107 protein-coding genes, 4 tRNA genes and 1 pseudogene (2 of these 112 running past the window's edge) are annotated in these 115,343 nt (G+C 54.3%); 52 read left to right on the top strand and 60 right to left on the bottom strand.

Annotated elements, in window-relative coordinates; all coding sequences use genetic code 11:
* From lpxK to ACN0V1_RS06825, 5 genes are all read right to left on the bottom strand, one after another.
* Window positions 1-251: the start of a tetraacyldisaccharide 4'-kinase gene (gene lpxK / locus ACN0V1_RS06805; RefSeq protein WP_417544276.1), read on the bottom strand. It extends 787 nt beyond the left edge of the window; only the first 251 of its 1,038 coding nucleotides appear in the window; its start codon is at window positions 249-251; its stop codon lies beyond the left edge, outside the window.
* Complete coding sequence (gene msbA, locus ACN0V1_RS06810) at window positions 248-2,026, bottom strand: lipid A export permease/ATP-binding protein MsbA (protein ID WP_417544277.1); 1,779 nt, start codon at window positions 2,024-2,026, stop codon at window positions 248-250. The genes lpxK and msbA overlap by 4 nt, the downstream gene beginning before the upstream one ends.
* Window positions 2,023-2,448 (bottom strand): ExbD/TolR family protein, encoded by a 426-nt coding sequence (locus ACN0V1_RS06815; RefSeq protein ID WP_417544278.1) that lies wholly within the window; start codon window positions 2,446-2,448, stop codon window positions 2,023-2,025. Before ACN0V1_RS06815 ends, msbA begins: the two co-directional genes overlap by 4 nt.
* Before the next feature lie 5 nt (window positions 2,449-2,453).
* Complete coding sequence (locus ACN0V1_RS06820; RefSeq protein WP_417544279.1) at window positions 2,454-3,080, bottom strand: MotA/TolQ/ExbB proton channel family protein; 627 nt, start codon at window positions 3,078-3,080, stop codon at window positions 2,454-2,456.
* 72 nt (window positions 3,081-3,152) lie between these two features.
* Window positions 3,153-5,588, bottom strand: coding sequence for a DNA internalization-related competence protein ComEC/Rec2 (locus ACN0V1_RS06825; protein ID WP_417544280.1), 2,436 nt, complete (start codon window positions 5,586-5,588; stop codon window positions 3,153-3,155).
* Window positions 5,589-5,668: 80 nt separating this feature from the next.
* On the opposite strand from ACN0V1_RS06825, the gene ACN0V1_RS06830 reads away from it, so the two are divergent.
* Entirely contained in the window at window positions 5,669-6,217 is a 549-nt protein-coding gene (locus ACN0V1_RS06830; protein ID WP_417544281.1) for a DUF2062 domain-containing protein, read from the top strand.
* Here ACN0V1_RS06830 and ACN0V1_RS06835 read toward each other — a convergent pair.
* Together ACN0V1_RS06835 and ACN0V1_RS06840 are read right to left on the bottom strand one after the other, a co-directional pair.
* The gene (locus tag ACN0V1_RS06835; protein WP_417544282.1) at window positions 6,205-6,915 is read right to left on the bottom strand and encodes an ABC transporter ATP-binding protein; all 711 of its coding nucleotides are present in this window, start codon (window positions 6,913-6,915) and stop codon (window positions 6,205-6,207) included. The genes ACN0V1_RS06830 and ACN0V1_RS06835 overlap by 13 nt on opposite strands.
* Window positions 6,908-8,149, bottom strand: a complete 1,242-nt coding sequence (locus ACN0V1_RS06840) for a lipoprotein-releasing ABC transporter permease subunit (RefSeq protein WP_417544283.1) — start codon at window positions 8,147-8,149, stop codon at window positions 6,908-6,910. Before ACN0V1_RS06840 ends, ACN0V1_RS06835 begins: the two co-directional genes overlap by 8 nt.
* Before the next feature lie 121 nt (window positions 8,150-8,270).
* On the opposite strand from ACN0V1_RS06840, the gene ACN0V1_RS06845 reads away from it, so the two are divergent.
* The 9 genes from ACN0V1_RS06845 (at window position 8,271) to infA (ending at window position 15,348) form a co-directional block, all read left to right on the top strand.
* Window positions 8,271-8,858, top strand: coding sequence for a PilZ domain-containing protein (locus ACN0V1_RS06845; RefSeq protein ID WP_417544284.1), 588 nt, complete (start codon window positions 8,271-8,273; stop codon window positions 8,856-8,858).
* A gap of 104 nt (window positions 8,859-8,962) precedes the next feature.
* Window positions 8,963-9,265: a hypothetical protein gene (locus ACN0V1_RS06850; RefSeq protein WP_417544285.1), complete on the top strand. Its 303-nt coding sequence runs from the start codon at window positions 8,963-8,965 to the stop codon at window positions 9,263-9,265.
* Between the two features lie 110 nt (window positions 9,266-9,375).
* Complete coding sequence (locus ACN0V1_RS06855) at window positions 9,376-10,428, top strand: agmatine deiminase family protein (protein WP_417544286.1); 1,053 nt, start codon at window positions 9,376-9,378, stop codon at window positions 10,426-10,428.
* Window positions 10,425-11,360, top strand: coding sequence for a carbon-nitrogen hydrolase (locus tag ACN0V1_RS06860; RefSeq protein ID WP_417544287.1), 936 nt, complete (start codon window positions 10,425-10,427; stop codon window positions 11,358-11,360). The genes ACN0V1_RS06855 and ACN0V1_RS06860 overlap by 4 nt, the downstream gene beginning before the upstream one ends.
* Before the next feature lie 7 nt (window positions 11,361-11,367).
* Window positions 11,368-12,279 carry an AAA family ATPase gene (locus ACN0V1_RS06865; protein WP_417544288.1) on the top strand — a complete coding sequence of 304 codons (912 nt, stop codon included), beginning with the start codon at window positions 11,368-11,370 and terminating at the stop codon, window positions 12,277-12,279.
* Window positions 12,280-12,411: 132 nt separating this feature from the next.
* On the top strand, window positions 12,412-13,365 hold the full coding sequence (gene trxB / locus ACN0V1_RS06870; RefSeq protein WP_417544289.1) for a thioredoxin-disulfide reductase: 954 nt from the start codon (window positions 12,412-12,414) through the stop codon (window positions 13,363-13,365).
* Between the two features lie 184 nt (window positions 13,366-13,549).
* Window positions 13,550-14,263 (top strand): leucyl/phenylalanyl-tRNA--protein transferase, encoded by a 714-nt coding sequence (aat, locus tag ACN0V1_RS06875; RefSeq protein ID WP_417544290.1) that lies wholly within the window; start codon window positions 13,550-13,552, stop codon window positions 14,261-14,263.
* A complete protein-coding gene (locus tag ACN0V1_RS06880) occupies window positions 14,264-14,977 on the top strand; it encodes an arginyltransferase (RefSeq protein WP_417544291.1) in 714 nt (237 codons plus the stop codon).
* A gap of 152 nt (window positions 14,978-15,129) precedes the next feature.
* Window positions 15,130-15,348, top strand: a complete 219-nt coding sequence (infA, locus tag ACN0V1_RS06885; RefSeq protein ID WP_071263575.1) for a translation initiation factor IF-1 — start codon at window positions 15,130-15,132, stop codon at window positions 15,346-15,348.
* Window positions 15,349-15,437: 89 nt separating this feature from the next.
* Here infA and clpA read toward each other — a convergent pair whose 3' ends face one another.
* A complete protein-coding gene (gene clpA, locus ACN0V1_RS06890; RefSeq protein ID WP_417544292.1) occupies window positions 15,438-17,708 on the bottom strand; it encodes an ATP-dependent Clp protease ATP-binding subunit ClpA in 2,271 nt (756 codons plus the stop codon).
* A gap of 18 nt (window positions 17,709-17,726) precedes the next feature.
* A complete protein-coding gene (gene clpS, locus ACN0V1_RS06895; protein ID WP_144777205.1) occupies window positions 17,727-18,086 on the bottom strand; it encodes an ATP-dependent Clp protease adapter ClpS in 360 nt (119 codons plus the stop codon).
* Between the two features lie 336 nt (window positions 18,087-18,422).
* Here clpS and ACN0V1_RS06900 point away from each other — a divergent pair, with 336 nt between their 5' ends.
* The 8 genes from ACN0V1_RS06900 to ACN0V1_RS06935 all read left to right on the top strand — a co-directional run bounded on the left by ACN0V1_RS06900 (window position 18,423) and on the right by ACN0V1_RS06935 (window position 25,470).
* Window positions 18,423-18,737, top strand: a complete 315-nt coding sequence (locus ACN0V1_RS06900) for a cold shock domain-containing protein (protein WP_417544293.1) — start codon at window positions 18,423-18,425, stop codon at window positions 18,735-18,737.
* Between the two features lie 175 nt (window positions 18,738-18,912).
* On the top strand, window positions 18,913-19,551 hold the full coding sequence (locus ACN0V1_RS06905; protein WP_417544294.1) for a pseudouridine synthase: 639 nt from the start codon (window positions 18,913-18,915) through the stop codon (window positions 19,549-19,551).
* Window positions 19,548-19,997, top strand: coding sequence for an NUDIX hydrolase (locus ACN0V1_RS06910; protein ID WP_417544295.1), 450 nt, complete (start codon window positions 19,548-19,550; stop codon window positions 19,995-19,997). The genes ACN0V1_RS06905 and ACN0V1_RS06910 overlap by 4 nt, the downstream gene beginning before the upstream one ends.
* 51 nt (window positions 19,998-20,048) lie before the next feature.
* The gene (gene mnmA, locus ACN0V1_RS06915; protein WP_417544296.1) at window positions 20,049-21,230 is read left to right on the top strand and encodes a tRNA 2-thiouridine(34) synthase MnmA; all 1,182 of its coding nucleotides are present in this window, start codon (window positions 20,049-20,051) and stop codon (window positions 21,228-21,230) included.
* Window positions 21,227-21,871 carry a high frequency lysogenization protein HflD gene (gene hflD / locus ACN0V1_RS06920; RefSeq protein ID WP_417544297.1) on the top strand — a complete coding sequence of 215 codons (645 nt, stop codon included), beginning with the start codon at window positions 21,227-21,229 and terminating at the stop codon, window positions 21,869-21,871. The genes mnmA and hflD overlap by 4 nt, the downstream gene beginning before the upstream one ends.
* A 90-nt stretch (window positions 21,872-21,961) precedes the next feature.
* On the top strand, window positions 21,962-23,329 hold the full coding sequence (purB, locus tag ACN0V1_RS06925; protein WP_417544298.1) for an adenylosuccinate lyase: 1,368 nt from the start codon (window positions 21,962-21,964) through the stop codon (window positions 23,327-23,329).
* 16 nt (window positions 23,330-23,345) lie between these two features.
* A complete protein-coding gene (locus ACN0V1_RS06930; RefSeq protein WP_417544299.1) occupies window positions 23,346-24,497 on the top strand; it encodes a JmjC domain-containing protein in 1,152 nt (383 codons plus the stop codon).
* Between the two features lie 4 nt (window positions 24,498-24,501).
* Entirely contained in the window at window positions 24,502-25,470 is a 969-nt protein-coding gene (locus ACN0V1_RS06935; protein WP_417544300.1) for a GNAT family N-acetyltransferase, read from the top strand.
* Here the strand turns inward: ACN0V1_RS06935 and ACN0V1_RS06940 are convergent.
* Window positions 25,459-26,469, bottom strand: coding sequence for a LysR family transcriptional regulator (locus ACN0V1_RS06940; RefSeq protein ID WP_417544301.1), 1,011 nt, complete (start codon window positions 26,467-26,469; stop codon window positions 25,459-25,461). The two genes, ACN0V1_RS06935 and ACN0V1_RS06940, sit on opposite strands and share 12 nt — an antisense overlap.
* A 246-nt stretch (window positions 26,470-26,715) precedes the next feature.
* On the opposite strand from ACN0V1_RS06940, the gene ACN0V1_RS06945 reads away from it, so the two are divergent.
* Both ACN0V1_RS06945 and ACN0V1_RS06950 read left to right on the top strand, forming a co-directional pair.
* Window positions 26,716-27,489 carry a hypothetical protein gene (locus ACN0V1_RS06945; RefSeq protein ID WP_417544302.1) on the top strand — a complete coding sequence of 258 codons (774 nt, stop codon included), beginning with the start codon at window positions 26,716-26,718 and terminating at the stop codon, window positions 27,487-27,489.
* 113 nt (window positions 27,490-27,602) lie between these two features.
* Window positions 27,603-29,615 (top strand): ATP-binding protein, encoded by a 2,013-nt coding sequence (locus ACN0V1_RS06950; RefSeq protein ID WP_417544391.1) that lies wholly within the window; start codon window positions 27,603-27,605, stop codon window positions 29,613-29,615.
* Here ACN0V1_RS06950 and ACN0V1_RS06955 read toward each other — a convergent pair.
* Together ACN0V1_RS06955 and ACN0V1_RS06960 are read right to left on the bottom strand one after the other, a co-directional pair.
* A complete protein-coding gene (locus ACN0V1_RS06955; RefSeq protein ID WP_417544303.1) occupies window positions 29,578-30,042 on the bottom strand; it encodes a MarR family winged helix-turn-helix transcriptional regulator in 465 nt (154 codons plus the stop codon). The genes ACN0V1_RS06950 and ACN0V1_RS06955 overlap by 38 nt on opposite strands.
* 3 nt (window positions 30,043-30,045) lie before the next feature.
* A complete protein-coding gene (locus tag ACN0V1_RS06960; RefSeq protein WP_417544304.1) occupies window positions 30,046-30,537 on the bottom strand; it encodes a glutathione peroxidase in 492 nt (163 codons plus the stop codon).
* Between the two features lie 275 nt (window positions 30,538-30,812).
* On the opposite strand from ACN0V1_RS06960, the gene ACN0V1_RS06965 reads away from it, so the two are divergent.
* Together ACN0V1_RS06965 and ACN0V1_RS06970 are read left to right on the top strand one after the other, a co-directional pair.
* Window positions 30,813-32,027: a pyridoxal phosphate-dependent aminotransferase gene (locus tag ACN0V1_RS06965; RefSeq protein ID WP_417544305.1), complete on the top strand. Its 1,215-nt coding sequence runs from the start codon at window positions 30,813-30,815 to the stop codon at window positions 32,025-32,027.
* A 26-nt stretch (window positions 32,028-32,053) separates the two neighbouring features.
* Window positions 32,054-32,524, top strand: a complete 471-nt coding sequence (locus ACN0V1_RS06970; RefSeq protein WP_417544306.1) for a hypothetical protein — start codon at window positions 32,054-32,056, stop codon at window positions 32,522-32,524.
* Window positions 32,525-32,543: 19 nt separating this feature from the next.
* Here ACN0V1_RS06970 and pdxB read toward each other — a convergent pair whose 3' ends face one another.
* Genes pdxB through ACN0V1_RS06985 form a run of 3 tightly spaced genes read right to left on the bottom strand, consistent with a single transcriptional unit; the run spans window position 32,544 to window position 35,563 of the window.
* The gene (pdxB, locus tag ACN0V1_RS06975) at window positions 32,544-33,698 is read right to left on the bottom strand and encodes a 4-phosphoerythronate dehydrogenase PdxB (RefSeq protein WP_417544307.1); all 1,155 of its coding nucleotides are present in this window, start codon (window positions 33,696-33,698) and stop codon (window positions 32,544-32,546) included.
* Between the two features lie 17 nt (window positions 33,699-33,715).
* Window positions 33,716-35,002, bottom strand: a complete 1,287-nt coding sequence (locus ACN0V1_RS06980) for a DEAD/DEAH box helicase (protein WP_417544308.1) — start codon at window positions 35,000-35,002, stop codon at window positions 33,716-33,718.
* Between the two features lie 6 nt (window positions 35,003-35,008).
* Window positions 35,009-35,563, bottom strand: coding sequence for an elongation factor P hydroxylase (locus ACN0V1_RS06985; protein WP_417544309.1), 555 nt, complete (start codon window positions 35,561-35,563; stop codon window positions 35,009-35,011).
* A gap of 186 nt (window positions 35,564-35,749) precedes the next feature.
* Between ACN0V1_RS06985 and dsbD the strand changes: the two genes are divergently transcribed.
* Entirely contained in the window at window positions 35,750-37,651 is a 1,902-nt protein-coding gene (dsbD, locus tag ACN0V1_RS06990) for a protein-disulfide reductase DsbD (RefSeq protein ID WP_417544310.1), read from the top strand.
* A gap of 36 nt (window positions 37,652-37,687) precedes the next feature.
* Here the strand turns inward: dsbD and tusA are convergent, their stop codons facing one another.
* Window positions 37,688-37,927 (bottom strand): sulfurtransferase TusA, encoded by a 240-nt coding sequence (gene tusA / locus ACN0V1_RS06995; RefSeq protein WP_291952121.1) that lies wholly within the window; start codon window positions 37,925-37,927, stop codon window positions 37,688-37,690.
* Window positions 37,928-38,011: 84 nt separating this feature from the next.
* Here tusA and ACN0V1_RS07000 point away from each other — a divergent pair, with 84 nt between their 5' ends.
* From ACN0V1_RS07000 to ACN0V1_RS07050, 11 genes are all read left to right on the top strand, one after another.
* Window positions 38,012-38,302, top strand: coding sequence for an antibiotic biosynthesis monooxygenase family protein (locus ACN0V1_RS07000; protein WP_417544311.1), 291 nt, complete (start codon window positions 38,012-38,014; stop codon window positions 38,300-38,302).
* 180 nt (window positions 38,303-38,482) lie between these two features.
* A complete protein-coding gene (locus ACN0V1_RS07005) occupies window positions 38,483-39,037 on the top strand; it encodes a 7TM diverse intracellular signaling domain-containing protein (protein WP_417544312.1) in 555 nt (184 codons plus the stop codon).
* 505 nt (window positions 39,038-39,542) lie between these two features.
* Entirely contained in the window at window positions 39,543-40,973 is a 1,431-nt protein-coding gene (gene ccoN, locus ACN0V1_RS07010; RefSeq protein ID WP_417544313.1) for a cytochrome-c oxidase, cbb3-type subunit I, read from the top strand.
* Window positions 40,974-40,987: 14 nt separating this feature from the next.
* Window positions 40,988-41,596, top strand: a complete 609-nt coding sequence (gene ccoO, locus ACN0V1_RS07015) for a cytochrome-c oxidase, cbb3-type subunit II (protein ID WP_144776501.1) — start codon at window positions 40,988-40,990, stop codon at window positions 41,594-41,596.
* A gap of 4 nt (window positions 41,597-41,600) precedes the next feature.
* Window positions 41,601-41,786, top strand: coding sequence for a cbb3-type cytochrome oxidase subunit 3 (locus ACN0V1_RS07020; RefSeq protein ID WP_417544314.1), 186 nt, complete (start codon window positions 41,601-41,603; stop codon window positions 41,784-41,786).
* Entirely contained in the window at window positions 41,783-42,673 is an 891-nt protein-coding gene (ccoP, locus tag ACN0V1_RS07025; protein WP_417544315.1) for a cytochrome-c oxidase, cbb3-type subunit III, read from the top strand. Before ACN0V1_RS07020 ends, ccoP begins: the two co-directional genes overlap by 4 nt.
* Window positions 42,674-42,801: 128 nt before the next feature.
* Window positions 42,802-44,232, top strand: a complete 1,431-nt coding sequence (gene ccoG, locus ACN0V1_RS07030) for a cytochrome c oxidase accessory protein CcoG (protein ID WP_417544316.1) — start codon at window positions 42,802-42,804, stop codon at window positions 44,230-44,232.
* A gap of 48 nt (window positions 44,233-44,280) precedes the next feature.
* Complete coding sequence (locus ACN0V1_RS07035; protein WP_417544317.1) at window positions 44,281-44,796, top strand: FixH family protein; 516 nt, start codon at window positions 44,281-44,283, stop codon at window positions 44,794-44,796.
* Window positions 44,793-47,243 carry a heavy metal translocating P-type ATPase gene (locus ACN0V1_RS07040; RefSeq protein ID WP_417544318.1) on the top strand — a complete coding sequence of 817 codons (2,451 nt, stop codon included), beginning with the start codon at window positions 44,793-44,795 and terminating at the stop codon, window positions 47,241-47,243. Before ACN0V1_RS07035 ends, ACN0V1_RS07040 begins: the two co-directional genes overlap by 4 nt.
* Window positions 47,244-47,293: 50 nt before the next feature.
* The gene (ccoS, locus tag ACN0V1_RS07045; protein WP_417544392.1) at window positions 47,294-47,524 is read left to right on the top strand and encodes a cbb3-type cytochrome oxidase assembly protein CcoS; all 231 of its coding nucleotides are present in this window, start codon (window positions 47,294-47,296) and stop codon (window positions 47,522-47,524) included.
* The gene (locus ACN0V1_RS07050) at window positions 47,521-48,210 is read left to right on the top strand and encodes a sulfite exporter TauE/SafE family protein (protein WP_417544319.1); all 690 of its coding nucleotides are present in this window, start codon (window positions 47,521-47,523) and stop codon (window positions 48,208-48,210) included. The genes ccoS and ACN0V1_RS07050 overlap by 4 nt, the downstream gene beginning before the upstream one ends.
* Before the next feature lie 20 nt (window positions 48,211-48,230).
* Here the strand turns inward: ACN0V1_RS07050 and ttcA are convergent, their stop codons facing one another.
* Window positions 48,231-49,151: a tRNA 2-thiocytidine(32) synthetase TtcA gene (ttcA, locus tag ACN0V1_RS07055; RefSeq protein ID WP_417544393.1), complete on the bottom strand. Its 921-nt coding sequence runs from the start codon at window positions 49,149-49,151 to the stop codon at window positions 48,231-48,233.
* A gap of 72 nt (window positions 49,152-49,223) precedes the next feature.
* Here ttcA and ACN0V1_RS07060 point away from each other — a divergent pair, with 72 nt between their 5' ends.
* The 3 genes from ACN0V1_RS07060 (at window position 49,224) to ACN0V1_RS07070 (ending at window position 51,605) form a co-directional block, all read left to right on the top strand.
* Entirely contained in the window at window positions 49,224-49,886 is a 663-nt protein-coding gene (locus ACN0V1_RS07060; protein ID WP_417544320.1) for a TetR/AcrR family transcriptional regulator, read from the top strand.
* 145 nt (window positions 49,887-50,031) lie between these two features.
* The gene (locus ACN0V1_RS07065) at window positions 50,032-50,577 is read left to right on the top strand and encodes a DNA-J related domain-containing protein (protein WP_417544394.1); all 546 of its coding nucleotides are present in this window, start codon (window positions 50,032-50,034) and stop codon (window positions 50,575-50,577) included.
* Window positions 50,574-51,605 (top strand): polysaccharide deacetylase family protein, encoded by a 1,032-nt coding sequence (locus tag ACN0V1_RS07070; RefSeq protein ID WP_417544321.1) that lies wholly within the window; start codon window positions 50,574-50,576, stop codon window positions 51,603-51,605. Before ACN0V1_RS07065 ends, ACN0V1_RS07070 begins: the two co-directional genes overlap by 4 nt.
* 102 nt (window positions 51,606-51,707) lie before the next feature.
* On the opposite strand, the pseudogene ACN0V1_RS07075 reads toward ACN0V1_RS07070, so the two are convergent.
* The 5 genes and pseudogenes from ACN0V1_RS07075 to ACN0V1_RS07095 form a co-directional block, all read right to left on the bottom strand.
* Window positions 51,708-51,940, bottom strand: a pseudogene (locus ACN0V1_RS07075) (SLC13 family permease); the annotation flags it as partial.
* A gap of 81 nt (window positions 51,941-52,021) precedes the next feature.
* Window positions 52,022-52,342 carry a TraR/DksA family transcriptional regulator gene (locus tag ACN0V1_RS07080; RefSeq protein WP_417544322.1) on the bottom strand — a complete coding sequence of 107 codons (321 nt, stop codon included), beginning with the start codon at window positions 52,340-52,342 and terminating at the stop codon, window positions 52,022-52,024.
* Between the two features lie 117 nt (window positions 52,343-52,459).
* Window positions 52,460-52,798, bottom strand: a complete 339-nt coding sequence (locus ACN0V1_RS07085) for a phasin family protein (RefSeq protein ID WP_417544323.1) — start codon at window positions 52,796-52,798, stop codon at window positions 52,460-52,462.
* Window positions 52,799-53,163: 365 nt separating this feature from the next.
* A complete protein-coding gene (locus ACN0V1_RS07090; RefSeq protein ID WP_417544324.1) occupies window positions 53,164-54,924 on the bottom strand; it encodes a PHA/PHB synthase family protein in 1,761 nt (586 codons plus the stop codon).
* Between the two features lie 247 nt (window positions 54,925-55,171).
* A complete protein-coding gene (locus tag ACN0V1_RS07095; RefSeq protein ID WP_417544325.1) occupies window positions 55,172-55,702 on the bottom strand; it encodes a methylated-DNA--[protein]-cysteine S-methyltransferase in 531 nt (176 codons plus the stop codon).
* Window positions 55,703-55,947: 245 nt separating this feature from the next.
* Here ACN0V1_RS07095 and ACN0V1_RS07100 point away from each other — a divergent pair, with 245 nt between their 5' ends.
* A complete protein-coding gene (locus tag ACN0V1_RS07100; protein ID WP_417544326.1) occupies window positions 55,948-57,198 on the top strand; it encodes an ABC transporter substrate-binding protein in 1,251 nt (416 codons plus the stop codon).
* A 35-nt stretch (window positions 57,199-57,233) separates the two neighbouring features.
* On the opposite strand, the gene ACN0V1_RS07105 is transcribed toward ACN0V1_RS07100, so the two are convergent.
* The 6 genes from ACN0V1_RS07105 to ACN0V1_RS07130 all read right to left on the bottom strand — a co-directional run bounded on the left by ACN0V1_RS07105 (window position 57,234) and on the right by ACN0V1_RS07130 (window position 63,361).
* Entirely contained in the window at window positions 57,234-58,982 is a 1,749-nt protein-coding gene (locus ACN0V1_RS07105) for an ABC transporter substrate-binding protein (protein WP_417544327.1), read from the bottom strand.
* A gap of 214 nt (window positions 58,983-59,196) precedes the next feature.
* Complete coding sequence (locus ACN0V1_RS07110; RefSeq protein WP_417544328.1) at window positions 59,197-59,472, bottom strand: DUF2160 domain-containing protein; 276 nt, start codon at window positions 59,470-59,472, stop codon at window positions 59,197-59,199.
* A gap of 11 nt (window positions 59,473-59,483) precedes the next feature.
* Window positions 59,484-60,290, bottom strand: a complete 807-nt coding sequence (locus ACN0V1_RS07115; RefSeq protein WP_339779708.1) for a carbohydrate ABC transporter permease — start codon at window positions 60,288-60,290, stop codon at window positions 59,484-59,486.
* Window positions 60,291-60,300: 10 nt separating this feature from the next.
* The gene (locus ACN0V1_RS07120; protein ID WP_417544329.1) at window positions 60,301-61,167 is read right to left on the bottom strand and encodes a carbohydrate ABC transporter permease; all 867 of its coding nucleotides are present in this window, start codon (window positions 61,165-61,167) and stop codon (window positions 60,301-60,303) included.
* A complete protein-coding gene (locus tag ACN0V1_RS07125) occupies window positions 61,167-62,267 on the bottom strand; it encodes an ABC transporter ATP-binding protein (RefSeq protein ID WP_417544330.1) in 1,101 nt (366 codons plus the stop codon). Before ACN0V1_RS07125 ends, ACN0V1_RS07120 begins: the two co-directional genes overlap by 1 nt.
* Window positions 62,267-63,361 (bottom strand): ABC transporter ATP-binding protein, encoded by a 1,095-nt coding sequence (locus tag ACN0V1_RS07130; RefSeq protein ID WP_417544331.1) that lies wholly within the window; start codon window positions 63,359-63,361, stop codon window positions 62,267-62,269. The genes ACN0V1_RS07125 and ACN0V1_RS07130 overlap by 1 nt, the downstream gene beginning before the upstream one ends.
* A gap of 331 nt (window positions 63,362-63,692) precedes the next feature.
* Here ACN0V1_RS07130 and ACN0V1_RS07135 point away from each other — a divergent pair, with 331 nt between their 5' ends.
* Window positions 63,693-65,600: a sigma-54-dependent Fis family transcriptional regulator gene (locus tag ACN0V1_RS07135; protein WP_417544332.1), complete on the top strand. Its 1,908-nt coding sequence runs from the start codon at window positions 63,693-63,695 to the stop codon at window positions 65,598-65,600.
* A gap of 38 nt (window positions 65,601-65,638) precedes the next feature.
* Here ACN0V1_RS07135 and glpK read toward each other — a convergent pair whose 3' ends face one another.
* Window positions 65,639-67,111 (bottom strand): glycerol kinase GlpK, encoded by a 1,473-nt coding sequence (gene glpK / locus ACN0V1_RS07140; RefSeq protein WP_417544333.1) that lies wholly within the window; start codon window positions 67,109-67,111, stop codon window positions 65,639-65,641.
* Between the two features lie 209 nt (window positions 67,112-67,320).
* Between glpK and ACN0V1_RS07145 the strand changes: the two genes are divergently transcribed.
* Both ACN0V1_RS07145 and glpD read left to right on the top strand, forming a co-directional pair.
* Window positions 67,321-68,079, top strand: coding sequence for a DeoR/GlpR family transcriptional regulator (locus tag ACN0V1_RS07145; protein ID WP_417544334.1), 759 nt, complete (start codon window positions 67,321-67,323; stop codon window positions 68,077-68,079).
* 185 nt (window positions 68,080-68,264) lie between these two features.
* Window positions 68,265-69,794, top strand: a complete 1,530-nt coding sequence (gene glpD / locus ACN0V1_RS07150; RefSeq protein WP_417544335.1) for a glycerol-3-phosphate dehydrogenase — start codon at window positions 68,265-68,267, stop codon at window positions 69,792-69,794.
* On the opposite strand, the gene ACN0V1_RS07155 is transcribed toward glpD, so the two are convergent.
* Window positions 69,774-70,388, bottom strand: coding sequence for a uracil-DNA glycosylase family protein (locus ACN0V1_RS07155; RefSeq protein WP_417544336.1), 615 nt, complete (start codon window positions 70,386-70,388; stop codon window positions 69,774-69,776). The two genes, glpD and ACN0V1_RS07155, sit on opposite strands and share 21 nt — an antisense overlap.
* Window positions 70,389-70,684: 296 nt before the next feature.
* On the bottom strand, window positions 70,685-72,508 hold the full coding sequence (gene edd / locus ACN0V1_RS07160; protein WP_417544337.1) for a phosphogluconate dehydratase: 1,824 nt from the start codon (window positions 72,506-72,508) through the stop codon (window positions 70,685-70,687).
* A 174-nt stretch (window positions 72,509-72,682) separates the two neighbouring features.
* Here edd and gap point away from each other — a divergent pair, with 174 nt between their 5' ends.
* Both gap and pyk read left to right on the top strand, forming a co-directional pair.
* Window positions 72,683-73,687: a type I glyceraldehyde-3-phosphate dehydrogenase gene (gap, locus tag ACN0V1_RS07165; protein ID WP_417544338.1), complete on the top strand. Its 1,005-nt coding sequence runs from the start codon at window positions 72,683-72,685 to the stop codon at window positions 73,685-73,687.
* Window positions 73,688-73,755: 68 nt separating this feature from the next.
* Window positions 73,756-75,204, top strand: coding sequence for a pyruvate kinase (pyk, locus tag ACN0V1_RS07170; protein WP_417544339.1), 1,449 nt, complete (start codon window positions 73,756-73,758; stop codon window positions 75,202-75,204).
* On the opposite strand, the gene ACN0V1_RS07175 is transcribed toward pyk, so the two are convergent.
* The 3 genes from ACN0V1_RS07175 to zwf are packed head-to-tail and all read right to left on the bottom strand — an operon-like array spanning window position 75,197 to window position 78,058.
* Window positions 75,197-75,847, bottom strand: a complete 651-nt coding sequence (locus ACN0V1_RS07175) for a bifunctional 4-hydroxy-2-oxoglutarate aldolase/2-dehydro-3-deoxy-phosphogluconate aldolase (RefSeq protein WP_417544340.1) — start codon at window positions 75,845-75,847, stop codon at window positions 75,197-75,199. The two genes, pyk and ACN0V1_RS07175, sit on opposite strands and share 8 nt — an antisense overlap.
* A 29-nt stretch (window positions 75,848-75,876) precedes the next feature.
* Entirely contained in the window at window positions 75,877-76,596 is a 720-nt protein-coding gene (gene pgl, locus ACN0V1_RS07180; RefSeq protein WP_417544341.1) for a 6-phosphogluconolactonase, read from the bottom strand.
* On the bottom strand, window positions 76,583-78,058 hold the full coding sequence (zwf, locus tag ACN0V1_RS07185; protein WP_417544342.1) for a glucose-6-phosphate dehydrogenase: 1,476 nt from the start codon (window positions 78,056-78,058) through the stop codon (window positions 76,583-76,585). The genes pgl and zwf overlap by 14 nt, the downstream gene beginning before the upstream one ends.
* Before the next feature lie 215 nt (window positions 78,059-78,273).
* On the opposite strand from zwf, the gene hexR reads away from it, so the two are divergent.
* Window positions 78,274-79,152, top strand: coding sequence for a transcriptional regulator HexR (hexR, locus tag ACN0V1_RS07190; RefSeq protein WP_417544343.1), 879 nt, complete (start codon window positions 78,274-78,276; stop codon window positions 79,150-79,152).
* Window positions 79,153-79,223: 71 nt separating this feature from the next.
* On the opposite strand, the gene ACN0V1_RS07195 is transcribed toward hexR, so the two are convergent.
* From ACN0V1_RS07195 to tig, 6 genes are all read right to left on the bottom strand, one after another.
* Window positions 79,224-81,080 carry a SurA N-terminal domain-containing protein gene (locus ACN0V1_RS07195; RefSeq protein WP_417544344.1) on the bottom strand — a complete coding sequence of 619 codons (1,857 nt, stop codon included), beginning with the start codon at window positions 81,078-81,080 and terminating at the stop codon, window positions 79,224-79,226.
* Window positions 81,081-81,244: 164 nt separating this feature from the next.
* The gene (locus tag ACN0V1_RS07200) at window positions 81,245-81,517 is read right to left on the bottom strand and encodes an HU family DNA-binding protein (protein ID WP_044386154.1); all 273 of its coding nucleotides are present in this window, start codon (window positions 81,515-81,517) and stop codon (window positions 81,245-81,247) included.
* A gap of 238 nt (window positions 81,518-81,755) precedes the next feature.
* Window positions 81,756-84,173, bottom strand: coding sequence for an endopeptidase La (gene lon / locus ACN0V1_RS07205; protein ID WP_417544345.1), 2,418 nt, complete (start codon window positions 84,171-84,173; stop codon window positions 81,756-81,758).
* Window positions 84,174-84,342: 169 nt separating this feature from the next.
* Complete coding sequence (gene clpX / locus ACN0V1_RS07210; protein ID WP_144776399.1) at window positions 84,343-85,626, bottom strand: ATP-dependent Clp protease ATP-binding subunit ClpX; 1,284 nt, start codon at window positions 85,624-85,626, stop codon at window positions 84,343-84,345.
* A 78-nt stretch (window positions 85,627-85,704) separates the two neighbouring features.
* A complete protein-coding gene (clpP, locus tag ACN0V1_RS07215; protein ID WP_291945516.1) occupies window positions 85,705-86,340 on the bottom strand; it encodes an ATP-dependent Clp endopeptidase proteolytic subunit ClpP in 636 nt (211 codons plus the stop codon).
* Between the two features lie 187 nt (window positions 86,341-86,527).
* Window positions 86,528-87,832, bottom strand: coding sequence for a trigger factor (gene tig / locus ACN0V1_RS07220; protein ID WP_417544346.1), 1,305 nt, complete (start codon window positions 87,830-87,832; stop codon window positions 86,528-86,530).
* 29 nt (window positions 87,833-87,861) lie between these two features.
* Between tig and ACN0V1_RS07225 the strand changes: the two genes are divergently transcribed.
* Entirely contained in the window at window positions 87,862-88,071 is a 210-nt protein-coding gene (locus tag ACN0V1_RS07225; protein WP_417544347.1) for a hypothetical protein, read from the top strand.
* A 38-nt stretch (window positions 88,072-88,109) separates the two neighbouring features.
* On the opposite strand, the gene ACN0V1_RS07230 is transcribed toward ACN0V1_RS07225, so the two are convergent.
* From ACN0V1_RS07230 to ACN0V1_RS07245, 4 genes are all read right to left on the bottom strand, one after another.
* A tRNA-Leu gene (locus ACN0V1_RS07230) sits at window positions 88,110-88,194 on the bottom strand.
* 102 nt (window positions 88,195-88,296) lie between these two features.
* A tRNA-His gene (locus ACN0V1_RS07235) sits at window positions 88,297-88,372 on the bottom strand.
* A gap of 79 nt (window positions 88,373-88,451) precedes the next feature.
* A tRNA-Arg gene (locus tag ACN0V1_RS07240) sits at window positions 88,452-88,528 on the bottom strand.
* A gap of 32 nt (window positions 88,529-88,560) precedes the next feature.
* Window positions 88,561-88,637, bottom strand: a tRNA-Pro gene (locus ACN0V1_RS07245).
* 227 nt (window positions 88,638-88,864) lie between these two features.
* On the opposite strand from ACN0V1_RS07245, the gene folD reads away from it, so the two are divergent.
* Window positions 88,865-89,722 carry a bifunctional methylenetetrahydrofolate dehydrogenase/methenyltetrahydrofolate cyclohydrolase FolD gene (gene folD, locus ACN0V1_RS07250; protein WP_417544348.1) on the top strand — a complete coding sequence of 286 codons (858 nt, stop codon included), beginning with the start codon at window positions 88,865-88,867 and terminating at the stop codon, window positions 89,720-89,722.
* 73 nt (window positions 89,723-89,795) lie between these two features.
* Here the strand turns inward: folD and ACN0V1_RS07255 are convergent, their stop codons facing one another.
* The 3 genes from ACN0V1_RS07255 to ACN0V1_RS07265 form a co-directional block, all read right to left on the bottom strand.
* Window positions 89,796-91,976 (bottom strand): malate synthase G, encoded by a 2,181-nt coding sequence (locus tag ACN0V1_RS07255; protein WP_417544349.1) that lies wholly within the window; start codon window positions 91,974-91,976, stop codon window positions 89,796-89,798.
* A gap of 135 nt (window positions 91,977-92,111) precedes the next feature.
* On the bottom strand, window positions 92,112-93,500 hold the full coding sequence (gene cysS, locus ACN0V1_RS07260) for a cysteine--tRNA ligase (RefSeq protein WP_417544350.1): 1,389 nt from the start codon (window positions 93,498-93,500) through the stop codon (window positions 92,112-92,114).
* A 24-nt stretch (window positions 93,501-93,524) separates the two neighbouring features.
* Entirely contained in the window at window positions 93,525-95,195 is a 1,671-nt protein-coding gene (locus ACN0V1_RS07265) for a glutamine--tRNA ligase/YqeY domain fusion protein (RefSeq protein ID WP_417544351.1), read from the bottom strand.
* 126 nt (window positions 95,196-95,321) lie between these two features.
* On the opposite strand from ACN0V1_RS07265, the gene ACN0V1_RS07270 reads away from it, so the two are divergent.
* The 5 genes from ACN0V1_RS07270 (at window position 95,322) to ACN0V1_RS07290 (ending at window position 103,133) form a co-directional block, all read left to right on the top strand.
* Window positions 95,322-95,831, top strand: coding sequence for a peptidylprolyl isomerase (locus ACN0V1_RS07270; protein ID WP_417544352.1), 510 nt, complete (start codon window positions 95,322-95,324; stop codon window positions 95,829-95,831).
* Window positions 95,828-96,553 carry a UDP-2,3-diacylglucosamine diphosphatase gene (locus tag ACN0V1_RS07275; protein WP_417544353.1) on the top strand — a complete coding sequence of 242 codons (726 nt, stop codon included), beginning with the start codon at window positions 95,828-95,830 and terminating at the stop codon, window positions 96,551-96,553. The genes ACN0V1_RS07270 and ACN0V1_RS07275 overlap by 4 nt, the downstream gene beginning before the upstream one ends.
* A 131-nt stretch (window positions 96,554-96,684) precedes the next feature.
* Window positions 96,685-98,553 (top strand): LTA synthase family protein, encoded by a 1,869-nt coding sequence (locus tag ACN0V1_RS07280; protein WP_417544354.1) that lies wholly within the window; start codon window positions 96,685-96,687, stop codon window positions 98,551-98,553.
* 48 nt (window positions 98,554-98,601) lie between these two features.
* Window positions 98,602-100,395: a glycerophosphodiester phosphodiesterase family protein gene (locus ACN0V1_RS07285; protein ID WP_417544355.1), complete on the top strand. Its 1,794-nt coding sequence runs from the start codon at window positions 98,602-98,604 to the stop codon at window positions 100,393-100,395.
* A 71-nt stretch (window positions 100,396-100,466) separates the two neighbouring features.
* Entirely contained in the window at window positions 100,467-103,133 is a 2,667-nt protein-coding gene (locus tag ACN0V1_RS07290) for a mechanosensitive ion channel domain-containing protein (RefSeq protein ID WP_417544356.1), read from the top strand.
* Window positions 103,134-103,173: 40 nt separating this feature from the next.
* Here ACN0V1_RS07290 and ACN0V1_RS07295 read toward each other — a convergent pair whose 3' ends face one another.
* The 13 genes from ACN0V1_RS07295 to ACN0V1_RS07355 form a co-directional block, all read right to left on the bottom strand.
* A complete protein-coding gene (locus tag ACN0V1_RS07295) occupies window positions 103,174-103,953 on the bottom strand; it encodes an amino acid ABC transporter ATP-binding protein (RefSeq protein ID WP_417544357.1) in 780 nt (259 codons plus the stop codon).
* 10 nt (window positions 103,954-103,963) lie between these two features.
* The gene (locus ACN0V1_RS07300; protein ID WP_417544358.1) at window positions 103,964-105,049 is read right to left on the bottom strand and encodes an amino acid ABC transporter permease; all 1,086 of its coding nucleotides are present in this window, start codon (window positions 105,047-105,049) and stop codon (window positions 103,964-103,966) included.
* Window positions 105,049-106,236, bottom strand: coding sequence for an amino acid ABC transporter permease (locus ACN0V1_RS07305; RefSeq protein ID WP_417544359.1), 1,188 nt, complete (start codon window positions 106,234-106,236; stop codon window positions 105,049-105,051). Before ACN0V1_RS07305 ends, ACN0V1_RS07300 begins: the two co-directional genes overlap by 1 nt.
* Window positions 106,237-106,327: 91 nt before the next feature.
* Window positions 106,328-107,353, bottom strand: a complete 1,026-nt coding sequence (locus ACN0V1_RS07310) for an amino acid ABC transporter substrate-binding protein (protein WP_417544360.1) — start codon at window positions 107,351-107,353, stop codon at window positions 106,328-106,330.
* Window positions 107,354-107,538: 185 nt separating this feature from the next.
* On the bottom strand, window positions 107,539-108,438 hold the full coding sequence (locus ACN0V1_RS07315) for a hypothetical protein (protein ID WP_417544361.1): 900 nt from the start codon (window positions 108,436-108,438) through the stop codon (window positions 107,539-107,541).
* Between the two features lie 49 nt (window positions 108,439-108,487).
* Window positions 108,488-108,880, bottom strand: coding sequence for an acyl-CoA thioesterase (locus ACN0V1_RS07320; protein ID WP_417544362.1), 393 nt, complete (start codon window positions 108,878-108,880; stop codon window positions 108,488-108,490).
* Between the two features lie 336 nt (window positions 108,881-109,216).
* Window positions 109,217-110,017 carry a thiazole synthase gene (locus ACN0V1_RS07325; protein ID WP_417544363.1) on the bottom strand — a complete coding sequence of 267 codons (801 nt, stop codon included), beginning with the start codon at window positions 110,015-110,017 and terminating at the stop codon, window positions 109,217-109,219.
* Window positions 110,018-110,092: 75 nt separating this feature from the next.
* Window positions 110,093-110,293, bottom strand: coding sequence for a sulfur carrier protein ThiS (gene thiS, locus ACN0V1_RS07330; protein WP_417544364.1), 201 nt, complete (start codon window positions 110,291-110,293; stop codon window positions 110,093-110,095).
* Window positions 110,293-111,312, bottom strand: coding sequence for a YeiH family protein (locus ACN0V1_RS07335; RefSeq protein WP_417544395.1), 1,020 nt, complete (start codon window positions 111,310-111,312; stop codon window positions 110,293-110,295). The genes thiS and ACN0V1_RS07335 overlap by 1 nt, the downstream gene beginning before the upstream one ends.
* Window positions 111,313-111,347: 35 nt before the next feature.
* Window positions 111,348-111,836: a universal stress protein gene (locus tag ACN0V1_RS07340; protein WP_417544365.1), complete on the bottom strand. Its 489-nt coding sequence runs from the start codon at window positions 111,834-111,836 to the stop codon at window positions 111,348-111,350.
* A 64-nt stretch (window positions 111,837-111,900) separates the two neighbouring features.
* On the bottom strand, window positions 111,901-113,241 hold the full coding sequence (locus tag ACN0V1_RS07345; RefSeq protein WP_417544366.1) for a TRAP transporter large permease: 1,341 nt from the start codon (window positions 113,239-113,241) through the stop codon (window positions 111,901-111,903).
* 2 nt (window positions 113,242-113,243) lie between these two features.
* Window positions 113,244-113,807 carry a TRAP transporter small permease gene (locus ACN0V1_RS07350; RefSeq protein WP_417544367.1) on the bottom strand — a complete coding sequence of 188 codons (564 nt, stop codon included), beginning with the start codon at window positions 113,805-113,807 and terminating at the stop codon, window positions 113,244-113,246.
* A 95-nt stretch (window positions 113,808-113,902) separates the two neighbouring features.
* Window positions 113,903-114,916, bottom strand: a complete 1,014-nt coding sequence (locus tag ACN0V1_RS07355; protein ID WP_417544368.1) for a TRAP transporter substrate-binding protein — start codon at window positions 114,914-114,916, stop codon at window positions 113,903-113,905.
* Between the two features lie 304 nt (window positions 114,917-115,220).
* On the opposite strand from ACN0V1_RS07355, the gene ACN0V1_RS07360 reads away from it, so the two are divergent.
* Window positions 115,221-115,343 carry the start of a PLP-dependent aminotransferase family protein gene (locus ACN0V1_RS07360; RefSeq protein WP_417544369.1) on the top strand. It continues 1,344 nt past the right edge of the window, so only the first 123 of its 1,467 coding nucleotides appear in the window; the start codon lies at window positions 115,221-115,223; its stop codon lies beyond the right edge, outside the window.

Here is a 115,343-nt window from a genome sequence, read left to right on the forward strand (position 1 = left end):
CTAAGAATAACCGGCCGCCAGCCGGCCGCCCGTATTTCGTCAACAAGCCATGCCGTCAGCGGGGATTTCCCGGTGCCGCCGGCTGTGATATTACCCACGACGACAACCGGCACAGGTAGCTTTCCGGCATTGATATTGTTGGCTTTGCGCCGTCGCGATTCGGCAACGGCCCTGTACAGCCAGGAAAACGGTGTTAGAACAAAAAGTGGGCGGCCTTTAGCGTACCAAAGACGCTCTATGAGGGAGGTCATGAGTGCTCACTGAACTGCATCTGATGTAGCTGGGCATAGGCACCATTGCTGGCAAGAAGCTCCTCGTGGGGCCCCGATTCAATAATGCGCCCGTTTTCCATAACCAGAATCCGGTCCGCTTTTTCTATGGTCGACAGCCTGTGAGCAATCACCAGCGTTGTCCGGCCCTGAATAACGGTTTCAAGTGCTTCCTGAATGTAACGTTCTGATTCGGTATCCAGTGCCGAGGTTGCCTCATCCAGAATCAGAATAGGCGCGTCCTTGAGCAATGCGCGAGCAATGGCCAAGCGTTGCCTCTGCCCACCCGAGAGCATCACACCGTTGTCTCCGATCATGGTATCCAGACCTTCCGGCATTCGATCGATAAACTCCAGAGCATGAGCTTTTGCAGCAGCCTCACGGATTTCCTCCCGGCTGCAATCCCGGAGCGAACCGTAGGCGATATTGGCCGCTATCGAATCGTTGAATAGCACAACGTTCTGAGTAACCAGTGCAATCTGGGATCGCAGGGCTTTCAGCGAAAAATCCTTCAGTGAATGGCCATCAATGCGGATATCACCACCGGTATATTCATAAAATCTTGGAAGCAGATTCACCATCGTTGATTTGCCGCTGCCGGAGCGTCCCACCAGCGCCACGCTCTGCCCGGCCGGTATTTTAATGGAAATACCTTTCAGCACGTCATCAAGCTGATCACGGTAACGGAAGGACACATCGTCAAACTCAACGGTCCCTTCAACACGCTCCGGCGTAAAGGAGCCGGGATCCTGTTCCGGGACCTCATCAATGGTTTCGAACACATCGTAAGCGGCCGCTACGCCTTTCTGGATCTTTGCATGAACGGACGTCACCTGGCGGATAGGCTTGGCCATGGTCGTGGCAGCCGTAATAAAGGCCACCAACTGGCCTGTTGTCAGGCCGCCTCGTATCTCTGGCGAAAGCATGGTCCAAACCAGCGCGGCTATGGCAATTGCCACGAGGGTCTGAATAACCGGAACGCTGATCGCCTGGGTGGAAGCCATCTTGAGACTTTGCTTCAGGTTTGCATTGTTAACCTTCTGAAAGCGCTGCTTTTCGTACTCAACGCCACCGAAAGTACGCACAACCCGATATCCGGTAATAGACTCCGAAGCCACATGGGTGATATCGCCCATGGAGCCTTGAATACGCTGACTAATCTTGCGAAAGCGTTTGCTCGCATAGCTGACAACGGCCGCAATCAAGGGCCCGACCGCGAGAAAAATCAGCGTCAGCTTCCAGTTGGTATAAAGCATGAACCCAAGCAGGCCGACAATGGTCAGGCCTTCCCGCAGTGTTATGGTTATAGCACTGGTCGCAGCTTCCGCCACTTGCTCAACGTTGAAGGTTAGCTTGGACACCAGTCTTCCAGCCGCGTTTTCATCAAAATAGCGGGATGGGAGTGTCATCAGGCGGTTGAACACATCGTTACGGAGCGCGTTGATAACCTGCCGCCCGACGTAACTGATGAAGTACTGGCTCAGGAATGTGCCAACGCCGCGAAACGTAAACACGCCAACGATCAGGAACGTCAATAGGAACCGATTCTGCTCGGTGGGGTTTTCGATGGCGGCGATTACATATTCCATAGCCGCTGCCATGCCGGTGGAAGCCGCCGCATAGATAACGTTTCCAACCACAGCCAGTGAAAATGCCAGCCAGAACGGTTTCACATATGTCAGCAGGCGCTTGTATGTCGGCCAACTCTCACCGGGCTTGACCTGTTTAGGATCAGGTAGAGGTGCGGCAGGGTTCACTGGCTACCTGCCTCACGCTCAGTGGTAATACTCAGTCGTGAGAAACCCAGACGACCGGCCACGTCCATGGCTCTGACCACATACTCGTGGGGGGTACGTGCATCTGCAGTGATGATAAACGGCAGAGTGGTGTTGCCCTCGGACAGCTCATTTACGCCACGCTCAAGCGTCTCACGACGATTGTTAACCAGAGCCTTGTCATTAAGGACATACTGGCCTTCAGCGTTGATCACAACGTCGATTTGTTTTACTTCCGCCGTCGAAGCAGGCTCGCCACTGGCTTCGGGTAGTTCCACCTGCAAATGACTCTCCCGAGTAAACGTCGTGGAGACCATAAAGAAAATCAGTAACAGGAAAACCACGTCGATCAACGGTGTCAGATCCACCCCGACTTCCTGACTTCTCTGGCGTGAGAACTTCACAGCGTTCAGGCTCCTTCCACGTAGATTTCGCGATCACCGTGCACAACTTCAACCAACTTGATAGCTTCCTGCTCCATGCCAACCACAAGCTCGTCTACCCGACGGATAAAATAACGGTGACAGATCAATGCCGGAATCGCGACACTCAAGCCGGCGGCTGTGGTTATCAAGGCCTCGGAGATGCCTCCGGCGAGATTCCCGGCGTTACCCACACCCGCGAGCTGAATCTCTGCAAACACTTTGATCATGCCGATCACAGTGCCCAGAAGGCCAAGCAACGGCGTGATTGTGGCAACGGTGCCCAACGGATTCAGGAAACGCTCCAGTTCGTGAATGACCTGGCTCGCTTCGTGTTCAATACTCTCCTTCATAATCTCACGGCCATGCTTGGCATTCATGAGACCGCCTGCAAGAACACGGCCCAACGGCGAGGAGCCTTGCAACGCCTTCAGTTTGCGACCGTTAAGCTCTTTTTTCTTGATCCAGCGCCAAAGCTCATTAATCGTCTGACGCGGTGCAACCCGAGAGGCTCTCAGGGTCCAGAAACGCTCCAGAATGATCGCAAGCGCCAGAATGGAACAGGCAACAATTGGCACCATCAGAATGCCACCGGCTTTCAACAGCTCGAACACGCTTGATCTCCCTGATTGTTTACAAGCCGCGCTACTTTAGCATAGCTGTCGGCCGAGGCCACACCCGGAATATCACGGTATTTTACACTGATCTCTGGCCAGGCCCGGACCGCGGATCCAGAAGGGGCTTTCATGCCGGGCTTCCCGGGTTTTGATGGCACCACCAGCCACCGTCATGATAAGAGCACCGGAACAGGCAGTGTTGAGTGCCTCAGCGCCAGCCCCACGATACCGCGCCGTTATATCCCGGTGCGGGTGGCCATATCGATGGCGGTATCCGGCGGTATAGATCACCCGATTCGGGCGGAGTGTGCTGACCCATGCATCGGAAGATGAGGTTTTGCTGCCGTGGTGAGGTGCGATCACCACAAGCTTACGGGGCGTCTCCACCGGTAATTTTTCCGCCCTCCCTTTCAGGTAACGCGACTCAATGGAAGCGCTTATATCGCCCGGAAAAATCCACTCGATGCCCGCTGCATTATGCCTGACCGCAAGAACGCAGGAGGCGTCATTGCCTGCAAACTCACCGCTCGCCTGCCAGAAAGAAAGTGTCAGCGCATTTGTCAGTTTGTCCTCCCCGGAACAACCCTGAATTATGACCTCACCGTACTCTCTGTCGACACCGATCGCCCGGACCTCGTCCAGTTTTTCACGAATCGCTTCAGGCTCACCGGTCAGGATTCTGTTTATTTCAAACTCACCCACTAACAGAGCAAGACCGCCGGAGTGATCGCTGTCGGCGTGACTTACGACCAGCGTATCAATTCGCCTGATACCCAGCGCTTTGAGATTGGGAACAAGTACTGATTCGGCAGCCGAAAAGACACCCTTCACCTCGGGCCCAGTGTCGTAAAGCAATACCTTATCGCCTGATCGTACCATTGCCGAAAGGCCCTGCCCCACATCCCAGATCCACACTTCAGGCTCTGCAACCCGGGGGTTATCAGACCCAAGTGGCAAACTCGCCATAACAACCCAGAACAGCACGAGAACGGCCCCTGCAACACGAAAAGCCCTGACCGGAACCGTGAGAATCAACAGTACCAACACCCCGAAGCCGGCAATTTCCGGGACGGTTCCTTCAAGAGCAGGCCAACCGATGCCGGCAACCCACTCGAGAAAGCCCCACATCACGCCAAGCACAGCATCAATAATTTGGACAATCGGGCTTGATGAATCAGGAAAAACGGCAATCGTAAGCCCACCAATAATGATCGCTGGCATCACCACCAGCGATACCCAGGGAATAGCGAGGATATTGGCAAGCAACCCCCCAACCGGCTGCCCCTGCCCCGTTAACTCAAGAAGCGGCCAAAGTCCCGCAAACACTGCGCCTTGCGCGAGAACAAGGCCTGCCAGCCAGCCGGTGCTACCCAAACGGCCGGCAAAAACACAAATGAGAAGAGAAACAGCACCAAACGACAGCCAGAAGCCCTGGTCCAACGGCGCAAAGGGGTCAAATAGAAGTACCAGTCCAAGAGCCATAATGATCGAATGCCATACTGGCACCTGTCTTGCCCTCAACAGAAGCCAGCCACCAACTGCGACCATTACAAGCGCTCTTCTCGTCGGCACTGTAAAACCGGCCGCCAGTGCATAGAGCAGACAACAAAACACAACTGCAAAAAATACCGCCAGACGGACGGTTTGCTCACTCATGCGGTAAGCGGAGATGGCCAACAAAAGCCGGCGGGCCACAAAACCCGCACCCAACGCGACCAGCCCGAGGTGAAGGCCCGAGATAGCCACCAGATGAATCGTCCCGGTTGCCTTGAAAACCTCCCAGTGATCGGAGGAAAGGTGTCCCCGATTACCAATCAACAACGAGGCAATCAGAGGATGGTACCTGGCGTCAGCGAACTGCTCGTCGACCCAGTGCGCCAGGTTAATCTGAAAGCGATGGTACTGGCATTGCAGTGAACAGAATACGGCAGGGTCCGGAACAGCGCTGCGCACGCTGCCTGTTGCCTGATAGCCTTTGCGGAACAGCCAGTCCTCGTAACGAAAACCTGCAGGGTTAAGCGTCCCATGAGGCCTCTTAAGAACTACCTCCAGACGCAACCGGTGATCGGGAAGCGCACCAGCGGTCTGGCCATACCAAGCCAGACGCAGCATTTTCGGCAGAGAAACGTCAGGCTCAGGTGTCAGTGAAATCCCATACCACTGGGTTACACAGAAGCTGAAACGAATGCTTTTGAAGCTGCCCGCTTCCGGAAGGTCACAAACATAACCTGAAACACTTGCCTTTACCCCCTCAAGACCCGGGGGAAGCTGCCGCTCAAGGCGTTCATGAGCCCACATTCCTGCCCAGGCAACACCCAAAGCAAGACCCAACAAAAATAAACCGAAGAGCCGGGGCATTCGCTGGCGTATCGGCAATAACCACAATAAAGTTAGTAATGCGAACCCAAGCAACCACACTGGAGGTGGCAACACCGCCAACCTATAAAGTAAGATGACGCCGCAGGAAAAAGCGAAGGCGCCCAGTACTGTAGAGCTTCTGGACAATCCTTGTCCTCCCGGTGATTTTATCCATCGGCGACATCCTTGCCGCCGGAGTTACATTCTACTTGAGGGTAGAGCGTCCAATGCCAAAGAAGTTCATCAAGCGATATCTGCCATCTCCAGAGAAGGTACAAGCGATGCAATCGCTTGGCTTTCTTGGCGATATCCTGCATGAACCCAACCTCTGGCATATCAACCGTCACAGTGTCGCCCGAGCGTTTCTGATTGGTGTATTTTTCTGCCTTATACCCATGCCGTTCCAGATGCTGGCCTCAGCATTCTTCGCTATCTGGTTCAATGCCAACCTGCCGTTATCGGTGGTACTGGTGTGGATCAGTAACCCGATTACCATGCCTCCCATGTTCTATTTCAATTACAAGGTAGGCGCCTGGATACTCAATCGGCCGGTTTTGAGCTTCCACCCCCAGCTCTCATGGTCCTGGATCAGTGAGCGCTTGCTGGACATCGGCATTCCGCTATATCTCGGCTCCCTCATCGTCGCCACCATTTCGGCGTGCCTGGCTTATCTGGTCATACAGTTTATCTGGCGCCGGAAAATTCGCACGGACTGGCAACTGCGCCGCCGCACCCGAAAAGAGCTCCGGCGCGCATCCCGCGATCAGGCCTCCTGAACCAACCTGCCCTGCTCCAGCCTCAGCACTCGCCCGAGACTCCTGGCCATCTTCATATCGTGGGTGACCATAACAAACGCAATCCCGAATTGATCCCGCAGAGACTCAATGAGATTGCGCACGCCTTCGCCCGTGTGCTCATCAAGGTTGCCCGTGGGCTCATCCATCAACACGCAGTCAGGCTCATTTACCAACGCGCGGGCAATCGCAACACGCTGGCGCTCGCCGCCGGAAAGCTCTCCAGGTTTGTGCCCCAGACGTTCAGCGAGGCCTACCCTTTGCAAAATGGATTGCGCCCGCGAGCGCGCTTCGCTTATGCCCACCCCACCAAGAGCACAGGGCATCATGACATTCTCAAGCGCGGTGAATTCCGGCAACAGGTGATGAAACTGGTAAACAAAACCCAGGTGACGATTGCGAAAGCGCGCCCGCCCGGCCTCGGATAAACGATGAATGTGCTTGCCACATATCGAGATCTCCCCGGACGACGGCTTATCCAGCCCGCCAAGGAGATTCAGCAGGGTGGTTTTACCCGCACCACTACTTCCCACAATTGCCACAGTTTCACCTGCCGTGACCTCCAGCGAGATATCAGAAAAGATGGTCAGCTTTTCCGGACCCTGAGTGTAGGTCCGAGTTACCTGACGGCAGTCGATTACCAGGGAGACATCCTTCATGGCACCACTTTCCTCATTCATAACGCAGAGCCTCCGCAGGATCCACCCGCGACGCTCTCCACGCCGGGTATATGGTTGCCAACAGGCTCATGGCAAGGCCCGCGCCGCTGATCACCGCCACATCCTGCCATTGCAGCTGGGAGGGCAGATAGCTGATAAAGTACACGTCGGCACTCAGGAACTGATGCCCGAGCGCACCTTCCAGCCACGAAATAAATGCACTGATATTGAGAGCCCCAAGAACACCGAGCGTTGTACCAATAAGTGTGCCGAACACACCGATAACCGCACCCTGAACAACGAATATCCTCATAATGCGCCCCGGCGTTGCCCCCATGGTGCGCAGGATTGCGATGTCTCCTGTCTTGTCCGTCACCACCATGACCAGCGTGGACACAATATTGAACGCCGCGACCGCCACAATGAACATCAGCAGCAGGCCAATCATGGTCTTCTCCATGCGGATGGCCTGGAACAGGTTGCCGTGGGTTCGGGTCCAGTCCGAAATATAATAACGACCAGTAAGCCCTTTGGCCGCCTCTTCAGCCACCTTGGGCGCAGCAAACAGGTCATCAACCAGCAGTCGCACTCCTTGAGCCTTACCGCCGGTTCGCATCAGCTTGGCGGCATCATCCATGTGAATGAGGGTGTAATTGCCGTCCAGTTCGGCGCCAACACTGAAAATACCCTTCACCGTAAAGCGTTTGAGCCGTGGCAAAACCCCGGCGGGCGTTACGGTGGCTTCCGGCAGCACCACGGTCACCTTGTCGCCCAACTGTAAACGCAGGCTGGCAGCCATAGTGCGACCTACGATGATCCCGAACTCACCCGACACCAGGTCGTCCAGTTTGCCTTCGATCATGTGGTTTTCAATGATTGAAACCGTACGCTCCTCCTCCGGCAAAACACCATTGAGCATCACTCCGCGCACCTCACCACCTCCGGTGACCATGCCCTGGCCCTGAATAAAAGGTGCTGCGGCAAGCACCCTTGGGTGCTGCTGCACCTGGGCATCTATCGACTCCCAGTCATCCAAAGGCCCGCTGCCTTGAATGATGGCGTGGGGAACCATGCCGAGAATTCGCTGCTTGAGTTCGCGATCGAACCCATTCATCACGGACAGCACGATGATCAGCACGGCAACACCGAGCATCAACCCGATCATGGATGTGAGCGAGATGAATGAGATAAAGTGGTTACGCCGTTTGGCTGCGGTGTAGCGCAAGCCGATATAAAACGATAAGGGTTTGAACATGAAGAGGTGCCTGTCGCTACCTTCGGGTCGGTCGTGGTCTGGAATTCCCAACGGCCTTTCAGCACGGCGGGAAACTGCTAAACTTTTGATACTGGCTAAATTCTGATTTCCGGAGCCCTGAATGCAAACCCGAGACACGCTGCCCGATTCGACAGATTATACGCTTGAGCGTCGGGAATTTTTCCGCATTGAGGACCGGGTTGGCCTGGAAGTCCATAAACTGACCCCTTCAGCCGGGTTCGACGAGAACCCCTTTGGTGACGACCATCTCGAAAACCTGGAGGCCGAGTTCAGACGCCTTGATCAGGACATCAAATCCCAGCTTGCCAGCCTTGCGGATCAGGATCGCCTGCTAACAGGGCTGGTAAAGTCCCTCAATGGCAAGCTGGATACGCTTGCGCGCATTATGGCCTTTCAGCAAAATCCCTTGCAACCTGAGGACTGGCAGGACGTAACCCTGAGCGAGGGGGGGCTGGCGTTTTGCGCGAGCCCACAAGCGTGGCAGACTGGTGACAGGCTTGCCGTTCGCATGACGCTGCCACCCGAACTTTCCCGGCCTCGCGCCGTTGCAGAGGTACTGGACATTCAAGCTGATGAAACAGGCAGGGCAAGGGTTCATACCGGTTTTATACGGATTCATGATAGCGACCGCCAGCAAATAGCCAGACATGTGATGCGATGGCAGATTCGCCAGCGGCAAAAAGAGTAGACTGGCGAAAACATGTGACTTTTGCCTGTAATTCTCGGATATTACGTTTTATCCATGTCCCCGGAGCGCTTGCCGGAGACCCCAGTATTAGTGGAGAACCATCGATGACAATAAAGCGAGCCCTGACCGGCACCTTGGTAACGGCAATGTTTCTGACTCTGGCCCCGGTTTCCGGCGCGTTTGCCGAAGAACTCCGTGTACCCGTGGGTAGCCAGGCTGACAGAGGCCAGCAAAACGTTCCCCGGACCGGAACAACACAGGCTTCGGTGCGGGCCTCATGGGGCCAGCCAGCTTCCGTTGAAGGCCCTGTTGGACAACCCCCAATCAGCCAGTGGAACTACGGCAACTTTGTGGTCTATTTCGAAAACGACCGTGTCATACACTCAGTGTTGACACCTCAACGCTGAGATTTTCAGGCACAGTGTTCTTCCCGCCCGCCAGTTCCGGGCCCACATCCTGATGACATGCCGCCTTTTGTTTGGAATGGCGGCTTTTGCAATTTCAAGGTGGCTGTAAAGTGACATCCCTACGCGTGTTGCCCGCTGAGTGGGCACCCCAAAGCGCCGTTGTGCTTACCTGGCCCCACCCGGGTACCGACTGGGCAGGGGTTCTTGATGAGGTAGAACCGGTATTCCTTGAAATTGCCCGTTCAGTTCTCCGCTTTGAACATCTGGTTATCAGCTGCGAGCACGCCGTTCGGCTGCAGGATCTGGAACGCGAGCTCAACACCTGGGCCGACCAGCAACGCCTGCCGGGACGCGTGCGTGCCGTGCCGGCGCCTTCAAACGATACTTGGGCTCGTGATCACGGCCCGATAACCGTGATTACGAATGATGGCCCCACCCTGCTTGATTTTCGCTTCAACGCCTGGGGCGGTAAGTTCCCCTGCGAAAAAGACGATGCGCTAAACCGCCATCTCGCCAATTCCGGGGTATTCGACGCCACACCAATGCGGGCTGTGGACTTTGTTCTGGAAGGCGGCTCCATTGAATCAGACGGCGAAGGTACCCTGCTGGCCACCAGCGAATGTCTTCTGACACCTTCACGCAATGCCTCTATGGATCGCGGTACCATTGAACAGTTGCTGTCTGAAATGCTGGGGGCAGACCGGATTCTCTGGCTCAATCACGGTTATCTGGCGGGGGACGACACCGACAGTCACATAGATACGCTGGCCCGCTTCTGCGCCCCAGACCACATCTGCTATGTGGTCTGCCCCGATGTGGCTGATGAGCACTACAGTGCACTGGCCGCCATGGAAGAAGACCTTCAGGAATTCCGCCAGCGCGACGGCACGCCATACAAGCTGACCGCCCTGCCGTGGCCCGACCCTGTATTCGGCGATGAAGGCGAGCGCCTCCCTGCGACCTATGCCAATTTTCTGATCATCAATGGCGCTGTTCTGTTGCCGGTTTATGGTGTGCGTCAGGATGAAGAAGCTATCAATATAATCAGCCAGATTTTCTCCGACCGGGAGATCATTCCCATCAATTGCCGGGCGCTGGTGAAGCAGCATGGCAGCTTGCACTGTGTCACCATGCAGATTCCGGAGGGAGTAGTCACTTTATGAGCCAGAATCCAGGCAAACATCCGCTTTCCGCCCAGCTTTCAGTCGCTGCCATTCAGCAAGCTTGTAGTGAGGACAAGGCCGCCAGCCTGGCCACCACCGAAATGCTGGTTCGCGAAGCGGCCGCAGGCGGAGCTCAACTGATCATTTTGCAGGAGCTTCACGCGACCCAGTATTTTTGCCAGACCGAAGACACCCGCATATTCGACCTGGCTGAGCCAATCCCCGGCCCAACCAGCGAGAGGCTCTCTGACCTCGCCCGGGAGCTCGAAGTCGTTATAGTTGGCTCCATTTTCGAGCGTCGCATGAACGGGGTTTATCACAACACCGCCGTGGTTATCGAAAACGACGGCTCCATTGCTGGTCTATATCGGAAAATGCACATTCCGGACGACCCGGGATTCTATGAGAAGTTCTATTTCACACCCGGTGATGCTCAGTTCAACGATGGCCGCAACGGGTTCTCACCCATAGAAACCTCAGTAGGTAAACTCGGCGTACTCGTATGCTGGGATCAATGGTACCCGGAAGCGGCACGTCTGATGGCGCTGGCCGGCGCCGAGATACTGATCTATCCCACCGCCATCGGCTGGGACATTACCGATGATCCTGAAGAACAGGCGCGACAGCTCGAAGCCTGGGTCACCGTTCAGCGCGGTCACGCAGTCGCCAACAACCTCCCGGTGGTTGCGCCTAACCGGGTAGGCACGGAACCGGACCCTTCCGGAAACTCCGATGGCATCCGCTTCTGGGGTAACAGCTTTATCTGCGGCCCTCAGGGTGAATTTCTCGCCCGGGCTGACGACAGCACCGAATGCATCCTGAGTGTTACCCTCGATCGCCATCGCAGTGAATCGATTCGCCGCATCTGGCCGTATTTCAGAGACCGACGCATCGACGCCTATGGCGATATTCTCAAACGAGTGAGGGACTGAATCCCGCATGAAAAACCTGGTGGACACCGTTGTTACCGAACTGAATCAGATTCTGCTTGGCAAAGAACGCCAGGTTCGCTTGGCCCTGTGCGGCCTGCTAGCCAGTGGCCACCTGCTGATTGAAGACATCCCCGGCATGGGCAAAACTACTCTGTCTCATGCACTGGCCAAAATCATGGGCCTCAGTTACCAACGTATCCAGTTCACCAATGACCTGCTGCCTGCCGATGTACTGGGCTACTCCATGTATGACAAGCAGGCCGGAAGCCTGGTATTCCACCAAGGCCCTATTTTTGCCCAGGTTGTATTGGCGGATGAAATAAACCGCGCCTCCCCGCGAACACAAAGTGCGCTGCTTGAAGCCATGGAAGAGCGCCAGGTATCCATTGAAGGCGAAACCCGCCCGCTGCCAAACCCGTTCTTTGTAATCGCAACGCAGAATCCAACTGAACAAGGCGGCACCTATCCCTTGCCGGAATCCCAGCTCGACCGTTTCCTGATGCGCATACGGCTCGGCTATCCCGATTCCAGAGCCGAGCGTGAACTGCTGGAAGGCGAAGACCGCCGGGTAATGACGGAACGACTCGGCACTCTGCTCTCAGAAGCAGATCTGAAAAAACTCCAGGATGAAGTAACCCGCGTGGCTGCAAGCCCGGCACTTCTCGATTATATCCAGCGCCTGCTGGAACAGAGTCGCCGCATGCCGGGATTGCTCTACGGTTTGTCACCGAGAGCCGGGCTCGGATTACTCAGGGCTTCAAAAGCCTGGGCCCTGATGGAAGGTCGCCACCACGTGCTGCCCGATGATATCCAGGCCGTCTTCCCGTCCGTAGCCGAACACCGCCTTGAACAAGGCGAATCCGGAAAAAGCACCGAGCGCGTGCGGCAACTGCTGACCACCGTTTCCGTGCTGCAATGAATAGCCAAGCTTTATCAACGGAATTGGCCAAAACAAATGGCAGCCTGCTGCTTTCGTGATAGCCTTTTCATCTTCCTCGTTACACCTGCTCTGAAAGAGCCTGACACGTTCCAAATTTAGTGAGAGATATCCATGAGCGAAACCAAACATTCCCGGCTGATCATCCTCGGCTCCGGCCCCGCCGGATACACCGCCGCTGTCTACGCAGCCCGGGCCAACCTCAACCCGACCCTGATCACCGGCATTGAAGTCGGCGGCCAGCTCACTACCACCACCGACGTAGACAACTGGCCCGGAGACAACGACGGTGTTCAGGGCCCCGAGCTCATGCAGCGCATGCTCAAACACGCCGAGCGTTTCGAGACCAGCATCGTTTACGACACCATTAACGAAGCCGACCTGCAAAGCCGCCCTTTCCGCCTAAAAGGCGACAGCGGCGAATACACCTGCGACGCCCTCATCATCGCCACCGGTGCCTCCGCCATGTACCTTGGCCTGGAGTCCGAAGAACGCTTCAAAGGCCAGGGTGTATCCGCCTGCGCCACTTGCGACGGCTTCTTCTACAAAAAACAGAAAGTCGCCGTCATCGGTGGCGGCAACACCGCTGTCGAAGAAGCCCTGTACCTCTCCAACATCGCTGCAGAAGTCACTCTGGTTCACCGTCGTGACAGCCTGCGCGCAGAGAAAATCCTGCAGGACAAACTCTTCGAAAAAGCCGAAAACGGCAACATCAATATCGTTTGGGATCACACCCTCGACGAAGTCCTGGGCGACGGCACCGGCGTAACCGGCATGCGCATAAGAAGCATGAAAAACGACTCCAAACAGGATCTCGACCTGGCCGGCGTCTTCATCGCCATCGGGCACAAGCCCAACACCGGCTTGTTCGAAAATCAATTAGACATGGAAAGCGGCTACATCAAAATCCGCTCTGGCCTGGAAGGCATGGCCACCCAGAGCAGCATACCGGGCGTATTCGCCGCCGGCGACGTAGCCGACCACGTTTACCGCCAAGCCGTGACCTCCGCAGGCTTCGGTTGCATGGCTGCACTGGATGCTGAAAAGTTTCTGGATCAACAGAATTAAGGCTGACTGAAAGCAGGCAACACAAGAGCCTGACGAAGCCGGAGGGCGGGTCGTTCTGAAACTGTGCGAAGCCATGGATGGCGTAGCCAAGCGTACAAGGACGTATCCGCAGCGTGTTTCAGAACGGCCCGCCCTCCGGCTGACACTCTCAAGCACGCGAACTGAGTGATAGACGAAGAACAGGATGACCTCACTACCCTGGCTAGACCCTGACCAACTGTGGTTCCCCCCAGCCGAAGAAGCCCTCGACGACCCCGATGGCCTACTCGCACTGGGCGGAGACCTCTCCACAGAGCGCCTCATCCTCGCCTACCGCAGCGGCATATTTCCCTGGTACAGCGACGACCAGCCCATACTCTGGTGGTCTCCAGACCCTCGCTGTGTGCTCTTCCCCGAAGACATCCACATATCCCGCAGTCTGCGCCGAACGCTGAACCAACGCCGCTTCCATGTCACCGCTGATCAAGCCTTCGGCCGCATCATCCGCCTGTGCGCCTCCACCCGTAGCGAAGGCACCTGGATAACCGACGACATGATCGCCAGTTACTCGGAACTGCACCGCCGGGGCGTAGCTCACTCCATCGAAGTGTGGAACAGGAACGGCGAACTGGCCGGCGGCATGTATGGGGTTGCCATAGGGCAGTGCTTCTTCGGCGAATCCATGTTTTCCCTTGAAACCAACGCGTCGAAAGTACTCATGGTTCATCTTGCCCACCAGCTTCAACACTGGGGCTACCGCATAATGGACTGCCAGGTAGAAAGCGACCACCTTCTCACCATGGGCGCGCGCGCCCTACCCAGAAGTGAGTTTTTATCTATAATCGGTACATACGCAGACCAAAAACCGGATCAGCCCGACTGGACATTCCATTGGCAATGGCGCGGGCCGGAGGCATGAATGAGTAGTCTGAGAACCCTGGTGTTCTTTGCAACGCCTGCCCATGACTGCAGTTACCTGGACGATCGTGAAGCAACAACCATGTTTGTCGACCCTCGTGCCCATATCGACAAAAAGCTCTACAGCCAACTGACCTCGCTGGGTTTCCGGCGTAGCGGATCCCATTATTACCGGCCCCATTGTGAAGCATGCAACGCTTGCATCCCGGTACGGCTGAACGTAAACGACTTCCGCCCGGACCGCAGCCAGCGCCGGATCTTGAAAAAGAACTGCGATCTGGAGTGTACGCTGGTGCCTGCAGCGTTCAGCGAAAGCTATTACCGGCTTTACGCCAACTATGTAGAGCTGAGACATAAGGACGGTGACATGTACCCACCCTCGCGGGAACAGTTCACCTCATTTCTTGTGGAAGGCGCTACGGACGCCTGGTTTCTGGAGATGCGCATCAACGGGGAACTGGTGGCGCTGGCCGCTGTGGATGTTCTGGATGAAGGGCTTTCAGCCATATACACCGTGTTCGATCCAGCGTTTGAACACCGTAGCCTGGGCACCTTCGCCGTTCTCTGGCAAATAGAGGAGGTCCGCCGGCGCAGCCTGCCCCACCTGTATCTGGGCTATTGGATAAAACAGTGCCGCAAAATGAACTATAAAACCCGCTTCAAGCCTATCGAGGCTCTGCAGGCTGGGCAATGGCGGGTGATAGATGCCGTATAACGCCAGCTTTCGGTTAAAAAGGCCTGACAGGAAGAGGTTCAGCGCCTTTTTCACGGGCAACTGACGAACTCACTTTGCCAAACGCTTACAAATCAGGCAGAATTGCGCAATTTAAAATTACGGAAAGTATTCCCAACAGAGGTTTTTACTGAATGGCGAAGACAGATGCTATTGAAATGGAAGGCGTTATTCTTGATACTCTTCCAAACACCATGTTCCGGGTTGAGCTGAGCAACGGGCACGTTGTTACTGCTCACATCTCTGGCAAGATGCGTAAAAACTATATCCGCATCCTGACCGGCGACAAGGTCAAGGTTGAGTTGACGCCTTACGATCTGAGCAAAGGCCGGATTGTGTACCGCGCCCGCTGAGACAACAGCGACTTCCAGAAAGTAAAAAACCGCTGCATCCATGCAGCGGTTTTTTTGTGGGCGGTTTTTACGACGGCCGGGCAGCCGACCTAGACGGCTTCCGCAGGCTCATCCTCATACTCGAATACAAGCTCGTCATCCTTGAGATGGATGAACACATCCCCACCCTTCTCTGCTAACCGGCCAAACAGAATCTGCTCAGCAAGCGGGCGCTTGATCGTGTCCTGAATCAGGCGCGACATCGGGCGGGCGCCCATCGTCACATCATAGCCCTTGTCCGCCAGCCACAGCTTCGCGGCATCATCCACATGCAACACCACATGCTTTTCATCCAGCTGTGCCTGCAACTCAGTCAGGAACTTGTCCACCACATGGGTGATGGTCTCCTTCTTCAAGTCACCAAACTGGATAATGCTATCCAGGCGGTTGCGGAACTCCGGTGTGAAGGTCTTACTGATAATCTCCATGCCATCACTGCTGTGATCCTGCTCACTGAAGCCCATCGAGCGACGAGCCATACTTTCGGCTCCGGCGTTGGTCGTCATCACAAGAATAACGTGGCGGAAGTCAGCCTTGCGCCCGTTGTTATCAGTCAGGGTACCGTGATCCATCACCTGCAGAAGCAGGTTGAAGACTTCCGGGTGCGCCTTCTCGATTTCATCCAGCAACAGAACACAGTGCGGATGTTTGTTAACGGATTCTGTTAACAAGCCGCCCTGGTCATAACCAACATACCCCGGAGGGGCACCAATCAACCGGGAAACCGTGTGACGCTCCATGTACTCAGACATATCGAACCGGACCAATTCCACACCGAGCGCCTTCGCCAACTGCTTGGTCACCTCTGTTTTACCTACGCCCGTGGGCCCGGCAAACAGGAAAGAACCTTCCGGCTTCTCCGGCGCTTTCAAACCGGCACGGGCCAGTTTGATTGCCATTGCCAGGGATTCAATCGCCGGGTCCTGTCCGAATACCACCATCTTGAGATCCCGCTCCAGATTGCGCAGCAGATCCTTGTCGCTGGTGGACACGTTCTTCGGCGGAATACGGGCAATCTTGGCAACCACTTCTTCGATCTCGGGAACATCCACTGTTTTCAGGCGTTTGTCCTCAGGCATCAGGCGCTGCCTTGCGCCTGCTTCATCGATCACGTCAATGGCCTTGTCCGGCAGATGGCGGTCCGTGATGTAACGATCTGCCAGCTCGGCAGCTACTCGTAACGCCCTGTCTGTGTATTTCAGATCGTGGTGCTTTTCAAAGTTCGGCTTCAGTCCTTTGAGTATCTGGTACGTATCCTCAACACTGGGCTCGTTCACATCAATCTTCTGGAAACGACGGGCCAGCGCGCTATCTTTCTCGAAGATACCCCGGAATTCCTGATAGGTAGTGGAACCAATGCAACGGATCTCGCCTGAACTGAGCATAGGCTTGAGGAGGTTCGAGGCATCCATCACCCCACCAGACGCAGATCCTGCACCGATAATGGTATGGATCTCGTCAATGAACAGAATCGCGTGCTTTTCTTTTTTCAGCTCAGCAAGCAACCCCTTGAGGCGTTTCTCGAAGTCACCGCGGTATTTGGTTCCGGCAAGCAAAGCGCCAAGATCAAGCGAGTAAACCACGCCATCGGATATGATATCAGGCACCTGACCATCAACAATGCGCTTGGCCAGCCCTTCTGCAATAGCTGTTTTACCCACACCGGCTTCACCGACCAGCAGGGGGTTATTCTTGCGACGGCGCACGAGAATCTGCACCACTCGTTCAACCTCGTGCTCACGGCCGATCAAAGGGTCGATGCGACCCTGACGAGCCTGTTCATTCAGGTTGGTTGCGTATGTCTCCAGAGGCTTGGACTGACCGCCCTCTTCCCCTGATTCATCGTGTGAAATCTGCTCGTGGCCGTCCTGGTCTTCCGTTCCCGGAACCCGGGAGATTCCATGGGATACGAAGTTGACGACATCAATCCGTGCAACACTCTGTTTCTTGAGCACGTAAACAGCCTGGCTTTCCTGCTCGCTGAAAATGGCAACCAGCACATTAGCGCCAGTAACCTCTTTCTTCCCGGAGGATTGCACGTGAAAGACGGCGCGCTGCAGCACTCTCTGAAAACCGAGCGTTGGCTGGGTCTCGCGCTCATCGTCGCTACTTGGAATCAATGGCGTGGTAGAGTCCACAAACTCCATCAACTCGTCATGAAGTTGCTTGAGGTCTGCACCACAGGCTTTGAGAACACCCACCGCCGACTCATTATCCAACAGGGCCAGCAACAAATGCTCAACCGTCATGAACTCATGACGCTTGTCGCGAGCACTTTTGAAAGCCGTATTCAGCGTAATTTCAAGATCTTTGCTCAGCATGGGCCACCCCAACATCTATCAGTCTGCACATTCAATCTCGCAAAGGAGCGGGTGTTCGCATTCAGAGGAATACTGATTCACCTGTGCCGCCTTTGTTTCCGCGATGTCCCGGGTATAAACCCCGCATACAGCCTTTCCTTGCGTATGGACGAGCAGCATCACCTGTGTCGCCTTTTCTTCATTCATTCCGAAGAATGTCATCAGCACATCCACAACAAAGTCCATGGGCGTGTAATCGTCGTTCAGAAGCATCACCTTATATTGAGCTGGACGCTTCAGTGCAGGCTTTTCGGGAGCAACGCTGAGGTCGTCGTGACGCCCCGGCTGTTCATCCTCCCCCTGGTTTAATACTAGTAGAGAATTTTCGATAGTCCGCATCATTCTTTACCGGTTATCGGTGCCTTTCATCAATGTGGTTGTCTGGACCCGGGTTTTCAAGTCAGACGCAGGCCCGGGCGTGAGTTATTTATCAGTACGAACATGATACCGCTTCCGGACTGCGTTCAACCACACATTACCGCAATAGAAGCTATTGACTCGACCCCGGGTTTCGCCGACAGTTAAGCTACACTGTAAAATAATGTAAACACATGAGTGTTTCATGTAACAGGAACCGACAGATACGCGCCGTCTAAAACGGTCAGCGCGTTGAACAAAAATAAAACGATCAACTGAACTACAACAAGTGACAGCAAAAGAACAAGGGAGTTCATCATGCCAAGAGGCAAAGTAAAGTGGTTCAACAATGCCAAAGGGTACGGTTTCATCATAGAAGATGGCTGCAGTGACGACCTGTTTGCCCACTTTTCATCTGTCCAGATGGACGGCTACAAAACACTGAAAGCAGGTCAGGCGGTCAATTTCGACAAGAAGCCCAGCGACAAGGGTGTGCATGCCGTAAACATCATACCTGATGAGCACTCGGGCAAGCAGGCTCAAACCGAGGCGGACACGCCAGAATCTCCGGAACAGACTGACGGAACCACTGAGGCAGACGGCGGCTCCTCTCCTCACGCGGCGAACGGCTAAGGCGCACCTGCCAGGCAGGCTGCCCCATTTTCTGAACGCTCCTGCCGGATAAAACCGGTGGGGTCTGTCCGCTGACCCTGTGCGCGAGGCATACACCCTGCCTTACGCTTTCAAACGCCGCTTTTTATAAGTACCCTTCCGTCTGGTTTCAATTCCCCCCCCGGGAGCAGACTCTATGGCTGAACTCATCCTTTTTAACAAACCCTTTCAGGTACTCAGCCAGTTTACCGATGAGCGCACAGCCGCAGGGCAAAAACCGCGCGCCACGCTGGCTGACTGGATCCGCGTTCGTGACGTCTACCCGGCCGGGAGGCTGGACTACGACTCCGAAGGCCTGCTTCTTCTGACCAGTGACGGCGCATTGCAGCACCGTATAGCGTCACCTGCTTTGAAAATGCCAAAAACCTACTGGGTTCAAGTTGAAGGCACGATTACCCCAAACGCTATTGCCCAGCTTTGTGCCGGCGTAGTACTTAAAGATGGCCGCACACGACCGGCGAAAGCCCGCAGGATGGAAGAACCGGAACTCTGGCCCAGGACCCCGCCGGTACGCCACCGAGAGACGGTATCCACCAGTTGGCTGGAGCTCATCATAACCGAAGGCCGTAACAGGCAGGTGCGGCGGATGACGGCGGCCGCTGGCTTTCCAACACTGCGATTGATCCGCTATCGTATCGGTGACTGGTCGCTGGATGGGCTTGAACCAGGGAGCTGCCGGAAAATCTTCGTCAATTTGCCTGCAGCCGTGCAACCCGGAAAACGCCCGGCCAGAGCCCGACCCGCCACAACGCCACGGAGGCACCCAAAATCATGACCTGGACACCCCATGCCACAGTAGCCGTGGTTGTTGAAGATGCACAAGGCCGATTCCTGATGGTTGAAGAACACAGCAGCGGCCGTGTTGTGTTCAACCAGCCCGCAGGACACGTAGAGGAGGACGAGGCAATTCTCGACGCGGTCCGACGAGAGGCACTTGAGGAAACCGGCTGGGAAATCGAACCAGAGCATTTTCTCGGGCTTTATACCTACAAAGCACCGGCAAACGGCGTCACTTATTATCGTTTCTGCTTTATAGGAAAAGCGCGTCAGCAGGTAACCGATGAACTCGACGGGGGCATCATCGCTGCGCATTGGTTATCACTTGAAGACATCCGACAGTTGGGCGACAAACTCCGTAGCCCGCTGGTTATAAAAAGCATAGAAGATTACCGAAACGGTCGATGTTATCCGCTGGATGTGATCTCAGGTTCGCAGACGTAACCGGCACAAAATGGTAAACTCCCGCGTTTTAAACCGGTGCCCAGAATTGTCATGACGAATCCATCATCCGAAGCCCACTCCCCGGAGAACACTCACGTAATCGTTGGCATGTCCGGCGGTGTCGATTCCTCGGTCGCGGCCTGGTTGCTGAAAGATCAGGGATATCAGGTCGAAGGCCTGTTCATGAAGAACTGGGATGAAGACGACGGTACCGAATATTGTACCGCCATGACCGACCTGGCAGACGCTCAGGCAGTTGCGGACACCATCGGTATCAAGCTCCATACTGCGAGTTTCGCTGCCGAATACTGGGATCGCGTATTCGAGCATTTCCTTTCCGAGTACCAGGCGGGGCGCACCCCGAATCCCGACATTCTCTGCAATAAAGAGGTCAAGTTCCGGGCTTTTCTCGACTATGCCACCACCCTGGGTGCTGATTATATTGCCACTGGCCACTATACCCGCCAGCGCCCGCTTGCGGATGGGTCAGGCAAAGCACTTTTGTTGAAAGGCCTGGACGGCAACAAGGATCAAAGCTACTTCCTGCATGCGGTTTCCGGTGATCGCATAGCCCGCACGCTATTCCCGGTCGGCGAGCTGGAAAAACCCGAAGTTCGCCGGATTGCCGAGCAGCAGAGGTTCATCACCCACGACAAGAAAGACTCCACCGGTATCTGTTTTATCGGTGAGCGCAAATTCAGCGATTTCCTGAAGCAATACCTGCCTGCACAGCCCGGCGACATTGAAACACCGGAAGGCCAAAAGATCGGCCGACACCAGGGGCTTATGTATCACACCATAGGCCAGCGCCAAGGCCTTGGAATAGGCGGGCTCAGCGACTTTGGAGACGACCCCTGGTACGTCGCGGGCAAAGACCTTGAGCGCAACGTGCTAACGGCCGTTCAGGGGAAGCACCACGCATTATTGTTCTCCCGCGGCTTGCTGTCCGATCCGATCGACTGGGTTGCGGGAGAGCCACCGGCACAATTGTTCCGTTGCAAGGCGAAAACCCGCTACCGCCAGCCTGACCAGGATTGCGAAGTCACAGTTATTGAGGGTGGTGTGAAAGTCGTTTTTGATGAAGCCCAGCGTGCCGTCACGCCCGGGCAATCGGTGGTTTTTTATGACGGAGAGAATTGTCTCGGAGGCGGTGTGATCACAGAGACCTGGCGTGACGACGAAGCCCTCCCAGAGCGCCTCTCGCTCGCCGTTGTTCAGGAAGCACACCCATGAGCCGATCGATTCACGATCAAACACTCGCTCTGGCGGGGATATTCCAGGCCGCCAATCTGGTTCAGCAAATCGCTAACAACGGCAGTTGCAATCAGACCAGCCTGGAAACCTGCCTGCGCTCGCTGTTTGCCACCGATCCTGCCAATACCCTCGATGTTTATGGTGGTGAACTTGCAGATGTTCGTGAAGGGCTGGTTACGCTTTCTACTGTCATGAGTGATCAAAAGAAACAGCAGGACATCGAGGTACTGCGTTACGTGTTGAACCTCATTCACCTGGAATCCAGGCTCAACCGGCACAACGACATGCTGGAAGTGATTGGCAGCCGTATCGAACAGGCCCGGCACACCGCCAGCCACTTTGGCTATGTGCATTCGAATCTGATCAGCAACCTGGCTTCTATTTATACAGATACCATAAGCACCTTCAGCCTGCGCATTCAGGTGAGCGGCAACCCCTCACTGCTGCAACGGGACGAGAATGCCGCCAAAGTCCGGGCGCTTCTGCTCGCAGGCATTCGCTCAGCGGTGCTCTGGAGGCAATCCGGCGGGCGTCGCTGGCAACTGGTTTTGTCGCGGCGCAAGGTGATCCAGCAGGCCCGGGAACTTGCGGAGCAGGCAAACCGATCGCTTGATAACTGATCTGTTACCACTGATTCACTGGCGGCGCTGGTGTATTATGGTACATCCCCTTTTTCTGAACCGAGTCTTTGATCATTTGAGAGGTTTTCGATGGAACTTAACGCCCTGACCGCCATTTCTCCGGTCGATGGTCGCTATGGCAGTAAAGTCAGCGTTTTCCGTGACATTTTCAGTGAGTACGGCCTGATCAGGAACCGTGTAACGGTCGAGATACGGTGGCTTCAGCAGCTGGCCGCACACCCGGGAATCATCGAAGTTCCGGCATTTACCTCGAAGGCGAATGCTTTTCTGGATCAGATGGTCAGTGGGTTCGGCCTGCAAGATGCTGAGCGCATCAAGGAAATCGAGCGCACCACAAACCACGACGTAAAAGCCGTTGAGTACTTCATCAAGGAAAAAATTGCCGGGGTTCCCGAGCTTCACGCGGTAACCGAATTTGTTCACTTTGCCTGCACCTCCGAGGACATCAACAACCTCTCCCACGCACTGATGCTGCGCGAAGGCCTGGATAATGGCCTGCTACCAGCCATGAGCCAGATTGCTGACAAGCTGGGCAAACTTGCTCAGGAACATGCTGAACAGCCAATGTTGTCCCGCACCCACGGTCAGACGGCCTCTCCAACCACCGTTGGCAAGGAGTTCGCCAACGTGGTGTACCGCCTTCACCGGCAGATCAAGCAAGTCCGTGGCATTGAGATTCTTGGCAAGATCAACGGTGCCGTTGGTAACTACAACGCCCACATTTCCGCCTATCCGGATGTCGACTGGGCCGCCAACGCCAAAGCCTTTATTGAACGCCTCGGCCTCAATTTCAATCCATACACTACCCAGATTGAACCCCACGACTACATCGCTGAACTCTACGATGCCGTCGCCCGCTTCAACACCATCGTGATCGATCTTGACCGGGATATCTGGGGTTATATTTCACTGGGTTACTTCAAACAGAAGACCATTGAAGGCGAAGTGGGTTCCTCCACCATGCCGCACAAGGTCAACCCGATCGATTTTGAAAACTCCGAAGGCAACCTCGGCATTGCCAACGCACTGCTTGGTCACCTTTCAGCCAAACTGCCAATTTCGCGTTGGCAGCGCGATCTGACCGACTCCACCGTGCTGCGCAACCTGGGCGTCGGTTTTGCCCACAGCCTGATCGCCTATGAGGCCACTCTCAAGGGTCTGGGCAAGCTGGAGATAAACCCGGCACGCCTTGATGAGGATCTCGACAAAGCCTGGGAAGTGCTTGCGGAGCCTATCCAGACCGTGATGCGCAGGTACAACATTGAAAAGCCCTATGAAAAACTCAAGGCTCTCACACGCGGCAAGACCATGACGCCAGAGGTTATCAGAAACTTTGTACAAAGCCTTGAGATGCCCGATAGCGCAAAGGCTGAGCTGATGGCTCTGACACCGGGTAACTACATCGGCAACGCCGTTGATCAGGCTCGCAACATCTGAATTGAGGAAGCACACTATGGATATGCTCGGCGGAATTTCCCCTTCTGAGTTTCTGAGGGACTACTGGCAAAAAAAGCCACTGGTCATCCGCCAGGCATTTCCCGGCTTCCAGTGTCCTGTAGATGCCGACGAGCTGGCGGGCCTCGCCTGTGAAGAGGGTGTGGAATCACGCATCATTATCGAAAACGATGACGGCAAACCCTGGCAACTGCACAACGGCCCCTTCTCGGAGGACCGCTTCAGCCAGCTCCCTGAGCAGGACTGGACCTTGCTCGTGCAGGGTCTGGACCACTGGGTTCCGGAAGTTGCAGATCTGCTGGAGCATTTCCGTTTCGTGCCCAACTGGCGCTTGGACGACATCATGGCGAGCTATGCGCCCAAAGGCGGCAGCGTAGGGCCTCACTATGACCAATACGATGTGTTTCTGCTGCAGGCGCAGGGACACAGACGCTGGACATTCGGCGGTCGTTGCGATCCCACCTCGCCCCGGGTAGAGGGTACACCCCTGCGCATACTCAGCGGCTGGGAAGGTGAAGAAACCGTGACCCTTGAGCCCGGCGACATGCTGTATCTGCCCCCGGGCATTGGCCATCACGGTGTCGCCGAAGACGATTGTATTACCCTCTCGGTGGGCTTCCGCGCACCGACCGTCGACGATCTGCTTACCGGATTTACCGACTTTCTGTGTAACCAGGCGGGGGCCGACGAACACATGAACGATCCGGACCTGCAGGTTCAGGATAATCCGGGCACCATAGCACCGGGCGTTATTGACCGACTGCAAGCGATTCTGACGGAAAAACTCGACGACAAGCGGCAACTGGCTCTGTGGTTTGGCCAGTACGCTACCGCACCGAAAAACACGGATGTGGTAGTGCCTGCGGATGAACCCGCCTCAGATGAAGACATCGCCGAAGCCATCCGGGCTGGTGAGCAGCTACGCTGGAATGAAGGTTCGCGCTTTGCGTACCATGAAGAACGCGACGAAACCGCCCTGTTTGCAGACGGCGAGCAGTTTCTGCTTAAAGGCGATGCGCGCCCGCTGGCCCCCTTGCTCTGCGCAGGTGCCCGCATTGACATGAACGCCTTGGCTCAGTTTGCCGGAGACCCTGCCCTGCTCGGCCTGATGACCACTCTGTACAATCAGGGCTCAGTGTATTTCGAGTAATGCCATGACCGTCCGGATTCGAAAATACAGCTGGCAGCTTGCCCCCGGGGCTATCCGGGACATCCGTCAGAGGGTGTTCGTTGAAGAGCAGAAGGTGCCACCTGAACTGGAGTGGGACGCCACCGACGAGATTGCTGATCATTTTCTCGCGGTTCTGCCCGATAACACGCCGGCGGGAGTGGCCCGCCTGTTCTCCACCTTGGGCGAAACCGCCCACATCGGACGCATGGCCATACTGCCGGAATTCCGGGGCCGGGGTATCGGTGAGGCCCTGCTCCGGCATTTGATCACAGAATCGTCCGGCCAGTATCCGGAACTGAAACTCTCTGCCCAACAACACGCCATTGCCTTCTATCAGCGTGCGGGGTTTCACGTTTGTTCCGAGCCCTACGACGATGCGGGCATACCACATGTGGATATGCGCTGCCTTGCCCCTGCGCTGCTTGAAAATCAGACCGAATCCGGAAGGACTCACCCCATGTTGTTGGGCGCGGATACGCAATCCTGGCTCTTCGATAACGAAAGCAACATGCTCGACCTGATGGACACCATGGTTGGCCAGACAGGCCAGCGGTTATGGTTGTATGACCGGGTGCTGGATCACGAGCGTTATAACCGCCACAGGTTCAAGGAACTGGTATCAAGCCTTGCACGCCGCCACAGGCTCAGCGAGGTCCGCCTGCTTATCCATGATGATCAGCCTCTGGTGAAGCGCCGCCATCAACTGGTCGAACTGATGCGCAGAATTCCCAGCCGTATTGAACTGAGACTGGTCAACAGCGACTACCCGTATGAGGATCAGCCTTTTATCCTCGCAGACAGGGAAGGCGTGGTCTACAGACATGACTTTACCCGACCCTCAGGGTTTGCCAGGTTCTCCGACAGCGGCCGTGTAAGGCTGCTGTCGGAGAACTTTCAACGCATGTGGGATGCCGGGCGCAGCTCGCTTGAACTTCGCGAGTTACCGCTCTGATTGATGCGCCAACGGCACATCCGCAGATTCGAAGCGCGCGCCAAAGGGCGCGAACTCCTCATCAACTTCTTGCGCGACTTCTGAAATCAGCCTGCGAAGCCATTGGTGATCAGAGTTGTGTTGCAACAGCGGACTCCAAGCCATTTTAAGCTCGAAAGGCGGTATCTCGAAGGGTGGGATTTTCACGACCAGGTTGGCATTGTCTTTTTGCAGCCAGGCCGCCCGGGACGGAAGCGTGGCAATAAGGTCGTGCTGCTCCGCCAAAAGCATCGCCGACTGATAGTGCCGCGTAAAGACCGAGATCTGCCGCTTGCTCCCCATTCTCGATAAGGCCTCATCAACCCAGCCAAGGCGCTGAACGTCTTTCGGGTTTACCCCTACACCCACGCCAAATCCGGTTTTACTGACCCATATATGGCTGGCGCCCAGGTACGTATCCAATGTGAATGGCTCTTTCAATATCGGGTTACGGGCATTCATCAGGCAGGCAAAGTATTCAATCCACAGGGTTTTCTGATGAAAAGACTGGGGGATCTTGTCGAACCGGTTGATCGCCATATCAAGACGACCCTGCTCCACGTCCAGAAAGCTCACATCGCTTGGGGTCAGAACGTCAAGCGTAACGTGTGGCGCCTCTTGGCGAATCCGCCGCAGAACCCGGGGCATAAGACAGGATTCAGCATAATCGCTGGCCATAATGCGGAATACCCGCTGGCTTTCCAGAGCCGCAAACGGCGTCTTTTCCTGCACTGCCTGCTCAATATCTGAAAGTATGCTTCGGACCAACGGCTGCAGCTCCCGCGCACGCTCTGTTGCGGTCATGCCCTCGCTGGTCCGCACCAGCAACGGGTCAGCAAACAGATCGCGTAAGCGGCGCAAGCTGTTACTCATGGCCGGCTGCGTAATACCAAGATGGTTAGCCGCCTTGGTGACATTGCGCTCCCTGAGCAATACATCCAGATAAACAAGAAGATTAAGATCAATGCGGGAAATATCCATGCACAGCTCCGAGGAAAAACAACCGACTACCGATCAGGCGCCAAGCAAACACCCATTCACAAAGGCAATATACCGAAAACAATTGATTCATGAAATAAATACAAAAGATGAACTTTCACATTTGATTCCAGATTCAATGTCGTATTTCTGCTAATCTTTCTGATAGTTGCCGGAGGTGGTCGACATTTCAGGTCAGAATTCTGTACCAGGCATGACTTGCCTAAAAGCCGGAGTCATTACGCAAATATGAATACCATTACTATTGTCCTTGCCTTGGCAGCCATCGTTGTGATTTCGATCGTTGTTATCGTCATCAGCCAAATGCGCGAGAAGGCCAAGATTGAACGTGTTCGCAAAATTACCGCGCTGGAGGACAGTTACAAACGATGTAATCGCCTGCTCTCCGAGCTGCCCGGACAATATCTGACACCGGATCTGAAGTTGCTGCTACTCAGGCGGATGGAAGATGTGTGCAATGACCTTGCAGGGCTTAAATCCGGACTACCGGTTGAGCAGTGGCGCGAAAGCCTGCTTAAGAGAAAAAACCTGGTTCGGGAAAACAGGGATGACGTAAAACCTGTAAAAATCGATTCAGCCGAAAAATCTTCCTACGTTAAGGAGCTTCTGCAAAACCTGTTCAAGATGATCGAAGCCATGCACAAAAGTGGCCGCATAGATGGCACAACTGCGAAGAAGAACCTGAAATATGTTTTGTTTCTGGTTCACAAAACCCACGCAGATCTTCACGTTTTCCAGGCCCGTGACCATATACGCCAGAACCAGATACGAAAAGCAATTCACTCCTACCACCTGGCGAGCACGGAGATGGGCAAATCCCGGGACAACCCGCTTGCCATGAAAGCCGTCAAAAGTTTCCGCACCCGGATCAAGGAGCTTGAGGCTATGAACATGGGTGGCGACGGCAGCACCTTTGCGGAATCTCAATCCAACATGGATAAGCAGTGGGACACTTTTCTCCACGATGAAGAGTGGAAGAAGAAAGCCGACTATGATGACTGAATGCGTGATCCGGGCAGTATAACTGCCCGCAAACAGGGACAGTGACATCCGTGACCAGAGGCTTTAAACACCGGCTTTCCTTCCGGCTCACCCGCGACACAGTGTTAATCGCGATGGTGCTGGGCCTTATTCTCAACGCTGTACAAATCACCCTGGACTATTTCGGCGCCCGCAATGCCATGGAAGCGGACATTCAGGCATTAATCGAAATAAGCCACAGCCCAGCCTCACAGATCGCCTACAACATAAATATTCGCTTGGCGGAAGAGCTGCTCGACGGCCTTCTGAAGCACCCCGCTACCATTGACGCCCGGATAGTCGATAACGATTACAGCACCATGGCTGCAGCCAGCAAGAGAAGCCCCGACTCGCCCTGCCGCTGGATCAGTGACAAACTGTTTGGCCAGAGCCGGGTATTCAGCAAGGAGCTGCAGGTTCCACAGCTCGACAACCTTCCCCTTGGCCAGCTTGTTGTCACAATTGACACCTACCATTACGGCTTGCAGTTTCTCGAGCGGGCAAGCTATACGCTGGTCAGCGGGCTACTGAAAAGTCTGATACTTTCGGCTTCGTTACTTGCCATTTTCTATCTGCTCCTCACAAGGCCGATGCTCAGCGTGATAAGCGCGCTGAGCCAGGTTAAAGCCAGCTCACCTGAAAAAGTCCGGTTGCCGGTGCCTCCAGGGCACCAGCAGGATGAAATAGGCACCATGGTGGGGATTATCAATCAACACCTGGAAACCACCGACTCCAGCCTGGCCCAACTCCGCAAAGCGGAAAGCGCAATGAAAAACTATTCCAGCGAGCTGGAGCAAGAGGTCGAAGGCCGGACCCGGGAAATATCAGACAAAAACCAGGCGCTGCAAAGGGGGAACCGGGCACTGGTTAAAGCCAAGGAAGACGCCATGCGCAGAGCCAGGGCGAGAGCGAATTTTCTGGCCAGCATGAGCCACGAAATACGTACGCCGCTGAACGGTGTGCTTGGCATGATTGGGCTGGTGCTGGAGGGTGAACAGGATTCCGCGAAGCGCCATCGTCTTCAAATCGCGTTGTCGGCTGGTGAAAGCCTGCTCGGAATACTCAATGATATTCTGGACATTTCCAAGGTTGAAGCCGGAAAGCTCAATCTGGAACACATCCCGTTTGACCTGCGTGGGCTGATTGAAGAATGCGCAACCTTGCATACCCAGCAGGCGCGCAAAAAAGGCATTGATCTAATTGCAGAAACAGGCATGGACTTCCCGAGTCGTTTTCTCGGTGACCCGACCCGTATTCGCCAGATTCTCAACAACCTACTGAGCAATGCCATCAAGTTCACCGACTCTGGCAACGTGCGTATCACAGCTCGCTATTCCGCCAGCATTCTGACCATCGAGGTAACTGATACTGGCATCGGCATGAGCAAAGAAGGACTACGCCGGATATTCTCACCCTTTTCACAGGCCGACACTCAAACCACGCGCCTATACGGCGGCACCGGGTTGGGGTTAACGTTATGCCGCCAACTTGTTGAGCGTATGCATGGTGAAATAAAGGTCGACTCCCAGGAATGGCAGGGAACCTGCTTTACCGTCACCCTGCCACTGCATGTTTATGCCGGCCCGGACATTGAAAGGCCCGAACAGATTTCGGTACCCACCGACTTGCTCGACAGCAGCGCGCTCCCGCAAGACAAGGATGCCGTCGCTGAGTTGGCACCCCATCCGGATTTGACCGACCAGATCGGGGACGTTCAGCTCCAGCACCCCCTTCGAATACTGTTGGTCGAAGACAACGAAGTAAACCAGATGGTTGCTAACACCCTGCTGAAAAAAATGGGACACCACATAGACGTAGCGGACAACGGCCAACTGGCAATTGAAGCACTGGAACAGAGGCATTACGACCTGGTGCTTATGGACTGTCAGATGCCGGTTATGGACGGCTTTGAAACCACGCAAAGGATTCGCAAAAACCCGGAGTGGCGCGAGCTACCGGTGATCGCTGTTACCGCCAACGTGATGCAGGGCGATAGAGACGACTGCTTCGCTTGTGGCATGAACGACTACATCACCAAGCCATATAACCGCAGCCAGCTGAGTGCTGCGATCAGGCGTTGGACGCCTTCCCCGCCTGAACGTCAATAGCCCTCAGTACGGCGTTGAGTTCATTTCGCAGCGCCAGCAGTCGCTCCGGGGCCACATCCAGGCCGCACAGAAGTTTCTTTGGTATCAGTGCGGCCAACTCCCTGAGTTCCTCGCCTTGTGGGGTCAACGACAGGGTGACCACACGCTCGTCCTCCACATTGCGGTCCCGACAAACCAGCCCTCGCAAAGCCAGCCTTTTCAATAGCGGGGTAAGCGTGCCCGAATCAAGCCGCAAGCGCGCCCCAAGATCGGAAACACGGGTTGCCTGACCGGCCCCGGCGCGCTCCCAAAGCACGAGCATCACCAAGTACTGAGGGTATGTCAGTTCCAGCTCTGCAAGCAGCGGGCGATACCGGGCAGTGATCGCCCGGTTAGCCGCGTACAGGCTGAAACAGATCTGGTTATCCAGTGCGAGTAAATCGTTCACAGGTCAGCTCAAAAGCAGCTTTTCAATATCGGCCTTGATGTCTTGGGGCTTGGTGGTTGGCGGGTAACGACGCACCACCTTTCCATCACGGCTTATCAGAAATTTGGTGAAGTTCCATTTTACCTTTTGTGAACCCAGAAGGCCTTTTGCCTCCGATTTCAGGAACTGGAACAAAGGGTCTGCGTTTTCTCCGTTAACATCCACCTTCGAGAACATGGGGAAGTCCACACCGTAGTTCAGGCTGCAAAACTCGCTGATGGCATTGTCATCGGCAGGATCCTGATTCATGAACTGGCTGCAAGGAAACCCGAGAACCTCCAGCCCCCGCCCGCCAAGCTCCTTGTGCAAAGACTGCAACCCTTCAAACTGCGGGGTAAAACCGCACTTGCTGGCTGTATTCACAACCAGCAATACCTGGCCCTGATAGTCGGCCATCTTTTTCTCATTGCCTTTGATATCTCGAACAGTGAAGTCATAAACCGAATTACTGGCCACAGGTTTTTCCTTTTCATAATCGTGAATACCTGTCTGTAACAGGCGAGCATTATAACCTTGCACATTTACATTGTGCACAATGTATTCGGAGACTATACAGTAAAATGGATACACTCAATTGTTTTATCGGGCATGAATTAACGGAATACAGAGCTAACCCGCCATAATTGATCACAATTACCCTGTTGCCGTTGGCCACGCCTCCGCTAGAATAGTGGTTTGCCTGAAAGGCATGTACCTGATTTACGTCTACTGACTTAGGAAGCCCGGCTCTTATGCAGAACTACTACAAATCCGCCAAACTGGATAACGTGTGTTATGAAATACGTGGCGTAGTGATGCGGGAGGCGCGCCGTCTGGAAGAAGAAGGCCATCGGGTGCTAAAGCTCAATATCGGTAACCCTGCCGCTTTCGAGCTGGATGTTCCCGAGGAAATCCAGCAGGACGTAATCTACAACATGCCACAGGCCCAGGGCTATGTAGAGTCAAAGGGCCTGTTTTCTGCCCGCAAGGCCGTGATGCACTATTGCCAGCAAAGGGGCATCGATAAAGTCGATATTGATGATATTTTCCTGGGCAATGGTGTCAGCGAACTGATCGTGATGACCATGCAGGCCATGCTCAACACCGGCGATGAGGTGCTTATTCCGGCGCCGGACTACCCCCTCTGGACAGCCGCCGTCACTCTTTCAAGCGGCAAGCCCGTGCACTATCGCTGCGATGAGGAACAGAACTGGTTCCCGGACATTGACGATATCCGCAAAAAGATAACAAATCGTACCCGTGCCATCGTGCTGATCAACCCGAACAATCCTACCGGCGCTGTCTATAGCCAGGAACTGCTTGAACAGGTCATTGAGCTTGCCCGCAAGCACAATCTGATCGTGCTTTCAGACGAGATCTACGACAAGATTCTCTATGACGGCACCCAGCATGTTTCAACTGCATCACTGGCGGATGACGTGCTCTTCTTCACCTATAACGGTCTTTCCAAGAATTATCGTGCCGCCGGCTACCGCTCTGGCTGGATGATCATCAGCGGCGCAAAACACCTGGCCAAAGATCTTATTGAAGGCATAGACATGCTTTCCAATATGCGGCTTTGCGCCAATGTTCCGGCCCAACTGGCCATACAAACCGCACTGGGCGGTTACCAATCAATCAATGATCTGGTGGCGCCGGGCGGGCGGCTATACGAGCAACGGGAAACAGCCTGGCGGATGCTGAACGATATCCCCGGTGTAAGCTGTGTGAAGCCCCAGGGCGCCTTGTACCTTTTCCCGCGGCTGGACCCGAAAAAATTTCCGATTGTGAATGATGAGAAACTGGTTCTGGACCTGTTGCTCCAGGAGAGAATTCTGCTGGTTCAGGGTTCAGCGTTCAACATCGATGACAAACAACATCTCCGGGTTGTGTTCCTGCCCCGCAAAGACACACTGGAAGATGCAATGGGCAGGCTGGGCAACTTTTTAACCAAATACAGACAGTAAACGCACCGGCAGAAAGGATTTCGCTCATGGCTGACATCCATGTTGAAGAGTTCTACAAAGATGCAGCCATAGCTCTGGTGCAGCTTTATAGTGCCTTTCCAAGACGGGTAAACCTGTTTGTAGAGGACATCGCCGGCCCGGACGAGCCGGATGAATTCGGTTTACACAGCAAGCGCCACATGGCTTGCTTTGGTGCACTACTCTGGCTGGCAGAAGAAGGCTTTCTTCGATATGTGGACACCATCCGGCAGGAGGCTCTGGATCAGGCAGTTCTAACGCAAGAGGCATTTGTCCGCCTGAGCTCACCTGCACCCGACGTACTGGTCCAGGCGCTCAGAGGACCAGAGAGTCCGTTAGAAACACCCTTACCCCAGTCTTTACAAGAAGACATGTCAAGCCATATTCATCTGGTTCGAACTGCGCTTAAAAGCCGCCATTCCTTGCGTATCGGCCATGCTGTTCGAGCTACACTCTTTACAGATAAGCAAGGCGATTGAAACGGCCACGAGATCGCGTTCAGATTTTTAACTTGAATCCGATGGCGCGGAAACTGTCTTGCAGGGATTTACTTGTGCCTTTGAGCTGCACTTTCAGACTGGAGCACTCCCGCCGCACCGGATAGTCCCGCCGTAGGCGATCAAAAGCTGCACCGCGCTCGTCAATCGGCGCTCTCATGGCGTGGCGCAAGCGGGCATCATCCTGTCGTGGGTCGTAGCATGCGCGTAACGCTATCCGCACAGCCGCATGTTCATCCGCTGCGCTGGTAAACGAGACTTTGCTAAGCGCCGGTTCGGGGAGAAATTGGCCTGCTGTCTTTCGTGTCGGCAGCCCAAGGAATTTGCTCATCGCCTGGTAAATCATCTCGGTTCCCCGAACCTTGCCTTCAAGGCTATAGCCTGCGATGTGGGGCGTGGCCAGCCAGACCCTGTCCACCAACTCCGGACTGATTCGGGGTTCTTGCTCCCATACATCAAGTGCTACCCGTGGCGCATTGGCCTCTCCGAGCCGTTCGAGGAGAGCGGCGCCGTCAATTACCTCGCCTCGTCCGGCGCTGATCAACAGCTGGTCAGGCGTCAACGCCGCCAACTCTCGTTCGCCGATCATGTGAAAGGTGGGATGGGCACAGTCGCGGGTCAGCGGTGTGTGAAGCGAGACGACGTCGCATCCAAGCGCCTCGTCCAGATCCACAAAGGTGTGGGCTTCGTCCTGCTCTTGTTCCGCCCGGGGCGGGTCACAGAGCTTTACCTTGAAGCCGAGCCGAACAAGTTTGTCAGCCAGTTCACGACCAACATTCCCGACACCAACAATGCCTACGGTCAGCCTTGACCAGTCATCAAGTACAAGGCGTTCTGCCTGCAGAGACAATACGCTCAGCACATACTCGGCAACACTGTTGGCGTTGCAACCGGGCGCCGCCGAAAAACGGATGCCTTTTTCCTCAAGCCAACTCAGGTCAACATGATCGGTCCCGATCGTCGTGGTTCCAACGAAGCGCACGTCGCTGCCTTCAAGCAAGGCACGATTTACACGAGTAACAGAGCGAACCAGCAGCACATCGGCATCACGGACATCTTCGGCACTCATGGTTCGACCGGAGACACGCCGAACTTCACCAACATCGCCAAAAAAAGCTTCTAGCAGCGGGATGTTCTCATCTGCAACGATCAACATAGTCAATTCTCGCCGTATCAGTTCCTGCGTGGGCGTGGGCTACGACCACCCGGGCCACGTCCGCCCTGCCCCTGTGATGGGCGACGACCGCGCTTGCGGGTAATGGGAGGGTTATCCATTTCGGCCATCAACTCCTCTTCCGGCACCGCCGTTTTGAGCTTCTGGCTGATGTAGGCCTCGATGGCCGGAAGGCCGAATGAATCATCTTCGCCCGCAAAGCTGACCGCCACGCCGGTTTCGCCCGCTCGACCTGTGCGCCCTATACGATGTACGTAATCTTCAGCACTGTCTGGCAGGTTGTAATTGAACACGTGGGTGACACCTTTTACATGGATGCCACGCCCGGCGACGTCGGTGGCTACCAGCACCTGAATGCTGCCCGCCTTGAACTGTTCCAGCGTTTTCAGGCGCTTCGCCTGGGCAATTTCACCAGACATGAGCGCCACTTTAACACCCTGATTGCGCAGGTCCTCTTCAAGATCCCGGCATTGATCGCGGCGATTGGCAAATACCAGCGCCTTTTCTACGTCCGGGCGCTTCAGGTAATTGACCAGCACAGGCAGCTTCTCATCGTCACCCACCAGATAAACCGTTTGTTCGACCCGCTCCGCAGTTTTTTGCTCCGGCTCGATTTCCACAAATTCAGCGTTGTTGGTCCACATCGAGGCAAGATTGAGAACGTCCTGGTTGAATGTCGCGCTGAACAACAACGTCTGGCGCTCATCCTTTGGAGTGCATTTACGGATAATGCGCTTCACATCCGGAATGAACCCCATATCAAGCATCCGGTCCGCTTCATCGAGGATCAGAATATCGATCTGGTCAAGGAACACATCCTGTGAGCCAAGGAAGTCAATCAGACGGCCCGGGGTAGCCACCAGAATATCCACAACACCGTTGTGCAATTGTTCGCGTTGCTTATCGTAGTGCATGCCACCAACAACCGTGACCACCTTGTGGCCAGTATGCTTGCACAGCTCTTCGGCGTCCTTGGCAATCTGCATGGCAAGCTCGCGAGTCGGCGCCAGCGCGAGTACGCGGGGCTCAGAAGCAAAGCGGTCGCCTTCCGGTATGGGTGTTTCAAGCAAGCTCTGGATCGCCGTTATCAGAAACGCCGCCGTTTTTCCGGTTCCAGTCTGGGCCTGGCCAATCAGATCTTCACACGCCAAGGTCCAGGGCAGCGTCTCTGCCTGTATCGGCGTGCAATATTCAAAACCAATGGCAGCAATGGCGTCCAACAGGCGCTTGTCCAGATTCAGATCGCCGAATCTCAGATCGCCGGTGTGCTTTGGGTCAGATGTCATGGAGTCTCAGTTTGCCTCATAATGTTCTTTTGCGAAATATGATGGAACCACGCGCCCGGCATCATCGTGCCAGGCTGTTCTGAAGGTATCACCGGTTCGATAAAACGATTTCAGGGTATCAAAAAAGGACTGTGCCCGCTGCGGCAGGCCTCTGTCCAGGTAGCCTTCTGCCTGTTCCAGCACCCTGCATCGGAAGCTGTATTCGTCAGACGCGCCGTCTCCGGAAAGGTTATCGACGCTGATGTGAAAGCGCGAGCCGGCAGCTACGGAAAACAACCACTCAATAGCCTGTGGTTTTACCTCATCCTGCTCAAATGCGCGTTGCTGCGCCGATGTCCGGCCGTCCGGACAGTACCAGTAACCATAATCGTGAAGTGTGCGCCTGTGCTCACCTGCAATGCACCAATGACTTATTTCGTGCAAGGCACTGGCATAATAGCCGTGGGCGAAAACAATCTGCGCAAGTTCTCTGGCACTGCCTGCGGGCAGGTATTCAGGTTCTTCGCGGCCTCTGACCAGAATTGTCCGGAAAGTTTCCCGAAACAGGTCATTAAACAGCATGATAAGATCGTTTGGACTGTGATTCATTGGGGGGCTATTGTGCGACTTTAACGCGTCCAATGCCAGAGGGAACTTTTGCCGGGCCAATGTGTCCACTGGCTTGCTGAACATTACCGAACAGGCGGTTCATCCAGCACAGTGGCCTGTTCTCCAAAATACGACATAAACCGGGAAACTGCGCATTCCATGAGAGCTCTATCCACCACATTCGGCAGCATCCGCCGCGTCACGGGGCCATACAGCCTTCTTCTCATGTTAACGCTGCTGCTCGCCGCAGCGAATGCTGCCGGGGCGATTGGTGGTAGCAACAGCCTTTTCGGGGGCCAGGGCAATCAATTTCTCCCGGTGGATGAGGCGCTTCCTTTCAGCCATACCACTGAGGGCAATGCCGTTGTGCTGCTCTGGGACATAACGCCCGGACACTACCTTTACAAGGAACGTATCAGCATAGAGGCCCTGGACGAAGGCGCCAGTGCAGGCGCGATGGAGTTCTCCAGCCCGGGGACTGAAACCGAAGATGACTATTTTGGCAAAAGCACCGTTTTCTTTGACCCTGTAGAAGCGAAGATTCCGGTAACGCTAGCTGACGGTCTTCGCGAGGCCCGGTTCGAAGTTACTTATCAGGGCTGTGCGGAAGCGGGTCTCTGCTACCCGCCCCAGACCCGCGAGGTGCTGTTTTACCAAAGCCAGGATTCTGGCTCACAGCAAGGCAGCCCGGGCAATGCCGGCCAGAACAGCTCAGCTGTCCGGGCAAACACCAGTTCTGCAACCGGGCTTGCAGGCTTTCTGTCAGAGCAGTCGATCCTGGTGATTGCCGGCGTTTTTCTCCTGCTCGGCCTGGGGCTTACCTTCACGCCTTGTGTACTGCCGATGGTTCCAATCATTTCATCCCTGGTATCCGGGCAGAACACACGTACAACCGGGCATGCGCTGCTCCTCTCAGGCAGTTATGTGCTGGGAATGACCCTTACATATGCTGGGGCAGGTGTGCTCACCGGGCTTCTGGGCGCAAGCTTCAACTTGCAGGCGCAACTACAATCACCTTGGGTGCTCAGCGTTTTCGCACTGATGTTCGTAGTCTTCGCCCTCTCAATGTTTGATCTGTTCGAGATCCAGCTCCCGCGCTTTATCCGCGAGCCCCTGAATGACGCCAGCCAGCGGCTAACCGGCGGCAGGGTTATCAGTATTTTCGGTATCGGCGCCCTTTCTGCTTTGATCGTATCGCCCTGCGTGTCTGCGCCGCTCGCTGGCAGCCTGCTTTATATTTCCACAACGCAGGACGCCGTCATCGGCGGCATTGCCCTTTTCTCCCTTGGGCTGGGCATGGGCATCCCGCTGATTCTGGTGGCCGTGGGTGGGCGGACGCTTCTGCCAGCGACCGGACACTGGATGACCACAGTCAAACACTTTTATGGTGTTATGCTGATTGCCGTCGCTATCTGGTTGATTGAGCGCCTGGTTCCGGGCTGGCTCAGCCTGACACTCTGGGGCGGGCTGCTCTCCATAACCGGCGTACAACTTGGCGCCTTCGACGCAGCCAAAGCTGGCTGGGGGCGCACCCGGAAAGGTTTGGGACTGATCTTTTTCGCCTACGGGCTCGCACTACTGGCAGGCGCGATTGGCGGCGCCAATGATCCACTGGCTCCGCTGGACCCATTTATCGCCAAAACCACAACGACCGGGCCATCAGGTTTAGCTATCAGCTCTGTCACCAGCCACGCAAATTTTGTCCGGGTAGAGAATCCTTCGGAAATTGAGGCAATGTTATTGCAGGCCAGACAACAGGGCCGACCCGTTGTACTGGATTTCTATGCCGATTGGTGCATTTCCTGCAAAGTCATGGAACGCAATGTATTCAGCGATGCTGGCGTAGTTCGTGCGCTCGGCCCCTTCACGCTGCTGCAGATCGACATGACAGATAACACGCCAGCTCAACAGGCCATGCTGGATAGCCTGGGGCTGTTCGGGCCTCCTGCCATTCTGTTCTATGACAGCAACGGTGAAGAAATGGCGCGCGAGCGGGTTCTGGGCGAAATGAACCGGGATCAGTTCATGAGCCACATCAGCGACCTGACGTCCGCGATCTGAATACCTGCAACTCATGGAATCATGGGGAAACCCGTTTCAATCACCGCGACGTATGAGATAGATGTAGCGGTCGCCCTGCTCTATATGGCTGACCAGTTCATGCCCCAAAAACTGGCAGAACCGTGGCACGTCGCGGGTTGTTGAGGGGTCTGTTGCGATAACCCTGAGAACTTTTCCCGGCGCCACATCCTTGATGCGGGTGTGAAGCATCATAACGGGCTCGGGGCAAAACAGTCCGCAGGCATCCAACTCGGCATCGTACTCAACAACAGTCACAAAACATCTCCCTCTATTCGACCTGATTTTTCAGAAATACGTGCTAAATTACTGTTTATACCATTAAAACGTCTGGAGGTTTGCATGATCCGGGTTCTGATTGAACGCCATATAGCTGAATCGCTTGAAACTGCTTATGAAGAGCGCTCTCGCAAGGTTTTGCAACGGGCAGTTGCAGCCCCGGGATTTATTTCCGGAGAAACGCTGGTCGACAGTCACGACCCCAACCACCGCATTACGCTTGCCAACTGGCGCTCAGAAGCGGACTGGAGCCGCTGGTACCACTCCGACGATCGTCGCGACCTGATGGCAGAACTGGTGCCCATGATGGACAAGGATGAAGCCATAACAGTGCTCGAACAAAGCGGAGTTTAACAAGAACACGTCCAGCCTGTGACGATCCGCATAATTTAAAACAGCTTAACAACAGAGATTGTATACGTTCGCTACACTCCCGACTTTAATGTCTATGAAAGCGCCTGATGTTTTTTTTCACGGCTTTTTCTTCTTATGGCCTGCCACTTTACTGCAGTACCGGGGCTCATGAGTGCAGCAATGCCGGATTCAACGGCACCACAGCGTTCAGAGTGCCCGGTGCTGAATACTGTCACCTTCTGGCAGGGCGACGAGCCCGGGAATGTTGTTGTCACTGGTGACCAGCAACCCTTTCATTCAAGGGCGGTAGATTACCGGTATTTCCTTTTGCCGATCACGCTCGACAGTAACGAAACCCGCACTGTTACAATGCGCATACACAGCAGTGGCGCCCTGAACATTCCACTGCGACTGGAAACACCGGCAGAGTTGATAGCAGAAAGCAACCAGCTGACGATTACCCAGGGGCTATTCTTCGGAGCTGTCCTGGTGCTCGCTATATCCAACCTCCTTCTGCTTTTCAGCTCAGGAACCCTGTATTACCTGCACAACGCCCTTTATATGTTGGCGATGGGGCTTTTCCTGTTTGCCATGGGCGGTTTTGCAAACCAGTATTTCTGGCCCGAGAACCCGGAGTTCGCAAACACCTCCATTCCACTGAGCCTGTTCGGGCGTTCTTTTCTTGCTGTAGAGAAATACACCGGTGCAGACAAAACGCTGAAAGCCATTATCTGAATCTGTGCTGACTTTGCCATACAGTCAGACCATCCTTTTTAATACCGCTCTAGGGCTGGTCACCATATTCATTCTTTCGACCATCGCCATAAGCAGGTGGCGCCACATGGATAACGTATTGCTCGAGCTATGCGCAGAGCCCGACAGCCCTTCACCATTGCCCTGATGGACGAAGATCAACAGGGGCTTTCGAACGTGCAGACAGCGCGCTCTACGAAGCAAAGGCCCGAGGCCGCAACCAAACCGTTATTGCCGGAACATAAAGCAATTACTTTCCGTTCAATGCCGCATTTATTGTTCTTAATCAATTTTACCAAGTTCAACTTGAACGGCTCCGGAGCTATCATAGGCCCTCAGCTTGCAAAGCGTTTCGAAAAGGCGCCATGCTGCTGATTCGGGCGCATTTGACGGATATCAGGAGTTGATCCGTGTCATTGCAAACAGCTAATGGTTTCTCCATACTTGCGCCCGCATAATTCCCCACTCTGAACCCATTGGTAAGGCTATGAGCACACAAAATCCGAACCTGACATATAACTACAAGGTGGTGAGACAGTTCGCCATCATGACAGTGGTATGGGGTATTGTTGGCATGGCGCTGGGCGTGTTGATTGCAGCACAACTGGTTTGGCCATCCCTCAACCTCGATCTGCCATTTACTCACTTCGGTCGCCTGCGACCGCTGCATACCAATGCTGTTATTTTCGGTTTTGGTGGTAGTGCCTTGTTTGCGACATCGTATTACGTTGTTCAGCGCACCTGTCAGACACGCCTGATTTCGGACAAACTCGCTGCCTTCACTTTCTGGGGCTGGACCGCAATCATCGTTTCCGCAGCCATTACCCTACCAATGGGTCTTACCAGCACCAAAGAATACGCTGAGCTGGAGTGGCCGATTGATATCGCGATTGCCGTGGTCTGGGTTACCTACGGTCTGGTGTTCTTCGGCACCATTACCAAACGCAGTACCCCGCACATCTACGTGGCCAACTGGTTCTACGGTGCGTTCATTCTTACCATTGGCGTACTGCATATCGGTAATAACCTGGCGCTGCCGGTCAGTGCATTCAAGTCCTATTCGGCCTACGCGGGTGTCACCGACGCAATGATGCAGTGGTGGTACGGCCATAACGCCGTAGGCTTCTTCCTCACTGCAGGCTTTCTGGGCATGATGTACTACTTCGTTCCCAAGCAGGCCGGACGTCCGGTATATTCCTACCGTCTGTCTATCGTGCACTTCTGGGCACTGATCGCAACCTACGTATGGGCCGGCGGCCACCACCTGCACTACTCTGCCCTGCCAGATTGGGCTCAGACTGCCAGCATGATCATGTCCCTGATTCTGCTTGCGCCGTCCTGGGGTGGCATGATCAACGGTATGATGACCCTGTCCGGCGCATGGCACAAACTGCGCACCGACCCTATTCTGCGCTTCCTGGTGGTTTCCCTGTCGTTCTACGGCATGTCCACCTTTGAAGGCCCGATGATGTCCATCAAGACGGTTAATGCGCTTTCCCACAACACAGACTGGACCATCGGCCACGTGCACTCCGGCGCTCTGGGTTGGGTTGCGATGATCAGTATTGGTGCAATCTACCACCTGATCCCCAAGCTCTGGGGCCTCAAGGAAATGTACAGCACAAGCCTGATCAACGTGCACTTCTGGTTGGCGACAGTCGGTACCGTCCTGTACATCGTCGCAATGTGGGTTAACGGCATCATGCAAGGTTTGATGTGGCGCGCAGTCAACGACGACGGCACCCTTACCTACAGCTTTGTGGAGAGCCTTGAAGCGTCCTATCCGGGCTATTTTGTGCGCTTCCTCGGCGGCGTCATTTTCCTCGCCGGCATGCTGTTCATGGCTTATAACGTCTACATGACCGTGCGTCAGAAAGAAGCGGCTGCCCAGGACAACGCAGCAGTTCAGGCGGCGTAACGGAGAGAGACCAGATGAAACACGAAATTGTAGAAAAGAATATTGGCCTGATGATTGTCTTTATCATCCTGGTCATCAGTGGTGGTTTTCTGGCGGAAGTGCTCCCGCTCTTCTTCCTGAAGAGCGTCAACGAGCCGATAGAGGGCCTTGAGCCGCTGTCGGCGCTGGAACTGGAAGGTCGTGACATCTACATTCGCGAAGGCTGTCACGTCTGTCACACCCAGCAGATCCGGCCATTCCGCGCAGAAACAGAGCGTTACGGCCACTACTCCGTTGCGGGCGAATTCGTTTACGAGCGCCCGTTCCTGTGGGGTTCCAAGCGTACGGGGCCTGACCTGGCCCGTGTTGGCGGCCGTTACTCAGATGCCTGGCAGCGCCAGCACCTGTATAACCCGCGCAGCGTGGTTCCTGAATCCAACATGCCTGCTTTTCCATGGCTGTTCGAAGATGTTGTAAACCATAACGGCACTGCAGCCAAGCTTTCCGCCCTGCAGACGTTGGGCGTGCCCTACACTGACGAGCAGATCGCCGGTGCAGCGGATCAACTGGAAGGCAAGTTTGAAATCGAGGCCCTGGTCGCATACCTGCAGCAGCTGGGCACCGTACTTTCAGACAAACGGTGATTTGATGGATATTAACGAGTTACGCGGCGTGCATACCCTTTTAGTGATGGCGGTCTTTATCGGCATCATCTGGTGGGCATTCAGCGCCCATCGCAAAAAGGCAAACGAAGAAGCAGCCCACCTGCCGTTCGATGATGACGAGGTGGAAAAGCGTACTCTTGAACAGGAAAAAACGGAGAAAAAACAATGAGTACCTTCTGGAGCATCTGGGTCAGTGCGATCGTGCTCGGTACCGTCTTCGGCTGCTGGTGGCTTTTGCATGCCACCCGTAAAAGTCAGACAACCGATGTAGAAACCGACCGCACTGTGGGTCACTCTTTCGATGGTATCGAGGAGTATGATAATCCACTGCCCAAGTGGTGGTTCTACCTGTATATCGCTACGTGCATTTTCGCACTTGGTTACCTGGCACTTTACCCGGGCCTGGGTAACTACAAAGGCTTACTGAACTGGACGGCGGCCAATCAGTGGGAGGCGGAAATTGCCGACGCTGACGAGAAGTACGGCCCGATCTACGCGCAGTACGGCCAGACCCCGGTGGAAGAGCTGTCCAAAGACGGTGACGCTCTCAAGATTGGCCAACGTCTGTTCGCCAACAACTGCTCTGTTTGCCATGGCTCTGCCGCTCGCGGTCAGGTGGGTTTCCCCAACCTGACCGATGACGACTGGCTGTGGGGCGGAACACCAGAGGCTATCCTGGAAACCCTGCACAACGGTCGAATGGGCAACATGCCTGCGAAAGGTGTGATGCCGAACATGACCAACGAACAGGTCGACCAGGTGGTAAACTACGTTCTGAGCTTCAGCGGTCGTGAAAAAGACGCGGCTGCTGCCGAAGCCGGTAAAGCCGTATTCGCTCAAGCCTGCGTCGCCTGCCATGGTCCGGAAGGCAAGGGCATGCAAGTCCTTGGTGCACCCAACCTGACAGATAACGTCTGGCTGTATGGCTCCAACTACGAGTGGATCAAAGAGACGGTTCTGCACGGTCGTCAGAACCAGATGCCAGCTCAGAGTGGGCGTCTGTCTGAAGATCAGATCCAGATTCTGGCTGCGTACGTTTACAGCCTGTCTAACTGACTTTCCGGCCGGGCTTTCAGCCCGGCCTGGTCTGCTCAACCCTGTGTCTGCGTGCGGGCACAGGCTTGAGAAGATCAGCATCCTGCAAAGGCTCCGCGCCCGCTTTAAGACTCCATCTGGAGATACTCATGAGTAATGAAATTCCGGTCAAACAGGTCGACCCCTCCTCGGAGCCTTCGGGCAAAAATCAGAAAATTGAAACCGTAGACCTGTACGCCAGCCGGAAGAAAATCTATGCGAAGGAAGTTAAAGGCCTCTTCCAACGCATCCGGACTGTCAGCCTTTTGCTACTCATGGGCATGTACTTCCTGTTTGTCTGGCTGACACTGGACGGCAACCCGCTGATTCACTTTGATCTGCCTGCCCGGGAATTCCATCTCTACGGGGCCACATTCTACCCAAAAGACTTTTTCCTGCTCTCCGGCATGTTAATCATCAGCGCCTTCGGCCTGTTTTTTATTACCACCCTGTTTGGTCGCGTCTGGTGCGGCTACACCTGTCCTCAGACAGTGTGGACGTTTATCTTTATGTGGGTTGAAGAGCGAATCGAAGGCAGCCGCAACAAACGTATGAAGTTGGACAAGGCACCCAACTCCACAGAGAAAATTGTAAAGAAAACAACTAAGCATCTTATATGGCTGATTATTTCTTTGCTGACCGGGCTTACATTTATAGGGTATTTCTATCCTATACGGGAGCTTACCGTCGACATTTTCACCTTCCAGGCCAACGGCTGGGCTTATTTCTGGGTCGCATTTTTTACCATAGCCACCTACCTGAACGCTGGCTGGATGCGCGAACAGGTGTGCCTGTATATGTGCCCGTACGCCCGCTTCCAGTCGGTGATGTTTGATCCGAATACACGCATCGTTTCCTACGACCCTAACCGTGGCGAGCCCCGCGGAGGCCGCAGAAAAGACGTAAAACCGGAAGAGGTCGGCCTTGGCGACTGCATCGATTGTGGACAGTGTGTTCATGTATGCCCTACCGGCATCGATATCCGGGACGGCCTCCAGTACGAATGCATCGGTTGTGCATTGTGCATCGACGCCTGCGATGAAATCATGGACAAAATGAACTACCCGCGCGGGCTGATTCGTTACACCACCGAGAACGAGCTCGAAGGCAAGCCGTCGAAATTGCTGCGACCCCGTACGTTTGGTTATGGCGCGGTTCTCACAGCCATGATTTCCGCAATCATATTTGTGGTCGCGACTCGCGTACCAGCACAGATGGACGCACTGAGAGATCGCGGGGCACTGTTCAGTTTTAACGGTGAGGGGCGCATTGAAAACTCCTATACACTGAAAATAGTCAACATGTCAGAAGTTCCGCAGACCTTTAAACTGTCAGTCAAAGGTCTGGATGGTATCCGTATTCTGACTCAGACTCAGATAAACGTAGACAGCGGCGAAAACCGTTCTCTGCCAACGGTGGTGGATGTTCCGCCTGAATCCATCCCACAATCAAATAACGAAATAATCTTCCATGCACAGTCTGAAACGGATGCTTCACTGAAGCTGGAAACCGAAAGCCGATTTGTCGGTCCAACGCAGTGATCCGTCGGGGTCACTGTTGGTTACCTTTAAAAGACGAGACTGAGCAATATGAATCACGAAGTACCCGTAGCACCCTGGTATAGGCAGCCCTGGTTCTGGTTCCTGACCATAGCTCCGCTGTCCGCAATCACCTTTAGCATGTTCATGCTGGTTGTAGCGTCGAACATGAAAGATACGATGGTTAGCGACGATTATTCGAAAGAAGGTAGAGGCATTAACCTTGAGATAGCCCGTGACCAAGCGGCTGCAGAGATGGGGCTGAGCGCTGACATGGCGTTCGAAAACCGTAATCTTCTGCTGAACGTCACAACTCAACAGGGCCCGGCGGATTATCCCTATCTGATACTTAACCTGTTCCACCCGACGCTGGCGCAGAACGATCGTACCATTCAGTTTCAGAATGACGGCAACGGCCATTATACCGGCACCATGTTGCAGGATATTGAAGGTCGCTGGTATTACGAACTCCGCGGACCAGACAACCAGTGGCGCCTTAAAGGTGAAGCCTGGCTGCCCTCCGAAGGCGATCTTCACATGGGTTCCAAAGGCTCTGCAAAAGGGTGACCCCCCTGGATTGCTTCCATTGCGGCGAACCGGCTGATGGTGAGCCGCCGATTACGCTTGAACTCGATGGGCAAGACCGTTTTTTCTGTTGCCAGGGCTGCAAGGCTGTTTGTGAAATCATTCACAGCGAGGGCCTGACCGGTTTTTATCAGCTCCGCACAGAGACTGCTGTCACACCCCGCCAGCTGACAGACTCCGAGTTGGACCGGCTCAGAGAGCTGGATCACCCCCTTGTGCAGCAAGCCTTCGTTTCTCCGGTTAAAGGCGGCCAGGAAGCGCAACTTCTGATTGGCGGAATCACTTGCGCTGCCTGCATCTGGTTGCTGGAAAACCACCTCAAAAAGCAACCGGGCGTACTCTCGTTCTCTGTGAACCACACAACCCAGCGGGCGCGACTGGTCTGGGCTCAGGACAAGGCTGCCCTGAGCGATTTACTGATCGCTATTCATGAACTTGGCTACACTGCCCGCCCTTATCAGTCAGATGCTGTCGAGGAGCAACTGAAGGCGGAACACCGTTCCATGTTGATTCGACTGGCCGTCGCCGGCATTGGCACCTTCCAGAGCATGATGCTGGCTTTTCCACTTTATTTTGAGGTGGGCAGCGGCCTTTCGCCGGAGTTTGTGTCATTTTTCCGCTGGTTCAGCCTGCTGGTAGCCACTCCGGTTGTGTTTTACAGCGCAGGGCCCTTTTTCCGCAACGCACAGCGGGATATCAGGGTCCGGCATCTTACCATGGATGTACCGGTTGCCATCGCGATAGGGCTTGCATACCTCGCCAGCGCCTGGGTCACTGTCATGGGCGGTGAAGAGGTGTATTTTGAATCCGTCAGCATGTTTACATTTTTTCTGTTGCTTGGGCGCTACATTGAAGTGCAAGCCAGGTATCGCGCAGGGCTTACGAGTAACGTTTTGGCGGGATTCCACCCCACGGTAGCAACCCGGGTGGACGGTGAAGACACAGAAATTATTCCAGCGCACCAGGTTAAACCGGGCGACGTGGTTCGTATCAGACCCGGCGAAACCCTACCCGTTGACGGCGTGATTCTTCGGGGCCAGTCCACTCTCAATGAATCCGCACTTACAGGCGAGTACCTGCCGGAAACCCGGGTACCGGGAGACACCGTACACGCCGGAAGTATCAACGGTGAAAATCCATTGGACGTTCAGGTGGAAAAGTCCGGTGCCCAGACACGCCTTTCCGGTATTCTGCGGATACTGGATCGCGTTCAGTCAGAAAAGCCAGCGGTGGCGCGCATGGCTGACCGCATCGCCAGCAAGTTTGTCGGACGTGTTCTGATCCTTGCACCCGTTGTCTGGGTTGGGTGGTGGCTGGCAGGCGCTGACAACGCCTTCGATATAACGCTTTCGGTTCTTGTCGTGACCTGCCCTTGCGCCCTGTCCCTTGCGACGCCTACTGCGATTACCGCCGCGACCATTAAATTGCGGCGTTTGGGTTTTCTGCCAACCCGCGGCCATGCGCTTGAGTCCATGAACACCATAGACACGGTAGTCTTCGATAAAACCGGCACCCTGACAAAGGGTGAGCTTAGCCTGATCGATACCCGTGTTGTCGGCAGTAAAGATAAAGACACCTGCCTGCGAATTGCCGCGGGTCTGGAGCAACATTCGGAGCACCCTATCGCCCGGGTCTTTCACAACCGCCCGGCGGCGGCCATCGACCATGTGAACAACCATTTGGGCCGAGGGCTCTCTGGTCAGTTTGGTGACCGCGGGTTCTTCATTGGCCACAGGGCCTTTGTTGCGCAACACACAAGCGCTCAGGCGCCTGAGTCTGAAGTGCACTCGGGCATGGAAATATGGCTGGCTTCTGAAGATGAATGGCTGGCCAGCTTTCGGCTTGATGATCAGCCCCGGGAAGACGCTGCGCAAGCGGTCAAAGCCTTGCAGGACGCGGGCATACGCACACTGCTGCTGAGCGGCGACCGGTCCGGCCACGTGCGTCAGATTGCTGACATGCTGGGCATTGATGAAGCTATTGGCCAGGCGTCGCCGGAAGAGAAACTGAACGTTCTTAACCGTCTGCGGTCTGAAGGGCGCCAGGTAATGATGGTCGGCGACGGTCTCAACGATCTTCCGTCTATGGCTGGTGCTGGCATTTCGGTGGCCATGGGGACTGCGGCCGACCTCACTCAGCTCAAAGCCGATGCGGTTTTGCTCAATGGGCAACTGATGCAATTGGTAGAAGCGCTAAACACCAGCCGCCGTGCGCGTAAAATTATTCGCCAAAACATGGCATGGGCGCTTGTCTATAACGTCTGCGCCCTGCCCCTTGCGGCCGCCGGCATGGTTCCGCCCTGGCTCGCCGCCATCGGCATGTCCCTGAGCTCGCTGATTGTTGTACTCAACGCATTGCGTCTTGGTTTGAAAACCCGCTCCGCCAATCCTGACAGAGCACAGGAATTTGGCGTACAAGCCACGCCCTGATACCGTGAACAACTGGCTTTAACTATGAGGTTTATTCCGTGGAAATCGTAATGTTCCTGGTGCCGGTGATGCTGATCCTGGTGGTGATGGGCATTTTGCTGTTCTCGTGGGCCGTTAAAAATGGCCAGTACGACGACCTTGAAGGCCCGGCACACCGGATTCTCTACGACGACGACAAAGACATGATCCCGGAAGACGCGCGCACGGACAAGCCGAAACAGGCGGAGAGCCAGGCCGGTGAGCATGAGAATAGCCCTGAGGACGAACCTCGCCGCTCATGAACCCGGAACTCTATCTCAGCTACCCCAGTGCGTTTCTCATCGGGTCGCTTGGCAGCACCCATTGTCTCGGAATGTGCGGAGGAATAAGCGCATCTCTTTCCATGGCGCTACCGGTTGGAAAGGGCTTTCGTCTGCGCCAGTCCCTGCTGCTACTGGCGTTCAATTCCGGGCGAATCGCAAGCTATGCGTTAATCGCAACGCTGGTTGCAATATTAAGCACATCGGCCGCGAATCAATGGGCGGAGCTGGGCCTTGTTCTGCGGTCAATCGCGGGCTTTCTGTTGATTTTCATGGGGTTATCCATGGGGCAATGGTGGCAGGGCATCCGTTATGTAGAGCGCATCGGAGCGCCGCTCTGGAGGCGGCTTTCGCCCATTACGCGCAGGCTTCTGCCAGTCAATAACGCAGGCCAGGCGCTTGCACTTGGAGCGCTTTGGGGTTGGCTGCCCTGTGGACTGGTATACAGCACACTGGGCTGGGCCGCCTTGCAACCTACTGTCGGCTCAGCGGCACTCACCATGATGTTTTTCGGGCTGGGAACTCTGCCTTCCATGTTGGCGACCGGTTATGCAGCAAGCTGGATCAACGGATTAAAAAGCAATCAGCTGTTCCGGAAATTCACCGGTGCCCTGCTGATACTGTTCGGGCTGTGGACTCTGCCGCTCATGGCATTGGTCATGAGTTAGGCCGGCTCCTTTCCGGACTGTCAGATATTCAGAACATCCAGGCGACCAAAATTCCTCTCGGGGTCCTGCGCCGGCATGGCGGTTTGAACAACCGGGTCTGAATCTCCCAAGCGTTTGCCTTCACGGAAATCATACAGGTTCGTGTCTGCCAGGTGGGAGGGTTCAACATTGCGCAAAGCCCCGAACATGCTTTCAAGCCGGCCTGGGTGCTGCTCGTCCCATTGCTGGAACATTTCCTTGATAACCTGGCGTTGCAGGTTTTCCTGGGATCCGCAGAGGTTGCAGGGAATGATAGGGAACTGTCTGAGCTCTGCGTAACGAGCGATATCTTTCTCCCGACTGTAAGCAAGCGGGCGAATGACGGTATTCCGACCATCATCACTGTGCAGTACCGGCGGCATGGTTTTGAGTTTTCCGCCGTAAAACAAATTCAGAAACAAGGTTTCCAGAAGGTCGTCACGATGATGCCCAAGCGCAATCTTGGTAACGCCGTGCTCTTCCGCAAAGTTGTACAGAATGCCGCGACGCAGCCTGGAACATAGCCCACAGGTGGTTTTGCCTTCCGGAACCTTATCCTTGACGATGCTGTAGGTATCTCGCTCAATGATGTGGTATTCAACACCCATCGAAGCGAGGTATCCCGGCAGGACTTCTTCCGGAAAGCCCGGCTGCTTCTGGTCCAGATTGACGGCAATCAGTTCAAACGAAACCGGTGCGCTTTTCTGCAGGTTGAGCAGAATGTCCAGCATGGCGTATGAATCCTTGCCTCCGGACAAACAACACATTACTTTGTCACCCGCTTTTATCATCGAGAAATCTGCAATAGCCTGGCCTGCTTCCCGGCGCAAACGCTTTTGCAATTTATTCTGCTCTGATTTTTGCGAACGCTCGTATACCGAACTAGAGGTGCTATTGGAGCTTGCTGTTATCGCTTCGGGCATATCAACCATGTTCATTGGGGGAATGTTCATGAGATTATACGCATCCCATCATTTCAGGGACAGGACGCTGACATGGATATGTTGAGCTCAAACACAGAACCCATGGGAAAACGACAGCAGAACAGCTTGCGCAACCGCCAAGCCATTCTGTCAGCCGCACGCGCCTGCTTTCAGGAGCGAGGCTATGAGAACACAACCATCCGCGACCTCATCAAGCGTACCCATTTGGCTTCAGGTACATTTTATAATTATTTCAACAGCAAACAGGATATTTTTGCAGCGCTGCTGACAGAATTCCTCAGTAGTCTGAATAACAATCTGAGCCGCTCCCGGCGCTCTGCCAAGACCGCGGAAGAGTTTGTCTGTCGTTCTTATCAGGCACTCTACAGCGCAACGGCAAGGGATCCACTGGTTTATGAACTGGCCCATCGTAACGATCGTGCGCTGAAAGAGCTGTTTGGCTCCGGCATACTCGGATTGATCATGATTTCGCTTGAAGATGACGTGCGAGACGCCATTGAAAAGAAAGTTCTGCCAGATGTTGACCAAGACTATCTTTGCGCCGCGTTTTTTGGCGTTGCCTACGAGACCGGCTTGATGGTTGCAGAACGAGTGCATCTGCACCCGGAGCAAGGCGACGACGAAGTCGAGATGGCCACCCGTTTTTCAACGGCTCTTTTTATCGGCGGACTCTCCCGGCTATCAGCCCTTCCCTGTCGGCGGCGACTACCCTAACATTAGCCTCATGGAGAATAAGCCGGCGTCCCAAGATCATCACTCAGAGCCAACATCGTTAATTCAATCTGAGGCGATACTGGAACAGCAAATCCAGCATCTGCTTGTAGCTGTAGAGCATGAACTCCGCGATTCGCCAGATGGCATGGACGAGCTCAACCTGATAAAGAGATTGCAAAGTCCACCCTGGTGGCTTTTTGGAAATCTTGACTTTCAGGACCCGCAAAAACTCTATCCAACGCACTTTTTGCTTTTCCACGTATTATATCGTCTGAGGGATACCTTGGCAGAGACCGGTGAAAACCTGACTATCTCGCCCATGCGGATTACTATCGAACGCCAGGATACAATCGGCGGAAGCGGGCTGCCGGGCACGGTAGACAACCTTCGCAGCTTCTATCTCGACCTGTCCCAGTATGAGCTCCCGAAGGATGCCATTCAGCAGATGATGGACAGGTTCTGGGCAGGCTACCAAAACACCGGGCCGTCCGGACCGGAAGTTCTGGCAGCAGCAAACAGGCTCGGTTTCGATGCAGTCCCTGAGAGTTTCCTTGTGGCAAAACAGGCGTTTCGTCGCGCGGTGATGCGAGCCCATCCGGATCGCGGTGGTGATAAGGACTCAATCCAGGCGCTCAACGAGGCGTTTGCCATTCTTAAAGCGCATTTCAGTCAGATGATGGAGCAGGCATGAGAACACATAAATTCTGGATATCAGCGGCCCTGTCTTATCTCGTGCTGGCGAGTGTTCCTGCAAGAGCCGACCTTGTGGTGCTTCAGTACCATCACATCAGTGACGCGACGCCGCCTTCAACCAGTACCTCTACGTCCCTGTTCCAAGCGCAGCTCGATTTGATCAGGGAGCTGGATATTGAGGTTGTTGATCTGCATAGCGCAACAGAAAACCTGTTTTCTGATAACCCGTCGCAGCGCCAACATATCGCCATTACCTTCGACGACGCCTATGAGTCGGTTTACAGCCAGGGCGCAGACATCCTCCGGGATCAGGGTTTGCCCTATACCATTTTTGTAGATACAGCTGCCGTGGGAAACCATGGCTATATGACCTGGGCACAATTGGAAGAGCTGGCTGCGCGCGACGGAGTCGGCATTGCCAATCACAGTGCCGGGCACGGCCACCTCGCCAGAAAGCCGGGCGAGGCAGAAGCAGACTGGGAACAACGGATAACCCGCAGCCTGGATTCCGCACAGACGGAGCTGCAACAAAGATTCGAAACTGTCTTGCCCCTGTTTGCATACCCTTATGGCGAGTTTGACGAAGCTCTCGAGGCCGAGGTGGCCAAGCGGGGCTGGTATGGGTTCGGGCAGCAGTCCGGGGCTATGGGCCCGCTTTCCGGGCAAACCCGCTTGCCCAGATTTCCCATGGCCAATGCCTACGGACAGCTAAACGGCCTCAAAGACAAGCTGAAAAGCAAGGCGTTCCCAATAGACACGAGCCTCTTGCCTAATGGCATCATGACAGCTAACCCGCCAACACTTGTCTTGCCTCTCACGAAAGAGATTAAGCCCAACCACCTCACCTGCTTCGCCTCAGGCATGGGGCGCATAGAATTTGAGGCCTCTGACGACGGAATAAGCGTCAAGGCACCGAAACCCTTCAACAGCCGGAGGTTCCGTTATAACTGCACGCACCCTGATGACAAAGGCAGTTTTTACTGGCTGTCACAGCAGTGGCTGGACCTTAGCCAACCGGAAGACTGAACCGACTACCGCGCGGATCATATCGCCTATTTGCAGGTGTCCGCTGGAGAACACAATGGCGTTAGGGTGGTGTCGCAACCGGCATCATGAACGCACAACTGGCAGCATAACCGAAGCGACAGGAACACCGAGGAGCATCCACTGGGCGAACCCAACCGAAATCCCCTGGGTCTCACTCAGATAGGCCGCCAGCAGCGCGTTGGGAGGTGTCCCTATCAGCGTGGCAATACCGCCAACACTGGCAGAGTAGGCTATGGGGGCATCATAATTGCGGTTGCGGTATTGCTGACCCACATACTCAGAAAGGCTGTCGCCAGCATGAAGCCGGCAATCTGTCATCTGTCGTTGTTCGGACATGCACACCCTCTGCTTCGCCGCTTCAGAACCTTCGGGGCAGAATGATGCCTGAAATCAGCTCAGTCTTCAGCACAGCCAACGCAAACCGTTGTATAAGGCAGCACCTGAAGCCTTCGAGGGTCAATGGCTTCACCACAGACTTCACACTCGTCACCCTTGCCGTGCTCAATGCGCTCAAGTGCCACTTTTATCTGAGCCAACTCAGCCCGGGTTTCTTCTTCCAACGAATCAACGACCTCATCATTCTGAGTCTGTTGCGCCCGCTCTTCAGAGTCCTTGTCCAGAGCGCCATCTTTACGCTGTTGATGTGCCTCAAAACGTTCCAGCCGCGAGGTCAGATCGCCTCTCAGCACTTCAAGTTCCGCTTTGCGATTGCGCATGTAACATCTCCCGGTTTTTCAGAATCCAGCGTGCAATCTTTCTCAACCAAAAACGGCCGGTCAGACACTGAAGCCTAATCGACCGTAAATAATACTATTTTTTGAATTCAGGCGATATCAGCTCTTTTGCGCGCCGACTTTGCCTTTCTGCGTGGCAGGTTCGCCTGCGCCGGAAATGGCCTTCTGAACTTGCTCACGAGCTTCGTTGAAATAATTCCACCAAGCTTTCATGTCAGCAGTAAATTGCTCGTTCAAGCTTTTCAAAGTCTCAGACTGTACAGATGTCAGATTTTTCAAACCGTCTACATCACGAACTTCTGAAGCCTTCATGACTGGTTTCAAAGCTATCTCGGAATAGCACTGAAACGCCTTCATCTGCATTTCTGCAGCTTTGCCAAATTGCTCCAGAACCGTCGCGCTCAAACGGCTCACTCTTTTAAACATGTTGTTAATCATAATGATGGCTCCTTATGGTTACACCATTTACATAATTACTACTGGATTACTACATACACGTACATACCTAAAAGCGACATATATAAAGAAAGCAAGTAAACATAAAACATATATTTTCTTTTAGTAACAAAGTACAGGTAATTTAATGGAATTGCATTGGATATTTTGGGTAAACGTCAATTAAACCTTCAATATTTATGATGCAGATCAAGAGCTTTTACAATAAAGAGTGGGGCAGTGTTTGTTAGCTCCACTCGGTCGTTATAAGCCCAGTGGTCCAGAGGAGGCCCGCACCGGTATCACGGCCACCGCCATCGGGTGACGGCGGCCGGCGGCGGCGAGGAGAGCGTTATTGCTGCAACACGTTATTGCCGCAACACATAGGTACCTGGTGCATCGGCTATGGGTTTGTAGCGCCCATCACCCATCTTGGGTGGTGCCACCTGCTCCCTGGTCGAGCGTTCTGCCAGCCAGGCCTGCCAGGCCGGCCACCACGAGCCCTGATGGCTGGGTGTCCTTTCCTGCCAGGTATCAGGGTCGACGTAGTTCTCTCTCGCCGGGCGGGTTTCGACCTGATAGGTGCGCCTTGGGTGCCCGATTTCGCTGACGATCCCGGCGTTATGGCCGCCATTGGTGAGCAAAAATGTAACCTCGTCGGCGTCGGACAGCAGGTGGATTTTGTAAACCGAGCGCCAGGGCGCGACGTGGTCGCTACTGGTGGCCACGGAGAAGATTGGTGCCGAGATGTCGGTGATGGCGATGGGGCGATCACCAACAATATAACGCCCGGCAGCCAGGTCGTTATTGAGATATATCCGCCGCAGATACTGCGAGTGCATTTTATAGGGCATACGGGTGATGTCGGCGTTCCAGGCCATCAGAGCGCTCATGGGCTGGCGTTCGCCCAGCATGTATTCGCGCACCATACGCGAGTACACCAGATCGTTGGAGTTCAGCAGTTGAAAAGCACCAGCCATTTGATGGCCATCCAGATAACCACGTTCTTCCATCATGCTCTCAAGATAGTCGACCTGGCTTTCGGAAATGAACATCGCTATTTCACCGGACTCCGTGAAGTCGACCTGGGCGGCCAGCAGGGTGATCGAGGCCAGGCGGTTGTCTTCATCCCGTGCCATGGCGGCGGCCTGGATGGTCAGCAGCGTGCCTCCCAGGCAATAGCCTACGGCGTGAATCTTGTGCTCCGGCATAATCGACGAAATAATGTCCAGAGCCGCCTGAGGGCCTTGTCGCCGATAATCCGCCATGCCCAGGTCGCGATCCTCCGAGTCCACGTTGCGCCAGGAAATCATGAAGACCGTGTGACCCTGATCCAGCAGATAGCGGACCAGGGACTTTTCCTCGGTCAGATCGAGTATGTAGTACTTCATGATCCAGGCCGGCACGATGAGTACAGGCTCTGCGAAAACCTTCTTCGTGGTCGGAGTGTATTGGATCAGCTCGATCAAGTGGTTGCGGTAAATCACCTTGCCCGGGGTGGTGGCCAGGTTTTCGCCAAGCTTGAATGCCTCAGTGCCCACGGGCGCGCAGTCGGTCTGTCTGCGTCGCAAGTCTTCACGGAAATTCTCCCAACCGCGCACAAAATTCTTGCCTCCCTGCTCCCGGGTCGCGTCGATCACTTCGGGATTGAGCCAGGGGAAATTAGAAGGCGCCATGTGGTCGAGTATCTGTCGCATGGTGAACGACACTGCCTTCTCAGTCGATTTCGACAAGCCGTCGATATTCGTGGTGGCATTTTGCCACCACTCCTGTTGTAGCAGAAACGCCTGCGACATCACGTTGAAGGGCCACCGGGACCATGCCTCACCAGTAAAGCGACTGTCCTCTAACGCCGGTTGAATGCAGGGCTCCGTATCAGATGCCTTGTGAGCCTGGCTCATATAGCGCAGCAGAATCTCGGTCTTGAAGCCCGCCTCTTGCACCAGTTGCAGTTGCTTACCGGGGGACATGGCTAGATGGGCGAGCCACTCAAAGATCACGGTGGACAAGCCGGCAGGCGTAATCCCCTGAGTCAGGCCGGCCATGTTGGCCTTGCTGGTACGATCCAGCATCCTCAGGGCAAGTGGACTTGACAGGTGCAAGATTGGTGCTTTAAAGGATTTATTCATGACAATCCATACTCCTTGTGAGTCGGCCAGAGAAGTAAGGCCGCGCTTGAACAAGCGAATGCTTTCTCCAGTGTCCTATTTATATTAATTGATAATCCCTGATACATCGAATCCAACGGGGTGTCTGCGACTGACATACTTTAAGGCTCTTCTAAATAGGGGTAAGTTCTGAAAAGACTTTATTGTGGTGAGTTTTATTTTGCACTCTGGCACACATTCACTGTGAACCGCTTCTCACTGCGAGCCATCAACGCTCAGACAACCCTTGCTCGTGACTCAATACGGACTGCTTGCGCTTTACACCCCAGCGGTAGCCGGAAAGGCTGCCGTCACTGCGAAGTACCCGATGGCACGGCACGACCACGGCCAGAGGGTTGGCCGCACAGGCTCCCGCCACAGCGCGTGACGCCCTAGGCATGCCCATGCGTTGCGCAATTTCGCCATAGCTTGCCGAACTGCCAGACGGAATCTCCCGCAGCGCGCGCCAGACCCTGCATTGGAAGTCTGTACCACGGAGATCAAGGTGCACTGAAAGTGGCTTGCGGCTGTCGATCAGATAACTCATAACATCGGTAAACCACTCAACTCTGGAGTTGTTTGCATGCTCGAGTGTGGCACTCGGAAACCGACTGGCCAGTTCCGTAACCAGCTCCTCCGGAGTCTCCCCCGGTAGCACAGCGCAAACTCCGCCTGGTGTGCGCGCCACCAGAACTTCACCGAGGTAGCAATGGCCTGTCTGCCAGGTGATCGTTTCGTCCTGTGCATTCTTATCCGTCATGGAAGGCTCCTCGGTTTCGGTTCCCCGGTTTTTTCAGTCGCTTTCGACACCAGAAAATGCAGTATGACTCATGTCAGTGAGGGTGCAAACGTACAATTTTTTACGCAAATCCCCACTTTAGTCTGATTGCCGGATGCAGCCCCGGAAAAGAAACTAACCCTCCGCCCACCGATACATTAACCACAACGTTCAGAGTACTGACCTGAGTGCCAAACACTTGGCCGTGCCCTGTAGCAGGAGCCATTATGACACCCGGAAAAGCACTCTTGACCGCCTGTTTGCTATTGCTCGCCGCAAGTACAGTTGCCGCTGAAACACTGAAAATCGGCCTGAATTACCCGCAGACCGGCCGGTATAAAGATCAGGGTCTGCAACAGAGACTGGGTGCTTTTCTGGCGGTGGATGAAATCAACAAAGCCGGCGGCGTTATGGGGCAGCGTCTGGAACTGGTTATCAGGAACACTCGCGGAGAGCCCTCCAAAGGCGCAGAAAACACCGCCGAAATGATTGATAACGAAGGCGTTCAAATGGTGTTCGGTGGCGTATCCAGCTCCGTCGCAATCGCCTCTGGCAATGCCGCTCGCGAGCGCAACCGGATCTATTTCGGCACCCTCACCTATTCCAACGCGACTACCGGACGTGCGGCGCACAGCCACATGTTCCGGGAGCCCTATAATGCGTGGATGACGGCCAAGGTTCTCAGCCAGTACCTGAAACGCAACCACGCCAGTGAAGACTATTTCTACATTACTGCAGACTACACATGGGGTTGGTCGGTTGAGGAGTCCGTGCGCAAATTCTCCGACACGGAAGATACTAAACGCCACCCTGGTGTCAAAACACCCTTTCCCCGTGCCCTGGTGAACGACTTCCAGAATGCCCTGGAGCAGGCCGACGCAAGCGGTGCAAAAGTGCTGATGCTGGTACTGTTTGGTGATGACATGGTTCGCGCCCTTAACGTGGCGTACGAAATGGGCCTAACCAAGAAGATGCAGGTGGTTGTTCCCAACCTGACTCTGGGTATGGCGCGGCAGGTTGGCCCGACCATTATGGAGGGCATCGTCGGCGGCAGCCCGTGGGTGTGGAATGTGCCCTATGAACTGGACTACCCACGCGGCAAAGAGTTCGTTGAAGCCTTTTCAAAGCGCTATGAAATGCGGCCCTCCACCGCTGCGGCATCGGCTTACAGCATTGTTTATCAATACAAGAGTGCTGTGGAACGCGTCGGTACCACCAATACCCGGGCGGTGATCCGCTCACTTGAGGGGCACAGGTACATCTTCCTGAAAGACGAACAGTACTGGCGTGATTTTGACCACCAGAACATACAGTCTGTGTATGTGGTCAAAGTCAAACCCCGGGACACCATCATGGCCGACGAGTATGGTTCGGATTACTTCCGCATTGTCGAGGCGATGTCTGGCGACGATGCAGCCCAGACCCGGGAAGAGTGGGAAGTGCGTCGCAGGGAGGCAGGCAAGCCACTGACTTTGTGAGCTTACCTGCGACCTGGTGAGCAAAACAGCAGAAATCAGCTCTCGCGAGCGTCTTCCCATGTTTTGAGCAACTCGTTATAAGGAACGGTTTGGCCCTGTACCTTTTCGTTTGCCAATTTAGGCTTGGGTGCGCCGGGCTGGTCCAGCCAGTATTGCGGATCCCGTGGCTCGTTCAGTTTCGGACCGCAGTTCGGCATGACGTTAGCCCGCTCCAACCGCTCCATTACACGGTCCTGAGCATCGGCAAGGCCGTCCAGCGCTTTTTGCGGTGTTGCTTCGCCGCTTGCTGCCTGGGCAATGTACTGCCACCAGAGTTGAGCCAGTTTCGGATAATCCGGCACGTTGGTGCCTGTGGGTGACCACTGAACCCTCGCTGGGCTGCGGTAGAACTCAACCAGGCCACCAAGCTTCGGCGCCATTTCAGTCATCGCATCCGAGTTGATATCGGATTCGCGAATCGGGGTCAGACCTGCAATGGTTTTCTCCAAAGACACGGTTTTAGCCACCGTGAACTGGGCGTACAGCCAGGCTGCCAGACGACGTTTCTCGGGGGTAGAATCCAGGAAAGTCCAGGAACCTACGTCCTGATACCCCAGCTTCATGCCCTCTTCCCAGTATGGACCACGCGGAGAAGGTGCCATTCGCCACTTCGGAGTGCCGTCATCATTAACGACTGGCAGTCCATCTTCTATCATGCTGGCCGTAAACGCCGTATACCAGAAAATCTGCTGAGCGATATTGCCCTGAGCGGGTACCGGGCCGGATTCGGAAAAGGTCATACCCGTGGCTTCTGGCGGCGCGTACTTTTCCATCCAGTCGACATACTTCGTGGTCGCATAAACAGCAGCTGGGCCATTCGTAGCACCGCCGCGTGAGACGTTGGAACCTACCGGATGGCAGTCCTCCACGCGAATACCCCACTCATCAACTGGCAAGCCGTTCGGCAGCCCTTTGTCACCCGCGCCCGCCATCGAGAACCATGCGTCGGTGAAGCGCCATCCCAGGGATGGATCCTTCTTGCCGTAATCCATATGGCCGTAGACTTTCTTGCCATCTATTTCTTTAACATGGTCCGAAAAGAACTCTGCGATGTCTTCATACGCCGACCAGTTTACCGGAACACCCAGCTCATAGCCGTAGAGTTCCTTGAACTGCTTTTTCATATCTTCACGCTCGAACCAGTCGGCGCGGAACCAGTAAAGGTTGGCGAATTGCTGGCTCGGCAGCTGATAGAGCTTTCCGTCAGGGCCTGTGGTGAAATCAAGACCAATGAAGTCCTCAAGGTCCAGAGTCGGCAGAGTAAGATCTTTACCGGAACCGTTCATTATGTCTTCAACGGCAACCACTTTACCGTACCGGAAATGCGTGCCTATGAGGTCGGAGTCGTTCACATAACCGTCGTAGATGTTGCGGCCAGACTGCATCTGGGTCTGCAACTTCTCAATGACATCACCCTCCTGAATCAGGGTATGGGTGAGCTTGATGCCAGTGATTTCAGAGAAGGCCTTGGCCAGAACACTGGATTCGTATTCGTGGGTGGCAATGGTCTCGGAAACAACATTGATTTCCATGCCCCGGAACTGCTCCGCAGCTCTGGTAAACCACGCCATCTCTTTCATCTGTTGTTCTTTGGTAAGGGTAGACTTTTTGAAAGAGTCGTTTACCCATTTTTCAGCAGCGTCTGAGTACTGATCAGCGCCCGCCTGCAGGCTCAGCCCCATACTGATCGCACCGATGGCAGCGCTCAGTAGCAGGGTCTTCGGATAATTGTTGTTATTGAACATATCCAACCTCGTTTACCTTGTTGTGAATGGAGCGAAGCAAGACCGCGCTCCGTTTGGGTTTGTTACAGCGTTTGGGTCGTAAAGCCTTGTGTGTTCGAGACCGACCTTATGATTGTTTTCGATCATAGATTGAAAATTAGTTCGGTTTCGAATTCTTTACAACCTTTTAGACTCCTTTTTCAAAGGGACTGTGAAACCGCGTATTCAGCTGCATTCAGCCCCACCGCAAAAGAACCAAAAGCCACACCACAGACACTGCTAATGCAACCCAGAGCGTGATGCTGCTAACGGCAAGGAACGCCAGATGTATGTATGCAGCGGACAGCAAACCGATAAACAACCGGTCTCCCCGTGTCGTTTCGATGGGCAGAAAACCTTTGCGCTCGGTGCAGGGAGAAACGATTTCATAAACGGTCATGGCCGCAAGAATCATTGCGATAACCACAAAGAATACAACAACAGTGGGTGTCCAGTTCATCCAGGCAATCATATGAATTCTCCTTATACCCGCCCGAGAGCGAAGCCTTTGGCCACGTGGTTGCGAACAAACCATATAACCAGCAGTCCGGGAACAATGGTCAGAACGCCGGCGGCCGCCAGCACACCCCAGTCAATACCACTGGCCCCGATGGTACGGGTCATGATCGCCCCGATAGGCTGAGCATCCACAGAAGTGAGCGTTCTGGCCAGAAGCAGCTCGACCCAGGAAAACATGAAGGCGAAGAAGGCTGTCACGCCTATACCCGAGCGGATCATCGGCAAAAACACCTTCACGAAGAACCTTGGAAAGCTGTAGCCATCAATGTAGGCCATCTCATCGTATTCCCGTGGAACGCCCTTCATGAAGCCCTCAAGGATCCACACCGCTAAAGGCACGTTGAACAGGCAGTGCGCAAGCGCAACGGCAATGTGGGTGTCAAAAAGGCCGATTGATGAATACAGTTGAAAGAACGGCAGCAGGAAAACCGCAGGTGGTGCCATCCGATTGCTGAGCAGCCAGAAGAACAGGTGTTTGTCGCCCAGAAACTTGTATCGGCTGAACGCATAGGCCGCCGGCAACGCAACCGACAGAGTAATGACCACGTTGATGGATACATACAACATGGAGTTGAGGTAGCCGTTATACCAACTGGGGTCCGTAAAGATCACTGCGTAGTTATCAAACGTAAAGGTTTGCGGCCACAGCGTGAGCCCCCCGAGGATTTCCTGGTTGGTTTTGAACGACATGTTCAACAACCAGTAAACCGGTGTCAGAAGCAGCAGGATAAAAAGGGTAATCCCGACATTCTTGGAACGCGTCTGTCTCATCTCACTCTCCCTATTTTTCTTTGTCGGCGTGAGTAATGGCGGTGAAGAACAACCAGGAAATAAGCAATACAATCAGGAAGTAGATCAGTGAGAATGCCGCAGCACGCCCCAGGTCGAACTGCCCTATTGCCATGGTGGTCAGTGTCTGGCTCAGAAACGTGGTGGAGCTTCCCGGGCCGCCGCCGGTGAGCACAAACGGCTCGATATAGATCATGAAGCTGTCCATGAATCGCAACAGCACAGCAATAATCAGTACACTTTTCAGGCGGGGGAGCTGGATATACCGGAATACCGCCCATTTCGACGCGCGGTCGATTTCCGCCGCCTGATAAAATGCCTCGGGAATGGCGCGCAGACCGGAATAACAGAGCAGAGCAACCAGCGGCGTCCAGTGCCAGACGTCCATCAGAAGTACCGTCAGCCAGGCATCCAGGGTGTCTCCGGTGTAGTTGTAATCAATACCTAGCTGATTGATACCCCAGCCGAACAAACCGATATCACCGCGGGCAAAAATTTGCCAGATGGTGCCAACGACGTTCCAGGGAATCAGCAACGGAATGGCAATGAGAATAAGGCATAGGGAGCCTTTTATACCGGATTTCGGCATCATCAGGGCCACACCAATACCCAGTGGAATCTGAATCAGCAACACAAAACCGGAGAACACGAACTGCCGGATCAGTGAGTCCTGAAGCCGTTCATCCGCAAGAACTTCTTTGAACCATTCCGTGCCAACATAATAGGCCTGGCCTGGCCCGAAGATATCCTGAACCGAGTAGTTAACCACGGTCATCAGGGGTATCAGTGCCGAAAAGGCGACAAGAAGAAACACTGGCAGTACGAGCCACCAGGCGCGGTTATCAGGGATTTTGTCCATCACTGTTGCTCCTGAACCAGGAATTCATCCACGTACAGCATCAACCACTGTTTCGGGAATGAAAGATGTACGGGGCTGTCGATGCTGGCTTCAAATTCCTCATCCTGGCGCACCTTCAACTCCTGCTCGCCAAGCTGCACCGTCACGATTTTATAGGTGCCAAGATCTTCTATATCCTGGACATTTGCCTCGTAGGTATCGTCAGACGCTATAGGCGAGATCTCGATGAACTCCGGGCGTATGCCAATCTTCAGGTTCCCGGATGTCATGCGTTTGAGAATATCGACTTGCCAGCTCTCAAGTGGCAGCACAGTGGAGCCAAAACAGACGCCATCTGAACACCGCTCGACCTCCACAATGTTCATTCCCGGGCTTCCGATAAAGTAACCAACGAACGTATGATTGGGCGCCTCGAAGAGTTCCGTAGGCGTACCGAACTGAACAACCTGACCGTCGTACATCACGGCAATTCTGTCGGCAAATGTAGAGGCCTCAAGCTGGTCGTGGGTGACGTACACCATGGTGATATCAAACTGTTCATGGATCTGCTTGAGTTTCCGGCGCAGCTTCCATTTAAGCTGGGGGTCGATAACGGTTAGCGGCTCGTCGAACAGAATCGCCGAGACGTCTTCCCGCACCAGCCCCCGACCCATAGACACCTTCTGCTTTTCATCAGCGGTCAGATTCCTGGCCTTTTTATGAAGCTTGTCTTCAATCTCAAGAACCTCTGCAATCTCCTGCACGCGAACCTTGATTCGGGAGGCGGGAACCTTGTTGTTCTTGAGCGGGAACGCCAGATTTTCGTATACCGTCATCGAGTCGTAAATAACCGGGAACTGAAATACCTGTGCGATATTTCTGTCCCGCGGAGAGAGTTCGTTCACCCGCTTGCCGTCAAACAACACCTCCCCTTCCGACGGTTGAATCAACCCGGAGATAATATTCAGCATGGTGCTCTTGCCACATCCCGAAGGCCCAAGCAGCGCATAGGCACCGCCTTTGTGCCAAACATGGTCTAGCTGGCGAATGGCATAGTCATCCGGGCCTGTTGGCGTATCACTGTAACTGTGCGCCAAGGCTTTCAATTGAATTTCAGCCATCAGACAGCTCCTCCGGCAACCCGGGATGGTGTGTGCACCAATTGCTCATCCTTATCGAAGACGAACAGTTTGTTGATCGGCAGATAAACCTTGACCGGCGCGCCGGTGTGGTACTGGTGAACGCCCATGAGCTGCATCACCATCTCGAAATGACTGTTCTCAACGTGCATGAAGGTTTCAGAACCGCTGATCTCACTCAGAGCGACTTCCATGGACATCTCAAGATCGTCATCGTTGGCCGGAACCAGCGCAATATGGCTGGGGCGAATGCCGAACCAGTAATCACCGGGCGTCAGCTTTTCCAGTTCCTGGGTCAGCGCGTGGTGGGAATATTCATCAAAGGTAACTTCAGTGTCCGTCACACGTCCGCGAACCATGTTCATTGGAGGCTCACTGAACAATTGCGCGGCCAGGGTATTAACCGGCGCACGGTAAACCTCCATGACCGGCCCGGTCTGAACCACACCGCCTTCATGTAAAAGCGTTGTTGTGCCACCCAGTGCCAGAGCTTCGTTCGCCTCTGTTGTTGCGTAAACCGCAATACACTGGCGCTCCCGGAACAGGTCCCTGAGTTCCGCCCGGAGCTCTTCCCTCAGCTTGTAATCAAGATTCACCAGCGGCTCATCAAACAGCACCAGGGTGGCATCCTTAACCAGCGCGCGAGCCATAGCGGTACGCTGCTGCTGGCCGCCGGACAACTCAAGTGGATAGCGCTTGAGCAAGGGTTCAATCTGCAGCATCGACGCCGTCTCTTTTACCCGACGATCGATTTCAGACTCTGCCATTTTGGCCAGGCGCAGCGGTGACGCAATATTTTCGTAGACGGTAAGCGTGGGATAGTTGATGAACTGCTGATAGATCATCGAGATGTTACGTCTCTGCACGTTTTGCCCGGTAACATCCTCGCCGTTATACAACAGACGGCCTTGCGACGGTTTATCGAGGCCGGCCATCAGTCGCATCATTGAGGTTTTACCGGCCAACGTCCGGCCAAGCAGAACATTGAAGGAGCCAGCCTCAAAAGTGAGATTGGCATCCCGTACGTAATCGACTCCGTCGACCGTGCGGGAGAGGTTCTCCAGCGTTAAGGACATAAGCATTCCTTGTTGTTCTTATGGAAGCACATCCGGATCCTGAAACGAATGTCCGGAAATTCTATTTGGAATCTTTAAACGCAAGGCCTGTACCAGCTTTGTGAAACTTATACGTGAAAATCATTACACAGTTGATTTTAAAAGGGTTTAATTTTCGCCATATTTCTCAACCGAAAATAGCAATGTTCGTTAAGCAACACTTTGCTCAAGTTGAACATTGACGTGAACACTGTTTGCACAGATGATTGAACAGCTTCCCGGTCTCAACTGAACATACGGCTCCGATTATCAATACCGAAAAACCTGAGAACGAACACAGAGATGCAGCCCGATGAAGAAGAACAAACATCTCGATAACCGAAGTGACGTTGCGAAATCCTGGAAGCGCTGCATCGCGTGGGGCCTCGACCATGAATACGAACCGGCTCCACGCGCGCCCGAAGCTGTGCAACGGGAAGACGTGGAGCGCCAATACCGCGAATTGCTTTCGAGTACCGAGGCGGAGGTGCTTCCCTATTACCGGAACGTGCTCTCCAATAGCCGCTGCCTGATCCTTCTGGCGAATCAGCACGCCACAGTATTAAAAAGCTGGGGCGACACGCGCATCACGGAGCCCCGTCTCAAACCCTGGTTTCAGGAAGGCGCGAACTGGCAGGAGCAACAGTGCGGCACCAACGCCATAGGGACCGCTATTGCCGCCGGGAAAGCGATTCAGATACAGCGAAACGAACACTTTCTCAAGCTTCACCGGAGCATCATCGGCTCCGCCGCTCCCATATTCGATGCCCGGAAGCAGCTTACCGGTGTATTGAGCGTGTTCAGCGATGCCTACCTGCCGCAGGCGCACACCCTCGGCATGGTGCGACTGCTTACCCAGTCCGTAGAAAACCGATTGCTCAACCGGGAGTTTGAGTCGGATCACTTTCAGATCACACTCAACACCACCGCAGACAACTTCGACAGCCCCTGGTCCGGCATTCTCGTCTGTAATGATTCAGGCCAGATAGTTGCCAGCAATCAGCGCGCGGATCAGTTGCTGGGCACCCAAACCGCCGACACCAGGCTTGATGATCTGTTTACCACTCACCGTAACCACATCCTGGGCCATCCGGAACACACGGCAATACAACTTACGACCAGAAGCAAGGTAAGACTGAGCGCTCGCCTCAAGCGACCTTCTTCAACACGAAAGACGCCTTTGGATAAGGATGCGGGCATTCGGGAGCCTTCAGCACAAAACACGCCATCCGGCTTTAGCAGCTTGGAGTACGGTGACGCATCGGTTCGTCGCTGTGCCGAGCAGAGCCTGAAAGTTCTCAATCGGGGCGTTCCGCTTTTGATAACCGGCGAAACCGGCGTTGGCAAGGAAGTGCTGGTAAAGGTTCTGCACGAAGCGACTCAACGCAGGGATCAGCCTCTGGTTGCAGTGAATTGCGCGGCCATCCCGCCGGAGCTGGTGGAATCCGAATTATTTGGTTACGAGGCGGGAGCTTTTACCGGCGCGCGGGCTCGAGGCTCCCTTGGTTTGATCCGCAAGGCCCACAAAGGCATATTGTTTCTCGATGAAATTGGCGAGATGCCGTTATCCGCGCAGTCACGGCTGCTTCGTGTACTTCAGGAGCGTGTGGTCACACCCGTAGGAGCCTCAGAAAGTGTTCCGGTCGATATTTTGCTAATCACCGCAACCAACCGCTCACCTTCATCGAGCATTGAATCCGGGCAATTCCGTGCAGACCTTTACTATCGGATCAACGGGCTGTGTATCGAACTGCCCGCACTCCGAAACCGCACCGACAAACGCAACCTTATTGAACACATCTACCACCAGCACCGGGACCCTGCCCAGAGCGAGACGCTTTCCCCGAGGGTACTATCAGCTCTGGAAAATCACCCCTGGCCGGGTAACATCCGCCAACTGGTAAACGTCTTGAGGGTGGCCATAGCCATTGCCGATGGCGAGGATGTGCAGATCTGGCACTTGCCGACAGACTTCCTTGCCGAATTTGAGGCCACGGCCTCCGCCTTTGCTGACAAGCCAGCAAGGGCGGAGTCGTTCGATGCTGCACCGAAAAACTCCAGCAAGCTACGCGATCAGCCCGAAAACGGCGAGCACAACAAGCTCGCCTATACGCTTCGCGTTTACCACCAGTGTAAAGGCAACGTATCAAGCGCTGCAAAAGAGCTGTCTATCAGCCGAAATACTCTTTACAAACGGTTGCGGGAACTGGGGGTCCGTTAAACCGCTCTGCCCTGTTGGGCGGACCCCATAAGAGCTGCTCAAAGCTTATGAACTGCCTGAATCCAGCCATCGTACAACTGGTCGCGCTTTTCTTTTGTCATGACCGGCTCGAAGCTCCGGTCACATCGCCACAAACTCGCGAGCTCGTCCAGCGATCCGTATACGCCGGCTTGAAGCCCGGCCAGATACGCCACGCCGAGCGCTGTTGTTTCCACAATTGATGGCCTGTCCACTCGCGCACCAAGAATATCCGCAAGGAACTGAAGCACCCAGTTATTCGCTACCATTCCGCCATCAACCCGCAAGTTGATCGGGCGACTACCGTCCTTTTCCATCGCTTTTTGCAGATCTTTGGTCTGATAGCAAACCGACTGCAGGCCGGCAGTCACAATTTCCTTGATGCCCGTATCCCGGGTAAGGCCAAAAATTGCCCCGCGTGCATCAGGATCCCAGTAGGGTGCGCCCAGGCCTGTAAAGGCTGGTACAAGATAAACGCCGTGATCTATCGGTGTGCCTTCTGCCAATGGCTCTGTATCACAGGCGTTCTGAATCAATCGGAGGCCATCGCGCAACCATTGAATCGTTGCACCGGCGATAAAGATGCTGCCCTCCATGGCGTAGGTAGGCTTGCCTTTCAGGCGGTAGGCAACGGTTGTTAACAGTCTGTGCTCCGATCTCAGAGCCTTGTCACCGGTGTTCAACATCAAAAAGCAGCCCGTGCCATAGGTGCTCTTTGCCATCCCGACATGGAAACAGGTCTGGCCAAACAGGGCTGCCTGCTGGTCACCCGCTATACCGAGCACGGGCACGCCGTTAAGGGCACCACCCTCAGAGATGATTCCAAAATCGTCGGCTGAGTCCATCACCTCGGGCAGCAGGGATTCGGGAATGCCGAACAGTTCCAGCAACTCTGAATCCCACTGCTGGGTATGTATATTGAACAGCAGGGTCCGGCTCGCGTTGGTGGCGTCGGTTCGGTGTTCCCGCCCTCCGGTGAGATGCCAGAGCAGAAAGCTGTCAACCGTTCCGAATGCCAGCTCTCCGCGTTCGGCACACTCACGGGTACCGGGCACATTCTCCAGTATCCACCGGATTTTGGTGGCCGAAAAATAAGGATCGATCAACAATCCGGTTTTGCCATGAACCCAGGGTTCATGACTGGCACTTTTGAGTGATTTGCAATAGGAGGCTGTTCGCCGATCCTGCCAGACGATCGCATTATAAACCGGCTTGCCGCTGACCCTGTCCCAGACAATGGTGGTTTCCCGCTGGTTGGTGATGCCGACAGCAATCACTTCGTCATCATCTGCGCACTCTTCCGCCATCACCGCGTCGCAAGTCTGCTTCACAGACGACCAGATATCGTCAGGGTCGTGCTCCACCCAACCACTGTCTGGAAAGTGCTGGGGAAACTCCTGCTGCCGCACTGCGTGTATATTGCCTTTGAGATCAAAGAGCATGGCCCGGGAACTCGTTGTCCCCTGATCAATGGAAAGTAAGTACTGGCTCATATAGCGTCTCCCCCGCTTTCTTATTTGTTCGCATTTTTGCTCTTTTGAACATGAATGCCAAGATGTTTCGAGAACAACGCCAACCAATCAGGAGGCAACTCACTCAATAGGCTGTATAAAATGCTCAAAAAGATTAAACTTTATTTGCACCGTGTTTACGGACACTCATTATTTCGCATAAGAACAACCACGGGTCGGAGGGTTTTGGAATGGCACAGCGGCGGCGGCAGGATCTGATCATGGAACTGATCCAGCAGAACGGTTTTGTAACGACCGAGCAGCTTGTCGACCAGTTCAGAGTTACGCCCCAGACAATTCGCAGGGATCTGAATGAGCTTGCAAAAGATAAAAAGCTCCGCCGGCACCACGGCGGAGCCGGTATTGACTCAAGCACGGTAAACACGGCCTACCAGGCCAGAAAGATCATGGATCTGGAAGCCAAAGAGCGCATCGCCGAAGCCATGGTCAAGTTGATCCCGGATAACTCTTCAATGTTCATCAACATCGGCACCACCACCGAAACCATCGCCAAAGCGCTGCTCGAAAAAAACAATTTGCAGATTGTGACCAACAATCTGCATGTCGCCTCCATCCTCTCCGCAAAAGAAGACTTCCACGTGATCATCGCCGGTGGAGAAGTGCGGAGCCGCGATGGCGGCATTGTAGGCGAAGCCACGCGCGATTTTATCAATCAATTCAAAATGGACTTTGGCATCATCGGCATCAGTGGGATCCATACGGACGGCTCTCTGCTTGACTTCGACTACCGCGAAGTCCGTGTGGCACAGGCGATTATTGCCAATTCCAGCCAGGTATTGCTCGCCGCTGACCATTCAAAATTCGGCCGCAACGCAATGGTAAGACTGGGCAGCATTACCCAGGCACACCATGTGTTTACTGATCAGCAACCACCGGCCGAGATCTCTAAACTTCTGAACGAATACAGCATCAACCTCCACCTCGTCTGACGACCTCCCCGAAAACGCCCGGGCATTCGGTCAAATCGGACCGCTCAGACATTTTCGTTTATTTTCTATATTTTCCTTTACGAATATTCTTGTCTTTCGCATAATAGTCATATTGCGCGTTTGCGCGCCGGAAAGCTTACTCAGGGAAAAGCGTCTTTTCCCATGGCATCAGGAGATAACCAACAATGACTATGGACCACGAGCAGTATGACGTTGTCGTCGTTGGCGGCGGTGTCAATGGAACCGGAATAGCGATGGATGCAGCCGGGCGAGGTCTCAGGGTGTTGCTCTGTGAAATGAATGACCTGGCCTCTGCTACCTCTTCAAACAGCAGTAAGCTCATTCATGGCGGGCTGCGCTACCTTGAGCATTACGAGTTCCGGCTGGTCCAGAAAGCGCTCGCTGAACGTGAATCCCTTCTCAGAAACTCACCACACATCATGTGGCCAATGCGCTTTCGCCTTCCGCACCGGCCGCACTTGAGACCTGCCTGGATGATACGCACTGGGCTGTTTCTTTATGATCACCTGGCCAAGCGTGAAGTTCTGCCGGGCTCCCGCTCCATCCGCTTTGACGCATCAGGCCCACTAAAACCCGATATCACCAAAGGTTTCGAGTACTCCGACGGCTGGGTTGACGACGCCAGGCTCGTAATCCTCACGGCCAAAAAAGCACAGCAGTCCGGCGCTACAATCCTGACCAGAACGAAGTGCGTCAAAGCCGAGCGCGGACCGAAGGATTGGAAAATCACCCTTCGCGACATGTCGAGCGATGGCGAGAAAACCATTTCAGCCAAGGTGATTGTTAATGCGTCAGGTCCGTGGGTGAGTAAGCTGTTTAGTGAAACACTCTCCATGCCGGCGCCCAGGTTGATTCGAATGGTCAAAGGCAGCCACATTGTCGTGCCACGGCTCAATCAGGAGGAGGAAGCCTATATTCTGCAGAATGAAGACGAGCGCATTGTATTTGTGATCCCCTATGAAGATCAGTTCTCTCTGGTAGGCACAACAGACGTTGAATACGAAGGCGATCCGAGAAAAGCAAAGATATCGCCGGAAGAAACGGAATATTTGCTAAACATCGTCAATGCGCACTTCGTTCGGCAGTTGAAACCGTCTGATGTAGTGTGGTCTTACTCCGGTGTCAGGCCCCTCATGGATGGCGAAGAAGAAAACGCACAGAAGGCGTCTCGTGATTACTCGTTTGAAGTCAACCAGGAGAAGGGCCAGGCGCCTCTGATTTCAGTGTTTGGAGGCAAGATCACCACTTATCGGAAACTGGCAGAGGCCGCTACGGACAAACTGTGCCAATTCTTTCCGGACGCCAGTGGGCGCTGGACAAAAACAGCGGTTCTGCCCGGCGGCGATTTTGACAACCAGCAAAACCTTGCCGCAGCGCTCAAACAAGAGTTTCCGTGGCTACCCGAGGCCATCCTTACCCGCTATGTGCGGACTTACGGTACGACGTCCCGCGATATTCTGCATGGCTGCACCTCGGTGGATGACCTTGGTCAGCATTTCGCAGGCACCCTGTTCGAAAAAGAGGTTCAGCACCTTGTGAAAAACGAGTGGGCCATGACTTCCGAGGACATCCTGTGGCGCCGGACCAAACAAGGGCTTCATGCATCTGCCAACGGTACCGAGTCACTCGATTTCTATCTGGCGGATAAAATCACCGCAGCCATTCCCGGGCCTCTACTCCACCAACGTGTCTGATGCCAATAGACCAGCTATCCGCTTCTGAAGTTCCGGAATTACCTGCTCTTCAAACCAGGGGTTCCGGCGCAACCAAAGGTTGTTCCGCGGGCTGGGATGGGGCATTGGCAGAACCTCTGGCCAATATCGCTGCCAGTTTCTGACATTGTCGGTGACAGATTTTTCCCGGTCCTTCAGGTGCCAGGCGTGAGCATACTGGCCGATAACCAGCGTAAGCCCGATATCAGGTAAACGCTCGAGTAACGCGTTGCGCCAAGCGGGCGCGCACTCCGGCCGGGGCGGCAAATCACCGGACTTACCCGTACCGGGATAACAGAAACCCATGGGAAGAATGGCCAGTTTGCGGTCATCGTAAAATACCTCACGCGTTATTCCCATCCACTGCCGGAGACGGTCGCCACTGGGGTCGTTGAACGGCAATCCCGTTTCATGTACACGCCTACCCGGAGCTTGGCCCACCACCAGAATTCGCGACGACTGTGACAACTGCACAACCGGGCGCGGCCCCAGGGGCAAGGCATCCGCACAAATCGTGCAGGCGCGTACCTGGCGGACCAGTTCATCAAAAGGCAGCTGCGCAAGAGTGTCCTTCATTAGCTCATCGTCATCCCGGCGATTGCATTAAAAGCATTTCCTCGTAACCATATAGCTCAAAAAAACCATGCGGCAAGTCGTCATCGTACTTTGATACCGCGGCCTATTCAGGGATTAATCATGAACGCAAAAGCAGGCCCTCTCCCTCTTCCCGAGATTGATGTTGAAGAGTTCCGCAAGGTTGTTCGCAGCCGCGGGGCGACGTGGTGAAAACGGTGTGTACAACCGCCAGTATCGGTTTGACCAGCAGGATCTGATCCATTATCTGTGACAAAGCTGCGGACGATCAGCCACCCTTACCCGGGCGGTTGATCGCCAAAGACACTGGCGCCCTCCTCGGGCGTGCTGACCACACGTCGCATCCAGCCGAATAGCTCTCTGCCATAGCCCTTGTGATACCCGGACAGATCCGGCCTCGCCGGCTCTCGCGCCGCAAATTCTACCTCATCTCCAACAATCGACAAGACGCCCTTATCAGCATCCAGGCGTATCAGATCGCCATTCTGAACTCGCGCAAGTGCGCCTCCATAAAACGCCTCCGGATAAACGTGAATCGCCGCCGGAACCTTGCCAGACGCGCCGGACATCCTGCCATCGGTAACCAGGCCGACCTTGAATCCCCGATCCTGGAGCACACCCAGATATGGGGTCAGCTTGTGAAGTTCAGGCATGCCATTCGACCTGGGGCCCTGAAAACGAACAACCACGATGCAATCCTTATCCAGGTCGCCAGCATCGAAAGCGGCTTTCAGCTCGTTCTGATCGTTGAACACCACCGCAGGCGCTTCAATTCTGTGATGCTCACGGGCAACCGCAGATACCTTGATAACGCCTCTGCCCAGGTTGCCATCCAGAACCTTGAGCCCGCCATCGGGCGCGAAGGCCTCAGCCGCGGTGCTCAATACGTCCGGATACAGGCTTTTCTCTCGCGCGGGTTGCCATACCAGCTTTTCCCCCTCCAATTCGGGCATGCGGGTGTAACGCTCAAGGCCATGTCCGACAACGGTCTCCACATCATTATGCAGATAGCCTGCCTCAAGCAGTTCACGAATGAGGAACGGCGTGCCACCGGCTTCGTGAAAGGCATTCACATCTTCCTCGCCATTGGGGTAAATGCGAGTCATGGAAGGAACAGCTGATGAAAGCTCAGCATAGTCATTCCAATCAATGATAATGCCTGCCGCCCGGGCGATAGCAACCCAGTGCAAGGTGTGATTGGTGGAGCCTCCGGTTACCAGAAGCGCCACTAATGCGTTAACAATGCTTTTTTCATCAACCATGTCACCCAGACCAAGCTCGCCATTGTGAGGCCTGGATAGCCGGATAACCTGTTCAGTTGCTGCGCGAGTCAACTGATCACGTAAGGGGGTATTGGGGTGCACAAAGGCGGCGCCCGGCAAATGCAGCCCCATGACCTCCACCAACAGCTGATTGCTGTTGGCCGTACCGTAGAAGGTGCAGGTCCCCGGGCTGTGATAGGACTTGCTCTCAGCGTCCAGGAGCTCGTCTTTGCCAACCTTCCCCTCTGCATAAAGCTGACGTATGCGCTGTTTCTCCTTGTTCGGCAGACCCGATGGCATAGGGCCTGCGGGTATCAGGACGGTTGGCAAGTATCCGAAACTGAGCGCACCGATCAGCAGCCCCGGAACGATCTTGTCGCAGATGCCCAACAACAGCGTGGCATCAAACATGTTGTGGCTCAGGGCTATCGCTGTACTCATCGCAATGGTATCCCGTGAAAACAGACCGAGCTCCATTCCCGGCTGGCCTTGAGTTACACCGTCACACATGGCGGGCGTGCCACCGGCAAACTGCGCCACAGAGCCCATGCCATGAGCAGCCTCGCGGATGACATCCGGAAAGGTGGCATAGGGCTGATGCGCCGAGAGCATGTCGTTGTAGGCCGACACCATGGCCACATTGGCTTTGTTCATCAGCTTCAGGGTGTTTTTATCGCCCTGGTTGCAGGCGGCAAAGCCGTGGGCAAGATTACCGCAGGAGAGCGAACTCCTGTGCGGCGAGCGGGCTTTCAGCTCATTCATGCGGCCGAGATAATCCTGCCTGGCCGCACGACTGCGATCGATAATTCGCTGAGTAACTGCGTGGATAGTCGGATGCATAATCGAGCTCCAGTATCTGTTGAGTATTCAACAAGTAATCAATAGTCCGTAATTTTACATTCTTTTTTTCACTTATGATCGCCAAAATATTCAAATTCGCGCATTAATTTGTTATATTTACTACATTATAAATCGAATTCGAACAAAAAACACCCATATCACAGGAATCAAAATATGACAATTCGTATCGCGATCAATGGTTTCGGGCGGATTGGCCGCAACACACTCCGCGCACTTTATGAAAACAACTACCGTGAGCAACTTCAGGTGGTCGCCATCAATGACCTGGGCGACGCTGAAACCAATGCCCACCTCCTCAAGTATGACAGCGTTCACGGGCGCTTTGATGCAGACGTCAGCCACGGTGCCGAATCACTCAGCGTAAACGGAGATCGAATTGCCATCAGCGCCATTCGCAACCCGGAAGATTTGCCTTGGAGCGATCTGAATATTGACGTTGTCTTTGAGTGTACCGGATTATTTACCAAGCGCGCCAAAGCAGAAGCTCACCTCAGGGCCGGAGCCCGAAAAGTCATTATCTCGGCACCAAGTCCGGATGCTGATACCATGGTTGTTTACGGCGTTAACCACAATGTGCTTACGGCAAAGCACAGGATTATTTCCAATGCGTCCTGCACAACCAACTGCCTTGCACCGGTTGCTGAAGCGCTGCATAAAGCCATCGGTATAGAAAGCGGACTGATGACAACGATACATTCTTACACCAACGATCAGAATTTAAGTGATGTATACCACTCTGATCTTTATCGCGCCCGCTCTGCAACCCAGTCGATGATCCCGACCATGACCGGTGCTGCTGCAGCCATTGGCAAGATCATTCCCGAGCTTGACGGAAAGCTTGACGGGCTGGCAGTTCGAGTCCCGACCATTAACGTATCACTGGTCGATTTCGGATTTATTGCGAGCCGGGAAACATCCGTGGAAGAAGTCAATGCAGCGGTAAAAGCCGCTGCGGAATCAAATCCTGTACTTGGCTACAACCTGGAAAAACTGGTCAGCGTAGACTTCAATCACAACCCCCTCTCCAGCATTTTTGATGCTAATCACACTCGTGTGCTGGGCCGTCATGTAAAGGTAATGTCCTGGTACGATAATGAATGGGGATTCTCGAACCGGATGCTGGACAATGCACTCGCGCTGATGAGAGCCAGCCAATAAATCCGGCTGACCCGAAACGACTCGCAAACTTTCACGAGACTAACCCGAACAACCATAGGACACGAAATATGCTCAGGCGTACCAAGATTGTCGCCACCCTAGGCCCCGCCACGGACTCACCTGAATCGTTGGCTGCCATCATAGCCGCAGGCGTTGACGTTACCCGGCTCAACTTTTCCCACGGCAGCGCCGATGAACACATTGAACGCGCGCGTCAAGTGCGCCAAACGGCAGCAGCACAAGGGCGCTTTGTTGCCCTGCTTGCCGACCTTCAGGGCCCTAAACTTCGCATCGCCCGCTTTGCCGAGAACAAGGTCATCCTGAGCGCAGGCCGAACCTTCGTTCTGGATGCTTCAATGGACAAAGAAGCGGGCACGCAGGAGCGTGTGGGCATCGACTATGAGCAGCTGATTGACGATGTAAAGCCGGGTGACATTCTGGTGCTGGACGATGGCCGCATCGAAATGAAAGTACAGTCTGTTGACGATCACAGCATTACATCGCTGGTTTTGATCGGTGGGCCGCTGTCTAACAACAAGGGGCTGAACAAGCGTGGTGGCGGCCTGTCTGCCGACGCGCTTACCGAAAAAGACAAGCAGGATATTGTGACGGCCGCCCGCCTTGGAGCCGATTACGTTGCTGTTTCTTTTGTTCGCACCGCTGAGGATATGCACACGGCTCGCCGCTTGCTCAAGGAAGCCGGCTCTGATGCTGGCCTGGTTGCGAAAATCGAGCGTGCGGAGCTGGCGCACAACATGGAAGCCCTGGACGCTGTGATTGAGGCTTCCGATGCGGTGATGGTTGCTCGTGGGGACCTCGCCGTCGAGATTGGCGATGCGGAGCTTGTAGGCGTTCAGAAACACATCATTTCACGCGCCAGGGTGCTCGATCGTGCTGTGATTACAGCTACCCAGATGATGGAATCGATGATTACCAGCCCCATGCCTACACGCGCCGAAGTATCTGATGTGGCAAACGCCGTCATGGACTACACAGATGCCGTTATGTTGTCCGCCGAAACAGCAGTAGGCGACTATCCGGTTGAAGCGGTAGAGGCGATGGTGCGTATATGTTTAGGCGCGGAAAAGCATCCAACAATGCACCAGTCGCAGCACCGGATTCACGAAAGCATGGAGCAAGTCGATGAGGCTGTTGCGCTCTCTGCGATGTATGCAGCTAATCACCTGAAAGGTGTGTCAGCGATTATCTGCATGACGGAGACAGGGGCGACGCCGAGGCTGATGTCCCGCATCAAGTCCAGCCTGCCGATCTTTGCCTATTCCCGGCATCATTCCACACAGCACCGGGTCGTGATGTACCGCGGCGTCCAGACGGTTCCGTTTGATTCTGCAAAGATTCCGAATGAGCGAACCAATGCGTTAGCCATATCTGAGCTGGTTAACCGGAAGGTGGTGGCCGAAGGCGACCTGGTGGTGATAACCAAGGGCGATTACATCAACGCTCAAGGCGGAACCAACACCATGAAGATAGTGCGGGTAGGCTCTGACATCAGCTAACGTCAGAGAGACTTCCACGGGCAATTTCGGTGATCTGCGCCCAGTCTTTTTTTGCAATAATCTCTGCTGGCGTCAGCCAGCTACCCCCTACCGTTTGCACGTTGCTCAAGGCCAGGTATTCCCTGGCCGTATCCCGGCGTATGCCCCCGGTCGGGCAGAAGATTGCATCCGGAAAAGGGCCACTCAAGGCTTTTAGCGCCGCGATTCCACCCGCCACTTCTGCAGGGAAAAACTTGAACTCACGATAACCAAGGCCGTAACCCAGCATTAGCTCGGAAGCTGTCGAAACGCCCGGCAGAAGCGGCGCTTCGGAGGTTAAAGCGAAGTCGAGAAGCGCTTCAGTGACCCCCGGTGTGACGATGAACTGGGCGCCCGCATCTTCTGCCTGGCGGTACTGGGAAAGGCAAGTCACCGTTCCCGCGCCGACCCAGGCTTGTGGGAGGGCTTTGCGCACGTTTTTGATCGCTTTGAGCCCATGCTCCGTTCGCAGGGTTATTTCCATCACGCTAATCCCCCCATCGAAGAGCGCCTGGCAAAGTGGCACAGCATCGGCCGGGTGATCTATGGTGATAACAGGCATCAACAATGACGAGCTCAGAACCGATCTGATGCGTTCGCGATGAAAACCGGATACTTGGCTCATGATGTTCTCCACACGGGGTTTAAAGAGGCTCAGGGACTCCAGAAAACCTGTAAGCCAGGTTTCAGGAATCCGCGCACCGGCATAACGAAAAGCTCGTCCGGCTGGCTTAAAGCAAGTTTCAATGTGGCCAGCTTATCATTGCCCTTCAGGTGCAATGCGGTAAAGCGTGCACCGTGCATCAAGGCATATGTCAGCGTGATGCGCTGTTGTTCTTGCGATGGCGGTGTCATAGCGGCAACAAGGTTCCGGCTTTGTGCGTCCATAGCGTGAGCGAGTTCCGGGGCGTCCGGGAACAGAGACGCGGTGTGGCCATCATTACCCATGCCCAGAATCAGCACGTCCAGGGGGAGTGTTAGCGTTGCAAGCTCCTTTTTGACAGCATCCAGACCTTCTTCGGGAGTACTACCTTTCTGCTTCAGGGAAAAGTAGCGGGCAGCTGCGGCATTATTCCGGAGCAGATTTTCTTTCACGAGTCTGGTGTTGCTGGCCAAATCGGTTTCACCCACCCAGCGCTCATCTGCAAGTAAAACATCTACCCTGCCCCAGTCCAGCTGCTTGAGGGATAAAGCATGGAAAAATGGCACAGGCGTAGAGCCACCTGAAACTGCAAGGCTTACGCGCTCAGCTTTCAGAAGCCTGCCTTCGAGGAAGGTCGCAACAGTACCGGCAAGGTCCAACGCCACCTGCTGAGCCGAGGCGCCAAAGTGTGCTTCTATGCCAGGCGGCAAGTCCATTTCAGGCGTCCTCATACCAGCTCCTTCCATCACGGGTGATCATGGCAATGGATGCCACCGGCCCCCAAGTGCCTGCCGCATATCGCTTGGGTGGATCGCCACCGTCGGTCCAGTTTCGGATAACCTGATCAACCCAGCGCCAGGCATGCTCTACCTCGTCGCGGCGTACAAACAGGTACTGGTTACCTTTCATGATCTCCCAAAGGAGACGCTCATAAGCATCAGGAATACGCTCGGCTTCGAAGGTCTCGGAAAACGTCAATTCGAGAGGCCCCTGTCGCAACCGCATGCCTTTGTGCAGGCCCTGGTCTTTGGTCAGTATTTTAAGCGACATGCCTTCATCCGGCTGCAATCGGATGATCAACTTATTGTTCGCCAGGTGCCTCTGGTCAGGATCAAAAATGTAGTGGGGAGCCGGTTTGAAGTGGATGATAATCTGGGACAACTTTTCCGGAAGGCGTTTACCCGTGCGAATATAAAACGGCACGCCGGACCAGCGCCAGTTGTCGATTTCCACTTTCAGTGCAACGAAGGTTTCTGTTTCACTTCTTTTGTTAGCGCCCTCTTCTTCCAGGTATCCGGGAACCGGCTTCCCGGTGCTGGTACCTGCAGTGTACTGCCCACGAACGACGTAGCTTTCCATCATGTCGGGCGTGATTGCTCGCAACGCTTTCAGCACTTTGACCTTTTCATCGCGGATACTGTCGGCAGAAAGGTCTGATGGCGGGTCCATGGCAATCAGGCATAACAGCTGCAGCATGTGATTCTGAATCATGTCCCGGATCTGACCTGCCTTGTCAAAATAACCCCAACGGCCTTCTATTCCCACACTCTCGGCCACGGTTATTTCCACATGGGATATATGATTCTGATCCCACTGGGATGCAAAGAGATTGTTGGCAAAGCGCAGTGCGATGAGATTCTGGACGGTTTCCTTACCCAGGTAGTGATCGATCCGGAAAAGCTGGCTTTCCCTGTAAACTTCGCCAAGTTCATCGTTGATCACCCGCGAGGATTCAAGGTCATGGCCAATAGGCTTTTCAACAACAACCCGCGTCTTTTCGGTACAGCAACTGGCGGAACGGAGGTTACGGGCGATAACGCCGTACATGGCCGGCGGGCTTGCCATGTAAACGATTAACTCATTGGTTCTTTCATCGCGCCAGGTGTTTAGCACCCTGAACGCTTCCTGGTCCTGGAAATCCAGAATCTGATACTCAAACCTCTGCACAAAAGCTTCGGCCACGGAACGATCAAACTCTTCGGGCTTCACGCACAGCTCCAGCCTTTCAAGTAACTGTTTGCGAAAAATTGCAGTATCGATATCCTGGCGGGCAAGTGCCAGTATCCTGCTGTCATCCGCCAACAGATCGGCTCTCTCCAGCTGGTAAAAAGCGGGGAACAGTTTGCGCTGAGCGAGATCGCCCAGCGCCCCGAACAGCATAATGTCGCAACGGTTAGTGATCCTGTCGACCATCGGGTATGTCTCTCCGGAGAATCAGACCAAAGAAAAACGGACCTGTTTTCACGCTTGAATGTAGTAATTTTATCCAAATAATGACAGTACTTCCGGATAATTCCAAGGACACTATCGGGCAATTGATACGTTTACTACCCAAAACCCTTTTAAATCCCGGTATAATCAGCCTGCTTTGAACAACTATCCTGACAAGGATACAGGGAGTAGCTTTGATGGCTGTAAACCAGACACATCGTGACGAGAACTTACTGGCAGACATCCAGTCCCGGCTGGACACTCTGAATAAATCGGAACGCAAAGTAGCTGAGGCGATCCTGCGGGACCCCAGCGCAGCGACCCGTTACAGTATTGCAGCCTTGGCCCGGGCATCAAACGTCAGTGAGCCTACGGTTAACCGTTTTTGCCGGGGCTTCTCTGCCACAGGTTTTCCTGATTTCAAAATCCGTCTCGCACAGAGCATCGCCACAGGCACACCCTATATTGGCCAGGACATAGAGCCTGACGATACGGTTGCAGAATTTGCCGACAAAATCATGCTGAGCACCATTGCCAACCTCGACAAGGCTCGCCAGGCACTGGATCCTCGAGCATTGGCAATCGCCATTGATTACCTGATCCAGGCCAGACAAATCAATTTTTTTGGTATGGGAGGCTCTGCTTCTGTCGCGCTTGATGCGCAACACAAGTTCTTCCGCTTTAATATTCCCGTCATGTCTTATGACGACGCCCTTATGCAGCGCATGGTAGCCGCGGGCGCCAGTGTCGGTGATGTCATCGTTCTGATTTCCTATACCGGGCGCACCAGGGAAACCGTCGACATTGCCCGGATTGCCCGGGACAACGGTGCGACCGTCATTGGCATCACAACCCCGGGGTCTCCGTTGGCAGACGTATGCACTACAACTCTTGAAGTTACCGCTCCTGAAGATATAGAGGTCTATATGCCCATGTCGTCACGGATCATCCACCTTACCGTTATCGACATTCTGGCCACCGGCGTTACGCTCAAACGCGGCAAGGACTTTCTGGGGCATCTCAAAAAAATCAAAGACAGCCTGAGGCCTACGCGCTTCCCTTCCAGCCCTGAATGAAGGCGATCCCGATTAGGGCCATAAAAAAACCCGAACAACTCGTTGTTCGGGTTTTTAGTTACTCCACTGTCTTATGGCCGCGATACCTCGGCGCTGTTCCTCAGGAACTGCTGATACGCGGCGTATTCACGCTGCCCCTCAAGGGAAGCCAGAAAGTTACGCAACTGATCCAGGTCAGCGCTGTTCTCTTCCGCGCTACCCTCATTGACAGCATCCAATGCGATCACCGCAACACCACTTCTTGTCATCGCGGTGCCGTAACTTGCGCCGCTCTCTTCCGCGGGCCGGGCCAGAGAAAAAACAGCCTGCATAACCTGCGGATCCGCGCCGGATGCATTCCGGGCCTGATCATCAAACTGCTCCCAATCACCCGCATTCAGGGCTTCCAAAGACTCACCCTTCTCAAGGCTGGCAACGATGGCTTCAGCACGATCATTCAGCATTTCCCGGGTTTTACGAGCCTCCAGGTTGCTGCGAATGCTGTCTTTAACATCCTCAAGCGCAAGCTGCTGGGCTTCACGGTACTCTCGAACACGGGCGACAACAGAAACATTATCGCCAACATCGATCAGTTCGGTGTTATATCCGCCCTCAAGAACATCCTCCGAGAAAAGCTGACGAACCAGCCCAGCATGGTCAAACGGTGCCCGTCCGCCCTCTCTGGTAACACCGGTGGCCTCGCGAATTTCCAGGCCAAGTTCTTTTGCGGGCCCCGCCAGATCATCTGCTGCATAAGCTGAATCCGCAAGCTCTGAGCGCACCTCTGCATACTTTTCCTGGACTCGCTCGCGGGCAAGCTCCGTGCGCAGTTGTTGCTCAATATCTGCCAGTGCAGGCACATCCGAACGGCGAACGTCATCAAGGCGAATCAGGTGCACGCCAAAACTGGTCGTTACCGAATCGGAAACCTCACCCTCTTGCAGTTCAAACAAGGCCTTTTCAAAGGCTTCGTCATAAACGCCGCGGCCAGCAAAACCCAGATCGCCGCCCTCTTTGGCAGATACCGTATCAACAGAGAACTCTTGCGCCAACTTCTCAAAGCTCTCACCGGCTTCCAGACGCTCCTGAATGGTCTTGATGGTCTGCCCTGCATTGGCCCCATCCGCAATCAGAATATGGGACGCACGGCGCTCTTCACGGGCCAGATCACCAGCACGCTGCTCGTAATAGGCTTCAAGCTCTTCCTGGCTGATCTCGACTTTCTCTGCCAGGGCGCCAAGCGATAAGGTAATATAAGATGCGTCAACCTGTTCAGGCTGCTTGAACGCGCTCTTGTTTTCCTGGTAGAAGGCTTCAAGATCCGCGTCGGTGATCTTGATCGCATCAGAGACCGCATCTGCGGGAATCTGAACAACCCGGAAGCTCCGCGTCTGGTTCTGGATTCGCAGAAGCTGTGAGGCATTCGCGTCAGCAACCAGGCCACTTTGCATGATGCCGCCACGGATCTGATTAACCACATACTGTTTGCGCATGGCTTCACGGAACTCACCCACGCCCATGCCCAGATTGCGAACGGAAGCTACAAAGCGATCACGGTTAAATTGCCCATCAACCTGAAACTGTGGCATCCGGGTAATCAAGGCATCAATATCCGCGTCACTGAGCGCAAGGCCCTGAGCACTGGCGTCCTGAATAAGGACCTGCTCCTGAATCAGCGAATCGAGCACGTCTTTGCGAATTTGATCCTCGTTCAGCATGGCCGGATCGGGACGCTCCATACTGGATAAACGGCGCTGGCTTTCCATCTGGACAACGCGCAGGAAATCCCGCTCGGTAATTTCTTCACCGTTCACTGTTGCCACTTCCGGCTCGCCAGAGAAGCCGCCAATAATGGCATCCATTCCCCAGATGGAGAGGGACACGACCAACAGACCGATGATGATCTTGGCAATCGTTCCTTGGGAATTTTCCCGAATATCTTGAAGCATGTTTCTCCCGAACCCCTGTTCAAGGTCGTGCAGTTTTTACCATTTGGCAGCGGTATCAGAGCCTGCTGCCGGTGCACTTAACGTAAAAAGGCGCACCCTGTCGGAATGCGCCTTGAATTCTTCTTGGCGACTCCCTTTGAGAGAAGCCCCCGGAGAAAGAACCGTTACTTAACGGCGTCTTTCAGAGCCTTACCTGCTTTGAACCCAGGCACTTTAGAGGCCGCAATCTTGATCTCGGCACCGGTCTGCGGGTTACGGCCCGTGCGCGCAGCACGATCTTTCACAGAGAAAGTACCAAAACCGATCAGAGTAACCTGATCACCTTTTTTGAGGGCACCGGTAATAGAGTTGGTCATTGCGTCCAGAGCGCGCCCAGCGGCTGCTTTGGAAATATCTGCTGATTCTGCAATTGCATCGATTAGTTCGGACTTGTTCACACTAAACCCCTTCGCTATCAGGTTGAAGATGTTCTAGGTCGGATTGTTTTTTCTCGGACGTTCTCGACTATCGCATAAGCGGTCGGAGAATTCCATTCTTCGGTTTTCTTATTCCTTTCGGCATTCAACCGGTGTTCGGAATAGGCACATACTGCGCGGGAGCCCTTGGTATTGGCTGCTTCACGGCGAAACAGTTATACCAATGGGCTCTCCGGCATGTCAACAACTCATCCAGGGTTTAATGTGTTTTTATGCGTTCTGCACCATCACCGTCTTCGTCATGCGGCTTACCTGAGCCCGCTTCTGGCGACTTGTTAACCGCGTGCGGCTCGGGCGCATAGGCCAGTGCAATATCCAACACTTCATCAATCCATTTGACCGGAAGAATCTCTAGTGAGTCCTTTATATTATCAGGTATCTCCTTGAGATCTCTAACGTTTTCATCCGGTATAATGATCGTCTTGATACCACCGCGATGAGCCGCAAGAAGCTTTTCCTTCAGCCCGCCAATGGGCAGAACCCGACCCCGAAGTGTAATTTCACCGGTCATCGCAACGTCTGCCCGAACCGGAATTTTGGTCAATGCAGAAACCAGTGCTGTGCACATACCAATACCGGCGCTGGGACCATCTTTTGGGGTTGCACCTTCGGGTACGTGAACATGCAAATCGTGCTTTTCATGAAAATCGTCTGCAATTCCCAGGCCCTGCGCGCGGCTTCTGACAACCGTAAGTGCAGTCTGAATAGACTCCTGCATTACATCACCAAGAGACCCGGTTTTAACAACCCTGCCCTTACCAGGCGTGAGAGCGCACTCAATGGTCAGCAGTTCGCCGCCCACCTGAGTCCATGCAAGGCCCGTTACCTGCCCTATCTGGTTGGTCTCTTCCGCCAGCCCGTAGTTGAACTTGCGCACACCTGAATAGTGCTCAAGCATCTCAGGCTCGATAACGATAACTGCTTTGTCATTGGCCTCCACATGCTCGCGCACAACCTTTCGGCATATCTTGGCGACTTCCCGCTCCAGACCACGAACACCAGCCTCGCGAGTGTAGTAACGCACGATATCGCGCAGCGTTTCTTCGGGTAACGTCAGTTCATCCTTACGCAATCCGTTCGCCTTGATCTGTTTCGGCAACAGGTAACGCAACGCGATGTTCACTTTCTCGTCTTCGGTGTAACCCGGAATCCGTATAACCTCCATGCGATCAAGCAACGCAGACGGGATGTCCATGGAGTTGGACGTACACACGAACATCACATCGGAAAGGTCATAGTCCACCTCCAAGTAATGGTCGTTGAACGTGTGGTTCTGCTCAGGGTCGAGAACTTCCAGCAGCGCAGACGCAGGGTCACCGCGGTGATCCATGCCCATCTTGTCGATTTCATCGAACAGGAACAGCGGGTTTTTAACACCCACTTTGGCAAGTTTTTGAAGCAGCTTGCCGGGTAGCGCACCAATATAGGTTTTACGGTGGCCGCGAATCTCAGCCTCATCTCGCACACCACCCAAAGCCATCCGCGTGTACTTGCGGTTGGTGGCCCGAGCGATCGACTGCCCAAGCGATGTTTTACCAACACCCGGAGGCCCCACCAGGCACAGGACAGGACCCTTTACTTTTTTCACACGGCTCTGCACTGCCAGGTACTCAAGAATGCGCTTCTTGACCTCGTCAAGGCCGTAATGGTCCTCATCAAGAATCTCCCGGGCTTTTTCAATATCGTGGCGCACCCGGCTGCGCTTTTTCCAGGGCACGGCCAACATCCAGTCGATATAACCACGAACAACTGTGGCTTCGGCAGACATGGGTGACATCATCTTGAGTTTGTTCAGCTCTGATTCCGTCTTCTTGCGAGCCTCTTCCGGCAGACCCGCTTCCTCAAGCTTTTGCTCCAGCTCTTCAAAATCGTTATTACCCTCACCCAGGTTACCCATTTCTTTCTGGATAGCCTTCATCTGTTCATTCAGGTAATACTCGCGCTGACTGCGCTCCATCTGCTTTTTAACTCGGCCGCGAATGCGCTTTTCAACCTCGATCAGGTCGATTTCACCATCCAGCTTACCCAAAAGGAGCTCTACACGACGATTAACGTCAAGCGCTTCCAGTAACTCCTGCTTCTCCGGAATGCGCATCTCGAGATGGGCCGCCATGGTGTCTGCAAGACGCTCCAGCTCTTCGATTCCGGCCAAGGCATTAGAGACTTCCGAAGGTACTTTTCTGGAGAGTTTTACAAACTTTTCAAACTCGTCAATCAGGGTTTTCAGGAGCACTTCTTCCTCGCGCTCAGGCAACCCCTCTTCGTCCATCAGCGTAGCGCCACCGGACAGGTAATCGGCTTCTGTGATATTACTGATCGCGGCCCGCGCATTGCCCTCAACCAGCACTTTTACCGTGCCGTCAGGAAGCCGTAGCATTTGCAGGACTGTTGCGAGTGTGCCTACCTCAAATACATCAGCGGGGCCAGGCTCATCAGTGGAGGGGTCCCGTTGGGCCACCAGCAGGATTTCCTTGCTTCCGTCCATCGCGGCTTCCAGAGCCTGAATGGATTTTTCGCGGCCCACAAACAGGGGGACGACCATGTGCGGAAACACCACCACATCACGGAGCGGAAGCAGTGGGTATTCTTGCACGATATCTTCGGGTATCCGGGTCATAAGGAATCCTCTGACGGTGTTTCATTCAGCATACCACCCTTCATTGGGGCGGCCGTTGAAATTGCAATCTCTTTACCAAACAACACAGCACGGGACGCTGCTGATACAAACCAACAAAAAAGGGGCGTTCCCGCCCCTTTTTATTTATCGTCCAGCAGTGAAAGACTAATCAATCATCTGGAACAGCTTTGGCGTGATCCGTGTTTGCATATATTTTGAACGGCTCTGAATCGCCCAATATAACGCTTTCATCAATTACGACCTTGGAAATATCGTGCTCAGACGGAATCTGATACATGGTGTCGAGCAATGTCGCTTCCATGATCGAGCGCAGACCGCGGGCACCCGTTTTACGTTCCAGAGCCTTACTGGCAACTGCACGCAACGCCTCGTCCCGGAAATCCAGCTCCACGCCTTCCATGTCGAACAGCTTCTGATACTGTTTGGTCAGAGAGTTTTTTGGTTCCGTGAGAATCTGCACAAGTGCATCTTCATCAAGCTCGTTGAGTGTCGCAACCACTGGCAGGCGGCCAACAAACTCCGGGATCAGGCCATACTTGACCAGATCTTCCGTTTCCACGTTCTTGATAACATCTCCGGTATTCTTGGAGTCATCCCGGGTAGCTACCGCGGCCGAAAAGCCGATACTGCTCTTTTCCGTGCGGTCGCGTATCACTTTATCCAGGCCCGCAAATGCGCCCCCACAGATGAACAGCATATTGCCGGTATCAACCTGCAAAAATTCCTGCTGCGGGTGTTTGCGCCCTCCTTGCGGAGGTACGGAGGCAACCGTGCCTTCGATCAGCTTCAGCAGAGCCTGCTGAACGCCCTCACCCGAGACATCGCGAGTGATTGAGGGGTTGTCTGACTTGCGCGAAATCTTGTCGATCTCATCAATATAAACAATGCCCCGCTGTGCTTTGTCTACATCGTAATCACACTTCTGCAGCAGCTTCTGGATGATGTTCTCGACATCCTCACCCACGTAGCCTGCTTCGGTGAGCGTTGTGGCGTCCGCGATGGTAAAGGGAACGTTGAGCATCCGAGCCAGCGTCTCTGCGAGCAGTGTCTTACCGCTACCCGTCGGGCCGATCAGCAGAATATTACTTTTGCCAAGCTCAACATCGCCCTTGCCTTCACCGTACCGGAGGCGCTTGTAGTGGTTATACACCGCGACCGCGAGTACGACCTTGGCGCGATCCTGACCGATGACATACTCATCCAGCGTATTGCGGATTTCAGCCGGCGTCGGAAGGCGATCACTCGGCTCCTCCTGTGCATTCTCCTGAATCTCTTCACGGATAATATCGTTGCACAGGTCGACGCACTCGTCGCAGATGAACACCGAGGGCCCTGCAATGAGCTTACGGACTTCATGCTGGCTCTTTCCGCAAAACGAGCAGTAAAGCAACTTGCCGTTATCGTCGCCTCTGCCGTTTCTTTCATCTGCCATTGAAATACCTCTGATCTCGTTTTGCCGGCGCTTCAGATACCCGTGCGCCGGCCAGGGGTGACGCAATTACTACCAGTATTATTTATTCGGCACGCGCTTATCAAGTATCGAGTCAATTAGCCCGTACTCTTTTGCCTGCGTCGGATCCATGAAATTGTCACGATCCGTATCTCGGGAGATGGTTTCCAGGTCCTGACCGGTGTGATGGGCCAGGATCGAGTTCAGGGTGTGACGGATTTTGAGTATTTCGCGGGTATGAATCTCAATATCCGTTGCCTGGCCCTGATAACCACCCAGAGGCTGGTGAATCATCACGCGCGAGTTAGGCAAGCAAGCCCGCTTGCCAGCAGCACCGCCAGCCAACAGAAACGCACCCATACTGGCTGCTTGCCCGACACACAACGTTGAAACGTCAGGCTTGATAAACTGCATGGTGTCATAAATGGACATACCCGCGGTCACAGAACCGCCAGGGCTATTAATATACAAGTGAATATCTTTATCCGGATTTTCGGATTCCAGAAACAGAAGCTGCGCCACGATCAGGTTGGCCATGTGATCTTCCACTTGCCCAACCATGAAGATCACCCGCTCCTTGAGCAGACGGGAATATATGTCGAACGAGCGCTCCCCGCGGGCAGTCTGCTCGATAACCATCGGCACCAGGGCTGACCTGGTATCCATTGCGAGACCATCGATTGGTTTCTGCGTCATGATGCGCCTGAACTCCTTATGGACAAATGGGACGTGGCTGCGAACCACGGCATCTTCAGTATTCTTGCATCCTGTACTTTGCCAGCCGCAAGTCAAGATGAAAACAGCCGGACATGCCGGCTGCTAACTCTGTTCGGCCAGCGAGGGCGGAAACTGACCCGACCCCGGCACTGTCACGTCGCTAATATCAGCGCTGGGACTGTCCAGCCTGGATGGCTTCTTCGTACTTGACCTTCTTTTCTGTAACCTTCGCCTGAGAAAGCACATGGTCAACAACCTGATCTTCCAGCACGCTGGATTCGATCTGGCTCTTCTGCTCTGGATTACCGCTGAAGTGCGCAATAACCTCTTCCGGCTGTTCATACGTTGACGCGATCTCCTGGATCTTTTCGTCAACCTTGGCCGGATCTACTTTCAGGTCATTCGCCTTCACAACTTCCTGGAACAGCAGACCGGTTTTAACACGACGCTCAGCCTGTTCCTGGAAGATTTCTTTCGGCAACTGCTGGAAATCCATCTGCCCACCGAAGCGCTGAACAGCCTCTTGACGCAGACGATCGATCTCCTGATCAGCCAGTGATGCGGGAATGTCGATTTCAGTCGTTTCCAGAAGACCGTCTACAACGTCATTCTTGACCTTGTTGGACACGGCCTGTTTGAGTTCGCGCTCCATGTTCTTTTTCACTTCTTCACGGAAGGCAGTTTCGTCTTCCGCTTCGATACCGAACTTGGTAAAGAATTCAGCGTTCAACTCAGGCAATTGAGGCTCTTCAACTTCGTGAATCTTGATGTCGAACTTCGCTGGCTTACCTTTGAGGTCTTCGTTGTGATAGTCCTCAGGGAAGGTCACTTCAATCTCGAGTTCTTCGCCGGCTTTGCCACCAACGATGGCTTTTTCAAAACCAGGAATCATCTGATCAGAACCCAGAGTCAGCTTGTGGCCTTCGGCGGCACCGCCCTCAAACTCTTCGCCATCGATAGAGCCCTTGAAGTCAATGGTCAACACGTCCTTGTTCTTGGACTTGCGTTTGACGGACTTCATGGTGGCCTGCTGGCGACGTAGGTTATCGATCATGGTGTCGATATCTTTGTCGGTAATTTCAGAGGTCAGCTTTTCGATGGAAATCTGGCTCAGGTCGCCCAGTTCAATTTCTGGCATAACTTCGAAAACGGCAACGAACTCTAGGTCTTTGCCGGCTTCCATGGTTTTCGGCTCAAGCTTGGGCCAGCCCGCAGGGTTAATATCTTGCTCCTGCAGCGCCTTGATGTAGTTGTCACGCATAATCTCGCCGACAATTTCCTGGCGTACGCTGTCACCGAACCGACGCTTGACCACGCTCATGGGCACCTTGCCAGGGCGGAAACCATTAAGGCGCACAGTACGCGCAGTTTCCTGCAGGCGTTTCTGAACCGCCTGTTCAATTTCCTGGGCGGGCACACCAATCGTCATGCGACGCTCGATGTTGGAGGTCGTTTCTACAGACACTTGCATGGAAGATCCTCAAATTTCGGGTTCGGTATATGAATGATATTAAAACCAAAAGTCCATTCCTGAGCAACTTCCCCGGAAAGGACCCAAAATTAAAAGCCGGTAGTTTATCACGGTTTGCCATGACGAGAGAATCATCTGCCACGGGTAGTTTCACGATTAATGATTACAGCGACGACTTCAGTGGAGAAATGGGGGCAAAAAGAGAAAAACAAAGGGGCATTTCTGCCTTTTCGAACTAAAAAAGGCCCTTGGAATATTCCCAAGAGCCTTCAAAATATGGTACTCCGGGAGGGACTTGAACCCCCACACCTTGCGGCAACAGGACCTAAACCTGTCGTGTCTACCAATTCCACCACCGGAGCAAAAAACCGTCAATTCAAATCGCCACCCAAACTAAAAATGTAAAATAATGACCTCAAACAAGTCACATTACTCAGCAAGGCGGAAAACGCTTCAAAGAAAAGTGGGGTGGACGAAGGGGATCGAACCCTCGACCGCAGGAGTCACAATCCTGAGCTCTACCAACTGAGCTACGTCCACCACATCGGTATATGACCTTAAAACGCTTAACTTTGCCGCTTGCGGTGGTCTGTGGTACCGGTCAAGCCGACGGCTTAAATGGCGCGCCCGGCAGGACTCGAACCTGCGACCCTCGGCTTAGAAGGCCGATGCTCTATCCAGCTGAGCTACGGGCGCTTGACCGTTCGCCCACCTGAACATCCAGAAAATGGTCGGGGTAGAGAGATTCGAACTCCCGACATCCTGCTCCCAAAGCAGGCGCGCTACCAGACTGCGCTATACCCCGTCTGAACTGAACAATATGTGCATCAGCAAAGTTGGTGCGGATATTACTGTCGCCAATTGCTTCCGTCAACAGGGAAAGTGAAATTCTCTGAAAAATCCGCCATTTCTCCCCCGATTTTTTACTGAGCCTCCGGCGATACACCCAAGGGCCCCAATTGGAGTTGGGCGGCAAGCATGAGACAATAAGACCCCTTTTATTCTATCAATGCCCAACCGACAAGACGAGCCATGAGCGCCAAACTGATCAATGGAAAAGAAATTGCAGCCACAGTCCGACAACAGGTCGCTTCAGGAGTAGAAGCCCGCACCAGTCAGGGGCTGAGAGCCCCCGGCCTGGCCGTTGTACTGGTAGGAAACGACCCGGCTTCTGAAGTATATGTAGGTAACAAGCGCAAGGCCTGCGATGCCGCAGGCATTCTCTCGCTATCCTATGACTTGCCTGGAGATACCTCACAGCAGGCCCTCGAAGCACTGATTGATGAGCTGAACGAGAACCCTTTAGTCGATGGCATACTGGTACAGCTTCCATTACCGAAGCATCTGGACGCAGACCCTATCTTGCTGAAAATTCGTCCTGATAAAGATGTGGATGGCTTTCACCCGTACAACATCGGTCGCCTGGTGCAGCGTAAGCCTGCGCTCAGGCCCTGCACACCAGCAGGTGTCATAACCCTGCTGGATAGCATTAACACCCCTTACAAAGGCCAGCACGCCGTGGTTGTGGGCGCATCCAACATCGTAGGTCGCCCTATGATCATGGAGCTGTTGCTTAAAGGCGCAACAACCACTGTGTGTCATCGCTTCACACCGGATCTGGAAAAATACGTTCGTGAAGCCGATATTCTGATTGCCGCTGTCGGCAAACCGGGACTGATCAAGGGCGAGTGGGTAAAACTCGGCGCCACGGTGATTGATGTGGGCATCAATCGCATGGAGAACGGCAAGCTGCAGGGCGACGTGGATTTTGATGAAGCTTCAGCTCGTGCTGCATACATAACGCCCGTGCCGGGCGGTGTTGGCCCGATGACGATTGCAACTCTCTTGCAAAACACGCTGTATGCTGCAAACGAACTGCACAACGAGTAATCGATTCGCACGCCCGAGTACAAAGCAGCCATAAAAAAACCCGCCGAAGCGGGTTTTTTACTCTCAGCCGATATTACTGGCCGAATTTCTCTTTCGCCTTCAGGCGATAAGCGTGCAGCAACGGCTCTGTGTAGCCGTTCGGCTGCTCGCGACCTTTCAGAACCAGATCCATTGCAGCCTGGAATGCCACGCTGTCCGCGAAGTCCGGCGCCATAGCCCGGTAAGTCGGGTCATTGGCGTTCTGCTTATCAACAACCTGCGCCATACGCTTCATGGTCTCTTCAACCTGCGCCTGAGTGCAAATACCGTGATACAGCCAATTAGCCAGATGCTGCGACGATATGCGCAACGTAGCACGGTCTTCCATCAGGCCGACATCGTTGATGTCAGGGACTTTGGAACAGCCAACACCGCTATCAATCCAGCGCACCACATAGCCAAGAATACCCTGTGCGTTGTTATCCAGCTCCTGCTGAACATCAGCCGCCGCCAGCGTTGACGGGTCATCCATCACTGGCACTGTGAGGATGTCGTCGAGGTTGGCACGAGTACGGCTCTCCAGATCTTTCTGGATATCCGCTACGGACACCTGATGATAGTGAGTTGCGTGCAGGGTTGCGGCTGTGGGTGAAGGTACCCATGCCGTATTGGCACCCGCTTTCGGGTGACCGATTTTCTGTACCAGCATGTCGGCCATCAGATCCGGCATGGCCCACATGCCCTTGCCAATCTGGGCAACACCACGGAAACCGGTTTCCAGACCAATATCAACGTTCCACTGCTCGTAGGCGCCAATCCATGCAGCCTGCTTCATCTCGCCCTTGCGAATGAACGGCCCAAGCTCCATGGAGGTGTGCATCTCATCGCCGGTGCGGTCCAGAAAACCGGTGTTGATGAACACGGCACGATCTTTTGCGGCGTGGATGCAGGCTTTGAGGTTCACCGTAGTGCGACGTTCTTCGTCCATAATGCCAACTTTCAGCGTGAAGCGCGGCAAGCCCAGAGCATCCTCAACGCGACCAAAGAACTCATTGGTAAACGCAACTTCTTCAGGGCCGTGCATCTTCGGCTTTACGATGTACACAGAACCGGAAGTGCTGTTCTGAAAACGACCGCCACCTTTGAGGTCGTGAATGGCAATCAGTCCGGTAAGTAGGCCGTCCATCAAGCCTTCAGGCACTTCAGCCCCATCTTTCAGCAGAACAGCCGGGTTGGTCATCAGGTGACCAACGTTACGGATGAACATCAGGCTGCGACCTTTCAGCTTCAGCTCACTGCCATCGGCTGCGGTGTATTCGCGATCCGCGTTCATGTTACGGGTCAGACGCTCGCCGCCTTTCTCGAAGGTTTCTTCAAGATCGCCTTTCATCAGGCCCAGCCAGTTGCTGTAAGCCAGCGTTTTGTCGTCGGCATCTACTGCGGCAACGGAGTCTTCGCAATCCATGATGGTGGTCAGCGCAGATTCCATCAGCACGTCTTTTACGTGCGCTCCGTCGTCTTTGCCAATCGGGTGACTGGCATCGATCTGAATCTCGAAATGCATGCCGTTCTTGACCAAAAGGATACCCGTGGGCGTATCGGCAGCACCGATGTAACCTACAAAGCCGGATTCGTCTTTCAGGCCGGTAACATCACCGCTCTGAAGCTTAACCGTCAACTTGCCACCAGAAACCTGATAAAGGGCCGCATCTTTATGGCTGCCGGTCGCCAAGGGAGCAGAGCTGTCCAACAGGTTGCGTGCAAATTCAATAACTTTGGCGCCACGCACCGGATTGTAACCACGGCCTTTTTCAGCACCGTTATCTTCAGAAATGGCGTCGGTGCCGTACAGCGCATCGTACAGACTGCCCCAGCGCGCATTCGCTGCGTTCAGCGCGAAGCGGGCGTTCATGATCGGCACCACCAGCTGCGGGCCTGCCATGGTCGCGACTTCGGGGTCAACGTTGGTCGTGGAGATCCGGAAGTCTGCCGGCTCATCTACCAGGTAGCCGATATCGGTGAGGAAAGTTTTATAGGCAGCCATGTCGAGCTTCTGACCTTTGTGGTCGCGGTTCCAGCTGTCCATCTTTTCCTGAATTGCATCGCGTTTAGCAAGCAGTTCCCGGTTGCGCGGCGCCAGATCGTTGACGATCTTGTCGAATTCCGCCCAGAATTTTTCGGCATCTATTCCTGTGCCCGGGATTGCTTCGTTATTCACGAAGTCATACAAATTCTTTGCGACCTGAATGCCGCCGAGTTGTACGCGCTCTGTCATCGTTCTTAGCCTCAGTGGGTTAGCCCTGTCCCGAAAGCCGCTCAGCGGTCGGGCTCGGAAAATCGAAGGCAGCATTATACGGGAAGTTCCCTATAAGGTCATTTCCCTGAATACAACACGACCTTGGTAACAGCCTTAGCTGCGCCGCCAGCTTGTTCCCTCACGGGAATCGTCCAGAATAACGCCCTGCTCTGCCAGCTCATCACGAATACGGTCGGCACCGGCAAAGTCTTTGGCTTTACGGGCATCAGCGCGAGCCTCAATTTTTGCTTCAATATTTTCAGCACTCAGCTCGCCACCGGAATCGGACTGAAAAAAAGCATCCGGATCTTGCTGCAAAAGGCCAAGAACAGCGCCAAGCCTGATCATTACAGTCGCCGCTTCTTTTGCCTCGTTATCCCGGCCTTCACGGCGATGCTGATTGATGTCATTGGCGAGCGCGTGCAGAACCGAGATTGCGCCCGGGCAATTGAAATCATCATCCATCAGCTCAACAAAGCGCCGATCGTGGTCTGTTTCAGGCACGTCGACGGATTTTGCGGGCACGATACCACGCAGAGCATGATAGAGCCTGGCAAGCGATCGCCCCGCCTCAGAAAGGTTATCTTCGGAATAATCGACCTGGCTGCGATAGTGGCTGGAAACGAGGAAGAAGCGCACCACTTCAGGCAGATAGGTCTCCAGAATTTCCCGGATGGTGAAGAAGTTGCCCAAAGACTTGGACATCTTTTCCTTGTTCACACGAATCGCGCCCGCGTGCATCCAGGTATTTACAAAGGTGTGCCCTGTCGCGCATTCGGACTGGGCAATTTCGTTTTCGTGATGGGGAAACAGCAGATCCGGCCCGCCACCATGAATGTCAAACGTATCGCCCAGGCAGTGGGTCGACATGGCAGAACACTCAATGTGCCACCCAGGACGACCCGCACCCCAGGGCGACGGCCAGCTCACTTCGCCTTCGCCCGCGGTTTTCCACAACGCAAAATCCGCCGGACTGCGCTTGGCTTCCTGCACGTCGATGCGTGCGCCTGCAAGCAGGTCTTCAAGCTTTTTCTTGCTGAGTTTTCCGTAGTTTTCAAACGACTCTACGGAAAAGTACACATCGCCGTTATCAGCCGCATAAGCATGGCCGGACTCAATGAGCGTATTGATCATGACAATGATTTCAACAATATAATCCGTAGCACGGGGCTCTGCGCTGGGCGGCAGCACACCAAGCCTGGCTTCATCCTCATGCATCGCGGCAATCATACGCTCTGTGAGATCGGTAAACGGCTCTCCGTTTTCTTCGGCACGACGGAGAATCTTGTCGTCGATATCAGTGATGTTGCGCACGTAGGTCACGTCGTAGCCACGATTGCGCATGTAACGTGTTACCACGTCAAACGCCACTAGCACCCGGGCATGACCCAGGTGGCAGTAGTCATAAACCGTCATTCCGCACACGTACATGCGAACCTTTCCCGGTTCGAGGGGCGTAAAGGTTTCTTTTTGCTGGGTGAGCGTGTTGTAAATCCTGATCACAGCTGGCCTCCTGAATGCTTACCCTTATTTACCCCAGGAATCCCGCAAGGTAACGGTGCGATTGAATACCGGCTTGCCGGCTTTTGCGGTCAGTTCCTGATCACAGAAGAAATAGCCTTCGCGCTCGAACTGGTATGGCAGGTCCGTCAGCGGCGTCGCCAGGCTCTGCTCTACCCGCGCGCCCTTGAGCACCACGAGCGATTGCGGATTAATGTGATCAACGAAGTCGCCTTCCTTGTCGCTGTCCGGTGATTCGTGGTTGAACAGGCGATCATACAGATTGATATCACAGTCCACGCTGTTGCTCTCAGACACCCAGTGGATAACGCCGTTGGGCTTATAACCCTCCGGGTTCACACCCAGTGTGGCCGGGTCATATTCGCAACGCAGCTCGACGATCTCGCCGCTGGCATCCCGCACAACTTCCTTGCAGGTCATCACATAGCCGCCGCGCAGGCGAACCGCTTGCTCCGGCGCCAGTCGCTTCCACTTGCGCGGTGCTTCTTCCACGAAGTCTTCCCGGTCGATATACAAGGTCTGGCTCCAGGTGACTTCACGCTGCCCCATATCAGGATTCTGCGGATGAATGGGCAACACCAGAGTTTCGGTCTTGTCGGCCGGATAATTGGTGAGCGTCACCTTCAGCGGGCGCATCACACACATGGCACGTGGCGATCGGGGGTTGAGGTCTTCCCGGATAGCGAACTCCAGCATGCCCATGTCCACGGTGCCACCCGCCTTGTTCACGCCAATCATGTCGCAAAAAGTGCGCAGGGATTCGGGGGTATACCCTCGGCGACGCATGCCGGAAATGGTAGGCATGCGTGGGTCGTCCCAACTGTCCACCAGGTGTTCATCCACCAGGCGCTTGAGTTTGCGCTTGCTGGTAATGGTGTAATTCAGGTTCAGACGGGCAAACTCAATCTGCCGCGGCTGACAAGGCGCCGAAATATTCTCCAGCACCCAGTCGTAAAGCGGTCGATGATCCTCAAACTCCAGTGTACAAAGGGAGTGGGTGATTCCTTCCATGGCATCCGAGATGGGGTGAGTGAAGTCATACATCGGATAGATGCACCATTTATCGCCCGTCTGATGATGGTCGGCATAACGAATGCGATAAAGGATAGGATCGCGCATGTTGATGTTGGGGGACGCCATATCGATTTTCGCCCGCAACACCAGCTCCCCATTCCGGAATTTACCGTCGCGCATGTCACGGAAAAGCTTCAGACTTTCCTCAACAGGACGGTCGCGGTAGGGGCTGTTTCTGCCGGGCTCTTTCAGGTTGCCGCGGTATTCGGCCATTTCATCCGCAGACAGAGCGCATACATAGGCCTTACCCTTCTCGACCAACTCTTCTGCAAAGTGATAGATAGCATCAAAGTAGTCGGAGGCATAACGTACATCCCCGCTCCAGGTGTAACCCAGCCACTCAACGTCCTGCTTGATGGCATCAATGTACTCCTGACTCTCCTTCTCCGGATTGGTATCGTCAAAGCGCAGAGTGCACTCGCCGGAAAATGTCTCGGCAATGCCAAAGTTAAGGCAAATGGATTTGGCATGGCCGATGTGCAGGTAACCGTTGGGCTCCGGCGGGAAACGGGTTACCACCTGGCCGGTGTGTTCGCCTTTGGAAATGGCGTCTTCAATCAGGCTCTGAATAAAGTTATGGGCTTTCTTCGGCTCGGCGCTCATACAATCTCTGTTAAAAGAAGTGGGTCATAAACCGGCTATTATACTCATAAATCCGGGCGGGACTCATGCATCGCCGGAAACTCTTGAGTACAATACCGCTTTAAACCCAACGAACAGGAAACCCTGATGATTCTGCTGACAACCAATCACGGCGATATCAAGCTCGAACTGGATTATGAAAACGCCCCTGAAACCGCAAAGAACTTTGAGCAGTATGTTCGTGATGGCTTCTACGACGGCCTGATTTTTCACAGGGTCATCAGCAACTTCATGGTTCAGGGTGGCGGCTTTGAGCCCGGCATGATCGCGCGCAAAACCCGCGAGCCAATCAAGAACGAAGCCGATAACGGCCTGAGCAACATGAAAGGCACCGTCGCCATGGCCCGCACCATGGATCCTCATTCCGCCTCTGCGCAGTTCTTTATCAACGTTGAGAACAATGGTTTCCTGGATCACACCGCAAAAAATGCAGAAGGCTGGGGCTATTGCGTATTTGGCAAGGTGGTGGAAGGCATGGATACAGTGGACGCCATACGCGCTGTACGCACCACCATGGACGCAGGCCACCAGGACGTTCCTCATGAGGACGTGGTGATCGAGAAAGCCAGCGTTATAGAGGACGGAGGCGCAGCGTGACCACGCTGTTTATTTCCGATCTTCACCTGGAAGAGTCACGCCCCGACATAACCGGGGCGTTTCTCCGCTTTTTGAAGGAAAAAGCGCCCGGAGCAGAGCAACTGTACATCCTGGGTGATTTTTTTGAAGCCTGGATTGGTGACGATGAGCACACGCCGCTACAGGAGCAGATCGCAGCCGCACTGCGTACGCTGAGCGACAGCGGCACTCGCATCTTCCTGATGCACGGCAACCGGGATTTTTTGCTGGGCGAAGACTTCTGCGCCCGCGCGGGCGCGACTTTGCTGGATGACCCCACACTTATTGACCTGTACGGCACTCCTACCCTGCTGATGCACGGTGACAGCCTGTGCACGGCCGATGTCGAATACCAGAAATTCCGCGCCAACATGCGCAACCCACAAACGCAAAAGCTCATTCTGGCGCGACCTCTCAAAGACCGCCAGCAAATGGCCCGACAGCTTCGGGAAATGAGCATGACCACAAACCGTGACAAAGCCGAGAACATCATGGATGTAACGCCAGACGAAGTTGTGCGCGTTATGGCAGCCCATGATGTGCCGCAACTGATCCACGGTCACACTCATAGGCCCGCCGAGCACGCCCTGAAAGTGAACAACAAAACCGCAAAACGGATTGTTCTGGGCGACTGGGATAAAGATCTATGGTGGCTGGAAGCTAATCCAGGGCTGGAACCCGAGCTGAAAAAGGCACCACTCTGACATTTCAGCAAGCAACCTTTCTCATGGATTAAATCTGCGACACAGAGGCTTTTATAAAGAGCCTGGCAGTTGAATGCGCAAACCGAGAACGCGTACTGTGTATAGACATTGTATACAGGACCGCAACCGCCATGAGACTCGTCGCGATCCTCAGGGATCGCCGTTTTATACTTACCTTACTACTCGCCTGGGTCTGGCTTTTGCTGATCCGTGCTGGTCTGATCCTGCAAAGCGGGGTGTGGCCGAGCCCGGTCGGAATGATTGCGGGTGATCTAACCGGCGCTTTTGTTCTCGCCATACTACTGACGATATCGCGAGGGCCTCTACGAGCAGCGCTGATCGTATTGCTCGGCTGTGCCGCCTACGTAGCAGGAATGCACCTGACGGCACACGGCACTTTGTTTCAACTGGCCTTCGCAAGCAAGGGCATGGATCCTACCTTTATAAGCGGCAGCCTGCTCAATGCCTATCTTACCCTGCTACCGCTCTATCTTTTCCTCGCCTGGGCACTACACCGGCTACACCGGACAGTGGTTCCGAGACCGCCCAGCGGATCCGTCGGCCTACTTGCATCCGGTATATCGGTGCTGCTGGTATACGCCATGTCATTTCCAAGCTTGACCACCCCGGCCAATAACGTAGTGGCCAGCGTACTGGCTCAGGTTCCAGGCACCGTCATTAACCCGCTGGGTATAGCGATCGGCGATGAAGCAGTTGAGATGGCCGGAACCCCGATTAATAACCCTGAGAGAGGAATCAACTTCTTCCACCAGCGCGTCGCAGCCAGCTCTGTAGACAAGCCTCCCAATGTACTGCTTATCATGATCGAAGGTTTGTCGGCGGGCTACTTTCCGGATATTAGCCGGTACCACGACCTGCAGCCCCTTATTACTCTGGGCGGCCTGGAAAGCGTACTGAAAGCACAGGGGTTCAGGATGTACCGCAATCACCTCAGCCTGGAGCGCCAGACGGACCGCGGCACGTTTTCAATTGTCTGTGGACGCTATCCGGATTTCCGCAGAGCCTCCAAAAAACTCCTCGACGTAGCTGAGGAGCGTGCCGCTCCGGACTGCCTGCCCGCCAAGCTCCGCGACGCCGGTTATCACACTGCTTACTGGCAAGCAGCGCCGACCAGCTACATGCAAAAAGATGAGTTCATGCCGAAGGCGGGGTTCCTGGACGTGACAGGTGCGGAAGCGTTCAATAGCGCCGAAGACATAGAAGGCTGGGGCCCGGCTGATCCGGTGTACTTTCCCAATGTTGCCGAGCGCATGAAAGAACTGGACCAGAGCAATTCACCCTGGTTTGTTACACTTCTCAACATTGGCACTCATCACCCCTTCGATATCGGAGAGGAGGCAGAACAGAACCTGGAGAACGCACAGGCGAACAATGCGGAAGGCCCTACAGAAGTAGCTTTGCTGCAGCCCCAGCAGGCTCGACGCGATGCCATGAAGGTTATGGAGAATTCCCTCGGCCACTTCCTTGAGGAACTGGCTGCCAACGGAACACTGGACAATACCCTTGTAATACTGACGTCAGATGAGTCGGGGGGCTTTGTGCGGGCAGACCATGAAACCCTGCCTCTGAACAGCAATCTGGGTATGCTTGCGGTTCGCCCGCCAGACCCGAAGGATCTTCAAGGGTATGCACGCGCAAATGCCATCACGGCGCAACTGGATATCCCCCTGACCATTCTGGACGCCACCGGTCGTGGCAAATACGCAGGCGATATGATTGGCCGCAGCCTGCTGGTCCGAAACGATCAGAAGCCCAGAGATATACTCCTGGCGGACACCTATACCGGGCTCAAGTATTTTCTCAGGGAGAAGGGAGAATTGCTGGCGTGCACGGAACTGCTCACCCGCTGCACTTCATGGGCGTTCGACCCTGACAGGGTCTTTGGATCTTTCAGGGAAGCAGACAAGCCTCCTTTTCTTACGCTGGATGAACGCTTGGCGCTGTTTAAAAACGCAACCACGCTGACCCCGACTGAATAACACCTTATGCACGTCAATCGGCATTCAAAACTCTGAAATCCCTGATCCATGAAAACGTCGATAGCCAGCACACTGAACATTCTTAACCTCCATCGCCGGGCGCTCCTGACGTTCTATCTGTTTTTTTCCGGCCTTGCACTGGCCATCATCACACCATCCCTCACATGGGCCTTGGCCTCATTGCGGCCTGTGACGGGAGATGGTGCCATCAGCACCGGTGGGATCATCGAATTTCTGGTGTCCCCTGGAGGTATTCTCTGGGTTGTGGTCAGCCTGAACCTGGCCGCACTGACGTTCCTGGTGCAACAGGCCGGCATCACACTTATTGCGGCAGCGCCGCAGCACCAGCCGTACCGGACGGCCCTGCGCGCGCTATGGGGAATAACCCGCAGCTTTCTGCCTTTGATAAAGCTGACCCTCCTCCAGGTGTTCACACATCTGATGATCGCTCTGCCTTTCCTTGCTGCCACCGGGCTCGCATGGTCATGGCTGCTTAACCTTTACGATCCGTATCTGCTTCGCATCGAAAAGCCACCCGAACTCTGGTGGTTTATCGCCTGTGCGGCTTTCTCTGGCCTTGGCATTCTTTTGTGTAACGGCTTTCTCTACCTGCGCTGGATATTGGCCGTACCTTGCCTGATGCTGCAAAGCTTTTCGCCCGCCGAGGCGCTTCACGAAAGCACACGGTTGACCCGTGGGCACAAAGGGTATGCCAGCGGGCTGCTGATTTGTGGGCTGATTGCCATACTGTCACTGCCCGTTCTGGTGACCTTCGCTTTCGACCAGATTGCTGCAGGCATCTTTGCTGCTCTGCAAGCTCACAAAGACATGCTTGCTACAGCGGTGCTGGTCCTTATCGCTGCCTATATTCTCATGGGTATTGCGGCGACGTTTCTGGGCGTCTCAGTTTATGGTGCGTTCGTTGTCAGCCTGTACCAGAAGACAAGTGGTGTCGTGTCTGCAAAGCGCCTCACCGTTCCGGAACATGCCGGGCTCAAAGCCTGGACGGCGGAACTCCTTGTGGTCGTGCTCGCCCTGAGCCAGGCCTGGCTGGTGGTTAGCGCACTGGAGCAAAGGGAGGATGTCAGCATTACAGCGCACCGAGGCAGTTCGTTAAAAGCGCCGGAGAACACCCTCAGCTCCATTGAGCAGGCAATAAAGGATGGTTCAGACTATATCGAAATCGACGTGCAACTGACCGCAGACGGCGTACCGGTTCTCTGGCACGATGCCGATATGAACCGGATTTTTGGTTTGAGAAAGCGAATCAGCGATGTGCGTTATCAGGATATGCGGGATCTTGATGCCGGGAGTTGGTTCAACACCGATTTTGCGAAAGAAAGGATTGCCACGCTGGCTCAGGCTGTGGAAACTGCGGACGGGCGGGCAAAGCTCTTTATCGAGCTGAAACCTGACCGCAACACGCCGCACCTGACGCAAACCGTCGTCGAGCTTCTCCAACGTATGGAAGCAGTCGATGGAACAATCGTTGCTGCCGCAGACTGGCTCACTCTTCAAGAAGCAAAAAGACAGGAGCCTCGACTGAAAACAGCACTGATCGCACAGTTTGTGATGGGGCCATTGTGGGCGGATAACTACGACATACTGGCCCTGCGCGCAAACCGCGTAACGCCGGCGACCATTGCAAGAGCCCACCGGGCGGAAAACGAGCTTCATGTATGGACCGTTAACCATCCAGAAGCGATGTCACGCTTTATCGATATGGGTGTGGATAACATTATTACGGACCGCCCAGAGGTGCTTGCCGACATCCTTCAGGAACGGAAAAACCTGTCCGATACCGAGTTGCTGGCAACCAAACTCCACAACTGGCTGCGTTGATGCGCAGATAAAATAGTCTAATCTTGAATCGACACTCGGCCATAACTGCCCCAAGCAAGGAACGCAAATACATGAAGCAACACCCTACCCGTTATGCATTTTTAACAACATGGCTGGCCGGGGTTCTTCTGCTCTGTTTTTCCTCCCTCGCTGTTCTGGCCGAAGACACCAGCGAGAAAGCTACCAAGCAACCGGAAGAAGCACGCCCGGCGGTGCAACCGGAATTAGAGGCCAGCACGGACGCACCTCCGGAAATCAAACTGCCTGACGCGATCAATGCTGACATACAGGAGCAGATTCGTGCACTGCAGACAGCCCTTGAACAACGCCAGGCTGCGGTTAGAGAGAGCCAGGAACGGTTGACCTACGCCGAATCCATTTTGTCCCGCCTGCAGGATGAGTATAAGAGTTTTGAACTGAGGTTGGAGAAGGCCGGGCTCAATCTGACCGCCAGCTATGCCGATCTTTTGAAACAGAGGCTTGAGCGTCTGCAAAGACAGAGCATTGCCAGCGACCTTATCGAAGGCATTGAAAACAAGCTCTCCTCTGCAAGAGAGGAACAACTGAGGCTGGAAGAGTTTGAAGCAATAGCAGAGCCGGGTAGCGATGCGCGCGGCCAACTGCGGAGCCTTCGCTCCAAATTGCTGCGCGAGTTGCATAAAGCCGTTACCGAACACATCGATGTGCTCAATGAATACTACAGTACGGTGACGACTCTTCAGGATCAGGTTCAGGAATATCAGAAGCTCTTGCAGCAACGATTATTCTGGCTTCCCAGTGCAGCCGCCGTCAGTGCAGAAACCGCCGGGGAGCTTTACGAATCTGCCAGGTGGTTTATCTCGCAATTGCGTTTTGATGCATTGAGCGAAGCCATTACCCGCTCTGTGAGTGAGCGCGGAATTCGCACAGGGTTGGTGGCACTGCTTCTAATCGTGCTGCTGCTAAAGCGCAAGGCAATCAAAAACAACCTCCTGGATAACAGCCGCCATATCGGAAACGTTGGCCACGACCGAACCGCTTTTACCCTGCAGGCACTGATCAACAGTATTCTGCTGGCATTACCGGGGGTTCTTGTTTTTTCTCTGACTGCTTTGGTGCTGATGGATGGCAGCGCATTTTACTCTGCGCTTTCGAAAGGCGTTACGGCGGCCGCCTTTGTTATGTTTTTGCTCGCTTTCATCCGCAATGTGGCCCGTAAAAAAGGGCTTGGAGAAAGCCACTTTCACTGGAATACCAACTCCCTACTGGTTATTCGCCGGGAACTGCCCCTTCTTATGGTGTTTGTTATTCCAGTGGTCGTTATTACCACTTCAACAAGCTCAACGCCTGAAGGCACCCGATTTGATGATAGTCTTGGCCGACTGCTATTCACCCTGGTTTCCATCGCACTGGCCGTATTCGCGCAGCGACTCATGAAAGCAGTGCGGGCTTACAAATCCCACAGTAACTTTTTGCTACTCCTTCATGTTATTGCGGTTGCGGCCCCTCTTATATTGGCCTCAGCATCCTTGATCGGCTACCACTACACGGCCCTGCAGCTTGAGCGCAATCTGTTCATCAGCATCTGCTGGCTGGCCTTTAATTCACTACTTTACTACGTGGGCTTACGGGCACTTTCCGTGCGTGAGCGCAGGCTCACCCTCGAGCGTCTCCAGGAACAACGCGTTGCTGAACGCAAGGCAGCGGAGGCCAAAGAGGCCGCCGATTCATCCAGTGAAAGCGTGCCTCAGACCCTGGATATGCCTGAAATGAATCTCAAGGACATCAGCCAACAAAGCTCTTCGTTGCTAAAGATTGTGATCTCTGCTCTCGCCATCACTGGCCTGCTCCTCCTCTGGGCCGACGTGATTCCAGCGCTTCAGTTGTTTAACAACATCACCTTGTGGTCCATCGCTACCGACCTACAGGGCGGCGACCCGCTACCCATCACACTTGCAGATGTGCTGCTCGCTCTGCTCGTAGCAGCCGGCACTGTTCTTGCGGCAAAAAATCTCCCAGGGACCCTGGAGGTAACGATACTGAGCCGAATGAATCTGGAACCGGGCTCCGGCTACGCCATCACAACAATCACCACCTACGTTCTTGTACTCACGGGCGTGGTGGTCTGTCTTGGCGTGATAGGTGTTCAATGGTCCAAACTACAGTGGCTGGTCGCAGCACTCGGGGTGGGACTTGGCTTTGGATTACAGGAAATCGTCGCCAACTTTGTATCTGGCATCATCCTCCTGTTCGAACGCCCGATCCGGGTAGGTGATACGGTGACCATTGATGGCATTACCGGAACGGTCTCACGCATACGTATTCGCGCCACGACACTAGTGGACTGGGACCGGAAAGAACAGATTATTCCCAACAAAACCTTCGTTACTCAGGACCTGACCAACTGGACTCTGTCGGATCCAATTACCCGCGTCATTCTGCGTGTGGGCGTTGCCTATGGCTCCGATGTTGACAAGGTGCAGGGCATACTTCTCCAGTTGGCCCGCGATAATACGCGAGTGGTGGATGACCCGGTACCTGAGGTTTTCTGCGTCGGTCTTGCAGACAGCAGTATTAGTTTCGAGGTAAGGGTGTTTGTAAAAGATCTGGTGGACATCATGCCGCTATCTCATGAAATACACGCAGGCATTACTCAGGCGTTAATGGAGGCTGGTATCGATATCCCCTACCCGCAGCGGGATATTCATGTACGCACTCTTCCTGATACTCTTCCGGGCACTCGACCAGCCCCCCAATAAGGTAGGTCTGGCCGAGTGCCTGCCAACAAGTAACGGTTTATTAATGCTGCAGAATCTGCTGCAGAAACTTCTGTGTGCGTGGCTCCTTGGGCTTGCTGAAAAATTCCGTGGGCGGAGCCTCTTCGACAATCTCGCCGGCGTCCATGAAGATCACACGGTCCGCGACCGTTTTGGCAAAGCCCATTTCATGGGTCACGCAGATCATGGTCATGCCGCTACCGGCAAGCTCGATCATAACGTCGAGAACTTCTTTGATCATCTCCGGATCAAGCGCCGACGTGGGCTCATCAAACAACATGATTTTGGGCTTCATGCACAAAGCCCTCGCAATGGCCACACGTTGTTGCTGGCCACCTGACAGCTGCCCGGGATACTTGGTAGCCTGGTCCGGAATCTTTACCCGCTCAAGGTACTCCATGGCAGCTGCTTCGGCTTCCCGACGAGGTAACTTGCGCACCCATATAGGCGACAGACAGCAGTTTTCCAGCACGGTGAGGTGAGGAAACAGGTTAAAGTGCTGGAACACCATGCCCACTTCCCGGCGCACTCTGTCTATATGACGGACATCATCGGTAAGCTCAACGTCATCAACAATGATCCTACCCTGTTGATGCTCTTCAAGGCGATTGATACACCGGATAAACGTGGATTTGCCTGAGCCGGACGGGCCACAGATTACAATGCGCTCGCCCTGATCAACCGCCAGGTTGAGGTCTTTGAGCACGTGAAAGTCGCCATACCACTTGTGCATACCTTCCACACGGATAATGCCCGGCTTTTTCTCCGCCTGTGTTTCTGTAGATTCGGAATGTTGCGTCATAGTTTTACCATCAGGTTTTGTGGCCGGTATCGAGTTTGCGTTCGAGGTTCTGGCTGGAGCGGGAAATCCCGAAACAGAACACCCAGAAACAGAAGGCCACGAAGACATAGCCCTCTATAGCGACGTTTTGCCAGGCCGGGTCTGCTATCGTTGACTGAACCGCGCCGAGAATATCGAACAGGCCAATAATCAGCACCAGGGTGGTGTCCTTGAACAGTGCGATGAACGTATTCACGATGCCGGGAATAACCAGCTTCAATGCCTGGGGCAGAATAACCAATCCCATCTTGCGCCAATAGCCAAGGCCCAGGGCGCCAGCCGCCTCATACTGCCCTCGAGGGATAGCCTGAAGCCCGCCCCTTATGACCTCTGCCATGTAAGCCGACTGCCACAATGTAATGCCAATCAGTGCCCGCACCAGCTTTTCGAAGCTTACCCCCTCCGGAAGAAACAAAGGCAGCATCACTGAGGCCATGAACAACACCGTAATCAGCGGCACGGCCCGCCAGACTTCGATAAACACCACGCAGAGGCCGCGAATAATAGGCATGTCCGATCGGCGCCCGATGGCAAGCAGAATTCCGATAGGCAGAGAGGCCAGGATTCCGATATAAGCCAGGATGAGTGTGAGCATGAGACCGCCCCACTTTGAGCTTTCCACTTCTTCCAACCCCAGAATTCCTCCCGGGATCAGCATGTAACCAATTATCGGCAGGCCTGTCATACCGAAGATTCCGAGCCATTTACGGCCAGGGAACCCTTCAATAAATTGAGGCACGAACGCCAGAGCCAACAATGCGAACATGATATCGACCCGCCATTGAAGCTCGTCCGGATAGAAACCATAAATAAAGAAGTTCAGGCGCTGATTTACAAACAGCCAGCAAGCGCCCTCCCCCACGCAATCCCCTGGGCCGGCGCCCTCGAAGGTGGCGTCCAGAAACACCCAGTTCACCAAGGGTCCGACACTGGTAACCAGCAGGTAGCCAACCACCAGGGTCAGCAAGGTGTTATACCAACTGGAAAACAGATGCGTGCGCATCCACTTGACCGGCCCGGGGTTCTTTTTGGGTGGTTTAATCGTCGATTCGGTCATCATCGCTCCTTGATCTCCACAGCCCGGTTATACAGGTTCATGAGCAGTGAAATCAGCAGACTGATCGTAAGGTATACACCCATCGTAATGGCAACAACCTCCACCGCCTGACCTGTCTGATTCAGGGTGGTGCCCATAAATACAGAAACCAGGTCCGGGTAACCGATGGCTGTCGCCAGTGACGAGTTTTTAACGAGGTTCAGGTACTGGCTGGTGAGCGGCGGAATAATGACCCGCATCGCCTGGGGAATAACAATCAGCCTCAGAGTCAGACCATTTGGCAGACCGAGGGCCTTGGAGGCTTCTGTTTGCCCCTTGCTAACCGCCAGAATACCGGAGCGTACAATTTCCGCGATAAAGCTCGCCGTGTAGAGCGAAAGCGCAACCCACAGGGCCGCCAGCTCGGGGATCAGCGAAATACCTCCGCCAAAATTGAACCCTTTCAATGCAGGCAAATCCCATTCCAGAGGTTGGCCCGCGATTAGGAACGCGACAAGCGGCAAAAGAACCAAAAGCGCGATACTCACCTTGACTGTCGGAAAGATCTGGCCGCTCGCCTTCTGACGCTTTTTGGCCCAGCTCCGCAGACCAACAACCGCCGCAATGGCCACCAGAACGGCTCCCCAGACCAGCCCAAAGCCGTCCTGGGTTACCGGCCCGGGCAGATACAGCCCCCGGTTATTCAGGAAAAATGCGCCACCAATCTCCACACTCTGCCGTGGCGCTGGCAGGCTGGCGAGCACCGCGAAGTACCAAAAAAATATTTGCAGCAAAAGCGGGATATTGCGAATGACTTCGATATAAACCAGTGCGATTTTCGCCACCAGCCAGTTACTCGACAGGCGCGCAACGCCAACCAGGAACCCGATGATGGTTGCAGCAACGACACCCATGGCAGACACCAGCAGGGTATTGGTCAAACCCACCCAGAATGTGCGCCCGTAAGACATGGTTGCATCAAAAGGCACCAGATGCATGATGATGCCGAAGCCGGCAGTCTCATCAAGGAATCCGAAACCGGTGCTGATGCCCCGGCTTTCCATATTCGAGAGAGTATTGTCAATCAGAACCCAGCCGGCCCAGAACACTACAGCCAGTGTAATAACCTGGAAAAACAGCGCTCGGATGCGGGGGTCGTACCAGGGTTTGGGCCTGGCGGATCTGGAATCAATAGATTGTTTTTTCATGCCTTGTCCCGAAAAGCTTCCCTGCAATACACAGCGTCAGAGTTAACACCGGGTGCATTGCAAGAACACCCCCGGTGAAGCCTTTCAGGTATTAGCGCACTGGTGGCGCGTATATAATGCCACCATCTGTCCAGAGGGCGTTGATACCTCGCTCAAGACCGAGGGCCGTATCAGGGCCAACATTGCGGTCGTACATTTCGCCGTAGTTACCAACCTGCTTCACGATGGCATACCCAAAGTCATCCGGAACGCCCAATTTAGCGCCCATGTCGCCATCCGTTCCCAGCAGACGCTGGACATTCGGGTTATCCGACTTCAGCATGTCGTCCACATTGGCCTCGGTAATCCCCAGCTCCTCCGCGTTGATCTGAACGAACAATACCCACTTAACGATGTTGAACCACTCGTCGTCACCCTGTCGCACAACCGGCCCAAGAGGTTCTTTCGAAATCGTATTAGGCAGAATTTTTGCGGAATTCGGATCGGAAAGCTTGGATCGCAAAGCGGCGAGCTGAGACCGATCGGATGTCAGGACATCACAGCGCCCCGCAGCAAACCCCTGAACAGATTGCTCCGACGTGTCAAAAACGATTGGTTTGAAATCCATGCCTTTGGCACGGAAATAATCCGAGAGATTCAGCTCGGTGGTTGTTCCCGCCTGGATGCACACGGTGGCACCATCGAGCTGGGTCGCGTCATCTACGCCAATGTCCTTGTTAACAAGAAATCCCTGCCCGTCGTAATAGTTCACACCCGCAAAGTTAAGCCCCAGCGATGCATCTCGGGTAAGCGTCCAGGTGGTATTTCTGGACAGTATGTCAATTTCGCCCGACTGCAACGCAGTGAAGCGCTCTTTGGCGGTCAGGGGTGTAAATTCAACGGCCTTTGCATCTCCAAAGACAGCTGCAGCTACTGCCCGGCAGGTATCCACATCAATTCCCGTCCAGTTGCCTTTCTCATCCGGTTGGGAAAACCCAGGAAGACCACTGGTCACACCACACTGGAGGTGACCTTTTTGTTTTACGCTTTCCAGCGTTGTTGCTGCAAATACGCTGGTTGTCGTAAGCGCGCCTGCAACAAGCGCCATACCAACGGCTACGGATATTGCTTTTTTCATTGTTGTTTCTCCGAACGTCTGTTTGTTTTTACCTTCCAGACTCTCGTCACCGTTCGGGCTTACCTGAGACAGTGAGCCAGCCCTAAGCAAGCCACACGTCGCGAAATGCGACGCGTCACTTTTAGGCGGCAACATAGAGTCTTATTATTACAAGGTAGAACAAAGTTCGGAAATACAACTAATTATTAGGGGGTTTTTTCTGCAGAGTTGGGAACACCGTCGGGTTCCTTGTAGGTTTCCAGACGTTTCAGCCATCCTTTTAGCCAGCGGGTTCTCTCGATCGGATCGTCTGCGTTGTCAGCTCTTCGGGTCAGAACCTTGGCAGCTGCATCCCGAAAGCGTTCCAGCGCTATGGTTTCCGGGTTGGGCTCCATGGCCAGAAGAACCTGCCGAAGCCCCCAGCCCATACCGTTGTAGCACTCTGTGTCTGAAAGGCCCTCTCCCTTGAAGTTGACATAGTCCATCAATGCATAGATGCCACCCGGTGTAGCGCTCAGTGCCTCCAGATCGGCTTGTAGTTGTGATTTCCGGTCCGTGGGCACCGACTCAACGATCACTGCAAGGGAGGACTGAGCGCGACGGAAAATAAACTCTGCTTGAATTCCCTGAGTGCCAGCCAGAAATTCCCGAAGCTCGGCCACTCTGACTGAATTTTTGGCAGACTCAAACACTGCTTTGTCTCCCCAGGGAGCATCGAAAGGCTCAAGCTCCCTGAGCCATTCAGGCACCGGTGCTTGCCGCTGGATCATATATTGAATAAGTTTCGGGAAGCTCTCCACAAAAAGTTCATCTGCCCCTTCCGGGTACCATATAAAGTGCCCAATCCCCAGCGAGGGAAACGCCTCTCCATCATTCCAGTGAACAAGGCACTGAAACTGCCCATTACATTCATTGTTAAAAATCTGTTGCCCTACCCAGTCCATTTCGTCCGGTTCAAGCGCCAATAAAACGTCCTTTTGAACACCCTCTTCCGCTGCCCCCTTTGCCGCAACTCCAGCGGTATCCGTAGCTTGCGAAACCGAGTCACACCCACCAACGAGTATGATGACTGACAATACAATTAGCGCGAATTTTGCGTTATTCACTGAACCACCTCGTTATATCGACAGGTTGCCGGCTGGTGCATGGGTCAGGCTATTCAGCGAGGTGACCGGACAGCTCTGCCCGGATGTCATCAGGAATAGCGAGGGCTTTCTCTGAGTTATAATCAAAGTGAATCAACACCGCATTGCCGCGCGCAATCATCTTGCCATCTTGCCAGGCTTCCTGAACCACCTGAAACGAGCTGTTTCCTATTTTGCCGACGCCTGTACGAACTTCAACTGGCAGGTGCCAGTAGCTCTGTGCCACAAAGTCAATTTCCACACGGGCGATGATCAGAGGCCAGGTTTTCACGTCCAGGGTTGGGTGGAAGATCTTGAACAACGGCATTCTGGCCTGCTCAAACCAGACGGGCAGTGTCGTATTGCTGATATGACCCAAAGCATCTGTGTCACTGAAGCGGGGCTGAAGCTCATCGTAAAACATGCCATCTTTCCTGGTGGTTAAATCCAGGTACTATACACCCTATGTCAACGTTACATATCGAGTAGGGTGAGGCGTTGGCGGGTCAGATCGACCAACCCTAAGTCATCGTGCAACCAACGATTGGGCATGCATAGCTGACCAGTGGACTCCGCGCATTGTGCCAGTTTTTCATCCAGATCGATTTGAAGGGCGGTTGGTAACCCAACTGCCTTAATCGCCGGTGCAGGCGCTTTGGCAATCTACCGCTCAACACGGACTTACTCCCGAATACAGACCAGAGTGCGACCTCACCGTTTCCGGCGGGCACCGGCTCTGCACCCTCACCTCGTCAGGTGGTCAGACCGTGGCGATACGCCCGGCCAGAGGAGAGGAAGGGTCAGCCAGCTCGCGACGCGGCATTCGCCCTGCCAGAAACGCTTCGCGACCAGCCTGCACTGCCAAGCGCATGGCGCGGGCCATGATGACTGGGTCTGGCGAGTGAGCAATGGCAGAGTTCATCAACACGGCATCGCAGCCCAGCTCCATGGCAAAGGCGGCTTCAGAGGCAGCCCCAATACCGGCGTCAATCAGCACCGGCACGCTGGCACGCTCGATAATCAGGCGAATATTGTGCGGGTTCTGAATACCGCATCCAGAGCCGATCAACGAGCCTAAAGGCATCACCGCGCAGCAGCCCAGCTTTTCCAATTCCAACGCCACAATGGGGTCATCACTGGTGTAGGCCATCACATCGAAACCGTCGCGAATCAGCTCTTCCGCGGCCTTCAGGGTTTCTACCACGTTCGGATACAGAGTGCTGTCGTCGCCCAATACTTCCAGCTTAACCAAGTTGTGACCGTCCAGCAGCTCGCGGGCTAGCTTACAGGTGCGCACCGCAGAACGGGCGTCATAGCAGCCAGCGGTGTTGGGCAGCAGGGTGTAGCGATCGGGCGGTAACGCATCCAGCAAATTGGGCTCATCGGGGTTCTGGCCGATACTGGTGCGGCGTACCGCAAAAGTCACCACTTCGGTGCCGCTTTCGTAGAGTGCCCGTGCGGTTTCATCGTAATCTTTGTAGCGGCCGGTACCCACCATAAGGCGAGACTCAAACTGGCGCCCGGCTATGATCAGTGGTTTATCCACGGATTGCTTTGACATCTTTGTTTCCCATTTTTAACCATTTCCCGCCGACAACGGTGAGGGAATGGTTTGGTTGCGTATGTTTTCGTCGTGCTAACCACCACCGATGGCGTGAACAATTTCAAGCCGGTCGCCAGCGTAAAGCTGCCGTATTTGATGTTGGCTACGGGGCACAATTTCTTCGTTCAATTCCACCGCGACCCGCCGCAAATCCAGTTCACCGTTCTGCAGAAACTGGTGCACGGTGGTGGGGCCGGTCAGTAGCCTGGGCTCACCATTAACTGTGATTTCCATTACAAACCCGCCAGCCCGAAGTGAATGCACGCCATCACCAGCAGCAACAGGAACACAGTTTCAGCGACCATTAGAATCACCGGTTTCCAGCCCACCACCGCCAGTTTCTGAAATGACGTCTTAATACCCAGCGCGGCGATGGCCGTTACCAGGCACCAGCGCGACATGTCTGTGAACACATCGGTGACTGCCGGCGGAATCCAGCCCAGGCTGTTTATCAGCACCAGCACCACAAAAGCTACCAGAAAGCTCGGCAGAGCCGGCACTTTACCGCTGTCGGATTCCTGACGGCTGCGTCGAAACAAAAAGATGAACACCATCACTGCCGGCACCAGCATAGCCACGCGCAACAGTTTTACGAAGGTGGACACATCACCGGTGCCCTCAGACATCATATAGCCGGCGCCGACAACCTGAGCCACATCGTGGATAGTGCCGCCCAGCAGAATACCAGCATCAGTGTCGCTCAGGCCCAAGGCCGTCACAATCAGCGGGTAGGTAATCATCGCCAAGGTGGATAGCGTAGTTACCGCAACCACCGTCAGGATAGTGTTGCGCTCCTGAATTTCATTGCGCGGCATAACCGCCGACAGCGCCAAGGCTGCAGACGCGCCACAAATAGCCACAGAGCCACCGGTCAACAGCCCCATCTCGCGGCTAAGGCCGAGCACGCGTGCTAGTAAAGCGCCCACCGTAATGGTTAGGGTTACACCCAGAATAACCGTTAACACGGGGCCAATACCGAGCTCCGCAACCTGCTCAAGGGTGATACGCACACCCAGCAAAGCCACACCCAGGCGCAAAATGGTGCGCGAAGAAAATTCCACGCCGGCCAAGCAGTGGCCTTCTTCGGTCAGAAAGTGTAGTGTCATCCCGAACAACAGGGCGTACAGAAGTGTAGGGCCGCCATAGTGGTCAGCGATAAAGGTGGTGGCTAAGGCGATGGTGACGCAAATCATCACACCCGGCATGACCTTTTGCCCGGCGCCAAACAAACCCGGCAATGAAAATCGGGACAACTGGATACTCGACATACTCAATAACTCCCAAAAGTTTAGCGTGCTACCGGAACGACAACTACGGGCACTTTGGCCCGCTTGATAACGCCTTTGGTAACCTTACCGGCGTAGGTGGCCATGTAGGTTTTCTTGTTAGCGGCCATCACGATCATGTCGAATTCACCGCGGTTGGCAAAGTGACAGATCACCGACGCGGGATACCCCTCCAGCACGGACAACTCAATAACGCGATCTTTCATCAAATCTTTTAACTTCGGATTACGGCTCCAGAATGCCTCCAGTTCCGCTGCAAGTTCACTGCGACCCTGCGCGATGCGCTGATCCATCAGAGAACCCAGTACCTCGGGATCGCGGATATTGCTTCGCAGCGTGCTGAGCACGTCGTCTGACAGCGACTTGACCACGTGCAGGATGTCTAAACTGGCGCCGGTCGCGAAAGCCAGACGGATGCTTTGCTCTATGACGTTATCGCAATTGCCGCGCATACCAATGCTGCATAGAATGCGTTCAATGTTATGGCTCATGGTGTCTCCTTGGCGATTCAGGGTTGCCCCCTGAATCGCGGATAGCATTAATAACGGTGTTGCATCAGTAGCCCAGCATGCCGGGTAGCCAAAGTGACAGCTCGGGGATGTAAGCGATCACAAACAGAGCTGCAATAGAGGCCGCCGCGAAGGGCAGCGCCTTCATCGAAATTTCTTCGATCGATGCGCCGCCTATCCCCGAGGCGACAAATAGGTTTTCACCCAATGGTGGCGTCTGGAAGCCAATGGCCAGCGCGCACACCACAACGATACCCACGTGCACCGGATCCATACCCAGCATGTACATGATGGGCAGCAGTACCGGCGTCAGAATCATAATGGCCGCGAGGGTTTCCATGAACATGCCTACAAACAGCAGGAAGCTGATGATCATGGCCCAGATGGCATAGGTGTTGTCAGTCACACCGAGCATCACTTCGGCAATATGCGCCGGCACCCGGTTTTCTACCAACAGCCGGCCAAATACCGTAGCTGTGAACAGAATGAGCAGTACCCGTCCGGTAATCCAAGTGGTGGTTTCCAGCGTTCGCAGCGCCGATTTCAACAGCAGTTCTTTGTGCAGGAAAATACCCACAATCAGCGTGTAAACAATGGCCACAACCGCAGACTCAGTCGGGGTGAACAGGCCGGTGTAAATACCTCCCAAAATAATGATGGGTGCCAGCATGGACCAGAAACCCTTGCGCAAGGCCATCCGGATATCCGTAAAGGACCATTGGTCGCTCAGCCCGCGGTAGCCGCGTTTACGTGAAATAATATAGTTGACGGTCAACAGGAAGCCGGCAATCACCATTCCCGGCACAATACCGGCAATAAACAGTTTGGGTATAGACAGGGTTTGGAACTCACCGTGAAGAGCAATAGCCTCAGCCGGTGGCTGCAAGCCCATGCCGGAAATACCGAAGATCACCATTGGGATAGACGGCGGAATAACCACGCCCAGACCACCGGAGGAGGCGGTAATGGCCGATGCGTAGCCACGGTCGTAGCCGCGATTGGTCATGGCCGGAATCATCAGCATACCCACGGCTGCAGTGGTGGCAGGGCCGGAGCCAGAAATGGCGCCGAAGAACATACAGGCAAACACCGTGGCCGCAGCCAGCCCGCCAGTCATCGGGCCGGCAAAAGCTTCAGCAATATCCACCAGCCGTTTGGAAATACCCGCTGCCTCCATGAGCGCACCAGCCAAAATAAACGCCGGTAGTGCCATCAGCGGGAAGGCACCCACCGAAGTAAAGGACATTTGCACAAAAGCTAGAGGGTTTTCACCCAGAGCCAGATAGGTTGCCAGCGCGGCAACACCCAAAGAAATGGCGATGGGCGCACCCAAAACCAACAGTAAAAAGAACGCACCAAAAAGAACATAAATCAGTGTAGATTCCATGCTTATTTCTCCCCCGCGGCCTCGTGGTTAGCGTTTTCTTCTTCGCCTTTTTTCAGGCTCTCAAGAGCCTTGGCTTCGGGGTCGACAAGATCTACTTTTTTAACAAAGCGCAGGTAATTGTTCTGGATGATGCGCAGAGTCATGGCGGTAAATGCGATCGGCAGAATAAAGTAAAAATATTTCATTGGAATACCCATGGTCTGGGATTTCCAGAACAGGTTCATTTTGTTAAACACAAAGTCGTAGCTCAGATAAACAAAGACGGCGTTAAAGCCGATCCAGATAATGTCGGTGAGTACCGCGCAGAACGTTTCTACCCAACGCGGAAACAACTTGAACTGAAAGGTAACCCGGTTGTGGGCCGACATTTTGGTGGCATAAGCCGCGCCCAGATAAGCAAACCAGACGAAGGCATAGGTTGCCAGCTCGTCACCCCAGGGGATTGAGTAGCTGAATATATTTCTCAGCACGATCTGGAGAAACAACAAAACAACAAAGGTGACCAGGAGAAACTGACACAAGTAGTTCTCAAGGTTTTCGATTATTTTGAATAGAATGTTCTTCATATCAGTGACCACCTGATGAAAGACCCCGAAAACACCACCCAGGCGGGCCGGGTAGGCCAGCCTGGGGGACCGCGTATTTTGCACGGGTTTACGGTTTACTTGGCGGGTGCGGGCTCGCGGCCCAAAACACTCAACACATCATCAAGCTTGTCCTTGCCGCCGATGCTGTCGTAGAAGCGCGGCCAAATGCTCGTTGCCTGTTCAATCCACTCTTTTTCATCGTTCGCAGGCTGAACAATGGTCATACCTTGTTCTTCGATCAGACGCTTTTTGATGCCTTCTTCACTGGCCAACAAGTAGTCATAGCTGTGCTGTGTTGCGGCTTTGCCGGCTTCGATAACAGTAGTCTGCATTTCCGGGCTTAGGCTCTGGAACGCGCCCTCACCCATAATCAGCGGCTCCAGCGAGAACACGTAGCAGCTGTCGGTGATGTACTTCTGAACTTCGTAGAACTTCATAGCGTCGATGGTGATGTACGGGTTGTCCTGGCCATCAACAACGCCCTGCTGCAGAGCGGTAAAGGTTTCAGACCACGCCAGCGGGCTTGGGTTAACGCCCCATGCCTGATAAGACGCAATCATGATTTCGTTTTTCGGTACCCGAATCACCAAACCGTCCAGATCTGACGGCGACGCCACCGGTTTAGCCGAGTTGCTCAGGCGACGGCAACCGGAATAGGCCCAACCCAGAATACGCACCCCGGCGTCGCGAATGGTGTTTTCGGTCATCTGCTGGCCCACATCACCCTGGGTTAGCAGCTTGGCGTCTTCAGGCCCCCGAATCACATACGGAAGAGTCATAACGCCAACGGTAGGGGAAAACGGCGTGATGTTGTTAATAGCAAGAATGGACAGGTCAAGAATGCCCATACTGGCGTTGTTGATGGTGTCCTGTTCACTACCAAGCTGACCATTGGGAAACAGATTGATATTCACTTTGCCATTGGTGCGCTTATTCATCTCCGCGGCAAAGGTTTTCCCAAGCTCATACTGGGTACCACCGGCAGCATCGCCAATGGCCATTTTCCAGGTAGCGGACATAGCGCTGGCGCTGAACGCTAAGCAGGCGGCAGATACGACAACAGGAAGTGTCAGTTTGTGTGTGCGCATAATAATCTCCAAGCCTTGTTGTTGTTGTGACAGTCATTGCCAGCGGGTGTTTTGATAACGCCTGTCTGACCTTGACATTTGAACGCGTCTATTATTGTGTTGTTACTGCAACATTAACGACTGACACTTCTTTTTTACGCACTCATTCTTATAATCCATAGAGCCAGCCAGCAACCTTGTATTGGGCCAGTCTGAAGGATGTTCTAAAAAACTCTAGTCGTCTCAAATACTTGTCAATTACAACAACCGTGCGATAATCGATCATAATTCTCATTATCCAAAAAAAGAACAGAGCTCCGGCACCATGCTACTTTTCCATTTAGACTCGAAATTACCAGAGAGTCTGCAACGCCAACTGCGCGAACAGATCGCCAACGCTATTCTCGATGGCCAGATTCCTCTGGACAAAGCCCTGCCTTCCAGCCGC

The organism is Marinobacter sp., assembly GCF_048266785.1.
GTDB lineage: Bacteria > Pseudomonadota > Gammaproteobacteria > Pseudomonadales > Oleiphilaceae > Marinobacter.

Coding starts and splice junctions, on each gene's coding strand:
- ACN0V1_RS06830 (WP_417544281.1), top strand. CDS start 5,669: ATGCCAAAGAAGTTCATCAAGCGATATCTGCCATCTCCAGAGAAGGTA.
- ACN0V1_RS06835 (WP_417544282.1), bottom strand. CDS start 6,915: ATGAATGAGGAAAGTGGTGCCATGAAGGATGTCTCCCTGGTAATCGAC.
- ACN0V1_RS06840 (WP_417544283.1), bottom strand. CDS start 8,149: ATGTTCAAACCCTTATCGTTTTATATCGGCTTGCGCTACACCGCAGCC.
- ACN0V1_RS06845 (WP_417544284.1), top strand. CDS start 8,271: ATGCAAACCCGAGACACGCTGCCCGATTCGACAGATTATACGCTTGAG.
- ACN0V1_RS06850 (WP_417544285.1), top strand. CDS start 8,963: ATGACAATAAAGCGAGCCCTGACCGGCACCTTGGTAACGGCAATGTTT.
- ACN0V1_RS06860 (WP_417544287.1), top strand. CDS start 10,425: ATGAGCCAGAATCCAGGCAAACATCCGCTTTCCGCCCAGCTTTCAGTC.
- ACN0V1_RS06865 (WP_417544288.1), top strand. CDS start 11,368: ATGAAAAACCTGGTGGACACCGTTGTTACCGAACTGAATCAGATTCTG.
- trxB (WP_417544289.1), top strand. CDS start 12,412: ATGAGCGAAACCAAACATTCCCGGCTGATCATCCTCGGCTCCGGCCCC.
- aat (WP_417544290.1), top strand. CDS start 13,550: ATGACCTCACTACCCTGGCTAGACCCTGACCAACTGTGGTTCCCCCCA.
- ACN0V1_RS06880 (WP_417544291.1), top strand. CDS start 14,264: ATGAGTAGTCTGAGAACCCTGGTGTTCTTTGCAACGCCTGCCCATGAC.
- infA (WP_071263575.1), top strand. CDS start 15,130: ATGGCGAAGACAGATGCTATTGAAATGGAAGGCGTTATTCTTGATACT.
- clpA (WP_417544292.1), bottom strand. CDS start 17,708: ATGCTGAGCAAAGATCTTGAAATTACGCTGAATACGGCTTTCAAAAGT.
- clpS (WP_144777205.1), bottom strand. CDS start 18,086: ATGCGGACTATCGAAAATTCTCTACTAGTATTAAACCAGGGGGAGGAT.
- ACN0V1_RS06900 (WP_417544293.1), top strand. CDS start 18,423: ATGCCAAGAGGCAAAGTAAAGTGGTTCAACAATGCCAAAGGGTACGGT.
- ACN0V1_RS06905 (WP_417544294.1), top strand. CDS start 18,913: ATGGCTGAACTCATCCTTTTTAACAAACCCTTTCAGGTACTCAGCCAG.
- ACN0V1_RS06910 (WP_417544295.1), top strand. CDS start 19,548: ATGACCTGGACACCCCATGCCACAGTAGCCGTGGTTGTTGAAGATGCA.
- mnmA (WP_417544296.1), top strand. CDS start 20,049: ATGACGAATCCATCATCCGAAGCCCACTCCCCGGAGAACACTCACGTA.
- hflD (WP_417544297.1), top strand. CDS start 21,227: ATGAGCCGATCGATTCACGATCAAACACTCGCTCTGGCGGGGATATTC.
- purB (WP_417544298.1), top strand. CDS start 21,962: ATGGAACTTAACGCCCTGACCGCCATTTCTCCGGTCGATGGTCGCTAT.
- ACN0V1_RS06930 (WP_417544299.1), top strand. CDS start 23,346: ATGGATATGCTCGGCGGAATTTCCCCTTCTGAGTTTCTGAGGGACTAC.
- ACN0V1_RS06935 (WP_417544300.1), top strand. CDS start 24,502: ATGACCGTCCGGATTCGAAAATACAGCTGGCAGCTTGCCCCCGGGGCT.
- ACN0V1_RS06940 (WP_417544301.1), bottom strand. CDS start 26,469: ATGGATATTTCCCGCATTGATCTTAATCTTCTTGTTTATCTGGATGTA.
- ACN0V1_RS06945 (WP_417544302.1), top strand. CDS start 26,716: ATGAATACCATTACTATTGTCCTTGCCTTGGCAGCCATCGTTGTGATT.
- ACN0V1_RS06950 (WP_417544391.1), top strand. CDS start 27,603: ATGGTGCTGGGCCTTATTCTCAACGCTGTACAAATCACCCTGGACTAT.
- ACN0V1_RS06965 (WP_417544305.1), top strand. CDS start 30,813: ATGCAGAACTACTACAAATCCGCCAAACTGGATAACGTGTGTTATGAA.
- ACN0V1_RS06970 (WP_417544306.1), top strand. CDS start 32,054: ATGGCTGACATCCATGTTGAAGAGTTCTACAAAGATGCAGCCATAGCT.
- pdxB (WP_417544307.1), bottom strand. CDS start 33,698: ATGTTGATCGTTGCAGATGAGAACATCCCGCTGCTAGAAGCTTTTTTT.
- ACN0V1_RS06980 (WP_417544308.1), bottom strand. CDS start 35,002: ATGACATCTGACCCAAAGCACACCGGCGATCTGAGATTCGGCGATCTG.
- ACN0V1_RS06985 (WP_417544309.1), bottom strand. CDS start 35,563: ATGCTGTTTAATGACCTGTTTCGGGAAACTTTCCGGACAATTCTGGTC.
- dsbD (WP_417544310.1), top strand. CDS start 35,750: ATGAGAGCTCTATCCACCACATTCGGCAGCATCCGCCGCGTCACGGGG.
- ACN0V1_RS07000 (WP_417544311.1), top strand. CDS start 38,012: ATGATCCGGGTTCTGATTGAACGCCATATAGCTGAATCGCTTGAAACT.
- ACN0V1_RS07005 (WP_417544312.1), top strand. CDS start 38,483: ATGCCGGATTCAACGGCACCACAGCGTTCAGAGTGCCCGGTGCTGAAT.
- ccoN (WP_417544313.1), top strand. CDS start 39,543: ATGAGCACACAAAATCCGAACCTGACATATAACTACAAGGTGGTGAGA.
- ccoO (WP_144776501.1), top strand. CDS start 40,988: ATGAAACACGAAATTGTAGAAAAGAATATTGGCCTGATGATTGTCTTT.
- ACN0V1_RS07020 (WP_417544314.1), top strand. CDS start 41,601: ATGGATATTAACGAGTTACGCGGCGTGCATACCCTTTTAGTGATGGCG.
- ccoP (WP_417544315.1), top strand. CDS start 41,783: ATGAGTACCTTCTGGAGCATCTGGGTCAGTGCGATCGTGCTCGGTACC.
- ccoG (WP_417544316.1), top strand. CDS start 42,802: ATGAGTAATGAAATTCCGGTCAAACAGGTCGACCCCTCCTCGGAGCCT.
- ACN0V1_RS07035 (WP_417544317.1), top strand. CDS start 44,281: ATGAATCACGAAGTACCCGTAGCACCCTGGTATAGGCAGCCCTGGTTC.
- ccoS (WP_417544392.1), top strand. CDS start 47,294: ATGTTCCTGGTGCCGGTGATGCTGATCCTGGTGGTGATGGGCATTTTG.
- ACN0V1_RS07050 (WP_417544319.1), top strand. CDS start 47,521: ATGAACCCGGAACTCTATCTCAGCTACCCCAGTGCGTTTCTCATCGGG.
- ttcA (WP_417544393.1), bottom strand. CDS start 49,151: ATGCCCGAAGCGATAACAGCAAGCTCCAATAGCACCTCTAGTTCGGTA.
- ACN0V1_RS07060 (WP_417544320.1), top strand. CDS start 49,224: ATGGATATGTTGAGCTCAAACACAGAACCCATGGGAAAACGACAGCAG.
- ACN0V1_RS07065 (WP_417544394.1), top strand. CDS start 50,032: ATGGACGAGCTCAACCTGATAAAGAGATTGCAAAGTCCACCCTGGTGG.
- ACN0V1_RS07070 (WP_417544321.1), top strand. CDS start 50,574: ATGAGAACACATAAATTCTGGATATCAGCGGCCCTGTCTTATCTCGTG.
- ACN0V1_RS07080 (WP_417544322.1), bottom strand. CDS start 52,342: ATGCGCAATCGCAAAGCGGAACTTGAAGTGCTGAGAGGCGATCTGACC.
- ACN0V1_RS07085 (WP_417544323.1), bottom strand. CDS start 52,798: ATGATTAACAACATGTTTAAAAGAGTGAGCCGTTTGAGCGCGACGGTT.
- ACN0V1_RS07090 (WP_417544324.1), bottom strand. CDS start 54,924: ATGAATAAATCCTTTAAAGCACCAATCTTGCACCTGTCAAGTCCACTT.
- ACN0V1_RS07095 (WP_417544325.1), bottom strand. CDS start 55,702: ATGACGGATAAGAATGCACAGGACGAAACGATCACCTGGCAGACAGGC.
- ACN0V1_RS07100 (WP_417544326.1), top strand. CDS start 55,948: ATGACACCCGGAAAAGCACTCTTGACCGCCTGTTTGCTATTGCTCGCC.
- ACN0V1_RS07105 (WP_417544327.1), bottom strand. CDS start 58,982: ATGTTCAATAACAACAATTATCCGAAGACCCTGCTACTGAGCGCTGCC.
- ACN0V1_RS07110 (WP_417544328.1), bottom strand. CDS start 59,472: ATGATTGCCTGGATGAACTGGACACCCACTGTTGTTGTATTCTTTGTG.
- ACN0V1_RS07115 (WP_339779708.1), bottom strand. CDS start 60,290: ATGAGACAGACGCGTTCCAAGAATGTCGGGATTACCCTTTTTATCCTG.
- ACN0V1_RS07120 (WP_417544329.1), bottom strand. CDS start 61,167: ATGGACAAAATCCCTGATAACCGCGCCTGGTGGCTCGTACTGCCAGTG.
- ACN0V1_RS07125 (WP_417544330.1), bottom strand. CDS start 62,267: ATGGCTGAAATTCAATTGAAAGCCTTGGCGCACAGTTACAGTGATACG.
- ACN0V1_RS07130 (WP_417544331.1), bottom strand. CDS start 63,361: ATGTCCTTAACGCTGGAGAACCTCTCCCGCACGGTCGACGGAGTCGAT.
- ACN0V1_RS07135 (WP_417544332.1), top strand. CDS start 63,693: ATGAAGAAGAACAAACATCTCGATAACCGAAGTGACGTTGCGAAATCC.
- glpK (WP_417544333.1), bottom strand. CDS start 67,111: ATGAGCCAGTACTTACTTTCCATTGATCAGGGGACAACGAGTTCCCGG.
- ACN0V1_RS07145 (WP_417544334.1), top strand. CDS start 67,321: ATGGCACAGCGGCGGCGGCAGGATCTGATCATGGAACTGATCCAGCAG.
- glpD (WP_417544335.1), top strand. CDS start 68,265: ATGACTATGGACCACGAGCAGTATGACGTTGTCGTCGTTGGCGGCGGT.
- ACN0V1_RS07155 (WP_417544336.1), bottom strand. CDS start 70,388: ATGAAGGACACTCTTGCGCAGCTGCCTTTTGATGAACTGGTCCGCCAG.
- edd (WP_417544337.1), bottom strand. CDS start 72,508: ATGCATCCGACTATCCACGCAGTTACTCAGCGAATTATCGATCGCAGT.
- gap (WP_417544338.1), top strand. CDS start 72,683: ATGACAATTCGTATCGCGATCAATGGTTTCGGGCGGATTGGCCGCAAC.
- pyk (WP_417544339.1), top strand. CDS start 73,756: ATGCTCAGGCGTACCAAGATTGTCGCCACCCTAGGCCCCGCCACGGAC.
- ACN0V1_RS07175 (WP_417544340.1), bottom strand. CDS start 75,847: ATGAGCCAAGTATCCGGTTTTCATCGCGAACGCATCAGATCGGTTCTG.
- pgl (WP_417544341.1), bottom strand. CDS start 76,596: ATGAGGACGCCTGAAATGGACTTGCCGCCTGGCATAGAAGCACACTTT.
- zwf (WP_417544342.1), bottom strand. CDS start 78,058: ATGGTCGACAGGATCACTAACCGTTGCGACATTATGCTGTTCGGGGCG.
- hexR (WP_417544343.1), top strand. CDS start 78,274: ATGGCTGTAAACCAGACACATCGTGACGAGAACTTACTGGCAGACATC.
- ACN0V1_RS07195 (WP_417544344.1), bottom strand. CDS start 81,080: ATGCTTCAAGATATTCGGGAAAATTCCCAAGGAACGATTGCCAAGATC.
- lon (WP_417544345.1), bottom strand. CDS start 84,173: ATGACCCGGATACCCGAAGATATCGTGCAAGAATACCCACTGCTTCCG.
- clpX (WP_144776399.1), bottom strand. CDS start 85,626: ATGGCAGATGAAAGAAACGGCAGAGGCGACGATAACGGCAAGTTGCTT.
- clpP (WP_291945516.1), bottom strand. CDS start 86,340: ATGACGCAGAAACCAATCGATGGTCTCGCAATGGATACCAGGTCAGCC.
- tig (WP_417544346.1), bottom strand. CDS start 87,832: ATGCAAGTGTCTGTAGAAACGACCTCCAACATCGAGCGTCGCATGACG.
- ACN0V1_RS07225 (WP_417544347.1), top strand. CDS start 87,862: ATGAATGATATTAAAACCAAAAGTCCATTCCTGAGCAACTTCCCCGGA.
- folD (WP_417544348.1), top strand. CDS start 88,865: ATGAGCGCCAAACTGATCAATGGAAAAGAAATTGCAGCCACAGTCCGA.
- ACN0V1_RS07255 (WP_417544349.1), bottom strand. CDS start 91,976: ATGACAGAGCGCGTACAACTCGGCGGCATTCAGGTCGCAAAGAATTTG.
- ACN0V1_RS07265 (WP_417544351.1), bottom strand. CDS start 95,195: ATGAGCGCCGAGCCGAAGAAAGCCCATAACTTTATTCAGAGCCTGATT.
- ACN0V1_RS07270 (WP_417544352.1), top strand. CDS start 95,322: ATGATTCTGCTGACAACCAATCACGGCGATATCAAGCTCGAACTGGAT.
- ACN0V1_RS07280 (WP_417544354.1), top strand. CDS start 96,685: ATGAGACTCGTCGCGATCCTCAGGGATCGCCGTTTTATACTTACCTTA.
- ACN0V1_RS07285 (WP_417544355.1), top strand. CDS start 98,602: ATGAAAACGTCGATAGCCAGCACACTGAACATTCTTAACCTCCATCGC.
- ACN0V1_RS07290 (WP_417544356.1), top strand. CDS start 100,467: ATGAAGCAACACCCTACCCGTTATGCATTTTTAACAACATGGCTGGCC.
- ACN0V1_RS07295 (WP_417544357.1), bottom strand. CDS start 103,953: ATGACGCAACATTCCGAATCTACAGAAACACAGGCGGAGAAAAAGCCG.
- ACN0V1_RS07300 (WP_417544358.1), bottom strand. CDS start 105,049: ATGACCGAATCGACGATTAAACCACCCAAAAAGAACCCCGGGCCGGTC.
- ACN0V1_RS07305 (WP_417544359.1), bottom strand. CDS start 106,236: ATGAAAAAACAATCTATTGATTCCAGATCCGCCAGGCCCAAACCCTGG.
- ACN0V1_RS07310 (WP_417544360.1), bottom strand. CDS start 107,353: ATGAAAAAAGCAATATCCGTAGCCGTTGGTATGGCGCTTGTTGCAGGC.
- ACN0V1_RS07320 (WP_417544362.1), bottom strand. CDS start 108,880: ATGTTTTACGATGAGCTTCAGCCCCGCTTCAGTGACACAGATGCTTTG.
- ACN0V1_RS07325 (WP_417544363.1), bottom strand. CDS start 110,017: ATGTCAAAGCAATCCGTGGATAAACCACTGATCATAGCCGGGCGCCAG.
- thiS (WP_417544364.1), bottom strand. CDS start 110,293: ATGGAAATCACAGTTAATGGTGAGCCCAGGCTACTGACCGGCCCCACC.
- ACN0V1_RS07340 (WP_417544365.1), bottom strand. CDS start 111,836: ATGAGCCATAACATTGAACGCATTCTATGCAGCATTGGTATGCGCGGC.
- ACN0V1_RS07345 (WP_417544366.1), bottom strand. CDS start 113,241: ATGGAATCTACACTGATTTATGTTCTTTTTGGTGCGTTCTTTTTACTG.
- ACN0V1_RS07350 (WP_417544367.1), bottom strand. CDS start 113,807: ATGAAGAACATTCTATTCAAAATAATCGAAAACCTTGAGAACTACTTG.
- ACN0V1_RS07355 (WP_417544368.1), bottom strand. CDS start 114,916: ATGCGCACACACAAACTGACACTTCCTGTTGTCGTATCTGCCGCCTGC.